Raw genomic sequence first — 115,343 nt, 5'->3', positions numbered from 1 at the left:
AACTCTCAAAATGAGCCATATCTAAGCTACAATCGGCTTCGTTAATTAAAGCCGTTTTAACTAATGTGCCTTTATCTTCAGCTGCTTGCTGCCAAGAGGATACATTTGAGTAGTGATCTGCGTTAGTGACAATAATTTCATCATCAGCAGTCCAATCTCGAGAAATCGCACGGCTAAAGCTAAACGTGAGGCTTGTCATGTTAGCACCAAACACGATTTGCTCTTTAGAAGGCGCATTCAGTAAGTCTGCCGCTGCTTGGCGAGCATCGGCCATTAGCTCAACAGTTTTATCACTTGAGAAAAAAGCACCGCCTAGGTTTGAGTTGAAATAACCTAAATACGCACTCATGGCACTTAAAACAGACTGCGGTACTTGTGAGCCACCGGGACCATCTAAGAAAACTGGCGATGTACCAGCCACATTTTGCATTAATGCCGGAAATTGACGACGTAATTGCGTTAAGTTCATCGTATTTTCCTTACGCAGTTAGCACGAAGCAATCAAGGTAACCCTCTTTGCTTGCATCTAATTTATTCATTGGTGTTGCGTTGTGCCACACTTCACGGTCATTAATGAGTGCGAACATGCCGTCTTTAATTTCCATTTTAAAGCAAGGATCAGCTTGTTGATTCTCGTAAACAAGTAGCTCACCGCCTTCGAGATTTTCATGTGATACACCACAGACACATACATGGTCGAAACCATCTTGATGAACCCCTTCAGGTGCAGCAGGTGTGTCACTGTCGATCGCAAGCATTCTAAATTGATGAATTTCAATATCACGGTCAGCACTGATGCCGGTCATTTCACGGAATTGATGAACAATTTGCTTCATGCCATCACTGGCTAATAAGCTGTCTTCAAGATTCTCATAGGTACGCTCTACATTACCTTGAAACGTATTGATTGAATCATCTTGAACAAATGCTTTTGTTGGTTGTAATTTTAATTCGCCATCAACCACTTTAATTACCGAATAGCGACGTTTACGAAATGCGCCATCTGCGTATGGGTTAGCGGGTAAATTAGCAAAAGAAGGCTTTACTGCGTCAATATGTGATTGGCTTACAAAACGAAGTTGTAAAAGATTCTGGTTGTTTAATGTAGTCATAAAGATCTCGCCTTAATACGTTGAGAATATTGACGAGGATTTTAATGCAATTGATGAGGAAATTTTGCGTTTTTATGTAAACACAACCGGTCTATTGTTTAATTTTAAGATCGTTTTTATTCTTATTTTAGAAGTTTAATCTAAAAAAATAAAAAGTGCTGAAATACACCGTTTAAGCTTAGGGTACCTATTTCAAACCGCTAAATAACAAGACAATGTGAAGTTGATAAAAAGCCACAGCGAACCGTGGCTTTTAGTTTACTCAATAAGTTATGGTCGTCGTATCTGAGACGCTTACAAATTCACTCGCGTAATCTGCTTATCGGAATGTACAGTCTCATTAAAAAAGTGAATCACCGAGTATTAATAGCTCCATTGTAAGCCTAATGCAAACGATACATTACTGTATTCAACTTCAGGTACACGAAGGCGTTGACCGTTTTCTAGATTCTTGGTCACAATATCACGTGACTTATACTGAGCATCGATTCCACCAATCAATGCGATATGAGACAGTACTTGATATCGCATTCCTACCCGCCCCATAACACCCCAACCATTAAAGCTATCGGTGAGTGTCGAGGTTTCAAATTGCGTATTCTGAATCTCAGAATACATAGGTGTACTTAATTCAGTTTCAATATACCAACTATATTTATTAAAACTCTTTTGCAAGCGACTATCGTAACGCGCTCCTATGGTCAGCAAGATCCCCATTTGATCTTCAGAAACCGAAATAACCGGACGTAACTGCGAAGCATAATCCTGCTGCTCTCCTGTATTATTACCTGAATTCATACCGGGTAATGTAAATCGCGCGGGATTATTTGGGTCATCTGATAATGCGATTAATGCTTCGTCGAATGCTGTTGCACCGGGTTGTACAAATGCAAAATTCGAACGCGTGAAACTAGAAGTAAAAAACTTTGTCCCTAGTGTAAATTGCACTGTTTGAGAAAAATTATACGCCCCCTTAAAACCTATTTCATTCGCTTTCGTTTTAAATGCATTTTCTTGAATAGCACCAAAGTCATCCATGTACCACGTCTCAGTTTCAATTTCTGTGGATATTGTTGCAGCACTTTCAATATAAAAGCCCCAGTTATCATCGATACCTGTGTATGAAATTTGCCGTACGGCAGGGTTTGTTACATCAATAGATTGATTAAGTTTCCCAAAGCCTGCAACATCATTTAAAGTTTCGCTGTAGCTAATTGTTTCGAAACCTACTCTAACTTCACTAAAAGAGGGGTTAACTGCCAATACAGAACTACTAAATGGGAGTAGAAAAAGGAGTGCTTTCATTATTCAGTTCCTTGAAATACAGAGTCTGCGTCGCCAAGAAATAGATGCAGCCCTTCCTTGGTTACACTTTTAAACATTAAGTTACACTAATTAACTTTTTACATTAATCAGTGTAGACAAACGTATTAGTATTTCAAATAAAACTGAACAAAAAGTTAATAAAAAAGCCCGCATATATAATGCGGGCCTTTTACAGTAAAACTCAATTAGTTACTTATTACACAGCTTGCTGAACAATTACTTGATCTGCCTTTTTAGTGTATTGAGGCATACGGTGGAAGTTCAGGTAGCGATAAGTATCAGCTGCTGTTGCGTTGATCTTATCTGCGTACTCTTGATATTCAGCCGGTGTAGGCAGCTTACCTAGAATTGCAGCAACCGCTGCAAGCTCTGCTGATGCTAAGAATACGTTTGCGCCAGTACCAAGACGGTTAGGGAAGTTACGAGTAGACGTAGACACAACTGTCGCCTTATCAGCAACGCGTGCTTGGTTACCCATACATAATGAACACCCTGGAGTTTCAATACGCGCACCTACACGACCAAAGATACCGTAGTAACCTTCGTCAGTAAGCTGATCTTTATCCATCTTCGTTGGAGGAGCAACCCATAACTGAGTTGGAATACGACCGCTGAAGCCATCAAGAAGTTTACCCGCAGCACGGAAGTGACCAATGTTAGTCATACAAGAACCGATGAATACTTCGTCGATTTTCTCGCCTGTAACGTCAGATAGTAAACGTGCGTCATCTGGGTCATTTGGCGCACAAAGAATAGGTTCTTTGATTTCAGCTAGGTCGATTTCAAGTACGTGTTTGTACTCTGCATCGGCATCCGCTTCCATAAGCTCTGGGTTCGCTAACCACTCTTGCATTGCATTAATACGACGTTCGATAGTACGAACATCACCGTAACCTTCAGAGATCATCCACTTAAGCATGACAATGTTTGACTCAAGGTATTCAGCGATAGATTCTTTAGAAAGTTTAACGGTACAACCTGCCGCTGAACGCTCAGCTGACGCATCAGAAAGCTCAAATGCTTGCTCAACTGTTAAGTGCTCAACACCTTCGATTTCTAGTACACGACCAGAGAATTCGTTGATTTTACCTTTCTTCTCAACAGTTAGAAGACCTTCTTTAATACCGTAGTAAGGGATAGCATGTACTAGGTCACGTAACGTGATACCTGGCTGCATTTCACCTTTGAAACGTACTAAGATTGACTCAGGCATATCAAGTGGCATTACACCTGTTGCAGCTGCGAATGCTACCGCACCCGAACCTGCTGGGAATGAAATACCTAGAGGGAAACGCGTATGCGAGTCACCACCCGTACCTACGGTGTCTGGTAATAACATACGGTTTAACCATGAGTGGATTACACCGTCGCCTGGACGAAGTGATACACCGCCACGGTTCATGATGAAATCAGGAAGCGTATGATGAGTGTTTACATCGATTGGCTTAGGATATGCTGATGTATGACAGAAAGACTGCATTGTTAAGTCTGCCGAGAAACCTAAACATGCTAGATCTTTAAGTTCGTCACGTGTCATAGGACCTGTTGTATCTTGCGAACCAACGGTAGTCATTTTCGGCTCACAGTATTGACCAGGACGTACGCCAGGCATGTTACATGCTTTACCAACCATTTTCTGTGCAAGCGTAAAGCCTTTGCCAGAGTCAGTAACAAGAGCAGGTTTGCGGAAGATATCTTCTGCTTCTAGACCTAGAGATGCACGCGCTTTGTCTGTTAGACCACGACCGATAATAAGTGGAATACGGCCACCAGCACGCACTTCGTCAAGAATTACGTCTGATTTTAAAGAGAACGTTGAGATAACTTCATCAGTGCCGTGACGCTTAACCACACCTTCGTAAGGGAAGATATCGATTTGGTCACCCATGTTTAGTTCATCAACAGGTAATTCGATTGGTAATGCACCAGAATCTTCCATCGTGTTGAAGAAAATAGGCGCGATTTTACCGCCTAGACATACACCACCAACACGCTTGTTAGGTACGTGAGGGATATCATCACCCATGAACCAAAGCACTGAGTTAGTTGCAGATTTACGCGATGAACCCGTACCAACTACATCACCAACATACGCGAGCGGTAACCCTTTCGTTTTAAGCTCTTCTAGTTGTGAAATTGGACCAACTTCACCAGGCTTGTCTGGGTTGATACCGTCACGCTCGTTTTTAAGCATAGCTAAAGCGTGCAGTGGGATATCTGGACGAGACCATGCATCAGGTGCAGGTGAAAGATCATCAGTGTTTGTCTCACCCGTTACTTTGAAAACAGTAACAGAGATTTTTTCAGCAACGGCTGGTTTATTTACAAACCATTCTGCATTTGCCCAAGACTCGATAACTTGTTTCGCGAATTCGTTACCAGCCTTCGCTTTTTCTTCTACGTCGTAGAAAGCATCGAACATTAATAATGTGTTTGATAAACCTTTAACGATAATTGGCGCTAACGCTTCGTCGTCTAAAAGTTCAATCATAGGTGCGATGTTGTAACCACCTAACATAGTACCTAATAGCTCTGCCGCTTTTTCTTTTGATACTAATGGTGAGCTTGTTTCACCTTTTGCTACTGCCGCTAAAAAGCCAGCTTTGATGTATGCAGCATCGTCTACGCCTGGTGGTACACGATTAACAAGAAGATCAACGATAAACTCTTCTTCACCTGCAGGTGGGTTTTTAATTAGTTCAATAAGATCAGCCGTTTGCTGAGCATCTAGTGGCGCTGGTACGATACCTAACGCGGCACGTTCTTCTACGTGTTTACGATATTCTTGTAGCACAATATTGCCCTCTTGGTGACGTGAGAGTACTCGGTAGTATTAAACTAAATACAATCATTACCCAGTACTTATAGTATTCTGACGGTTAATTATAAAGCTTTTAAGTATAGATGAAAATCCATGCTGCGGTTAGGCACTTTATATTCACTATAAATAACATGAATAGTGGTAGAAAAAAAAGCTATTCAAATGAATATTTATTAACTAAGAATCATTCCTATCTGCTTTAGCGGTCATTAACAGTGCGTTTAACCCTATTCGCTTTATTAAGCGCATTATTTAAAGGCAAGAAAATCTCGATAATAACAAGACAAAATTTTGTCTTTTAGCTGCTTTTAGCAATTGCTTTTGCATCGCTCTACCAGCTCAATCAATGCAGTCGTAAATCAGACATTTTTAACGCAGCTAGCGACAAATTTAGCACCTCACAATAGTTAAGCGTTATTGTGAACTGGGGTAGGTATTTTTGCAGATTGGCTTAACGACTTATCCTTATGAGCACACTATTTTAACCATAAAAAACCCAGCACTTGGCTGGGTTTTTAAAATTAGTCGCAAAGGTTAATTATTAACGCTCTACTTTTACACGCTCAATAACGCTTACGTGTGCTTCTACACGACGGTTTTCAGCATGTGCTTCAGCTGTATTAGCTGGGTTTTTAAGGCGCTCTTCACCTAAACCAACAGTCGTTAGACGCTCTGCATCGATACCATCTTCAATAAGTTTCTTAGCAACGGCATCAGCACGTTTCTTAGATAACCACTTGTTGTAGTCAGCTTTACCTACAGATGAAGTGTGACCTTCAAGTAGTACTTTAGTGCCTGGGTGCTCTTTTAAGAAAGCAGCAGCTTTAGCGATGTCATCTAAGTACTGTTGAGACACTTTAGATGTGTTGTTAGGGAACGTGATTAGTAAGCTCTTCGTTACTTCACGGTCTTCGTATAATGTACAACCCGTGCCGTCAACTGCATCAGTCATCGGTGTGTTAGCACATTGGTCGTCAGCATCAGGGATGTTATCACCATCGCTGTCTACAGGCTCAACAGCAACAGGAACAACTGTTGGAGCTGGCTCAACTGGCTCAGCTGAAGATTCTTGAGCACCAAAAATGTAGCTTAAGCCTAATTTAGCGCCTACATCTGTATAACCACGGTCAAGACCTTGGTATAGAGACGTTTCAGCGTTAAATGCGAAATTGTCAGTGAAGTAATGTTGGTAACCAGCACCTAGGTTAGCGAACATTAGGTCTTCGTCAACTGCATCAAGGTTTTTCAAACCGAAGATACCGTAGAATGGGCCACCACCGAAGTGATATAAACCATCGATACCGTAACGCTTACCGCTTTCTGAACCGCTCATAGTCGTGCCGTCGTTCAGAGCTACGCTGTAATCAAAATCCATATCAGCATACTCAAGACGAGCGCTCCAGTAATCGCTGAAGCGATAACCTAGCTCTAAACCCCAACCTGTAGAGTCATCAACATCTAGGCCACCTGGCGCGAAATCGCGAACATTTTCCCAAGACGCATCATAGTAGTCGCCAAATGCACCGATATAAAAACCTTGTTTTTCGGCTGCGAAGCTTGATGCACTAGTTGCAGCTAATGCTAAAGCAATAGTAAGTGATTTTAATTTCATTGTTTCCTTCCCATTTTCACAATTAAAATTGTAGCTAAGTCATCCCAGCTCAATCAGTTTAAACAGAGTAGTCGACTAATAGTTAATCAAAACTTAACACACTCGGTACAGAACAAATATCTTGCCGAGTAATTTCAGTCAATTACCCATAATAATAGGTTATCTAAATAACTTTGCATAACAATGCCTTTAGATCGCTTTGTTAAAATCAGACAAAAGCTGCTTTTTCCGCCTAATTTACTGACCTCAAAACCGATTAAAGTCCATTCCCAATTACACTATTATATTGGTTATTTTTAAATCAACAAGTTGAAAGCAACTTTATTTGTAAATATTCGTTAAAAAGCAAAACTTTAGTGCTATTTTATTGATATAAATCATATCACTGGCAGCTACCTTGCTCAATCGGCGAACACTTAGATTTTAAAAAATGAGCATTTACAGCTGCAATATATTGTTCAACATCGCCCTTAAGTACCACAAAAAGTCTGGTAATGACTATCCCCATCATGAGGGGGCTGGTACCACGCTGCTAATCGCTCTTCATAGCTATACGGGTTTTCTAAGACTTTCAACAACTCACCTATCGATGAACTCGTGCCCGTTTGCTCATATTCAGTCAAGATCATTTCAATATTATGATTACGTGGAATGACTGCAGGATTAACAGCGCGCATCACTCCGTAACTTTCACCCGAAGTTCTTAACCGCCATTTACAAAGCCATTCTTTTAAACTACCCGGGAGCGGGAAATCTGTTCGTAATGACTCTGTCAGCGCATTAAATGTGTTCGTGTAATCAAGTTTATGTTGTTTCATCAAAGTGAGTAACTCTGAAACTAATGCTTGATCGCCTGCCTGCTCGCCATCTAAACCTAACTTTAGTCGCCACATGGTATCAAATGCCGTGTTAAACTTAGCAGCAAAGCCATTTATAATCGCTGATAATTCACTGAGCGCACGTTCCTCATCTTTAAAAAGCGGTAATAAGCTTTCTGCAAGACGCGCGCAATTCCAATTTGCAATAGTTGGTTGATTACCAAAAGCATAACGTCCTTGGTGGTCAATAGAGCTAAAAACTGTTTCTAAATCAAACTGATTCATCATTGCACACGGGCCATAATCAATGGTTTCACCACTAATTAATGTGTTATCTGTGTTCATCACACCATGAATAAACCCAATTCGCATCCAGCCCACAACAAGCTCAATCTGCTTATCGATTACCGCCGCTAAAAAGTCTGTAATACGCTGCTCACCTTCACTTTTAATATCAGGAAAATGACAACTAATTGCGTATTCAACTAACTTTTCAAGTCCTTCAATATCACCCTGAGTTGCTAAATATTGAAATGAACCAACACGGATATGGCTATTCGCGACACGCGTTACAACGGCACCGGGTCGTGGGGGTTGTCGGTAAACAGTTTCTCCAGTCGTTACAACAGCAAGGCAACGGGTAGTTGCAATATCTAAGGCCGCCAAGGCTTCACTCATGATATATTCACGTATGGCAGGGCCTAGTGCACAACGACCATCTCCCCCACGCGAAAAAACCGTTGCACCTGCACCTTTTAATTGCAAATCCCATAATGCGCCATGTTTATCTTCAATGGCACCAAGCAAGTGCGCACGACCATCCCCCAAACGCGGCGAAAAATGACCGAATTGATGACCCGAATAGCCAAGCGCCACAGGCTTTACAGCGTTATCTACCTCTGAGCCACTTAAACGTTTTGCTAAAAACTCAGGGTCAGTGCTAATGTCAAACTCGCGGGCTAAATTAGCATTAAATAGCAATAAGTTCGGGTCAGAAACCGCTGTTGGGGTGTCTTCAATTGCTAACAGATCACTAATGTCTGTATATCGGGTGTGCAGTTTCATATTATTCCTTAGGGTGTTGCAATGCCTACTCGGTTATCACCCACTCCATAAGCAACTAATTGACTCAGTGCTTGCAGGCTATAACCACTTTGCTGCTGTAGTTCATTGAAAAAGTTCTGCGCCGCTTGCTGTGATTTTTTGGTCTGCAATCCCCCATCAATGAGCTGATGAGCACGAAGATAACTTTCCACATCTCGCGAGAGCAAAAAGGTATCTTTTCCCATCGCGCGCAACGCATAAGGGCCGGTGTTCCCGCCTAAGCGTGCGCCATGCTTCTTCAAGTAAGCCCATAAACCAATAATGTTGTCGCTGGGCCACTGTGCAATAAATTGGCTAAAGCTTGCATTTTTTTCAGCGACTTCATGGATCATGTAAGCATTTTCAGGAATTGTTTGCACTTTTTTGAAATTGCGAATAATTCGCTCATCCATCGCTTTTTGTTCGAGCATATCAGGTGGCATCATCAATAGTTTTTCGACGCTAAAGTCCCAAAATACTTCACGAAACCCCGCCCATTTATTATTGATTACAGACCAATAGAATCCACTTTGAAATACCTTACGAGTGAACTCCTCCAACCATAAATCATCCGCTATGTTAGCAATATCAGCATCATCGAGCGGGTTTGATAACAGTGCATGCAGCATTTCTTCACTGCCTTTTCTTTTAACGGCTCGTTGATAAATGTCGGTAAACTTTTCCATCATTCTTCCAATTCGTCTGCTTCGTTCTAAGTGTACGTAAAAACGAAGTTATACGTAACCCGATTGCTTAATTGGTCAATAAAAAACAAATCCACCGCCTTGACACCTAGAAGGCTAAAATGCTTTAATCAGCGCCAATACCCTATTTCATTATGTTGGCTTTAACGTTAAAGCGAGCATAAAGGGCTGGAAGAGGTGCGTTATTCAGGTAGCGTATGGGAAGAGCACAGACTCTGTTGATCATACGTGAGGGGAAATTAACGCCGAGAAGTAACACCGTTTGTGAGGTGCTTATTTCGGGCGACTGGGCTGAATCCCAGCGACTGTCACCAACAATAGCAATGCTATTGATAAGTTTGGTGGAGAGCTTCTGGTCTTAGTATAATAAGGCCGTCGCGTCTTTATTATTTTAAGCCCATTCGCTCTTCGAATTATACCTTGTTCGAATGACGACATGCGGCTCCATTCAATTGTTTCCGTACTGACTCTTCGAATACCTTATAAGTTCGTGAGAGATGATCAACAATTTTGATTTAAACGACTATCCATTATGGACAGCGCTAATCACGCCATTTTCTGAATCTGGCGAGGTAGACTACATCGCCCTTGAACAGCTTGTGGCTGAACAACAAGCTGCCAACAATGGTATTTTATTGCTGGGCAGTACCGGTGAAGGGCTTGCTCTTTCACTCAAAGAACAACAAGCCATTGTTGAGCACGTATGCCAGCTAACCCCTAGCGTACCGCTTATGGTTGCCGTTGGTGGTATGAACCTTAAGCAACAAGTTGCGTGGGTCGAGTACTGCAATCAACTGCCTATTCATGGCTACTTGTTAGGTTCACCACTGTATGCAAAGCCTGGCGTTATTGGCCAAACTCATTGGTTTGAAAGCTTACTAAATGCGAGTAAACACCCATGTATGCTATACAACGTACCTGGACGCAGTGCTGTTGAGATTTCACCTACCGTCATTAAAAACCTCGCCGATCATAAAAACCTGTGGGCACTTAAAGAAGCCAGTGGTGACATCGGCAAATTTGAAGGCTTTAGAACGGCCTCACCTAAGCTCGCCATTTTTAGTGGTGACGATGCACTGATGCCATATTTTGCGCAAGCGGGTGCTAAAGGCTTAGTGTCAGTGGCGGCGAATGCATGGCCAAGTCAAACTCATGAGTTTGTTAAACGAAGTTTAAGTGGTCAACATCCCAATTTATTCACCGATTGGTCTAGCGCAATTCAAAGCTTATTTGCTGTCGCAAACCCAATTCCCGTAAAAGTACTGATGCACCTGCAAGGTAGAATAAACACCCCGCAATTACGTCCACCGCTGACTCATTTAGAGCTTGAGCATACAGACAGCATCACCCACGCAAACAACACAATTTTATCTTGGAACTAAAAACAGGTTTTATCATGAGCTGGTTAGCATTATTAAATAACTTAGAATCGGGCACAGTACGTGCCGCAACACAAGACGAGAATGGCAACTGGCATGCCAATATTGAAGTAAAACAAGGCATTTTAGAGGCCTTTAAAAATGGCACAAACACGGAGTTTCCTGGTGGATTTGTTGATAAACACAATTTAGCCCCTCAAGGCTTTGCCGCAGATGCAGGTGTGCGTATGGTCCCTGGCGGTAGCAGTGTTCGCCGAGGTGCGCACGTTGCTAAGGGCACGATCATTATGCCACCCGCATATGTAAACATCGGAGCATTTATTGATGAAGGGACTATGGTCGATAGCCACGCTTTAGTAGGGTCATGTGCACAAGTGGGTAAAAATGTTCATCTGAGCGCAGCGGTTCAGTTAGGTGGCGTACTTGAACCAATTGGTGCCAGTCCTGTGGTTATTGAAGATGATGCATTTATCGGCGCAGGTTGTGTGATTGTAGAGGGCGTTGTCGTTAAAAAAGGCGCAGTGCTTGCACCGGGAGTCCGCTTGTCTGCGACCATTCCAGTCTATGATTGCGTGAACGAACGCCAATTAGAAAAAGGCGAACCAATCCCTGAGTACGCTATTGTGATCCCAGGTTCTCGCCCTGCTTCCAATGCATGGGCTCGCGAGCAAGGCCTCAGCATGTCATGTGCGCTCATCGTAAAATACCGTGACGAACAAAGTGACGCGTCATTGTTATTAGAAGAGGTTTTACGTTAATGAGCTTTTTGAGCACGCCCATCAAGCAAGCAGTTGAACAAGTTTCAGCGCACCTTGATACGCCATTTTTTATCTATGACCTTGATAAATTAACGACACATTTAAAACAACTCACTGCCCAAACCGATGTGAAACTGTGGTATGCCGTTAAGGCTAATCCCCTGTCTCGCATTATTCAGTGTTTAGACAGTGCGGGGTTTAATTTTGATGTGGCGAGTAAAGGTGAACTTGAGCAAGTACTTGCTCAAGGCATCAATAGCGAGCGCGTGCTCAACACAGGGCCAGCAAAGAGCCCTGCACAAATTAGTCATTTTATTGCGCGAGGTGTGCGTATTTTCGTCGCCGAGAGCATTAACCAAGTCCGTTGGCTAAACGAGCAAGCCACAAAAGCTAACTGCCAACTGCAAGTATTATTGCGTGTACAACTTCGCTGGCCAGACAGCGAAAAGAACCCGCTTGGTGGCGATAGCCTCACTCCTTTTGGCCTTGGTTGTGAAGAGTGGCACGCGCTTAATGTCAATGACTACCCAGCACTTAAGGTTGATGGTTTGCATATTTTTCAGTGGGGCAACATGCTCAGCACTGACAAACTGGCAGCGCTTTGGCGCGCTATGATCCAGCCATTACAGCAACTAGCACGTGCATTACGGATTGAACTTAACATACTCGATTTAGGGGGCGGCTTAGGCATCCCTTATACTCAAGATGCCAACCGATTAGACTGGTCAGCACTTATCGAGACCCTTGCCAGCATTAAAGCTCAAGCCGGTGTAGCGGAACTTTGGATGGAATTAGGCCGTTATGCCGTAGGTGAATGTGGTCATTACGCAACACCTGTGGTTGAGCGAAAAGAAAACTATGGCCAACAGCAAGTGATTTTATCGGGCGGGATTAATCACCTGCTTCGTCCTGCGGTCACAAACCAAGACTTCCCAGTTACAGTATTGCGTGAATCACAGGCTTCACTGACAACAATGACACTCTATGGTCCACTTTGTACCGCGCTTGATTGTTTAGGTGAACATACATTAGCGAATGACGTAGATGAACATGACTGGCTCATATTCAGTCAATGTGGTGCTTATGGTTTCACAGAGAGTATGCCGTACTTTTTATGCCATGAACTTGCTGCCGAATACGTCATTGAGCAAGGCAACATTGAATGTATCCGCAGCGCTGAAGATGCCAGCTATTATTTAAGGTAATCACCATGAGTAAAGATTTAATTAGCCAAGAAAACATTGTCGTCGGCGAAATTGCGAATGGCTTACCATTGACCATCCCAGTCTATCGCTTAAAAGGCGATGGAAGTGGCCCAAGCGTTTACATTCAGGCCAACATGCATGGTGCAGAAGTACAAGGTAATGCCGTTATTTACCAGCTACTTGAACAATTAAAAACGCTTAAACTGCGCGGTGATATCACACTTGTCCCTTATGCAAATCCGATTGGCTGCAACCAAAAGTCGGGGGAATTTACATTAGGTCGTTTTGATCCCATCACAGGGACCAACTGGAACCGTATGTATCGCTTTAACAACGCGTTACCTGCCCAGATTGCAGAGCAGCATGCATCAAGCAATGAAGACACGATCAGAAGTGCTCTTAAAGACGCGTTAGTCGCAGATATCAATGCACAACTAAACGGCCCAGATTACAGCTTAACAACGGGTAAACGTATCGCGCTCAACTTACAAAAGTTGGCACATCAAGCCGACATCGTATTAGACCTTCACACAGGCCCAATCTCAAGCCAGCACCTATATTGTCCAGAGTATGCCAAAAACAGCGCACAATACTTCAATATTGAACATGTATTGCTCATACCTAATGACTTTGGGGGTGCGATGGATGAAGCAAGCTTTTGCCCGTGGTGGTCTTTATCTGAAGAGCTTACTAAATACGGACGCGAACTTTCAGTACAGGTCGAGGCTTTTACTGTTGAGCTTGGCAGCCAAGAAAAAATTGATTTGAGTGCCGCCCTTGAAGATGCACACAGTATTTTAAGCTACTTGACTCATAAAGGTGTATTTGTTGATGCAGCGTATCAGCCTAAAGCGATGACTCGTTACGGTTGTATGCTCGATGACTACATTGCTTACTACGCCCCGATGGGCGGTATGGTCGAGTACTTAGCACCGTTAGGCGGTCATATCAAAGCAGGTGAGCCGATAGCCCATATTTTACGTATGGAGCGCTACTTATGTGAACAACCACTGCAAACACTCAGTTTTGATAAAGACGCGATTGCAATATTGCATTTCGCATCAGCGAGCGTAAACCAAGGTACTGAGCTTTATAAGTTCTTTACCAATGTCTTTGAGCTGTGATTAAACCCAGAGCTCATTCCTTCTCATTGCGTGAGAGTCAACGGCCAACAGGATTCTATCCAAAGGCCGTTATATTAGAGCCCCAAGCCTAGCTTGGGGCTCTCTATTTACAATAGCGTTTAACAAGTCCTCGCCTCTGTCAATTCCACCTTACCTAAACCGTGTTTAAACTCGCCGATTAAGCGGTAGAGATAACATTTGTCCACAATTCAGTACAAGTTCACGGCGAGTTATGTAAAAATCACTATACTGATCACACTTCTACATCTATTTAAAGGAATCGCAATGGGATGGCGTATTTGGCTAGTTGCCGCGAGTTTATTTTCCGTACCTGTTTTAGCCCAAACCGAAGAGCAAAATACGAATGAGCAAGATGATGCGCTCGAATTAGTTAAGCAATGTATATTAAATGAAGCGATTGGCGGAGATGGTCAGCAAACTCTCGAACAGCTGCGCAAGAAATGCTCCGATCTAGACGAAAGCAAAAAGCTGACCGCTCTGGATAAGCGTAAAGCGCGTGAAGAAGTGAGTAAAAAGAACCGCAATGTAATCACCCCCCATAAACGTAATTACATTTTACCACTTTCTTATGTGTCTGATCCGAATGTTCGCCCGTTTGATGGTTTAAAAGAGTTGGCTGATGACGCCGATGGCGAGCCACTTGATAACCTAGAAGTTAAATATCAATTATCAATAAAAGTGCCTATTTTTGAGGGCTTTTCTGATAAAGACCAAGGCGTATTTTTTGCTTTTACCATGCAATCATTTTGGCAGTTTTATAACAAAGATATTTCATCACCCTTTCGCGAGACCAACTACGAGCCTGAAATATTCTGGATAAACTACCTTGATCCTGAGCATGTACTTTGGGGTGATGAAATGGCGATAGCCATTGGTGCATCGCATCAGTCTAATGGCCGCAGCCAGCCAAACTCACGTTCATGGAATCGCATATACGCTGACTTTTTATGGGAAAAAAACGGCTTTGTATTTAGCTTTAAACCTTGGTACCGCATTCCTGAAGACAAAAAAGATAACGAGTTAAAAGCTCGCGGCGATGATAACCCCGATATCTACAAATACATGGGCTACTTTGAATTCTCTGGGGCGTATCGCTACAACGAACATGAATTTAGCTTTATGTCGCGTAATAACTTAAATTCTGATAATCGCGGTGCAATCCAACTTGATTGGTCTTTCCCGCTGTGGGGACGGTTACGTGGTTACGCACAATATTTCAACGGTTATGGTGAGAGCCTAATTGACTACAATGCCGATATAGAGCGTTTTGGTGTGGGTATTCTTTTAACAGACTTACTGTAAGCAACGCATTATGAGCCTTTAACAGCGAGCAACTTAGCGCCCGCTGTTAAAGGCTAAAACTATGCTATTTTTTTACGATAAAGTGCCCTTCAAACTCAGCAACTAACACATCGCCATCGTACACATTCACTGGGACATGGTAACTTGCTTTACCATTTGATTCTAAATCAGCTAACTTCCCTTTGCAGCCTTGCAACTCAACACGGCCTCGGGGATCGTTATTGAGAGGTTTTAGGTATTTAATGTTCGCATCAGCTAACACAATATTTCCCTCAAGACCGGCTTCTTTTAATGCAAGATAGGTTGCTCCCCACCCTGTTAATGTCGCTAAACTGTATATGGAACCGGCAAACATCGTGTTATGTAAGTTTAAATTGGCATCTAAATCAGCACGGGTCGTAAACTGCCAGTCAGTATAACTTTCAACTTTAATACCCATTGCATCACTGATTGGAATTGATTCACGCCACGTATTTTGTAGCACTTGTGTCCAATTAGGGTGACGGAACCAGCCTGGCTCAGACGGCTTTTGTTTCACCATTTTCCAATGCTGTACATCATTGTAAGCCAAATGTGCTTTTTCTTTAACTTCATAACCGTGGCGTTTATAGAAGTCGAGCGCCCGTTCACGCGCAAACAAGACTAATTCATCGGCATCTTGTGTCCATGCTATTTTTTCGAGTTCATGCAACAAACGACTACCAATATGCTGATTACGATTACCCTCAGCCACAGCCATATAACGCACTTGTGCTTGTTGATGATTATTGAAGTGCAGACGCGCTACCCCCAATACCTCGCCATCATTATTTTTGATAAAGCGGTGCTCTGCGTCTTGCTCTAAGTCATCTTGCTCAGATCCACGCGGCTCGCCCCAAGGTGCTCTTAAAACTTGCCAACGCAATGAATAATACGCTTGCCAATCTTCGCTACTTTGTGGGGTGGTCACTTTAAACATAAATACTCCTGTGATAGTTAAGCCACTGTCTGTTGTTATTTTAACGTGGCCTGACGAATGCAAATTACGATACGCGATCTTCACTCAAGTTGGAATAATACTTTGGTGACCCAACCTAAATTATTATTTAAGGCTGTAAAAACTACTGCACAATTGGCACTTTAAGTGTGCTGGTCTATGCTGAAATAATTGTATTATTTTTGTAATTCAACCGCTAAAGGCCCGAAATATGGAACATTTTTTAGAACCCAGTGGCGCAGTGAAACACAGTTTTATTGAGGAATGCCACCGACTCGGGCAGCTTATCTACTGGCATAAACAAGGTAATGACTGTATTCAAGTAAGGCAACTAAATCAGCTACGTTGGTTATTAATTAATGAAACCTTGCAATCTGTTATTGAAAAACGCCGGCCAGCTCGATTATTTTTCCCACATTTACAATACCTTGCAAAACATTGGCAAGAACTCGAAGCACCTAAAAAAGTGCTGGAACTTGGCTTAGGGGGTGGTGCAATTCGTAATTATCTACAACACACTTACCCTCAAAGCCAACTCACTTCGGTAGACAAAAACCCTGATATTATTCATTGCTATAAACGCTATTTTGGCGGAAACCATGCCAATAACCTGCGCTGTTTTGATGCCCAACAGGTGTTAGAACAAGGCAATGAATACAATTGGATTATCTTAGATTTATTTAGTGAGGTAGAAGCGCCACTGTTTTTATACAAACACGCATTTTACGCAAAACTTCGGGCTGCAATGGCTAAAAATGGCCACTTGTTTATTAATTTTTTATCGAATCATCCATCACAATTAAAACAACTTGAGCATTTACTGATCACCGAATTTGGTAAACGCCCAAGTATTGAAAAAATACCCAACTACGTTAATCATATCGTTATGATCAGAAAGTAATCACACAGATAAGTTAAAAGTAACGGGCCCATCATTACATAAGCTTACCTGCATATCAGCAGCAAACTGCCCTGTGGCAACTCGTAAATCGACCGCTTTGGCTTTTTCTACAAAATATTCGTACAACGCATTGGCTTGCGCTGGGGTAGCTGCACTTGAAAAGCTTGGCCGCATCCCCTTTTTGGTATCAGCAGCCAACGTAAACTGCGACACAACTAATAGCTCACCTTGGATGTCTTGCAAGCTTAAATTCATTTTTCCTTGCTGATCAGTAAAAATACGGTAATTACTCACCTTGTGCAAAAGCTTTTCTGCCGATTGCTCCGTGTCATGTTTTTCAACCCCTAATAACAACAGAATACCTTTTGATATTTCACCAACAACTTCCCCATCTACCTCAACTTTAGCCTGGGTTACTCTTTGAATTAAGCCTTGCATTGATCCCTCGATAACTTGATATACATTAAATCTGCGGCACGTCGCATGGCCGCCAAATATACCTGATTATCATTGCTGTGCCCAACCCCATCTAAAATAAGTAATTGCGCATTAAGCTGCTCTGCTAACTGTTGTACCGCACTGTACCTGCACACTAAATCAGCACGGCCATGAATAAACCAAATAGGTAAATGAGCAAGTTCTTTGCAGTTTTCTGCTATAAATTTTTCTTCGATAAAGCAATGATGTCGAAAATAATGCACCATGAGCGTAGCTTGGTTTAGGCCAACATGAGGTTCATGTAAACTCCAGTTTATTAATGGTTCACCATGACAAAGTACCTGCTCCCATTGACACCAACGCTTAGCATACTTACTGGCCTTGATTTGATCATCACAGGTTAACTGCGCATGGTAAAAATCAAGTAATTCATGCCAGTTAGAATACTGATGAGCAAACGCTTTAAAACATTCGGGATAAAAGTGAGCACCAGCTCCACGCGTCGTGTAAAGCCACTCAAAGTCACTGTCACAGGCTAAAAAGCTGGCACGCAAGATGAGTCCTGCCACGTGTTCACGGTGATGAATCGCGTACACTAAGGCAAGCGTCGCCCCCCACGATTCGCCACACACAAGCCATTTGTTAATACCTAATTGGGAACGCAAAAACTCCAGATCGGCGACTAAGTCCAAGGTGGTATTTGCCTTAGTTGCGTGCGGCGTTGAGTGACCACAGCCGCGTTGGCTAAACATGATCACCCGATAACGTGCGGGATCGAAAAATCGGCAATTTTCAGGCCGAAGACCCGCCCCCGGCCCCCCATGACATAACACAACCACCATGCCTTGAGGATCACCGTATTCTTGAACATGTATTTGATGCCCATCACCCACGCTTAAGTGATAGTCACGACTTGCATTGTACTGTGGATATAACTGCACCTCGCTCTCCTTAGGTGCAGTGTATTTAAATGTCTATATCAGGAGTGTCTTCTATTTTCTCAGGGCTGATACAGACCGTAAATTCTGCACCGAGTAATACGACAATCCACGACAAATAAACCCATACAAATAAAATAGGAATTGTCGCAAGGGCCCCATAAATCACTTCATAAGATGGGAAATGGCTGATATACAGCGCAAAGCCTTTTTTTGTCAGCTCAAATAACATAGCTGCAAACAGCGCCCCTGGAATTGCCGCTCTAAATGGAACTCGTGTGTTAGGAACTAAAGTATAGAGCATAATAAAGCCCACCATGGAAATAATGTAAGGTAAAAGCTTTAACAAAAATCCACTGAAGCCAGGTATCCCCTGATCGGCAAACGACACCAAAGAAACAATATAAGACGTCACACCAATACTTGCTCCTAACAAGACCGGCCCCAAACTTAATACCATCCAATACACTGCAAATGAGATCATCATCGGGCGTTTTTTCTTAATTCGCCAAATGCGATTCAGGGTGGCATCAACATTGCGGATCAATAAAAGCGACACCGCAGCCAAAAAGCCAACCCCCACGGCGGTCATTTTATTCGCATTCCCCGCAAACGCACTGATATGCTCTTTAATGACATCAGAGGAAGTGGGCACAAGATTAGTGAACAAAAAGTTTTCAATGGTAATGAGAGTGCTTTCAAAGCCAGGAAATGCAGAGAATATCGCGACCCCCACAGCCACTAACGGTACAATGGATAATAAGGTGACATAAGCAAGGTAACCCGCATTAACCGTGATCTGATCATCAATACAGCGGGTCAAATACTGCATCCACCAACCCGGTTGCTGCTTTAAGAAAATACTTATTTGCAACTTATAACGACTGAGTTTCTCATCCATAGAACCAACTTTCTGCTAAAATGTTTTGATAATCATAGCAATCCACCACATAATTTGAAACGACAGGCATCTAAAAAGGGAACTCAATGAAAAAACTGACACTTTTAAGCGCACCACTCTTTGCAGTTACTATGGCATTATCAGGCTGTCAGTCAGCTTATTACTCAGCCATGGAATCAGTCGGAGTGCATAAACGCGATATTTTAGTAGACCGTGTTGAAGAAACGAAAGAATCACAGCAAGAGTCGCAAGAAGAGTTTCAATCTGCACTAGACAGGTTAACGACCTTAATTAACTTTGATGGCGGTGAACTCGAAGAAGCTTATACTCAACTTAATAATGATTATGAATCGAGCCTTGCGGCAGCGAACGATGTCACCAGTAATATCAACAAAGTTGAAGATGTAGCCGAAGCACTTTTTGAAGAGTGGGCTGACGAACTAGAACAGTACAAAAGCGCTTCTCTCAAGCGTGAAAGCAGCAAAAAGCTTAATTCAACGAAGCGCCAGTTTGACCAATTGCTTCGTTCAATGCGCAGCGCCGAAAGTAAAATGGAACCCGTCCTGTCGTCATTGCATGACAATGTTTTATATCTAAAACATAACTTGAATGCTCAAGCTGTGACAGCAATAAAAGGTGAATTCACTAATTTAAAACGCGATATCAAAATCTTAATGGACGATATGAACAAGTCGATTGAAGATTCAAATAAATTCATTGAACAAATGAATAAAGCGGGCTAAAAATTTGAGTAAACACAGTGAGCAGTTAGATGCTCTCGGCACCGACATTTTTTAAATAAATTAAATCACTAAGCCTACAATATCGTAGGCTTTTTTATTGTTACGTCTTGTTACCTTTCGATGATTTACCCGGTATGTTAATTTGCTACACTGTGCGCAAAGTTTAAAAGTTAGTCACCTTATGCAGAACCACCTTAAAGTTATAATTGCTGCGGCGCTACTCAGTGCCTGCAGTAGTCCAAACACAGTTAATGTTATAGCAGGGCAAGAGTCTGTTATACCTTTGCACAATGAAGGTGAGCGAGCTGGTCGCTATCACAACCTGTATCCCGGTGATAAACACTACCCAACAACCTGTACTGATGATTGCTATCCCGAGACTGAGTTACTTCAATGTAATGACACTCCTTCACACTGTTTATATCAAGGTCAGCAGAATCCAGCGTCGATTAACACCGGTTTTACTGTACGTTGGCTTGGGCATGCCAGCTTTATGATTGAGACACCTAACGGCGAGCACCTGCTATTTGACCCCGTCAAAGAGCAGTTTGATTCACCGGTCGATTTAGCCTTTAAGCTGGCTGGCGGCATGTATCGCAACCCCGGATTTTGGCCCACAAAAAATGAGCTAAATCAGATTGATGCTGTCATGTATTCACACATCCACTTCGACCACTTCAATAAAGCCGACATCGAAGAAATTGGCAATCAGCCTCGCTATTTAGTGCCCCTAGGCGTCGCTGATAACTTTCCAACAGGTGGTTTTAATATTAGTGAGATGGCGTGGTATGCCAGCACCCCAATTAATGATTTAACAATACATGCTGTGCCAGCGCACCATTTTAGCAGTCGTGTGTTAGTGCCATTTATCTACGAAGATAACAACAAAGATTTATGGAATGGTTGGTTACTTGAGCAAAATGGGAACACACTATTTTTTGCAGGGGATACCGGCTACTCACAGCATTTTAGCGATATTAAGCAAAAGTATGGTGAAATAGATGTGTGCTTAATGCCAATCGCATCTTACTATCACGAAGAAAATGGTAAATGGTATCGCTATGTGCATACCACACCCGAAGATGCCTTGAATGCAGCACGTGAATTAAGTTGTAAAGTAATGATCCCATGGGGTTATGGTAATGCAAGTTGGCAAATGGGCGACCATTCAAGTCACTCAGCATTACTGCGTTTACTACACATGTCTCATAGCATGAATAAACCTGTTCCCCTGTATATTTTAAATGAAGGTGAGCAGGTTCATTTATAACATTCCAAAATGGGGGTGAGTTATTACCTCACCCTCATTTTATTTATTACAGTGAGTGTGTCTCTTGCGCTTCAAGCACTTTGGTTGCAGGTTTGCTTTGCAAAGACCCCTTTAACGACTTGCCAACTAACGGCAAATGCGCCAACAATAAACACCATATCACCAACCGTTCTTACCCATCTTAGTATCACCAAGGTGTCACTTTGTAGTAGCGCTTCAGAGCGTGCATACCACAACCCTTTAGAAGCACTTGCAAAGAACTGAATGATTCCAATAGGTAATAAACTGGTAAATAGCATTAACGCTAAACCGATATTCATCCACCAAAAAGCAGTTTTCATTAAAGTGTCATCAAATTGAAGATGAGGACGAATATAACGCAGTACTAACAAGGTAAAGCCAAGAGCTAAAAAGCCATACACACCAAATAATGCGGCATGAGCATGGGTAGCCGTCGTATTAAGACCTTGTACATAATAAAGTGAAATAGGCGGATTAATTGAGAACCCTAATACGCCGGCCCCTAACATATTCCAAAATGCGACAGCGACAAAAAACATTAATGGCCACTTTATTTTTAGCATCCATGGAGTACGGTTTTTTAATTTATAATGCTCCCACGCTTCATGACCAAGCACAATTAACGGCACTACTTCCAGCGCACTAAAGGTTGCTCCCACTGCCATTACAGGGGTCGTTGTACCAGAGAAATATAAGTGATGGAATGTGCCTGGCACACCGCCTAATAAAAACAACGATGCAGACGCCAATGACGCAATTGTTGCCGAACGTTTAGAGACTAAACCCATATTATAGAAAATAAAAGCCAGCGCAGCGGTTGCAAAAACCTCAAAGAAACCTTCTACCCATAGGTGCACAATCCACCAACGCCAGTATTCCATTACCGAAATATGCGTTCGTTCGCCATAGAAAAACCCAGCAGCGTAAAACAGCCCGATTGCCACCACTGAAGCCGTAAATAATGCCAGTAGGTTTTTATCTCCTTCTTGTTTAAATACCGGAACAATTGCACGTAACATTAGCAGCAGCCAAAATGCGACGCCTGTAAATTTACCAATCTGCCAAAGTCGGCCTAAATCAACAAACTCGTACCCTTGATGTCCCAGCCAAAAGCTTAACTCGGGAGGCATAATTTGCGCGATGGCTAAAAAGTTGCCTATAAATGACCCAACCACGACGATAATTAGCGCCCAGAAAAGAATATCAACACCTATTTTTTGAAACTTAGGATCTTTACCGCCGTTAATAATCGGCGCTAAAAATAAACCTGCAGCTAAAAACCCTGTCGCAATCCAAAATAATGCCGATTGAATATGCCATGTTCTTACTAGGCTATAAGGAAACCATTCTGAGGTATTGATGCCATAAAATCCCTGCCCTTCAACAGTATAGTGCGCAGTAAATCCACCCAATAAAACCTGGAACGTAAAGAGAGCAACAATTAAAAATAAATACTTACCTAATGCTTTTTGAGAAGGCGTTAAATTAAAGCTCGCTATTGGATCGTCTTTTGGAGCCTCAGGGGGAGCCTCGTCTTTATGTAAAAATGACCATGCCCAAATCAATCCACCGACACCTGCAATTAGTATCACAACACTAACAATTGACCAGACAATGTTTTCAGCGGTCGGTTTATTATCAATCAGTGGCTCATGCGGCCAGTTATTAGTGTAGGTTGCATCCCCATCAGGGCGCTCTGTCGATGCGGACCATGCCGTCCAAAAAAAGAACTCAGTTAGACGCTGACGACGCTCAGGATCAGGAAGTGTCACCTCTTTCATTGCATAGTTTTTACGTGTTTGCTGTAATGCCTCTGCCCCTCCAAACAAATCGTTGTAGTACTGCGCTGTTTGCTTAATTGCCGCTATCCGACGCGTCGATAAAGTAACCGTGTCAGATTGTTTATCATACGTATTAGTGCGGTACTCTCTCTTTACTTCCCACAGCAATGGTTGCTTTTGCTGCTCAGTTAACTCATCAAAAAGCACACCATATTGCGCTTGTGCAGCAATATCTAACCAATTAATAATCTCACGGTGAAGCCAATCAGCAGTCCAGTCAGGCGCTTGATAAGCACCATGCCCCCAAATTGAGCCTAGTTGCATTCCCCCTACTGATTGCCATGCAGTTTGACCATCTAAAATCGCCTCTTTACCTGTGTACAGCTCCCCCGATGTGGTGACATATTTTGCAGCTATAGGAGGGGCAACTCGGTATACCTCTTTACCAAAGTAACCCAAAATAGCAAATGTAACAGCAAGAACAGCAAACAAGGTCCACCATAACTTTTTGTATTCTCTCATTTCTATCGTCCCTCAACCCGTGCGAACAAAATAGCGTTCTCAATATGAATATGCATATTCAAATCGCTAATAAATGCCTGCAACCCTAAATACAAAGCCGTCCATGTATTACATGCTCCCGCATGCAAAGTGACATCATTTGTTAATTGGTAGATTTTCTCTATTTCTGCGATATGGGCTTCATGATCCGCCATCATTACGCTAATTGGTCCACTGACCATGGCAGGGATTGTATCGGCTTGCAGCATTGGAAAGAGGATAAGCTCTTCTTTTTGCATATGATCTTCTAACTCTACATACATATTCTTCAAATGATTCGCTAAACCATTAGGACAATTAGGCTTATCAAAATGCACCTCTTCAACACGCTCACTTAAACGTATCAACTCTTCAAGCTGTACTCGGTGAACACGGTGATAGCGAGTCAGAATATGCTCAACCAATTCCTTATTACTCAGGTTGTGGTAATCAATAGCGGTTTGCCTGCTTAGCAAAACCTCTATGTCTGAAATGATTTCTTCGCGATCAATATTTCGTTTTTCGATAACGTCTGACAACACCAGATGCCCCTGACAACAAAAGTTTATTCGGTGCGCAAAAAAGAGTGCTGTTGCACCGGGAATTTCTGTCGCAATTTTACTGATAGGCCAATTTAAGTAATTCATATAACACCCCTATTTAAACATGCATTTGAAATGAATCTTTAAGAAGTTTACACGCGTTTATTAAAGATGTAAAATAGATGCATATTTAAAATTTTAGAGTCTCACTATGAATGTCACTCGTTTTACAGATTATTCACTGCGTGTTTTGATTTTTACTGCCTTACATAATGGTGAGCTTGTGACCATTAAAGAGATCGCTGAAAAATACGAAATCTCAAAAAATCACCTCATGAAAGTAGTGCAAGAGCTAAGTAATAGAGGCTATTTAATTGCGACGAGAGGAAAGAATGGCGGTATCCGCTTAAGCAAAGATCCCACCGAGATTAACATTGGTGAGTTAGTGCGCTTACAAGAGCAAGGGTCTACGTTGGTGGAATGCTTTGGTAATGACAATCAATGTGTTATCACCCCCGCCTGTCAACTTAAACAAATATTTGCACAAGCAATGGAGGCTTTTTTCCTTCATTTAGATAACTATACACTCGCAGATCTGATCACCCCAAAACACGCAAATCAGCTCTCTCAACTGCTAAAAATAGAAAACTAAACTCACATTTTGGCGCACTCAAAGGTGTAGGTATTCCTGGAGTGTCATGGCAGTGACACTCCATTTGGGTTATTGGTTTACTAATGTATCCCTCAGTGCCATCATGAGTTTATGTGCACTGCCTCCTGACATTGCTAACGGATCGAATTCGCTGGTGCCTGAGTATTTTAAATTAAGCGGTGTGGTTATTTTTGAATACGGAATATAACCCATTGACCAGTTTTCGAACTCCCTTTCGTAAATTTCGCAGTAATTCAGCATAATAATATTTCGATGCCGATTATCATTTAAGATCTTATGGTAGGTTGCATTTACCGCCTGTCGAGATCCCTCTAGGCACTGTAAAAAGTGCGAACTATTAAAACACAGCAACCCTGTTACATTCGACGCATGATTATTTTTCTGTGCTTTTTCAATGATATCCTCAATATCACTCGGCCCAAATCCTTCACAAACTTCACTCGTATAAATAAGCCTGACTAAATACATCCTGATCTCCTTCAAGGTAGATTTAAAAAGATAGTACAGATAGAGGCTTTAGCAAAAAAGTAGCAACTTGCTGTTAGAGGTTAGAGGTTAGAGGTTAGAGGTTAGAGGTTAGAGGTTAGAGGTTAGAGGTTAGAGGTTAGAGGTTAGTAGACAAGTAATTAATTTATCAATAGAAATAAAATACGCCACCCCTTAGTAACAACAAAAACTAGTAACAACAAGAACGAACATTTGTGAGTGTGATCTTACGGCTGACAGCAAAAAACGAGTCTCCTTAAACAAAAAAGCCGCCGTATTTTGCAATACGACGGCGTGTTATTTTGCGTGAGCTAAAAGCGTAAATTAGCCTTTAGAAGCACGGCTCGCACGTTTACGATCACTTTCAGTTAAGTGACGCTTACGAATACGAATATTTTCAGGTGTTACTTCTACTAACTCGTCATCATCGATAAACTCAAGCGCTTGCTCAAGTGTGTAATTCAATGGTGGTGTTAATGTTTGCGCTTCATCAGTACCTGATGCACGAACGTTCGTTAGCTGCTTACCTTTAAGTGCGTTTACTGTTAGGTCGTTATCACGGCTATGAATACCGATAACCATACCTTCGTAAACTTCTACACCGTGACCGATGAATAGCTTACCGCGCTCTTGAAGGTTGAATAATGCGTTAGTTAACGCTTTACCTGTTGCGTTAGCGATCATTACACCATTTTTACGTAGACCGATGTTACCGCCTTTATGAGGACCGTAATGATCAAACGTGTGGTACATAAGACCTGAACCTGATGTAAGCGTCATGAAATCAGTTTGGAAACCGATTAAACCACGGCTCGGCATCATAAAGTCCATACGCATACGGCCTTTACCATCTGGCGCCATGTCAGTTAGTTCACCTTTACGCAGACCAATTTGTTCCATGATAGAACCTTGGTGCTCTTCTTGACAGTCAATCGTTACTGTTTCGTACGGTTCTTCTAATACACCATCTACAGTGCGTAAGATTACTTCTGGACGAGAAACAGCAAGCTCGTAGCCTTCACGACGCATGTTTTCGATTAAGATACCTAAGTGAAGTTCACCACGGCCTGATACACGGAAGCTATCTGGGTTGTCAGTTTCTTCAACACGTAATGCAACGTTGTGAACAAGCTCAGCTTGTAAACGCTCAAGGATATTACGTGATGTTACGAACTTACCTTCTTTACCCGCAAATGGCGACGTGTTTACAGAGAACGTCATTGTTACTGTCGGCTCATCAACTGATAGCGGAGGTAACGCTTCAACGTTAGAAGGCGCACACACTGTATCAGAGATTTTTAATTCGCCGATACCTGTCACAGTTACGATATTACCCGCATAACCACGGTCTGTATCAATACGCTCAAGACCTAAGTAGCTTTGAACCGCACCAATTTTACCATTACGTTTTGTGCCATCAGCACTGATAATAGTTACTTGTTGGTTAGGCGCTACAGAACCACGCTTGATTCGGCCGATACCGATTACACCTACGTATGAGTTGTAATCAAGTTGAGAAATCTGCATTTGGAAGTCACCTTCAGGATCTGCATCCGGTGGTGATACTTCGTCAACGATCATCTTGAACATAGGTTCCATGTTGTCAGATGGTTCGTCTAAATCTAATGTTGCCCAGCCGTTGATAGCTGATGCGTAGATAACTTTAAAGTCTAACTGTTCGTCAGTTGCACCAAGGTTATCGAATAAATCAAAGATTTGATCCATAACCCAATCAGGGCGTGCACCCGGCTTATCAATTTTATTGATAACAACGATTGGCTTCAAACCTTGCGCGAACGCTTTTTGCGTTACGAAGCGCGTTTGTGGCATTGGACCTTCTTGAGCATCAACAAGTAACAATACTGAGTCAGCCATCGAAAGTACGCGTTCAACTTCACCACCGAAGTCGGCGTGTCCTGGGGTGTCTACGATATTGATGTGGTAATCATTCCAAGAGATGGCTGTGTTTTTAGCCAAAATGGTAATACCACGTTCTTTCTCAATGTCGTTTGAGTCCATCACGCGCTCTTCATTACCGCCGCGTGTTTCTAATGTGCCTGATTGCTCAAGCAGTTTATCAACCAAAGTTGTTTTACCGTGGTCAACGTGGGCGATAATCGCTATATTTCTTAACTTTTCGATGCTCATATTTTTTCTCAGAGAAATTGAATCTCATTGATCCTGCAAGATCTACGCACTCACCTGCATTTTCAACAGATGTCTAAGCATAGGATTTAAAAGGGCGCATATTATCCCTTAATAATGGCATGGATGAAAGTTTATCCAATACAATTTTATAAACTTTCTTCAGGCTTTTTATAAGTATCTGTTTTATAAATGACAATTTTATTAATTTTATCTTTAATCGAACATCAAAACTGGTAAAAAATCACCTTTTTAGCAATATTTTGGCACTAATGCACATTTCGTTTATGCTATCTAGGGTGGCTAATCGTTGTGCAAATACAACCAATAAGCATAACGCACCACAATGAACATTTTACGCACCAAAATAGTGCAAAAATAATTAACAAAATGCGCTTTATTTTATTTTTATAAGCCTAAACAAGGCGTTAAAAATTTGGCATGAAACCAGCTTACATAGAACAAAAGCAATAATGCAGCAAAAATAAAACCCAACAATTGGAGGACACATGTCACAATCGGTTTTAGATTTTATCAAAGAAAATGACGTTAAGTTCATTGATTTACGCTTTACTGATACCAAAGGTAAAGAACAGCATGTTTCTATTCCTCATCATCAAGTTGATGAAGACTTCTTTGAAGACGGCAAAATGTTTGACGGTTCTTCAATTGCTGGTTGGAAAGGTATCAACGAATCAGACATGGTATTAATGCCTGTTCCTGAGTCTGCAAAAATGGACCCATTTTCTGAAGAAGCAACTTTAATCGTACGTTGTGACGTTGTTGAGCCTTCAACACTTCAAGGTTACGAGCGTGACCCTCGCTCTGTTGCTAAACGTGCAGAAGAGTACATGCGTTCAACTGGTATCGCAGACACAGTATTATTTGGCCCAGAGCCAGAGTTCTTCCTATTTGATGACGTTAAATACAAATCAGACATGTCTGGTTCTATGTATAAAATCGACGACATCGAAGCGGCTTGGAACTCAGATAAAGATTACGAAGGTGGCAACAAAGGTCATCGTCCAGGTGTTAAAGGTGGTTACTTCCCATGTTCACCAATCGACTCATCTCACGACTGGCGTTCAGCAACGTGTTTAGTTCTTGAAGAGCTAGGCCAAGTTGTTGAAGCACACCACCACGAAGTAGCAACTGCGGGTCAAAACGAAATCGCAACACGCTTCAATACAATGGTATTAAAAGCTGACGAAATCCAAGAGATGAAATATGTTATCCATAACATGGCTCACCTTTATGGTAAAACAGCGACATTCATGCCTAAGCCGCTTGTAGGTGATAACGGTTCTGGTATGCACTGTCACCAATCTTTAGGTAAAGATGGCGTGAACATCTTCGCTGGTGACAAATACGCAGGTCTTTCTGAAGAAGCGCTTTACTACATCGGTGGTATCATCAAGCACGCTAAAGCAATCAACGCATTCGCTAACGCGTCAACTAACTCGTACAAACGTCTTGTACCAGGTTTCGAAGCGCCAGTAATGCTTGCATACTCTGCACGTAACCGCTCTGCTTCAATCCGTATCCCTGTAGTACCATCTGCAAAAGGACGTCGTATCGAAGTACGCTTCCCTGATCCAACAGCAAACCCATACTTAGCATTCTCTGCAATGCTTATGGCTGGCCTTGACGGTATTCAAAACAAGATCCACCCTGGCGATGCAATGGATAAAGACTTATACGATCTACCTGCTGAAGAAGCAGCTGAGATCCCACAAGTTGCCTCTTCACTAAGCGAAGCACTTGCTGCTTTAGATGCTGACCGTGAGTTCTTAAAAGCAGGTGGTGTATTCACTGACGACCTAATTGATGCATACATCTCACTTAAGAACAAAGAAGTTGAAAAACTTAACATGACAACTCACCCAGTTGAGTTCGAAATGTACTACAGCGTTTAATACGTCGTAGACAGTAAATAATTAATGTGTGTTCTCAAGCCCGCTTTGGCGGGCTTTTTTAATGGTAATTAGGCGTGTTCTCCTCTACAGTTTTAATTACATAAAAAAATGCAGGGTCGCAGGGTGAAAAGAACAACTTTATTGGTATTTTTGTTACTATCAGTAAGCTTTTTTAGTTATGGAACAACAAAAAAAGTGTATTCGTGGAAAGATAAAAATGGTGTTCTGGTATTTTCTGATACGCCACGCCCCGGTGCTACCGAAGTAAAGCTTAATACCCCTAACTTGACCATGCCTGCTACCGACACCAGTATTCTTGATAACACAGCCAGTGCAACACCCGTAAACTTTAAAATCGCTATTTCCTCACCTGAAGACAAAGCAACAGTCAGAGAAAACTCCGGTTCTGTTTATGTTACAACCCGTGTCATTCCTCGCTTTGCAACGGGTTTTAAAGTACAACTTTTTGTAAATGGTGCCCCCCATGGCGAACCAAGTAATAGTTCTACTTTTGCACTACGAGGCGTAAATCGAGGCGAGCACACATTACAAGCCAAACTATTTAATGCGAACAATAAACTCGTTTCGGTCAGTCCAGTTAGCACATTCTACATGCACAGAGCGTCTGTTTTTGGTGGGAATTAATTTTTTCAAACGCGCCTCGCAATGCAAAAGGATTATGCTAAGCTGCACTTAATCGTAACGCACTAAAATGGTGCAACCATGCTCAGTGATACACAATTTAACTCAGAATTGCTCGACAGCATTTGGAAAAATTTAAGTACAGCGGTTATTTTACTTAACCGTGATTTTAAACTTGTTTATGCCAATGATAGTGCCAGTGAGCTACTTGGTTTAGGGCCAAAGCGCATTCTCAACCAACCGTTTGATAACCTGTTTAACTACCACTCTATCGATCTTAAACGCATTGCTCAGTATTCACTCTTTGATGGTGTTGATTGCCACCAGCATAGAGCTGACGTGGTGTTCATCGATTCTCGCCATGCCAAACTCACAATTAGTACACGCCGAATTACCAATAAAGATGACAATTATATCTTGTTTGAATGCCGCCAGATGGACGATGAAATTCGCCACGATCAGGCCTCAAATCAAATGCATCAGTATCAAGCTGCACGTAATTTAATTCGTGGTTTAGCCCACGAAATAAAAAATCCTTTGGGGGGTATACGCGGAGCGGCGCAATTATTGCAGTATGAGGTTGATCAGCAAGAACGAGATCAATGTGCAGAACTCATTATTGAACAAGCAGACCGCTTACGTGAATTAGTCGACCGTTTACTTGGCCCGAATCAACTGCCACATAAGTCGTATGGCAATATTCACCAAGCGCTTGAGTCTGTCGTTAAATTAAGCATGCTTGATAACAATGCAAATATCACGTTAGTGAAAGACTATGACCCGAGCATACCCAGCGTATATATCGATCAGAGTAAAATTCAACAAGTGGTATTAAACATTATTCGTAATGCACAACAGGCGCTCGTTGATGGGGGAGAAATTAGAATAAAAACCCGTATCAACCATCAACATAGACGCCCTGGTAAAGCACCGAAAAAAACCTTGCTGATCCAAATTTCGGATAACGGTCCAGGCATAGACAAGAGTTTAAAAGAAACCTTGTTTTACCCGATGATTACCAATAAAGAAAATGGGTCGGGTCTTGGCTTATCAATCGCGCAAACGTTGGTTGACCAACATGATGGACACATAGAGTGTGACAGTTGGCCAGGCCATACAGAATTTAATATCTATTTGCCTTTTACGGATTAATGGTTTTTTTTGGAGTAGTCATGAAAACAGTGTGGTTAGTTGATGATGATGCCTCAATACGCTTTGTATTAGAAAAAGCGCTGGCACGAGCAGGATTTGAAACTCAAAGCTATGCCAATGCGCAAGAAGTGCTGAATGCTTTAAAGTTTAGCCAGCCTACCGTGCTGGTGTCTGATGTGCGTATGCCAGGTATGGATGGTATGGCGTTACTAGAAACAATCGCTGAGCAAAACCCTGGGTTACCTGTCATTATCATGACTGCCCACTCGGATTTAGATTCGGCGGTTAATGCGTTTCAAAAAGGGGCGTTTGAATACCTCGCAAAACCGTTTGATTTAGAAGAAGCCGTTTCTTTAGTTGAAAGTGCTTGCCGTGCAAACTCCACAAAGAAAACCAGACGCAAACAAGCGCCGCAAACCAATGCCCATATCATTGGTGAAGCCCCTGCTATGCAGGAAGTGTTTCGTGCAATAGGTAAATTATCTGCATCAAGCATGAGTGTTTTAATCAATGGCGAATCAGGCACTGGTAAAGAGCTTGTCGCCAGTGCGTTGCATAACCATAGCCCACGAAAAGAAAACCAGTTTATTGCTCTTAATATGGCTGCCATCCCTAAAGAACTGGTTGAGTCAGAATTATTCGGCCATGAAAAAGGCGCGTTTACAGGGGCCGACAGTATTCGTAAAGGCCGCTTTGAACAAGCGAATGGCGGCACGCTATTTTTAGATGAAATTGGTGACATGCCACTGGATGTACAAACCCGTTTATTACGTGTTTTAGCCGATGGTGAGTTTTACCGTGTTGGCGGGCATCAAAGTATTAAAGTAGATGTTCGTATTATTGCCGCCACCCACCAGAACTTAGAAGACTTGGTAAAACAAGGTAAGTTTCGTGACGACCTATTCCACCGCTTAAATGTGGTGCGTCTTCGCTTACCAGCTCTTCGTGAACGTACAGAGGATATTGAACGTTTAGCACAACACTTTCTCCATAAAAGCGCCAAAGAGCTGCAAGTCGAAAGCAAAATTTTAAGCCCAAAAGCGACCGAGCAATTGCGATTATTTAACTGGCCGGGTAACGTGCGTCAGCTCGAGAATACCTGTCGTTGGTTAACCGTAATGGCACCTGGAGAGCTTATCAGTGAGCAAGATTTACCACCGGAAATTATCGCGGCAGAACCTGTAGAGCAAGAAGGTGATTGGCTTGAAGCTTTCCAACAATGGTTAAACCTCGAGCTTAAACAAGGGAAAGAAAATATTTGGCCCGCGATTCAAGCTCAACTGGAAACTCGTTTAATTAAAACCGCACTGGCAAATTGTGCAGGCCACAAACAAGAGGCTGCGGTTAAAATTGGTTGGGGGCGCAATACATTGACCCGCAAGTTAAAAGAGCGCAATATTAGCTAATTTTGCGTTATAAACGATGTAAGTAATGAAGTTAATCGAACATATTCCGCTTATTAAGCAGATGGAAATTATTAACCGATTGGCGTTCTTTCGGGAGTTTACCCTGAGTGAACGACAGGTGTTATTAGAATCTTTCAGCCATTTGTATTTAGTACAACAAGGTCGAGCTGTATTTAAACAGTTTGATAATGACAAGCGACTCTATATTGTTTTGAGTGGTTCATTAATCATCTTTAAGCAAAGCCATTTGCTTGAGCTCGGCACCATTGAACCGGGTGAGTTTATTGGTGAAGGCGCATTTATCAATAATCGCGAGCGCAGTACTAGCGCCCGCGCTAAAGTGGATACTATTTTACTGGCAATCACACCGGAAGCCCTCACCCGTTTGCCTAACGTGATACGCGAAAAAATTAAAGACCGCATCATCGAAGGCATGAGTGAGCGTATTATTAAACTGAGTAACTTCCTCGAATCACGCGGCTAATACATAGCGCTCCATTAACCATGTAGACGTTGCTTTGCTTACATTTAAAAGAAATGTGTCTGTAAGTAATGTATGTAATTGCTCACGTGATTGAATAACCTGTTGCGTATGAACTGCTGATGTTTCGTGCCAATAATGCAGTAGATTATTTCGAATAAGCCAGCGTTCACCCTTTTCAATACGAGATACAACAAGGTTGTTAACAAATGCAGCGTCTGGATGGTGATGACTATAGAAATGAGCGATTTCGCAATCACTCTCATAGAATTGAGCCAGTTCAACGCGGTATAAATGCTGAGCATTTGGTAAAACTTGCCTCACATCAATTAGCCTGTCACGTCGGCTAATTTCATATAAGTTCACACCTTCACTGACTCGTGACGACTGATCAATTGGCAATGCGATTACCGGTGTACTTACCCCAAAGCCAACATCGAGCAAATAGTGTTTACCCTCGAGTGTCAATTTTGTTAATCGGTGCGAGCGAGGGTTTTCTTCACGGCCGTTAAGCATCACCCGCGCTATGAGTATTTCAACATCAAAACCGAGTGCGACCAACGCAAGAAAGAAGATCTTGTTATGTTCAAAGCAATAACCTCCTTCTTGTAAATTAATTAAACGTGAAAACACTTTATCGTCATCAAGGCTCAGTGATTTAGCCTGTAATGCATTGACACTGCTGAAACTATAGCGAGCTAAATGCGCCGCTTGTAAACGCTCAATCAATGCAAGATTTCTGTCTTCATTAATGTAATCAATAGCCAAAGAATTTAGATAATGTTTAATGTAGTTTTGCATGGCATGTCCTTATAAGTAATGATGACAGCCATGCTAAAACCTCAAGTTTAGTTGAGGTAAAGATTTTTTAGTCCATATAGACTATTTGCAACGAGCAATTTAACCAACTAGGCTGATTAACCCTAATAGTATATCGATAGGTATCTGTTGGCTTTTCACCAAAAGGTGTACTTACATAGGGTGTTGAATGGCTGTAGGTCTGTGAATAGTTTTTATAATAAATAACCAGATAACCGTACAGATAATCCCACTTAAGTGATACTGGGGTCCCGCCAGGAAGCACAAACTCGGCGTGCTTCTCGGTAAATGTCACCATCAGTCCATTAAACTTATCCTCATCGCAGTGTGTTGTGAAAACACGATTAGGCAGAGAAATTTCATCCTCCTCACTCGGTGCTTTTAAGTAAAAGCCAATATTGCCATGATTGTAAAAGTGATTTGCGGCGGTGGTGTATTTGATCTCAGGCTGATAACCCAGTCGCTGCATGATGCCAGCTAAGATCTCAGTCTGTTCAGTCAAAATTTTATCTTCGGATAACATCAAAGTCGCGTCGCCAAACTCTCGCGGCACACTCAGTTGCGTGTATTTATAAGGTAAACGCTGAGCACTTAAGGCTAAATCGAGCTGAGCTTGCTGCTGTGCGTCTAAGTTTTCTGTATAAACATAAACAGTTGGCTGTTGGCAACCAACTAACAATAGCAGCACACACCAAATATACATCCTGTTCATACTATTCCCTCCAATAGATTACAAGTGTAGTCTATTGGAGGAAAACTGATTAATCAACTAATTTAAATGGTGACTTAGCCATTTATCAACACTGCGTCGAGTGTAAAGAATATCTTTAAATAAGCGGTGAACCTGATACTCAAGTAACTCTTCTTTACTCTCCTCTCCATAGGCAAGCTGGCTGTGGTTATCATTAAAACGCGAAATTAATGCAAAGCCTTGTTCTGATTTATCAGGCTGCGCTTTCATTGTTTGGGTTAATAATGCACGCACATCATCTGCTGCAAGTAACGATGTATCGTCTAACCCCATTAGTTCTTTTTTCAGTACTGACCTAACGCCCATGACTACTTCTCCTGAACGAATAATAAATAAAACGACGTTGCATTTAGCAAGTAGCGCACCATATCGAGACGCGCGCAGTGTACTTATGAAATACTGCAGTTTTCTTACGACTCTGCAAAATACGTCATTATTTTTTGTGCTCATTTTTTAAGTATGTGAAGCGCTTAAAAATTTAACCTTGGTTCAATCCAGTGCTAGGCTTTATAATGGCTGCGATTAAATTATGAGAGACCAACATGAACGAAGATTTCATCGAAATTGAGCTTGAAGAAGAGCCAATAGAGTTATGTAACTTACTTAAAGTGCTCGATTTAGTTGAGACAGGTGGCCAAGCAAAGACCTTAATCGGTGAAGGTTATGTTGGAGTTAACTATGAAATTTGTACAATAAAACGGAAAAAATTATACAGTGGCGACGTACTTTCGTTTGATGGTGAGCAATTTCAATTAACCTTAAGTGAGGATGCAATACCGAACCCTCGCCCAGAAAAACAACCTGAGCAACAACGACAGAACGCCCCGCAAGAGAGCAGCGCATCAACAGCCAAAAAACGTAAGCGCACTAAAAAGCCTAAAGTAGACGAAAAAACAGGTCGTCGCCCTATTTCTTTTGGTTAGCCTTGCTTAGTTAATATTTATCCCCTTTAATTGTGCTTAATAATAACAATATAAAGGTGATTTATGACTTCTCCCGCTTGGCTCAAACCACTTGCTTGGGCCGCATTAGTTTGGAATCTACTCGGGGTAATTGCCCTTATTATGCAGCTACTCATTACCCCAGAGATGATTGACCAATTACCACTCGATCAACAAGCCGCATACCGTGATATCCCGCTGTGGTCAACGCTTGCCTTTGCGATAGCGGTGTTTTCAGCCTGCTTAGCAAGCATTTTATTGCTTGCTAAAAAAGCCCTCGCGAGAGAGTTGTTTCTTATTTCGTTTGTCGCTGTGTTAGTCCAGCAGTATTACAACTTTATCGTAATCGATAGCCTCGCCCTCTTTGGTTTTAGTGCTTTGGCAATGCCATTTTGCGTGATTGTAATTGGCTTATTATTGTTGCTTGTTAGCCATCACGGAAAACAGCAGCATTGGCTAACTTAACGTCAGTCTATGTTATGACCTGCTGTCTAATTACTGCTCTTTTATTGCTCTCTCCCCTTGAAATAAGTTGCATCGGCATCAACTATAATTAGATAGCATATTTTTTCATCAGCACGGTGAATTTTAATAGCTGGTATTAAGTTTGCAGATATCTCGTAAAGGAAACATAAAAAGCGAGCATTGCTTGCGTAAACCACAGGGGCAAATAATGAATAACAGTTTTGATACCCAAAAACAGCTTACGATTAATGGTGAGCAATATCATATCCACTCTTTACAAGGTCTTGGTGACAAAGCCAAACGCCTGCCTTTCTCATTAAAAATATTGTTAGAAAATCTATTACGCAACGAAGATGGCGTAAACATTAAAAAGCAAGATATAGACGCACTTCTAAACTGGGATCCACAAGCAAAACCCTCCGCCGAAGTTGCCTTTACGCCTGCGCGCGTGGTGATGCAAGACTTTACAGGTGTCCCTGCGATTGTTGATTTAGCCGCAATGCGCGACGCCATGGAAAAACTTGGCGGAGACCCCGCTAAAATTAATCCACTGTCACCTGCGGAACTCGTAATAGACCACTCTGTACAAGTTGATGGTTATGGAGAAGATGGCTCGTTCGACTTAAACGCCAAGCTCGAATATGAACGAAATAAAGAACGTTACGAATTTTTACGTTGGGGACAAACAGCCTTTGATAACCTTAAAGTGGTGCCACCCGCAACCGGTATCGTACACCAAGTTAATTTAGAGTATTTGGCCCGTGTGGTGTTTAACGATCAAAAAAATGGTCAATCCCTCGCTTATCCAGATACCCTAGTCGGCACAGATTCGCATACCACAATGATTAACGGCTTAGGCGTACTTGGTTGGGGTGTCGGTGGCATAGAAGCCGAAGCGGCCATGCTTGGTCAGCCCATTAGCTTGCTAATTCCACAAGTGGTTGGTTTTAAGCTCAATGGTCGCTTGCCCGAAGGCACAACCGCCACAGATTTAGTGCTCACAGTAACCGAAATACTGCGTAAACATGGTGTCGTGGGTAAATTTGTTGAGTTTTATGGGGATGGCCTTGCTGACTTACCACTTGCAGACCGCGCTACCATCGCAAACATGGCACCTGAGTATGGTGCTACATGTGGTATTTTCCCGATTGATGATGAAACGATTAATTACCTGCGTTTAACAAATCGCGATGAAAAACAGCTGAAGCTAATCGAAGACTACGCCAAACACCAAGGACTGTGGCGAAACCCAGGCGACGAAGCACATTACACCGACACATTAGAGCTGTCTTTAGATGATGTAGTGCCTAGTCTTGCTGGTCCCAAACGTCCGCAAGACCGTATTGCCCTTGATAAAGCAGGCGAGGTGATTGGGGAACACTTAAAAGCTTTCCAAAATGAGCGCATGCAACAGCGTGATAAAAGTGATACTCAAGAAGCACGTATCGAAGATGAAGGTCCGACAACAAATCCGGATGATCCTGTTAACGAAGCGCAATATATGGGCGCAGCCAAAGTTAACTTTAAAGGTGAAGAGTTTGAGTTAAAAGACGGTGCGTGTGTCATTGCAGCAATAACAAGCTGTACAAACACGTCAAATCCGAGCGTTATTCTGGCGGCGGGTTTAGTTGCTAAAAAAGCCAAACAGCTAGGGTTGAAAGTAAAACCGTGGGTTAAAACATCACTCGCGCCAGGCTCTCAAGTGGTCACTGATTACTTGAAAAAAGCGAATTTAATGGATGATTTAGACGCGCTTGGGTTTAACCTTGTGGGCTATGGCTGTACCACGTGCATTGGTAATTCAGGCCCGCTCGCTGATGAAATAAGTGAAGCAATTCAAAAGCACAAACTTGTTGTAAGCTCTATTTTATCGGGCAATCGAAACTTTGAAGGCCGTATCCACCAAGATGTAAAAATGAACTTTTTAGCATCACCTCCGCTTGTTGTGGCCTACGCTATCGCGGGACGCACCGACATTGATGTATACAATGAACCCTTGGCACAAGACCCCAATGGTAACGACATTTATCTAAAGAACATTTGGCCAAGTGTGAGTGAGGTGAGTGAGTTAGTGCGTGATACCGTCACCAAAGAGATGTTTGCATCGAGCTACGGTAATGTTTATCAAGGTGATGATCGCTGGCAAAAAATCCAAATCCCTGAAGGTAAGCTTTATGACTGGGATGACGCATCAACCTACATTAAAAAAGCGCCATTCTTTGATGGCATGGAAATAGAACCGCCCGGTATCCCCACGATCAGTGGAGCACGTTGTTTAGCAAAACTTGGAGACTCAGTCACCACCGACCATATATCACCTGCGGGGGCGATTAAAGCCGATGCTCCTGCTGGCTTGTACTTACAAGAACATGGTGTAGAAAAAGCACAATTTAACTCGTATGGCTCTCGTCGAGGCAATCATGAAGTCATGATGCGCGGCACCTTCGCCAATGTACGATTAAGAAACTTACTTGCTGCTGGCACTGAAGGGGGTGTCACACGCATACAACCAACAGATGAACTTGCCAGCATTTTTGATGCGGCCATGCAGTATCAACAAGACGGTACCCCATTGATTATTTTGGCTGGTGCAGAGTATGGGACCGGTTCATCACGTGACTGGGCAGCAAAAGGCTCTTTATTACTGGGTGTAAAAGCAGTCATAGCGCAAAGCTATGAGCGTATTCACCGCTCTAACCTGATTGGTATGGGCGTATTACCGCTTCAATTTAAAGAGGGTGAAAGTTATGAATCGCTTGGTTTGACTGGTCAAGAATCCTTTGATTTTGAAGGCTTATACGACAAAACCAATGAAGTCAGCGTAATTGCAACCAACAGCGAAGGTAAGCAAGTTAGCTTTAGTGTTGATGTGCGAATTGATACACCCAAAGAGTGGGATTACTACAAACACGGCGGCATTTTACAGTATGTACTTCGTAATATGCTGGCTGAGCAGTAATCACTTTTAAGTTAACTAAGGGGCTGAGATTTCAGCCCCTTTTTTGTTTAAAACACCAATAAATTGCAGTTTAGACCAGCACACTTAGTTACAAAAAATGAAAAGCACATAAAAATCAGCATGTTAAACTTGGATCATAATTTGCAAAATGCTAACCAGATAAAAATCACAATAATTTTGGAATCCATATGACTATTGCATCATTCAAACGCGCGATGTGCGCAACTGCCATCTCATCGAGCTTATTATTAACCGGCTGTGTTATTCATGTATCTGCGGAGCAGTTTGCTGAACAAAAACAACAAGACTTACGCGTTTCGGCTGCAAATGTAAGCCAGTTAAAAATCGATGCCGAAGCAGGCTCACTGATCATCAAAGGCGATAGCAATGCCACAGCTATCACAGTGAATGCCAATATCTATGCGGCTAAAGGCGATGAAACCTATACGCTAACACTTGAAAAACACGGCGACACAGTTGAGCTTATCAGTAAGCTCAATAATGGTAGCGTGTCGTTTTACAGTGGCTCATCACCTCATATCGATTTAATCGTATCTGTGCCAGCACAGCTTAAACTTGATATTGATGATGATTCAGGTGATATCGTCATACGTGCTATGCAAAACGATATCAATATTGATGATGACTCAGGATCCATTGTGATTGAAGGAGGTCGCAATATTCGTCTTGATGATGACTCTGGCGACATTCACATTAGTAATGTAAGCGGCAATATCAACATAGAAGACGATTCTGGCTCAATTATAATAGACCAAGGCCAAGGCCGTATTGATATTGAAGATGACTCTGGAGATATTCGCATCGAGAATAGCCAAGGCCCAGCACGTATCATTGATGAATCAGGTAGTATTAGCGTTAAAACATTAGGTGGTGCGCTCACTATCGAAGACGGCTCTGGTGATATAGATGTAAGACACATAAAAGGGCTCGTTACCATCACCGATGGCTCTGGTAGTATTTATGTCAATGATACCCTTGGACTCGCTATCATTGAGGCTGGTTCTGGCGACTTAAGCATTGACAATATTAACGGCCCAGTAAAGCTTAATAAGTAACCAATCATTACTTGATTTAAAACAAACCGTCTAAGTCAGATAGCACCTACACTTTAATTACGACTTTAAATGTTGGTGCTTAAAATGACCGAAAAAAATATTATAAGAACCCTTAAGGTGTTTATTATATTAGGTATTTGCTTAATTATTTTAGGCCACTCGCTGTTAGCAAGTAACTATTTAGATGAAAGCCTAGGTGTTCACGGCATTATGATCAGTGCGGCTTGTATCGCGGTAGGCGTATTATTTTCATTACCGACAAAGATTTATTTAACCATTCTTTTAATGAAGCTTGAAAGCGAATTAACCACAAAAAACACGCACGTTTAGAGTTCTAATTGCTTATTACGTTGCTCAATTTGCTGCTTTACTTGCTCAGCATCTTGTATGAGTTGTTGTATTTTTTTAGGGTCGTATAAATTCGAATCTGCAGCTGATTTAACCTGTGTATCAGTTAACTTGCTTTCGGGGTCTGCTTGAAAACTCTCTGCGGGTAGCACCGTGATTTCTCGCGAGTCTAACGTCACCAACGTACTCGCATATTGTGGGTGAGGAGTATCTGCAAAATGCCACTGTCCCTGTTCATCTTGCCATTTATAAACCACAACAGCTGCATGATCATTATCAGGCTCGCTAAATTGCTTTAAAAGCTGCTCGGCTTTAACACCCCACGACTCAACATTTTGTGACGCGCTTTGAGTGACATCATGACTTACTTGTTGTGAATAACGTTGCAATATGCTGAGCGATAAGTAAGGCTGACCATCGGGCTTTTTTATATAAAATAGCAGCACAATACTGGTCAGTAATAGCATTACTGCAAGATAGCAAAATCGCTTCATGATCCAATTTATCCGTTATTGGTAGTTATTCATTATCTTAGTAAACTCTCCTGATGATTTGAGATTTTTCAGAAAGTCATTAAATTGTTTGCTGGTCTCTTTACCACGTTCATCAAACGCAAACTGTAACTGTAATGGCGCTTTGCCTACAGAGTAATCACTCACAGTGAACTTTTTAAAATCATTATTGCGAGCAACATACCACGTTAAGGCATCCCGAGAAATCACTGCGACGCGTTGGTTATGCTCCCAATCCATTAAGGCAAGTAGCATTTCAAATTCTGAGTAAAAATTCTCTCTGTGCATATCACCCGATTGAAATAAGTGTTCAAACTGGGGATAGGTGTAGCCATAACGCGCCATAAGCACATACCCGGCAAGCTGTTCAATCATAGGAATATGGCAGCCACTTGGCATGACCAATACATCTTCTACCATCGCGAGCGCATCACTCCAATAGTATTGATTCTGTCCAACATACCACTCTACAGACTCGATTCGACCATCAAGTAACCCTTCATCAAGCATTTTTTGTGAACGTTTCTCTGGCACATAAAAGTAATCAATACTCACTCCATATTGTTTTGCAAAACGGTTCAGTAAATCGCTCACAATGCCCTCTTCTTTACCGGCCATAAAATGATAAGGAGGATAATCGCTATCAGGCAATCCTATACGAAGCGTATCGGCTAAACACAATGAACTAAACAACAAGAATAATATAACTAAACGGCTCATGATTTTCTCTCACTCGATTGAGCCATGGACTATACATTTTTGGTATAAAAAAAGCGCAACTGATGTCGCGCTTTATGAATTTTCTGATAGGAAATTAGGACTAAATACCGTCACCATCAATGTGTAAACCACACTCACGGTTTAACCCAAAGAAACGAGTCTCTTCTTCAGTCATACCGGGTTCGAGTTTACGTGTTGTATGCACATCACCCATTGACACATAGCCTTGCTCCCAAAGCGGATGGTACGGCAAATCATGTTTCGTTAGGTACTGATAGATATCGCGATTATTCCACTCTATCAGTGGATATACTTTCACTGTACCACGGCTAATTTCAACTATTTGTTTATCAGCACGCGACGATGATTGGTCTCGACGAAGGCCACTGAACCATGTACCCGCATTAAGCTCATTCAATGCGCGGGTCATTGGCTCAACTTTATTAAGCTGATTGTACTGCTTAATTCCCGCCTCTCCTTGCTCCCAAAGCTTACCAAACTTCGCTTCCTGCCACGCAGGGCTGAGCTCAGACTTGTACACTTTAAGATTCAGCGATAACCGTTCTGTCATGTGTTCAATAAACTGATATGTCTCTGGGAACAAATAACCAGTATCAGTCAGTACCACAGGAATATCTGGCTGCTGCGATGTCACAAGGTGTAGCATCACAGCGGCTTGTATACCAAAGCTAGACGATAAAAAGTGTGTACTTGGTAAGTTTTCAAGTGCCCACGCAACACGCTCCTCAGCGCTTTTTTCAGCAAGAAGACCGTTAATATCAGCCAGCATGGCTGTTTGGTCTTCTTTGCTCATCGTTAAGATGTTTTTAAATTCACTCATGGTTAATTCCAAACCTTAAAGCGGTATCGCTTTTAAAATTATGCGTGAAAATCGGTTACTGAAACTTTGACTTCAGCAACAATGCCTTTGCGAATAACAAAATCACCAAAACATTCACCGTCATTACGCTCACTCGCCCATTGGCCTATGAGCTTATCGAATGCATCTAGGTAGACATCTTCGCCAACATTTTCTAAATACAATTTAGGAATACGCGTGCCTTCACGGTTACCACCTAAGTACACGTTGTATTTACCCGGGCCTTTACCAACAAGCCCTGCTTCTGCCAACATCGCGCGGCCACAGCCATTCGGGCAACCCACAACACGCATAATAATGTTGTCATCACCCATACCGTGTTTCGCTAAGAGCGCTTCTGTTTTCTCAATTAAGCTTGGTAAGTAACGCTCAGCTTCTGCCATCGCTAACGGACACGTTGGTAATGCCACACACGCCATTGAGTTTTTACGTTGCTCAGTATGGCTGTCATCAATTAAACCATGATTACGAGCAATCTCTTCGATAACGGCTTTTTGATCAGCGGGTACGCCAGCAATGATCAGGTTTTGGTTTGCCGTCATACGGAAATCACCTTGGTGAATTTCAGCAATTTTACGACATCCCGTTTTAAGTGGTTTACCTGGGTAATCTAAAATACGGCCACTTTGAATAAACAGCGTTAAATGGTGCTTACCATCAATGCCTTCAACCCAACCGATACGGTCACCACGATGCGTAAACTCGTACGGACGACTGTCTTCGAATTTAACACCAGCACGCTTTTCAACTTCCGCTTTAAATACATCCGAACCAACACGGTCTAATGTGTATTTGGTTTTTGCATTTTTACGGTTTGAACGGTTACCCCAATCACGTTGCACAGACACCACGTGCTCAGCAATTTTCAATGTGTGTTCAAGTGGAATAAAACCAAAGTCATCTGCTTTACGTGGATACGTAGCTGTATCACCGTGAGTCATCGCAAGACCCCCCCCCACTAACACGTTAAAGCCAACTAATTTGCCGTTTTCTGCAATTGCCACAAAGTTTAAATCATTGGCGTGTACATCCACTTCGTTATTCGGTGGAATCGTTACCGTCGTTTTAAACTTACGTGGTAAGTACGTTGAGCCTAAAATGGGCTCTTCGGTGGTTTCGCTCTTTTCGCCATCTAACCAAATCTCAGCATAAGCCTTGGTTTTTGGTAATAAATGCTCAGAAATCTTCGCGGCCCACTCGTACGCTTCTTGATGAAGCTCTGACTCAACTGGGTTCGTCGTACACAGTACGTTTCGGTTCACATCGCCCGCGGTCGCAATTGAGTCAATGCCCACGCTATCAAGCATTTGGTGCATGCCTTTAATATTGGGCTTAAGCACACCATGAAACTGAAACGTTTGGCGTGTTGTTAGACGAATACTGCCGTAGCTGGTTTTCTCGTCGGCGAATTTATCAATCGCTAACCATTGTTCAGGCTTGATGATACCGCCTGGCATACGCGCACGTAACATAACATTGTGTAACGGCTCTAGCTTTTGTTTAGCACGTTCAGCGCGAATATCGCGGTCATCTTGCTGGTACATGCCGTGGAAACGGATCAACTGGAAGTTATCAGCGGTAAAACCACCGGTGATCTCGTCTTTTAAATCTTGTGCAATGGTGCCACGTAAAAAGTTACTTTCTCTTTTCAAACGCTCGTTATCAGAAAGCTTTACGTTTTTGTCTTGTTCGCTCATGGTATTTCCTAAATTTGTTACGGTGACGGCTGTTAGCTTTAAACGTGATTAATACACGTCTTTCTGATAGCGATTGGCGCTACGTAAATCTTTTAAGTATTGCTCAGCTTGCTCATCATCTTTGCCGCTGTTTTCTTTGATGATGTCAACCAGTGCGTGGTGCACATCTTTCGCCATACGATTAGCATCACCACAAATATAGATGTGTGCTCCGGCTTCTAACCACGCAAACACCTCTTTGCTGTTTTTACGTAGTTTGTCTTGAACATAAACTTTTTCCGCTTGGTCACGGCTAAATGCCACATCCACTTTAGTGAGTAAGCCTGACTTTAAGTAGCCTTGAATTTCTACTTGATACAAGAAGTCTTGCGTAAAGTGTGGGTTACCAAAGAATAGCCAGTTTTTACCACTTGCTTCACGGGCGTCTCGTTCTTGTAAAAACGCACGGAATGGCGCAATACCGGTACCCGGTCCCACCATAATAATGGGCGTTTCGTCGCTTACTGGTAAGCGGAAGTTGTCGTTATGCTCACTGAATACTTTTACCTTACAGCCTTCTTCAGCTCGACGCGCTAAATAACCAGAACAGCCCCCTAAGTGCTCGCTGCCAAATGCGTCAAACTCAACCAGACCAACCGTTAAGTGCACTTCTTCTTCAACTTCGGCTTGGCTCGATGCAATCGAATATAAACGCGCTTGTAGTTTGCGTAAGCAATCTACTAACGTTTGTGCGTCAAGCTTTGCTGGGTTTTGACGAATAATATCGAAGATTTGGCGAGGCTCAATGTACTCACGCATAGCCGCTTTATCTTCAACAAGCTTTAATAATTCAGGGTTACCCGTTGCTGTTGCGTATTTTTCAACAAAGCCAGGGTAAGACTGCGTTAATTCTAACTTTTCAATCAGTGCATCACGTACGCTTAGCGTTTCGTCGCCTAGTTTAACCGTGCTCGATGCATCGATTTGTGTAAGCGCAAGTACTTCATCAACAAGCGCTTCGTCATTTAAGAAGTACACACCCAACGAATCACCCGGTGTATAGGTAATATCAGAACCTTCTAGAGAAATCTCAACATGACGTACATCTTTCGTTGAATCACGGCCTGTGATCTTTTGTACCACACTAAGCTCAGCGGCAAACGGGTTTTGTTTGGTGTATTGACTTGCTGCTGGTGCTGCTGCACCAAATGGCATTGCCACCACTTGACCACCGCTTGTTTGTTGCTGTGCTTTTAGGTCGGGTTCAAATGCATCAAGCGCACCGTCTATCCATTTTGCAGCTTCGTCATCGTAATCAACGTCTAAGTCTGCGCGTTGGAAAATAGTTTCTGCACCTAGCTTATTGAAGCGCTCTTCAAAATCTTTTGCTGTTTGGCAGAAGAATTCGTAGCTTGAATCACCTAAACCAATTACTGCTACCTTTACACCATCTAATTTAGGTGCTTTTTTGGTGGTTAAGAATTCATGTAAGCTTTCTGCATCTTCAGGTGGCTCACCTTCACCGTATGTTGATACCACAACAGTGATAAATTTTTCTTTTTTCAGGGCTGTAGGCTTGTAGTCAGCCATATTGACTAGTTTTACTGCTAATCCACGTGATTCAGCTTGCTCTTTTAATTTGCTTGCAACACCTTTGGCGTTGCCTGTTTGTGAGCCGTATAAAATAGTGAGTGGTGCAGCATCGCCTGCAGCAGGAGCCGCAGCAACGCCCCCTGTTAATGCACCCGCATTAGCACTTGCAGCTAAGTAACCACTTACCCACGCTTGCTGAATTGGATTAAGTTCAGCCACTAAGCCTTGCAGCTTTTGTACTTGCTCTTGCGATAGCGGGCTCGCCGCTGCATTTAGTTGACTCAACAACATGAATTTATTCCTCGTAACCCTGAAAGTTAACTGCGAAACCCCTTGCTACTGGCATTTCACTAACAATTTTTTCGACTTTAAAAGAGCTCAAACGATGCTTTTTAAAAGTTTATCTGAGCGTGAAGAATAACGAGGTCTCGCGCGATTAAAAAAGAATAGAATCTGCTTTGATATTCCATTTAGTTATTAATTTTCATATTTACTATAAAAAACAGATTAAATGCTTACTTAGTCGAATAAATACTTTGCCAATTAACATTATTGCAACATACCGTGTTTAGCCTATACTCGCTGTGTTCATTTTAAGAACAGACAATATAACAATGAAAAGGAAACAATAATGTCACACGGGACATGTAATAAAATAATGCTAGCCAGCAGTTTGCTGTGTTTAGCAAGTTCAGCAATGGCGAATATCAACAATGCTGATTTCGAAACTTGGTCAGCAGGTGCCCCCTCAGGTTGGAGCACAATTGACAGTGGTATAAATCTCAGCAGCAACAGTAATGTGGTTTACTCGGGTAACTACTCAGCTCGCGTTACAGTGAATACAGGTACGCAAAGTAATACTGATTTATTACAAATGGTTGATGTCGTTGCGGGTGAAAGCTATGAGTTTTCGGCGTGGGTTTATCATACCGAAGGGGGGGTGAAGGCACGCCTTGTCGTTGATGGCTACCAAGGTTATTCAAACTCAGCATTAACAAATCAATGGCAACAGATCAGCTATCAATATACCGCATCAGTAACAACCTCTATCGATGTAGGATTACGTTTTTACGACGTAACGGGCTTTGATGGCAGCGAAGTTGTTTATGTCGATAACTTTGCGCCAAACACTGGCACACCGCCTCCACCTGCGGGGGGCTGTACAGATAACCAAGTCGCTCTTACCCTCACCACCGACAACTATGGTGAAGAGACCAGTTGGCAAATTACCAATGCTCAAGGCGGCACAGTAGCATCAGGCGGCAGCTACGCTGCTAATACGAACTATAACGAGCAAGCCTGTTTAGTTGATGGTGACTACACATTCACTATTTTTGATAGTTACGGTGATGGCATGTGCTGTTCATTCGGTAATGGCAGCTACAGTCTTTCTTTAGGTCAAACTGTGCTTGCCAGTGGCGCAAGCTTCCAAAGCTCAGAGGCTACACCGTTTAGTTTAGGTGATAACACTGGCGGCGGGAATGGCGGCGGTACCACACCAACAGAACCGACAGGATATTATGTAACGACTCAAGGCCTTACAGGCTATGCTTTAAAAACGGAACTGTACAACATAATTAAGGATCATAACTCACAAGGTTATTCGGCTATTTGGGGATTTTACGACCTCGCATCGCGTGATAAATACTTTGAGAATGATAACTCAATTTTAGACCGTTATTCAGAGAATCCAGCAGGCCAAGACAGCTATAACTATGTTGCTGTGAGCGACCAGTGCGGTACCTACAACAGTGAAGCTGATTGCTATAACCGCGAGCATTCGTTCCCAAAAAGCTGGTTTGGTGGCACTGTTGAGCCCATGAATTCAGATGTACATCATATCTTTGCCACTGATGGCTATGTAAATTCAAAACGCAGTAACTACCCTTTCGGCGAAGTCGCCAGTGCAAGCTACACCTCTAGTAATGGAAGCAAATTAGGCAGTGCCGCTAGCTCATTAAATTACTCAGGTACGGTATTCGAACCGATTGATGAGTTTAAAGGTGATTTTGCACGGGCTTATTTTTACATGGCAACACGCTATGAAAGTGTGATTGCTAACTGGCAAAACAACACAACGTATAGCAATGCTGTGCTTAATGGCTCATCAAGTCAGGTGTTCGAGAACTGGGTCATTGCGATGCTATTAAAATGGCATAACGACGACCCTGTTAGTCAGCTTGAACTTGATAGAAACCAAGCCGCATTTGAATTCCAAGGAAATCGTAACCCATTTGTTGATCACCCTGAATTTGCAGAAATGATTTGGTAACTTCGTTAAGGCAAGACACTTAACGTCAGTTAAGTGTCTTTTTTAATCAAGTAAAACCACTTTATTTGCCGCAATTAACCCGTCTACATAGCGCTTTTCTAAATGCCACGGATGACGCTTCCATCCTCGAAAAGCGAATCCAGCAATATGTATTTTATCAAACTGCGATAAATAGAAAGCGATAGCTAGAGTGCCAGAGCTTGGGCAATAAGGTCGATGTATTACAGGTCCTAAAGTAAGCAAGTGAGCGAGTAATGATTGTCGAAACTGAGCGCTTAAACGTTCACATTTACAGTGCAGACCATACATCTTAAATAACTGATTAGCGTAGTCTATCTTGCCTTTTCGATGAATTAATTTAAAAAAGCAGTGCAACAACGGATGAGGGTTAGGATCGGTGATCATAACCTGTGAAAGCCCCTTCGAGTGGTATTGTAAGCGGTCTCTGTAGTAAGCCATGCGCCTGATAGCCTCGCCCAACTAGCCATAGATCAGTACAACGCTTACCTAAATGGGCTGGCATGTCTGCACAACGATTAAACCTAACCACGCGTGGGCAGCGATTAACGCTCGCTGCGATATGCGCACCCACAGGGCCATTACCTAAAATAATAATGTTTGGTTGTTGCATGACCCAAGGCACTCCATGTTATTCCTTAAAACAGTGTTATTTCACGCCAGCAACATGACCAGTTAATGACAGCTCACGCTAAATGTAATGTATATGCTAAACGTGTGTGTTCAATAAACAGTACATCATGTCGTTGCCGCTCAACACGGATACGGTAACCAAGCTGATGTAACACCTGTTTTAATAAAGCTTTGATGCTGCTGCGGTGTTGAATAATGAGAAATATCGAGTGCAACTAACAATGCCTCAGCGTAATGAGTTCCTGATAAAAGAGACTGAAAAATACGGTTCTGTACGTCGATGATTTGTGTGACTGAGGTGTTGTAGCAATTAATTTGCAGACTTAACAGGTAGTTTTCGAGTGCATTCATAGCAACGTCCTTCTAAAAAACGCCACTTTAAAAGCTCAACTTTAGTTGAGGTAAAGAACTTTATTTATTTTTTGCTCCACTTATTCATAATTTCCTTGAACAACGCCGCTTCTTTATCCTCACAGGGTCTGGGTGAACCACTCGGTACGCCTGATTTACCAAACACTGAATTAAAGTCAATGCCATAACACTGTCCATTCAGCATCTCGATGCGTCGACTACCATCACCATTTTCCCATAATACCGTGGCTTCGCTTGAAATTGAGTACTCTTTAGGGCTCGTTATTCGTACTCCACTCGCATTGTTTGTTGCTGAGTGTAAATTTCCTGTCGCGTGCGCGGTCGACTGGTTGTACTCAACATCCATGTTAGGTAATGGCGCATAAGGATTAAGCTTTTTAAATGGCCTTGGTGATACCTCTGATGCAACGATTTCAGGCTCTTTTGTTGGCGTAGCGACTGTTGACGCATTGGTCATTGTCCTTCCTCTGGAATTTGTTTGAGCAGCCAGACTTAAAGTACTTTCATTCATAGCTGCGTAACTCGGCTGTTCAGCAACTTCTGAAGCAGTGTCCTCTGATTTTGGTTCTGTCGCAGAACCTAATTGGCTACTCTTAGCTTTTTCTTCGGGCGTTTTTTCTACATCTATATTTAAACGAGGTAAGGTCGTGAGATCAACGGTAACATAGGCTTGCATCACACCTTTAGGTTCAAGCCAAGGCGCAACAATGACACGCTGAGCATGTTTAGCAAATATAAGCAGTATGAGAACATGAAGTGTAATCGAAAACACCCATGCTTTATAACGTCCCTTTAACACCAACACTCCTTGTTTTTTATTCTAAGAGTATTTAATAACCCAATAAGTTCATTGTTAACTCGTAAGGGGTTAGCACACAGTAAATCCCGTTTAACTGGTCGCAATTCGCTTAATTAAGTGGTCTATGTTGAGGTGCAAAACGTGTCGGTGGCAAGGCACTAATTTGGTTATTGAATTGTGCTAAATGAACAAAGTATAACGCTGTGAACGTCAGGTTTAGTGTTTTAAATGAGTAATACCATTCCTTGATAACAAGGCAAAAATTTAGTTATTTAGTTGTTCTCGACAATTGATCCTGCATTTCCCCCTACCTCCATGCAGTCGTAAATCAGACATTTATAACGTAAGTAGCAACAGGTTTAATCACTCAAAATGAGTAAGTATTATTGCGGGTTGGTATCAGTGTTATTTCAGGTGGGTATAACCCCTACTCGCTGAGCTAACGACTCACGTCACAAAGCAGTGAAGGTTGTTTTAAATACAAAAAACCCCAGCAAAGCCGGGGTTTTTTAGTAAGTAAACTTAATTAAAAATTAAGCTTGCTTTGGACGCTCAACAACGTCTACTAAAGTCCAAGACTTAGTCTTAGAAATAGGAGCACACTCACGGATAGTAACTACGTCACCAGCTTGAGCTGTATTGTTTTCGTCATGTACGTGTAACTTAGTCGTACGTTTGATGAATTTCCCATAGATTGGGTGCTTCACGTAACGTGCGATAGCAACAGTGAAAGATTTATCCATCTTGTCGCTGATTACACGGCCTTGAAGAGTACGGATTTTATCGCTCATTATTGACCTGCCTTCTGGTTAATAATTGTTTTTACACGCGCGATATCGCGACGTACTGTTCTTAGCGTGTGTGTTTGAGCTAACTGACCAGTGCTTGCTTGCATGCGCAGGTTGAACTGCTCACGAAGAAGTCCTAGAAGTTCAGCATTTAGCTCTTCTACGCTTTTGTCTTTTAGTTCGCTAGCTTTCATTACATCACCGTCCGAGTTACGAAAGTTGTTGTGAATGGTAATTTACGTGCTGCAAGGTTGAACGCTTCACGAGCAAGCTCTTCAGAAACACCTTCCATTTCGTAAAGTACTTTACCAGGTTGAATTTCAGCAACCCAATACTCAACAGAACCTTTACCTTTACCCATACGAACTTCTAATGGCTTGTTCGTAATTGGCTTATCTGGGAATACACGAATCCAGATTTTACCTTGACGCTTTACGTGACGTGTCATAGCACGACGAGCTGCTTCGATTTGACGAGCAGTCATACGGCCACGACCAGTAGCTTTCAAACCGAAAGTACCGAAGCTTACTTTGTTACCGTTTTGCGCTAAACCACGGTTGCGGCCTTTGTGCATTTTACGGAATTTTGTACGTTTTGGCTGTAACATTACTCGCTACCTCTACTTAGCACTTTTTTTGGCTTTCTTTGGCGCGCGTTTAGCTGGCTTCTCTTGCTCTTGTACTAGTGGTAAACCACCAATAACTTCGCCTTTGAAGATCCAAACTTTAACACCAATGATACCATAAGTGGTTAAGGCTTCAGAAGTTGCGTAGTCGATATCAGCACGAAGAGTATGTAGAGGTACACGACCTTCACGATACCATTCTGAACGTGCGATCTCAGCACCGCCAAGACGACCGCTAACTTCAACTTTGATACCTTTTGCACCAATACGCATTGCGTTTTGTACCGAACGCTTCATAGCGCGACGGAACATAACACGACGCTCTAGTTGTGACGCAATACCGTCAGCTACTAGTTGTGCATCAAGTTCAGGCTTACGAACTTCAGAAATATTGATCTGAGCCGGAACACCTGCAATCTTAGTTACTGCTTGACGTAGTTTTTCAACGTCTTCGCCTTTTTTACCGATAACAACACCAGGACGAGCTGTGTGAATTGTTACACGGATAGATTTTGCTGGACGCTCAATAACGATTTTAGACACAGAAGCCGCTTTTAATTCCTTAGTAAGGAATGTACGTACTTTGTGATCGCCAAAAAGCTGATCAGAGAAATCTTTTGAATTCGCGTACCAGGTAGAAACCCAAGGTTTAGAGATACCTAGGCGAATACCAGTAGGATGAACTTTTTGTCCCATTACTTATACTCCTAGCTATCTGAAACCACAACAGTGATGTGGCTTGTACGCTTAAGGATGCGGTCTGCGCGTCCTTTAGCACGTGGCATAATACGCTTCATTGTTGGACCATCGTCCACAAAGATCGTAGTTACACGAAGCTCATCAATGTCAGCACCTTCGTTATGCTCTGCGTTAGCAATAGCAGACTCAAGTACTTTCTTAACTAATACAGCCGCTTTTTTAGGGCTGTACGCCAGGATTTCTAGAGCGCGATCAACCGGAAGTCCGCGGATCTGATCTGCAACTAGACGTGCTTTTTGCGCCGAACCAGAGGCGAATTTATGTTTAGCTAATGCTTGCATTTATCATTCTCCTCTTAACGTTTCTTCGCTTTCTTATCCGCAGCGTGACCGCGGTAAGTGCGAGTTGGTGCAAATTCACCTAGTTTGTGACCGATCATTTCGTCTGTGATAAACACAGGAACGTGCTGACGACCATTATGGACAGCGATGGTCAATCCGATCATGTTAGGTATGATCATTGAACGACGGCTCCAAGTTTTAATTGGCTTCTTGTCACCGCTTTCCAACGCTTTCTCTACCTTCTTCAGCAAGTGTAGGTCAATAAAAGGACCTTTCTTGAGAGAACGTGGCATGGCTATTCCTCAACTATTATTTAGTACGACGACGTACGATAAATTTATCAGTACGCTTGTTCTTACGTGTCTTAGCACCTTTAGTCGGTTTACCCCATGGAGACACAGGATGACGACCACCAGATGTACGACCTTCACCACCACCGTGCGGGTGATCTACCGGGTTCATGGCAACACCACGAACTGTCGGACGGATACCACGCCAGCGATTTGCACCAGCTTTACCTAGTGAACGAAGCATATGCTCAGCATTGCCTACTTCACCAAGTGTTGCGCGACAGTCAGCTGGAACTTTACGAACTTCGCCAGAACGAAGACGTAGAGTAACGTATTGACCTTCACGTGCAAGGATTTGAACGTATGCACCAGCAGAACGTGCGATTTGAGCACCTTTACCTGGTTTTAATTCTACGTTGTGAACAGTCGAACCTACAGGCATGTTACGCATTGGTAATGTGTTACCAGCTTTGATTGGTGCATCAACACCAGACTGGATTGAATCACCAGCTTTTAAGCCTTTAGGTGCAATAATGTAACGACGCTCACCGTCTGCATATAATACAAGAGCGATGTTTGCGCTACGGTTTGGATCATACTCTAGACGCTCAACAACAGCTGGAATGCCATCTTTAGTGCGTTTAAAGTCGATTACACGGTAATGATGCTTATGACCACCACCGATGTGACGAACCGTGATACGACCTTTGTTATTACGACCACCAGACTTAGAGTTTTTCTCTAGTAGTGGTGCGTAAGGTTTACCCTTATGAAGATCAGGGTTAACCACTTTAACCAGGTGACGACGACCCGCAGAAGTTGGTTTACACTTTTGAAGTGCCATAATTCTAACTCCCCTTATTACTCGGCGCCGCCGACAAAGTCTAGCTCGCTACCTTCTTTAAGAGTAACGTAAGCTTTCTTCCAGTCTGAACGACGACCGAAACGCATGCCAGTACGTTTTGTTTTACCCTTAACGTTTAGTGTGCGAACACCAGTTACTTCTACTTCAAAAAGCTTCTCAACTGCAGCTTGAACTTCAGCTTTAGTTGCATCTTTAGCTACTTTGAAAACAATCGTGTTGTTTTCTTCAGCAGCGATAGTGCTTTTTTCAGAGATATGTGGAGCAAGGATCACTTTTAAAAGACGTTCTTCACGGATCATGCTAGCGCCTCCTCAAGTTGCTTAACAGCAGCAGCTGTAATAAGTACCTTATCGAAAGCGATTAGGCTTACAGGATCGATACCAGCTACATCACGCGTGTCAACCTTGTACAGGTTACGTGCCGATAAGAATAGATTCTCATCTACTTCTTCAGTCACGATAAGAACATCTTTAAGCTCAAGTTCTTTAAGCTTAGCAACTAGTTCTTTAGTTTTTGGTGCTTCAAGACCAAACTGCTCAACAACGATTAAACGCTCTTGACGAACTAATTCAGATAAGATGCTTTTGATCGCACCGCGGTACATTTTACGGTTTACTTTTTGGCTATGATCTTGTGGTTTAGCTGCGAAGCTAACGCCACCTGAACGCCAAATTGGGCTACGGATTGTACCAGCACGTGCACGGCCAGTACCTTTTTGAGCCCATGGTTTTTTACCACCACCGCTTACTTCAGAACGTGTCTTCTGAGCACGAGTACCTTGACGAGCACCTGCTGCGTAAGCAACAACTACTTGGTGTACTAATGCTTCGTTAAACTCACGTCCAAAAGTAGCTTCAGAAACTTCAAGAGCGCCAGAAGCGTCTTTAATTGCTAATTCCATCACTAAATCTCCAGGACTTATGCTTTAACAGCTGGTTTAACGATAACGTCACCGCCGATAGCGCCAGGTACTGCACCTTTAACTAAAAGCAAGTTACGCTCAGCGTCAACGCGAACTAGTTCTAAGTTTTGAGTCGTTACACGCTCAGCACCCATGTGACCGGCCATTTTCTTACCTTTAAACACCTTACCAGGTGATTGGTTTTGACCGATTGAACCAGGAGCACGGTGAGATAGAGAGTTACCGTGAGTCGCGTCTTGCATGCTGAAATTCCAGCGCTTAACACCACCTTGGAAACCTTTACCTTTAGAAGTACCGGTTACGTCAACTTTGTTGATTTCGTTGAATAATTCAACAGTAAGCTCAGCGCCTACTTCAAAATCGCCTTCACCACCATTTAGGCGGAATTCCCACAGACCGCGACCCGCTTCAACACCTGCTTTAGCGAAGTGACCCGCTGCAGCTTTGTTTACACGGCTTGCTTTTTTAGTGCCTGCGGTTACTTGAAGCGCGTTATAACCGTCTGTTGCTTCAGATTTGATCTGAGCAATACGGTTAGGAGTCGCTTCGATAACTGTCACAGGGATAGATACACCATCTTCAGTGAAGATACGTGTCATACCCACTTTACGACCGACTAGACCTAATGCCATTTTCCTAAAACCTCTCTAATCTTCCGATTAACCCAGGCTGATTTGAACATCAACACCAGCAGCAAGATCTAAACGCATAAGCGCGTCAACAGTCTTGTCAGTTGGTTCTACGATGTCGATCAGACGTTTATGGGTGCGGATTTCGTACTGATCACGCGCGTCTTTGTTAACGTGCGGTGAAGTTAGTACAGTAAAACGTTCAAAGCGTGTAGGTAGTGGGATTGGACCACGTACTTGTGCGCCAGTGCGTTTCGCAGTTTCCACGATTTCCGCCGTTGATTGGTCAATCAAACGGTGGTCAAAAGCTTTTAGGCGAATACGAATGCGTTGATTTGACATTCTTAAACCTCAATATAAAGAGCATTTAAAAAGAGCATAAAAAAACGACCGAAACAATCTTACTAACTAAGATGTCGGCTGTTCTCTTATATCTACGTTGAACTCCAAATCGGAGTTCCTGTTTTATTAGCTTGAAATCCAAGCTTAATGTTCCTTCCAAGTTCCCGAGGGAATTTTGAAAGCCTGCGTATTATAGTGAGATTGGTGATAAATGCAACAACTTTTTAGGGTTAAAACGAATAAAGTCTGCTTTGTATAATATTTCAGTTAAATTCAGTTAAGCTATGTCTTTGCTTTACTATAGTTAATTTGAATAAACCCAAAAGCCACACTATGGCAATGGTCAGTCCAGTTAATAATTGCTATTCTATGGCGCTTTTTTTGTTTCTATTATTACTCTTAATTACTTTGGTGAGTTAATGCGTATCATTAATCGTTGTTTAAATATCATTTCTGCCGGTATGAACCGCTTATTTGTTAAAAGTAAGGTCTTGCCAGAAAACCCGATTGAGCAATATAACCTAAACCCCGCCAACCCGACCTTTTATATTGTTAGACTCAATGCGCGCTCTGATTTAGCGGCACTCGCGCGCGTGTGTAAAAAATACGGCTTACCAAGTCCAACAGAAGAGCAGCTTTTGGGTAATAAAGAGCTTGATCGTTTTATTGGTATTCAAAACCCGCCGCCTCTGTTTGGTAATAAAAGTAAACCCAGTAATGCACTTCACCAAGGCAAACACATTATTGACCACCTAATGCACTCAGGTGAGAAAAACGTACAGGTTATCCCGGTTACTATTTTATGGGGTCGTAACCCAGGAAAAGAAAAGCCAGGTTTAGGTACATTGGTATCACACTCACTTACGCCAAGCTGGTTTCGTAAGTTCTTTGTCATTTTGTTTTCAGGTCGTGACAACTTTATTCGCTTTAGCCAACCGCTCGACTTATCGCTCTTGGTAAACGAAAAAGCCGATGTTGATGAACTGCCACATAAATTGCTACGTGTTGCTCGCGTGCACTTCCGTCGTCAAAAACTGGCAGCTACCGGGCCAAAAATGCCCTCACGTGAGCAGTTGTTTAATTCGCTGCTTGCCTCGCCAACCATCAAAAAAGCCATTCAAGTTGAGGCGAAAGAAAAAAACATTAGCCAAAATGAAGCGCGTCAAAATGCGCTTAAATTATTAGACGAGATCGCTGCTAACTACAGTGACGCGACTATTCGTGTTGCCGATCGTATTTTGACGTGGCTGTGGAATAAGTTGTATAACGGCATCGATATTAAATTTTCTGAGCAAGTCCATGAGCTAACCGACAAAGGCCACGAGATTATCTATATGCCTTGTCACCGCTCGCATATGGATTACTTATTACTGACCTATTCGATTTACCATTTAGGCTTAGTACCGCCGCACATTGCAGCGGGCATCAACTTAAACTTTTTCCCTGCAGGTGGCGTATTCCGCCGCAGTGGTGCATTTTTCATTCGTCGCTCATTCGCGGGCAATAAATTGTACTCCTCTGTATTTAAAGAGTACCTAAGCCAGTTATTCATTAAAGGCTACTCAATAAAGTTTTATACAGAAGGTGGTCGCAGTCGTACAGGTCGTTTATTACCACCTAAAACGGGTATGTTAGCAATGACATTGCAAGCGATGCTGCGCGGCATCGATCGCCCTATTTCGATTGTGCCCGTTTACATTGGTTATGAGCACGTAATGGAGATTAATACGTATTTAAAAGAGCTGGCAGGTAACGACAAAAAAGGCGAATCCGTTTTAGGGATTTTTAAGGCTATTAAAAACCTTAAAAACTATGGCCGTGGCTACTTAAACTTTGGTGACCCCATTTCGATAAACCAATACCTTAATGAGCAGCAACCTGATTGGCGTGAATCGATTCACCCAACAGATGTACAAAAACCACAATGGTTGGGCCCACAAGTCGCTAATCTTGCAGACAAAGTGATGGTTAATATCAATAGCGCTGCGGCGCTTAATGCGGTGAATTTGTTAGCGATGATCTTACTGGTTAACGATAAACATGCGCTGAGTAAACCCAAACTGATTGCCCAACTTGAGTTCTACTTGCACCTGCAACGTAGTGCAAGCTATAGCGACAAAGTGACCACCCCCAATGAAAGCGCAGAGCAGCTGTTAGAGCATGCATTAAAACTGAATAAATTTGATGTGATCAGCGACGAATTTGGCGAAATCATTGCAATTAATGATAAAGAAAAAACGCTGTTTAACTATTATCGTAATAATGTGTTGCACTTGTTCGCTGTTCCCAGCTTACTGGCACTGCATTTATTTAAAACACACAAAACGACTCTGGCTGATTGCCAAGCCGTGATTACACGCTTTTACCCACTATTTGCCAAAGAGTGGTTCTTACATGAGTTAGATGAAAACTACATTACTCGCGTTCTTGCCAGCTTTGTTGATCAAGACTTAATTGAAATCGATGGCAATAATATCAAAGTAACAAACAGCAACGACTGCTTAGCAAAACTCGAAATGCTAGGGCGTGCCTTGAGCTTAACCTTGCAGCGTTATGCAATCGTGGTTGGCTTTATTCAAACCAGCAAGGGGATTGAGCGAGAAGAGCTTGAGCACGAAAGCCAAGTATTAGCAGAGCGTTTAGGCACGCTGCATGGCATTAAAACCCCTGAGTTTTTTGATAAAAAAGTACTTATCGGGTTTATTTCAAGCTTACGTGAGCAAAAGTTAATTACCGAAACAGAGCACGGTTTTACCGGTAGTAATGCACTTTGTGAAGTATATATGTATCTAAAAGCATTGCTGCCAGCACGTGTCTGGCAGTCAATTGATGACATAGTGCAAAGCCAAGCTACGCACTCAAAGGATTAGCGCTGGCGCATCACCCCTTCTTGGATCGTTGAGGCAACTAAGTTGCCTTGACGGTCAAAGAACTGCCCTCTCACCAAACCCCTTCCCGAGCTCGCACTTGGGCTATCAATCGAATATAAAATCCAATCATCAAGCCTAAACGGACGATGAAACCACATCGCATGGTCAATTGTTGCCACTTGCATATTAGGTTGCATAAACGACACGCCGTGCGGTTGTAAGGCCGTGGGTAAAAATTCAAAGTCCGATGCATACGCCAATAAATAATTATGAATGCGTTGGTCATCTGGCATCTCGCCATTGGCTTTAAACCAAATGTGCTTAACAGGTTCCATTACCTGAGGTTTAAATGGGTTATGAAACGTGACTGGGCGCATTTCAATCGGCACCTCACGAATAAATTTATTGCGGATCACCTCGGGTATATGCTCAGCATTCGCTTGGTAAAATTCAAGCGATGACTTAAGTTCTTCAGGCTGCGGCACATCTGGCATATGGGCTTGATGCGACAGCCCCTCTTCTTCCCCTTGAAATGACGCTGTCATATAAAAAATAGGTTTGCCATATTGAATCGCTTTCACGCGACGCGTACTAAAACTTTTACCATCACGAATATTTTCGACGTCATAAATGATTGGTTTTTCGGCATCACCAGGGCGTAAAAAATAGGAATGCAAAGAATGGACAATGCGCCCTTCTGGTAACGTTTCTTTGGCAGCCGACAAAGCTTGCCCCATAACTTGACCACCGAATACAGCACGAAACCCTAAATCTTGGCTTTGCCCTCGATACAAGCCTTGCTCAATTTCTTCTAACGATAGCAACGACAGTAAATCATCTAATACTTGGCTCATTTATTTATCCTCAATCCCGACAAGCGTTTAATGATACTATAGACTAATTGGAAGTAAATCTTTGTAAGGGCACCTAATTATGGCTTATTGGCTTTTTAAAACCGAACCTGATGCGTTTTCAATCAATGATTTAAAAAACGCGCCAAAGCAAACCTCAATGTGGGATGGTGTACGTAATTATCAAGCCCGTAACTTTATGCGTGATGGCATAAAAGCAGGGGATTTAGTGATGATTTATCACTCAAGCTGTAAACATGTAGGCGTTGCGGGCATTGGCGAAATAACACGTGAAGCCTATGCTGATCCAACGCAATTTGATTTAAGCAGTGACTACTATGATGCGAAGGCCACAGCAGAAAACCCACGTTGGTTTGTCGTTGATGTTACTTATAAAGCGCACCTTAACAAACTAGTGAGCTTACAAGCGATAAAAGCAAATGACGCCATCACTGACATAGCCCTAAAAAAAGGCGGGCGTTTATCAGTCATGCCCGTCACGGAGCATGATTGGCAACAAATAATCGCCATGAGTGAAAGCTAACATATTAAAGTCGCAGCCATTTTTATTAAATGGCTATTTTTGCTATAATGTGTCCCCTTTATTTTAGAGGTACCGTGGGGGATATATGAAATTATTGTATTGGCTAGATGAATGGACCCAGCTCCCCCATGCAGAACAGCAAAAGCAAGTGCCGTTCACGGGCGGTGACTTACTCGGTGATGTGTATGTGAAATATCATATCATTGACGCCAGCAAACCTCTGCTATTTACCTTTTCTCCTGCGGGGACAAATTATCAAGAACATGACCTTACTGATGATTTCTCACCATGGGCCTACAAGCTCGCAAAAAAGCAAGATGTTAATATTATTGCCTTTCAACATTTAGGTATCAGTAACTGGTTTAGACACCGTAATTTATTATTTTTTATTGAGCAGTTAGCCCCCCTTATTGGCGGCTTTAAAGAACGCTTAGGCTATGGTTTAAGCCGAGGTGGCTTTGCAGTAGGTGCATTTGCTAATTTGTTGAAGCTCGATAAGGTGCTGCTATTTCACCCTGTCAGTACAAAAAATAAAGAAAAAGCGCCATGGGATGACCGTTCAAGTACTGATATCGCACAAAAATTTGATTGGGCAGGTGATTACCACGACGTAGATTTAGGGCAAGCTAAAGGTTACATTATTTATGACCCGACCAATCGAATTGACCGCGCTCACGCTAAACGCTACCCACAATTAACCCATTTACGGGTGTTTGGCATGGGTCACAGTGTTCATGCAACCTATTTAAATAAGTTTGGTTTTTATAAGGATGTGGCGGTGGATTTTATTCGCCATCAACAGGTTGATATTGCCCAGTTTCGCCAACAAACAAAAACCTTGCGCTTTAAAGAAGATTACTACCGACGCTTAAATAAAGCGAATAAAGGCTCTGCACACCGTTTAGCTTTGCTCAGTACCGCACATAATATTTTGATTGATGAAAAGGCTGAGCATCTCCAAGAGCAAAAGGAGGCTGTTGATGTACAGCCTCTGATTGATATAGCCATTAAGCACCAAGAGGCGCACCCTAAAGACGCGATAAAGTTACTCGAAGTCGCTCAGCAACTGTCGCCAGATGATCCATTGATTGAACATAAATTAAAGCAACTCAAGTAATCTAGCTTTTACCTTTACGGTGCTTTTTGACGTGCCCATGCTTGGGCACAATGGTCAGATACATAATCAAACCAAGCCATGAGAAAAAGATGATACCGATCAACCAGGCGTTCTTTTCGTGACCTTGCGTGCGCTTACTATTGAGTACAATGACCACAGGTAAAATGTAGGCACTGAGAACAATAATTAAAAACGCGACTTCATTCATTATTTCACCAAGGCCGGCCAATCAACTTCGTTGCTTAACACACGCTCAACAGCAATATAATGTAAAATATCGCCTTCACTAACGACATAGTCAAGCGGCGGATTTAAATCCATATCTTGCGCACTAAGATTATGGGCAACGCCCAATAAAATAGCGTCATGACTTTGCTTAAAATGATGAAATAAATTACCAAATGTCATTGCTTGCACTCCCTTAGGAATTGGCAAACTGAACTGTGTATCACCATGTAAGGTTGATAATAGCTCTTCCTGAACACGGCTTGAGCCAGGGTCTTGCATAGAGCGTACAAGTATTTCAGCCGATTTTGCACTGCTGCACTCGACATTATGGCAATGCTCTAGCAACATTTCGATTTTTGTTTCATCATCAAAATGCGCGCTGATATGGCAGTGTTCATTCACTAATTTGCTGATACGTAACGCTGTAGTAAACGTTTGGTCGTCATCTTGACCATCTATAATAATTTTATCTGCGCGTTCAATCGCCACTCGTTTTAGCTCGTCAATGTCGGTAAAGCTGCTTAAACGAGCAAAATCGACGTGCGGGTTGGCTAAAAATGGATGCTCCATTTGCTCTGTCACAGCGAGCAGAATACGACGATCTAAACGTTTTTGATCTGCTAAAATATAGTCAATCATCTTTTTAGTCCGCGTGTCATGCCAGCCAAAAATAATGATGTGATTGTTAATATGTGCGAAGCTTTTATCACCCGTCATAGCGCGCCTAATTAAGTAAGTTACTGTTTGCCCTGTTTTTCCTAACAGAACGCCAAATAATGCTAAACCAAATGGTATTTGTAATATTGCAACAATCCAACGTCCCAATTCTGTACTGGCGCTAAAGTCGCCATACCCTACCGTTGACGTTGTCACAACATAATAATAAAAATAGGTGCTAAGTGGTGTTAAGGCCTGCTCGCCAACAAGCACAAGTAACCACCAAATAAGTAGCATGTGCAACAGGGTTGTTATTACCACAGCTTGCCAACTCACTTGGTCAATATGGCTGCGAATAATCACCACTAAACGATTAAATAGATGATGCATAATCCTTGCAAATAGTCGTAGAGGAATTTATCCGATACGGTACTTTAATGCTTAGCCTTTGGCAACTGATGGAAAATTACTAATGCGTAACAATGAAAATTAATAGTAGACTATACTTTCTCTGTATTTAGTATTTAGGGTGATATATGTCTGGTGTTTTAGCCTCAGTCGACAAACGCACGCAACTGGTCGGTGAAAACCGTTTAGAGCTATTGCTTTTTTACCTGCATAGCCGCCATCTATTTGCCCTCAATGTTTTTAAAGTCAAAGAAGTGGTAAAAATACCACATATAAGCAAAGTCCCCCACGCCCACCCTAAGGTTGCTGGCGTGGTCGATATTCGTGGCGAATCCATCCCCGTGATTGATTTACGCAAGGCAATTTGTATGCCTGATGCACTGCATATCGAAGATTCCAACCTTGTAATTACTGAATACAACCGAACGGTGCAAGGCTTTTTGATTGGAAAGGTCGACCAAATCATCAACATGACATGGTCTGACATCATGCCACCGCCAACGGCGATTGGTAAAAATCACTACTTAACCGCACTCACTAAAATCAAACGCGATGGCCAAGAACACTTAGTGGAGATCATTGATGTTGAAAAAGTACTCGCTGAAATCATCGAATACGAAGTCAATATTTCTGACGACATTTTAGATCAAAGCATCGTTAATGAGTTTGCTGGTCGTAAAATACTGCATGCTGATGACTCTCCCACAGCCCGCAAACAAGTGAGTGACACGCTCTCTCAACTTGGTATTGAAATTATCCCTGCACGTAACGGACTTGAAGCACTTAACATGCTGAAGAGGTGGGCAGATGAAGGCAAAGATGTTGAAAAAGAACTGCTGATGGTGATCACCGATGCAGAAATGCCCGCGATGGACGGTTACCGCCTTACACACGAAATTCGTAACGATAATCGTCTTAAAAACTTACACATTGTATTGAACACTTCACTCAGTGGTAGCTTTAATCAAGCGATGGTCGAAAAAGTCGGCTGTAATGCCTTTTTATCAAAGTTTCAGCCCATTTTACTGGTTGAAGAAGTGCAAGCACGACTAAAAGCGGTACTCGAACAGCAACCGTAACACTGCTTTTTCTAATACACCGAATACAGTCTCCTCGGTATCAATTTGCCAATTAGCTTCATTCATGATTAATTGGCACTATTGATTCAACGACAACAATAAAAACTATGCTAAATCGCGTTGCTAAACCATTTACCAAGCTGGTTGAACGTTATCTACCAGATCCATTTATTTTCGTCATTTTATTAACCTTGCTGAGCTTTATTGTGGCCAGTATTTTTACCCCCTCGTCCCCGGTGCAAGTATTAGCTGCGTGGGGAGGTGGTTTTTGGAACTTATTGCAATTTGCCATGCAAATGCTGCTGGTCTTGCTAACAGGTTATATGCTGGCAAGTACCCCTGTTATGCGACACCTGTTAACTACGCTTGCGACGCTCGCGAATACCCCCGCTAAAGCAATCATACTAGTGACGTTAGTTTCTTTATTGGCAAGTTGGATAAACTGGGGATTTGGCTTGGTTATAGGGGCTTTATTTGCCAAAGCGATTGCCAAACAAACCCGGGTAGATTACCGACTACTGGTTGCCAGCGCTTATTCAGGCTTTATTGTCTGGCATGGTGGTTTAGCGGGTTCAGTACCGCTAACTATCGCCACCGATGGGCACTTTTCGGAACAAAGTATTGGGGTAATTGGCACTGAAAACACCGTCTTCGCAGGCTTTAATATTGCGATTGTGCTGGGTTTATTTATTATTATGCCATTGGTTAATCGCTACATGTTGCCAAACGAGAAAGACAGTGTGTATGTTGACCCAGCAAAACTTAACGATGAGCCCACGGCATCAGTAAAACCCACTCGCCCAGCCGAAGTAATTGAGCATAGTCGTATATTAGGTATCGGTATTGGCCTTGTTGGTCTTGGCTATCTATTTTATTACTTTGTACTCAGTGGCGGTGGCTTAAACTTAAATAGTGTCATCGCTATTTTCCTGTTCAGCGCTATTTTACTGCATCAAACACCTCATAATTTACTGCAAAGCTTACAACAGGCGATCCCGAGTGGCGCAGGCATCGTGATTCAATTTCCATTTTATGCAGGGATTATGGCCATCATGGTCAAAACAGGACTTGCCCAACAAATATCTGAAGGGTTTATTGCCATTGCAACCACTGAATCATTGCCCTTTTGGAGCTTTTTAAGTGCGGGGTTTGTAAATATTTTTGTGCCATCTGGTGGAGGTCAATGGGCCGTTCAGGCACCAATCGTGATCCCGGCAGCACACGCACTCGGTGCCGACATACCTCGTGTAGCGATGGCCGTTGCGTGGGGTGATGCGTGGACTAACCTGATACAACCCTTTTGGGCACTCCCTGTGCTTGCCATTGCAGGCCTAAAAGCCAAAGACATCATGGGCTTTTGCTTGGTGCAACTGATCATCACGGGTGTGTTTATTTCATTAATGTTGAGTTTTTATCCTTAAAAAGCAAAGCAGGAAGTGTAAAAACACTTCCTGCTTAGTCATTAGATTCACAAAAATATTCGCTCTGCTTTTGTAAACTTAACTCGATAAAATTTTCATTGGTAGGCTTAAAATTGCGCTTTCAGAGTCGGCAAAGTGCATCATAACAGCCACATGTCCGGCAACAACAAGTGCATACATTACCGCTGAAAAGCCTTGGCCATAGGTGTCCAGAGGGATTAAATGCGAGTAATGACGGCCGCGCCATTCGAAGACAATTTCCAGCGCCCCGACAAATAAGAAAAACACCAACAGCATTAAGCCAAAGGTGTAACTTAACCATAAGCCAAATAACACCCCTAATAAACACACGCTTAAACCAATCCAAGATCGCATTGAAAAGCTAATACTTTTTAAAACATGGCCGCCATCTAGCGGTAAAATTGGTAATAGGTTAAATAAATTAAGCAAAGCACTCAGTACAGCAACACCGGCAAATATTTCCATTTCAGTGGCGTAATAAAGCACCACGCCGAGCACTGAGGTAATTAAACCAAATGCAGGCCCCATGAGTGAGATCACCACATCTTGCCAGCGCGTTGTTATTTTATCGTCGGATACAGCCAGTCCTCCAACAAAAGGGATAAGATAAATACCCTTGGTTTTAATACCAAAGTATTTCATGGCTCTAACATGACCATATTCATGCACCACTAAACAGGCAATCAGCATTAACGCAAACTCGATTGAGAATAGCCATGCATAGCCAGCAACTGACGCACCAGCGAGTGCCGCTTTGACGACCTTTGCACTTTTAAAGAGTTTAAATCCTAACGCGAGCAAACCGATGATGCCACGTTTTGGCTCAGCCTCTTGCATAGCGGGTAATGCAAGTTGACTCAGCCACTGTTGATTTACATAAACACCCAAGCTTTTATCGTGCACGGTGCTGGTATCTAACCCGATACGCTGCCCTTGAAAATCAAACTCATACATTTGTTGTTCTGGGTTCTCGAACGCAATCGCTTGTTGTTGATGAAATAATTGCACTAACTGCGCGCCCTTTAAATGCAATGTAAAGGTTTCATTTGCTAAGCTCAGCTGAAGTCTGATCATAATCTATTTAACGGCTAATAAGGAGTGTGGCTATTATACTGAGGCGGCGCTAAATTACGAATTAACTCTTGTGGCCCTTGTTGTGATTATTTGCATCAATACACAAGTAAAAAACATGACGAAATAGCATTTTTCTACTACTTTTAACTAAAGCATTTCTTGTTCATGGAGTGAATATGGTGAAGTCAGCACGGCATATACTCGTAGTCGATGATTCTAAAGCGATTCTTATCGTTATGCAGGCCATTTTAAATGAGCTTGAAGTTCCTCATGTCACAACCTGCTTAAGTGCTTGCGAAGCCTTAGAGAAAATAAAAAAAGCCCCGCATTATTTTGATGCCGTCTTCACTGATTTAAATATGCCTGATATGGATGGTATGGAGCTTATGCGTCATTTAGGCGCAATGAAATACCATGGTGCGATCGCAATCATTTCTGAAATGGACCCTAAAGTCATCGATTTAGCGGCTGACCTTGCACGTAAACACAACGCGCATCTTATTGGCAATATTTCAAAACCCGTGCAACTGAATCAAGTTTACTTACTACTCCAAAAACTTGAGCATTTTTCGATTCATGTCGAACGAACAAAATCCCCGATTTCGGAGTCACTTTTACTGCATGCTATTAGCCACAATGAAGTCGTGCCATTTTATCAACCAAAAATTAATCGCCATGACAATCGGGTTGAAAGTATTGAAGTGCTGGCACGAATTAACACCAGTAAAGAAGATGATATCGTTTTACCCGAACGCTTTATCTGTATTGCCGAAGATTTAGATCTTATTAACCTTATTACTTTTCAATTATTTGAAAAGGCGACGAGCGACTTTTCTGAAATTAAAGAGCACTTTGAACCAAATTTAAAACTGGCTTTTAATTTATCGCCTTCACAGCTTGAAGACTTAAGCTGCCCAGATAAACTAGCCCTCATTTTGCACTTAAACAATTTATCGCCAAGCGAAGTGATTTTAGAGATTACAGAGCAGTATGCACTTCGTAGTGCCGCACAACTCGAAACCCTAAACCGCCTTAGAATGCGTGGCTTTGGTATTTCGCTCGATGACTTTGGGACCGGTTTCACCAACGTGCAACAACTCAAAACCCTGCCTTTTACAGAGATAAAAATAGACAGGACACTAATCAGTAATATTGAAACTGATCAGTTTTCACAAGTTATCGTCAGTAGCTTAGTAAATATTGCGATTCAAGAAGACTTAGCCATTGTGGCTGAGGGGATAGAGCGCGTAGAAGAGCTTGACTACCTAGACCGTTATAAAGAATTTATCTTAATGCAGGGTTTTTTACTTTGCCGCCCGAAAGCCAAAGAAGACTTTTTAAATTGGTCATTTTCATGGCGGCAAATGGTTAAAACCGCAGCGGGGTATCGCCGCTAAGGCTCACGTTTATCGTCGCTAACAATCGTATTACTGCTCTCTAAACGCTGCCGCCAGCGCTGCTTTGCCTCTTTTTGCATATTGGCAGATTGGTCATGTTCGTCAACGATTTCAAGCCCCATTAAGGCCTCAATTAAATCTTCCAATGTCACAATGCCTTGAATATCACCATATTCATCAACCACTAAGCAAATATGAACACGTTGCGATAATAAGGTTTCAAGCAAAGTAGGCACATGCAAGGTTTCTGGCACCGTATAAATAGGCTTGACCAGCTTGCTAATTTTGTAGTCTTCACCCAAGCGATGGTAAGCAAGCATAATATCGTTTTTATGTACAAAACCAATAATGTCATCGCCATTTTTATCGTATACCAACACCCTAGAAAATGACGATGAACCATATTCCGATAAATACTGATTCACTGTAATATCTTTGTGTACTTTAAAAAGCACAGTGCGCGGCGTCATTAATGTATCAAGTTTGGCATGGCGAAAATGCAATAAACTTCGAATAATCTCAGACTCATCTTGTCTAAGTGCCCCAGATTCAGTGCCTATATCTGCCATTGCTTCAATTTCTTGACGTATATAATATGCTTCATCGTAATTGCGCCCTAAAAAGCGCGTTAAGATATCCGCAAACCAAACAAAGGGTTTTAAGATAAAGACTAAACCCACCAGGCTTACGCTTACGATGGGGGTTAAAGCACGCCAGTAATTAGCACCTAATGTTTTTGGAATAATTTCGGATAACACGAGTACCAGTAGTGTCATTATTGCTGAAGCAATGCCGACAGCCGCATCCGAAAAAACCACCGCGGCTTGCGCACCAACACCCGCAGCACCTGCAGTATGAGCAATCGTATTTAAAGTTAAAATAGCCGCCAATGGTTGATCTATATTGTCTTTCAACTTAGCAACACGCTCAGCTAAAAGAGGTTGCTGTTTTCGTATTAAAGCAACATAGCTTGGCGTAATGCTTAGCAACACAGCCTCCATTACTGAGCATAAAAAAGAAACGGTAATTGCCACCAGCATATATACAAGTAATAGTGTCACTGTGTGCCCTCAGCTTTAATGAAGTGCCTCACCTTAACAAGTGTTTACACGAAGCTCAATCCATTCTGCATTCTAACGCAGCGCACTTTTTGACATTTTTGCTGCGTGTTATATTGGTCTAAACCACCATTTAATAGGCTAAATCATGATGTTTACAACAACTTGGCTGAGCAAGCGCGCTCGCTTAAAAACAGCACTCAGCGCTGTGGCACTGTGCACTTTAACAAGCACAGCAATGGCTGCTGCCATTGATAAGTCTGCAATACAATTTATTGGCCCACTTAGCGATGACATGCAACTTAAGCCCTATCAAACCGAGCACCGCGATGCCATCATCGCCAATCTACTGCCACACTTACAAAAAAATACCTCCCGTGTACGTGTCTTTGGTGATGAACAAGATTGGCAAGCATTTGATAAAGTAAGTGCCCTTACTTTAGGGGGCCTGCAAGCCCTAAAATTCACAGCGTCAGCCGAACGTTTTAGTCAAGGTAAGTTATCGTTAAAGGGGATCGAAAACGCCCAGTTATTTATTAACGGCGAAAAACAGACTGAAAAAGATAAAACTTATGAATTGGCATTGAGTCAAGGCGACCATCAAATAGTGATCATCACAGAGCAAGTGCCTAATTGGCATGATGTTGCCATTGATTTTGAAGCTAAATCAGAGGAAAGCGCTCTGACCTTTTCAGCAAAAGAGCAGCATGGTTTATCGGCAAAGCAATTATTTGATGCACCAACGATAAGCTACATTTCTATGTCACCAAATGGCGCACATTTTTTGGCGAGTACACGCCATTACGACGATAAATCAGCAAACCAAGCTCTGTATGTCACTGAGTTAAAAAACGCTAAAAATAAGACTATTTATCGTTTTGAATCAGCGCAGCCTAGCAATATAACTTGGAGCCCAGACGGTTCAAGCTTGGTGTATTTGATCGAGGGCGAGCTTAAGCGCTTAAATTTAGAAACACTGCAACTCACTGTCATAGCTAAGCATCTTGCAGGCGCAAATGGGTTTCAATTTTACAATAATGACAGCTTAATTTTTAGTTGGTCAAAATCACCCAGCGACGATGGAAAACTCACCAAGCACTATCAAGGGCTTCAAGACCGTTGGTCTTATGCGCGTACCACGTCACAAGTGTACTTACTCGATATAAGCACAGGATTAAGTAAAATTTTAAGTCAAGGCCCGCTGAGCCATTCACTTGAAGACTTCGATGCTCAACAAGGTGTTGTGTTAATGAGTCGCTCAGCCCAAGCTATGAACCGTTCGCCAGAACCCGCGACTGAACTTGTTGAGCTAAATATTGCCACTGCAACGAGTAATGTACTTGGCCAATTTAAAACCTTTAATCAAGCAAAATACACCGACGACGGTATTTATGTTACAGCTGGCCCTGACTTCAGAGATGGCCTTGGCCGTAATTTACCCGAAGGCATGCTTGCCAATAATTACGATGGGCAACTTTACTTACTTAGCCGCGATGGCAAAAAAGCGACGGCACTAAGCAAAGAGTTTGACCCGGCGATAGGCCAACTTACGGTGCTTGCAAATGGCGATGCACTGTTAAAAGTGACTGAGCAAGATACTGTGCAATTATATCAATACGATTTAAGCAAAAAACGTTTTAACAACGTGAATACAGGCTTTGATGTTGTTGAGCAATTTAGTTTCTCAGACGAGCGTAACCCTACTCTGCTTGTTACAGGCACCACAGCATCAACACCACAACAACTTAAGCAACTCACTGTAGGTAAAAGTCGTACTAAGGTGCTGTGGGACTCCACACCAATTAGCTACCAACACACTGATATTGCAGCGCTTGAAGAGTTTAATTTCATTAACCCTGAAGGTGTAGAAATTAAAGGTCGCGTGTACTTGCCGCATAATATAGATAAGAGTAAACAATACCCTGCTTTGGTTTACTACTATGGCGGTACATCACCGGTGACGCGTGGCTTTACTGGGCGTTACCCTTTTAACCTGTGGGCGGAACATGGTTATGTGGTTTACGTTATTCAACCAACAGGTGCAACGGGATTTGGCCAAGAGTTTTCGGCTAAACACGTTAATGCATGGGGTGAATACACCGCAAACGATATTATTAATGGCACACGAGCATTTCTTAACCAGTATCCGTTTGTCGATAGTAAACGCGTTGGTAACTTAGGCGCCTCATACGGTGGCTTTATGACCATGCTGCTGGCGACAAAAACAGATATGTTTAGTGCCTCTATTGCACATGCGGGAATTTCAAATATCACGTCTTATTGGGGCCAAGGTTGGTGGGGATATTTATACTCAGCTGAAGCATCTAAAAATAGCTACCCGTGGAATAACCCGCAACTTTATAGCCAACACAGTCCCGTGTTTCATGCTGACAAAGTAACAACGCCGCTATTACTACTTCATGGTGACTCAGATACCAATGTACCGGTTGGTGAAAGCCACAATATGTACACGGCATTAAAGTTATTAGGTAAAGATGTTGATCTGATTGAATATAAAGGTGCAGATCACCAAATATTTGCCCGTGACAAACGCTTTGATTGGTGGAATACGATGCTGGCTTATTTCGATAAAAACTTAAAAGATCAGCCTCAATGGTGGCAGTATCTTTACCCTGAAAAATAACAAAAAAACATCACTGAGTACCTGCAAAGGTACTCAGCTTTTTACAAATATATAAAAGCTAAGCCATTAAATTGTAAGAAACAGTTACAAACCGGTCCATTGCACTTCTCAGCCTTTACCATACAGTGCTAACATAACAGCAAATCAAGTATGAAATTAAAGCGAATGACTATTCAAGTTTTATTGGTTGAAGACGACGAACTTCTCGTTAAACGCATTCTCAATCATTTTAAAGAGACTGAATTTAATATTGAGGTAGATTCAACGGGAGCCGATGCTTTAAGCATCGTGCAATCACGCGCCTCTCTACAAGATGCAATTTCTCTGGCAGTGATCGACATAGTCTTACCCAAGCGCGATGGTTTGTTACTTGCCAAAGAGCTCAATGCACTGACCAATATTGGTGTAATTGTTTTATCTAGTCGTGACTCACAAGCCGATCGTATTGCAGGCCTTGCTCAAGGCGCTGATGATTATATTTGTAAACCGGTTGACCTGCTTGAACTTGAGCTAAGAATGCGCGCCCTTTACAAACGTTTAAAAGGCTCACAACACGACGATGAAAGTGAAGAGTTTATAGAATATGCCGACTTTAAGCTGCATCCTGACAATCGCACTTTGATCACCCCAAGTGGCGAAGAGTCTCGCCTCACTGAAGCTGAACATAAAGTGCTTATTTGCTTGATTGCCAACGCAGGAAAAGCAACCTCTCGAGAGAAAATATCTGAAGAGATTGGGCAACCCGACTGGAGCCCAAGTGACCGTACCGTCGATGTGTTAATTGGCCGTTTACGTAAAAAGCTCAGTGACGAAAAAGATCAAAAGCGCATCGTAACAGTTCGTGGTAAAGGTTATATGCTTTCTATTTAGGTATACACAGCGCCTAAATGACTCATTGTTTATAAACATACCACCTAACACGGTGACGCTTGCTAAAACACGTAAAATATTGAATAAAGCATCGATTTAAAATTGTGTTAATTGGCTTATTAGGCGCTCAAAGGCACGATAATTTAATGCCTCTTTTAATTCGCTTAAGGTGATCGTTGGTTGCTCTTTTAAGTCACTAATTGTTCGGGCAACTTTAATAACACGATGATAAGAACGTGGTGACAGCGCCAGTTTTTCACTGGCTCTCGCTAGAAACTGCAACTCTGCAGCTGCAAGCTCACAATATCGATTCATTTCTTTATTGTTCAATCGTGCATTCACTTTACCTTGCCGTGCATGCTGAAGCGCATGCGCTCGCTCCACACGTTTACGTACTTGCTGACTGCTCTCTTCTGGTTCGGTACTTTGCAATTGAGCGCTGGTAAGTCGTGGTAATTCAATTTGTAAATCTATTCGGTCAATAAACGGACCCGATACACGAGATAAATAGCGCAATACTTGATCTGGTGTCGCACGCTTGTCGGTATGGCTTCCCGTTGGGCTGGGGTTAAGTGCAGCTATAAGCTGAAATTGAGAAGGAAACTCCATTTGCCTCGCAGCCCTTGATATTGTTACGACCCCAGTTTCCATTGGCTCACGAAGCGAGTCTAGCACTTTACGCTCAAACTCAGGGAGCTCATCCAAAAATAACACGCCGTTGTGTGCCAGTGAAATTTCACCGGGCTTCGGGTTCGATGACCCTCCAACCAGCGCGACTGCCGAACAAGTATGATGTGGATTTCGAAAGGGACGCTCTCGCCACTTAGATAAATCAACAGACTGACCAATAATAGAATAAAGCGCCGCGGTGCTAATTGCTTCATCATCCGACATGGTCGGCATAATGCTTGGCATTCGCTGTGCTAGCATCGATTTACCCGTGCCTGGCGGGCCTAAAAAAAGCAAGTTATGGCCACCAGCAGCCGCGATTTCCAACACACGTTTGGCACCAGGTTGGCCTTTAACATCACTTAAATCATAGATTGAATCGCGTTCTATTTGTTGCTCTGGGTACTCAATATTAAGCGGTAAGGGCTGCTGATTCAGTAAGTCGTTCCATACATCTTGAATAGAATAAATCGCTTTACGTGACACACCAGAAACAAGACTGGCTAAGGTGTCGTTTTCCGCTGGTAAAAAACAGCACCGACCCTTTTCTTTCGCTCCTAATACGGAGGGTAAAATAGCATTCACTCCCCTTACTTCACCATTTAAGGCCAGCTCACCATAAAACTCATAGCGATGAATATCAGGGCACACTATTTGCCCTGATGCCACTAAAATCCCAACGGCAATGGCTAAGTCAAAGCGCCCTCCGTCTTTGGGTAGGTCAGCGGGCGCAAGGTTAACAGTGATGCGCTGATCGGGAAAACCAAATTGTGAGTTTTCAAGCGCACTGCGCACTCTATCTTTAGCCTCTTTTACAGAGGCTTCAGGTAAACCAACAATATGAAAAGCAGGTAAGCCATTCCCTAAATGCACTTCGACAATGACTTCTGGAGCTTGCACTCCTACTTGAGCACGAGAGAAAATCCGAGCTAATGACACGTTCCGTTGTCCCTGTAATGTATCCTTGTTATTACAGTTTAGTCGGGATATTTAAAAACATGTAATGTGAGATTCCACTTCATTGCTGCAAGTCGTAATGTGAGGGTCATTAACATGGCCAGTACCATGGCCATTTCTGTCACTAACCCAAGTGAAATTCCCACTGTATAAACGATGCCACCTGCGATACAAGTGATCGCATAAAGCTCACCTTTTAATAACATAGGTATGTTGCCAGCAAGTACATCGCGGATCATGCCTCCGAAGCAACCTGTAATCACCCCCATAATAATAGCCGTGGTATCTGGCATGCCTGCAAGCAGGGCTTTTTGCGCCCCCATTACAGCAAAAAAAGCCAAACCAAACGCATCCGCTATTTGTAAAGCATATAACGGAATAGAGCGCTGTTTATTGATTAGCCGTGTCGAAATAAAAACTGAGACTAGAATAGCCCAAAAGTAACTTTGATCATGTAACCAAAAAACTGGAATATCTAAAATGAGGTCTCGTAAGGTCCCACCCCCAATGGCTGTAACGGTCGCTAACACAACAACTCCAAAGCCATCCATTTTTTTATCGTACGCTAACAACGTCCCAGAAACAGCAAACACGGCAACGCCGATTAAATCAAACCAATGGTAAAGTTCCGTCATGTTTGTAACTAAAAAGTAATGTTACTTACGTTGTAACATAAACTTTTCAATCTTTTAAGCGAAGAATCAATTACTCGCCGCTTTCTACCAACTCAATAAATTGGAGACTTTGCATCATAACCCCATCAGCAAGTGTGGTATCAGAAAAGTACGATTCCTTTTCGGTCGCTTTACTGGGTGTCGCTAATAACACCTTATAGTCCTCTTCTAGCTCAAGCCATAAACTCCGCTCTTTGGCAGTCAACTGCGAATGTTGCTTGCGAACGCGATCAGCTTCATAAAAGGCTTCTTGTGCTTTTAAAAATGCATCTTGTGCACTTTCATCCATTTCTTCGCTTGAAAACAAACTAGTACCAATATCGCTGATATCTTCTTGTACTGCATCCATTGTTTTACAGGCTGTTAGGCTGAGTAGAAGAACTGAGAAATAAAATAGTTTCATTGATTAAATCCTCAAAAAAAGCCCAGTAACATTGCTGTTACTGGGCTGTGCACGGTTACTGCTTAATTAAACTGCCTGATACAAAAGAATGCAGAGCAGGGTCATCGTTATCATCATAGGTTTCTGGCACTTCGAAGCCTAAAGTCTCAACACTAAAACCGCCATCTATCATCATTATGGGGGTCATGAGTACACCATAACCGTAGTTTTGAGTAACGGTCGGGTCGCTGTACATCATTAACGAACCTAGGTGTAGCTCCCATGTCGCTTCTCTCACTTCACCCTCTAATTCAAATGTTGCGGTACCATCATTTGAAATAACAACATTCGATGTTTGCATACCACTGCCATCATCTGCCATGTAGGTAAATACATGTGAGCCCACTAACTCTGTTTCAGTAAAGGTCGCTTGTTCTATTACTCGCGTGACTCGCTCCATGATGCCGAAATCGTCGCCATCTTTAAAGTGTATAAAGTTACCTTGCGCTTTCACAATAAAGTTAGGGTCGGCTTGCTCAATAGGACTACCATAGGTTTTTTCATAGAAGTCTACTGACACCTTTTGAGTTTCTGTATCGTAGCTGTAATAACCACCTGAAATACCTAACTCATTAAACTCAGTATCATGTGCTAACTCTAAGAATGTGCCATCTTCTTTAAATACGGCAATAAAGAAATCACTGTCAAATGAGCCATCATAGTATCCTCCTATCAGCGGATTAGTTGCACTGTAAATGCGTGTGAGCGTTACAGTACCTTCACCTTCAATATCTAGGGTTAACGTATCACCAGATACGGTGGCTGTGATTGCTCCAGCATCATCAATACCAAAACTACCATTTGTATCTTCGCTAATTTGAACAGAGAACTCACCTGTTGACTCGTTCCAGGTAAAGTCACCTATTTCATAACCCGCAAAGGCTGTCTCATCATCAGGGTCTGACATAGCTTGGATTTGTAACCACTTACCATCACGTAAAATCACCGCCACTTCAGGTTCATCAGCGAGTTGCCATGCACCATCAAGAGGATGAATAGTCGCGGGACGTTCTATAACAACTTGTTCTTGAGCCATAGCCTCATCGAAGTACCATGCCTGCTTAGCATCTTCTGTACAGCTACTTCCTTGACTGTAAACACACACAGTTAAGAAATCGCGGTCAAATTCAACGACCTCAAACACCCATTCATTAGACATCAACTTACCACTTTGCAGTGCATAGCTGTTTTGCATATACGCGCCTTGATAGGTTGTTGCTATTGAGTACTCAAAAGCATCTGAACTTTTGTCAGTGATAGTTGCCAACTCAATGGTTTCTACCCCAAGCTCTTTTGGAGTATAGAAGTTTGAGAAGTAACGATAGCTTGTATCATCTTCAGCATACATATGCTCCCACCAATACGGCGCAAATCGACTTACACCATAATCGCTTGAAACAGAAAACTCTCGAATGTGAGAAGCATAATATCCAGGCATTTCGGTGCCATCCATTTCAAATGCACGGTATTTACGATAGGTAAAGAAGTGCTCGCCATCTTTTGCTAGCAGCTGTTGTGTAAACTCAGTATAGACAGGGCAGCTATTGTCGGGTTTATCACAGGTTGCCGATATGCCTCCGGTGTCGGTGTAGTAGTTATTTCGAACAAACACACCTTCGCTGTTAATCTGCCAAGAGCGATAATGTTGATTAAGGCTAAAATTCATTAAGCCATCATCATATACGTCGTAATGGAGATCAGGTTGCGCTGAATTTACACCTTGATAAATAGTCCATTTACCCAACACATCACTGTTTGTAAGCTGCAGCGTGTTATCTTTTACAAATAACCCTGTACTTGTAATACTTGAATCATCCGTTTTAGACATTAAAGATGCTGTGAATTGGTAACCGACATTCAGTGATTTTATAAACCAAAACGAGTAGTCAAACGTAAGTGACTCATCGGTGCTAGAAATCATCAACTGGTTATCAGACACTGACCAAGTAATCGCAACCGGTGCATTGCTATTATTGATAAGTGTTCCCGTACCACCTTCAACTAAATTAAAATTAACGGCACTGCTGTAGCCGTAAAAATCAGATGTATTATCGACATACCATGAACCGACTAAATCGGCTGCGGCAACATTTAAGGTTTGTGTTTTATCGATTAACGTACGATTCGCGGTCAACTCTTCTGTCGATGTTATCTCAGTCGTTGATTCGTTTTTCGTTTCAAACGCTGAATAAAGCTCAACAGTTCTATTAGCGTCATTTTCAAGTAAAATGCGCATATCCAAATCAGTTAAGTACTCGCACATTTCTTCTTGAGTCACTGTACCTACATCAAAATAACACGATACTTTGACTGGCTCAGGAACAGTAATACTGACGACATCATTGTCCTGTGTCCAAGAGAATGAAGCATTAAAATTAATAAAAACATAACTGCCCGTTCCATCAGCGTTAAAATTAATCTGACCCGCGCCAAAACGCGTGTAATACTTGGGCGCCATAACAACATAGTCACCCACAACACTGCCAAATGAGTTATCAACCAACTCTTCATCGTCTTTAATGGTTTCTTTTACTGTTTCTATTAAGGCTGGATCTTGACTGTTCACGGTGTTGATAAAGTCATCAATACCCTCGCTGTCACTGACTAAATCAAGCGTAGACTCTACCCCTTCAGGTAAGCTGTAATCAGGATTATCAACAATAATTTTAATTAGTGCTGATAGCAGCAGTTTTTCGTCAGCATCAATCGCAAGCAAGGCTTTGTCTAATGCATCCTCAGAATCAACCGTGTCGTTATCACGACTAATAAGAGCAAATTCAGCAGTACTTACATTGGTAATATTGACACCAAAGTTTTCTTCTTTGCTCAGTGTTCCATCTTCGCCTGCTTGCGAGATTAAAGTAGCAATCGACTTAAGTTGAGAAACAAACTCTACACCCGGGTTGATGGCGTTATCGCCTAGCGCAACAAGTTTCACCAGTTTATTAGCAAAAGAGTCGTCTACTTCAACATCAACACGGTAGCGGCCTTGCTCATCAGCAGTAATCTCAAATAACTCATCACCAATTTGTACCGCCACATTTGAATTTATAATGGGCTCATCCGTTACAATACCTGTAATTGTGACACTGAGCACTTTACGCTTTAATTGAATAGTGACTTGTGCATTAGCTGTTGCACCATCGTCATCGGTGACGGTCACAGATAACACCACATCCGCATCATCTTCAATTGCAGGTGCCGTTATCGTTAGGCTGCTACTGTCACTACCCGACAAAGCTAAATCAGGACCAGAAATCTGCGACCATGCATAAGTACTAATAGTGCCGTCACTATCAGTTGCTGTTGCTAGAAGCGTTAACTCGCTACCTTCGGTGAGTGTTTCATCGCTGCTTATTGATACTGTAGGGCTTTTATTTTCTGCAACTGGCGGCTTTTTATCCTCGTCGCTATCGCTTCCACTGCCACCACAAGCGGTTAAACCGACAAGACTTGTCGCGAGCAGTAGCTGTTTAAAGTGATTTATTAATCGTGAATTAGGAGGGCTCATCATGTCATTCCTTACATTGATTGCTACGTAGCCACCCAAAAAGAGGCAACTGCACAAACAGTTGCCATATCTCAAGGGAAGCGAAATCTAACAATTATGAACAAAGGCGGGATCTCCGTGACTTCCTTAACCATATACTGAGTTCAGCTATGTTTGCCCGTCAAATATGAACACGTGAGATCCCATCAAAACGGTTCATCTTTCGTTAAGTTTTATAGGTTAGATGAGATGCAAAAATTATGTATGCTTGATGCCGACAAAAATGTACTCAAATACGACATAACAATAAAAATCAATAAGTTAAACGTAGTGACACTGATATTCTTTTGCCGTCATACCATATTTTACTTTAAAAAATTTCGAGAAATGTGAGCGAGATGAAAAACCAATATCGTCAATCACCAAACTAATTTGACGACCTTGGCGTAACAACTCGGCAGCTTTTATGAGTCGATAATCCCGTAAATATTCACTCGGTGTCATGTTGAGAAACACTTTTAACTTACGCTGCAACTGACGTTCACTCAGTGCGAGATGCTTAGCACAATGCGTCATTGAGAATCCTTGTTGCTGATAATTTTCAGATACATAGTGCTCAAGCTTTTCAAGTAACTGTTTATCACGCGGATCAACGGGAGTATCTGCCTTTGGTGGGCTTTGATCTGGCACCTGAATCACATGCTGTTGAGCATATTGATTAACCCAATCAATCCAATTTTCGACTTTTAATAATAATTCTTCCCTGTCAAAAGGCTTGGTGATTACATCCAAAGCATGTTGTTTTAAACCGCTTACCCGCGTTTCATAGTCTCCTTTAGCAGTGAGTATTATCACGGGAATATGGCACGTAACAGGGGAGCTATGTAACGCATCTAATACGGCAAAGCCATCCACTTTTGGCATCATTAGGTCTGTCACTATCAAATCTGGCACTTGGCTTTGCGCTATTTGCAAACCAACGTGGCCATCTTCTGCCAGTAATACCTGATAACGCGGGTGTAATTCAGTTTTTAAATAATGACGCAACTCATCATTATCCTCGATAACTAGTACGGTAGGTTGCTCACAATTTTTCTTGGCTTTAAGGTTCTCACTGTCGATACTCACCGAGGTTGCCTGCTCGAGAGCCTCAGCTAATGGGAAACGAAGCGTAAATGTTGTGCCTACCGCTAAGCGACTAACAAGCTGAATGTCGCCTTGATACTTATCAACGAGACGTTTCACAATGGCTAACCCAACACCATTGCCTTCTACATTAGCTTGGCTGCTTACACGGTAAAAGATATCAAATACTTTCTCTTTCTCCGCATCAGCAATCCCTTTACCTGTATCGGTCACCTCAATAAAGGCATTGTTATCATGCGTTGTTATTTTTAAGCTTACACTCCCTTGTTTTGTATACTTGAAGGCATTGCTGAGTAAATTGCTTAATATAGTAATTAGCCCCTCTCGGGTGCTTGATATAAAAATTGCTTCTTCTATTTCAACATAAAACTCTACTGATTGCTCACCGAGTACAGAAAACTGTCCTGCAACCTCACGCGCAATCGCAGACAAGGATACAACCTTAATAATCTCTTCATTGCGCTCATCATAACGGGTCAATGTTAAGAGTTTATCGACCAGATTTTCTAAACGTCGACTGTTTCGTAATACCAAGGTTAACTGCTCACGTTTATCTGTGTTTTTTTCATTAAAAATAAGACGCTGCAATGGTGCGATTAACAAACTAAGGGGCGTACGTAACTCATGAGATGCATGCGTAAAAAAGCGCACTTTATTTTCAAGCGAATCACTAAGCGCATCAGCTTGCTGTTCTATCAGCGCTTTTTGCTCTGCAATTTCATCAGTGCGCTCATTGACAAGTTGCTCTAGTTGATACTTTTGTTTACGGATCCGATAGGTCCAAAGCACCGTTAATAACCACACCAAACATAAGACAAGTACTGCGCAAACAACATAAAAAGCAGGGCTTTGCCACCATGGAGCCAGTACTTTGATATTCAATAACAATGGGGCGAGTGCGTTCGCTCCACTTTCGCTACTTGCTTTAACGATAAGCTGATAACTGCCTGGCGGTAAGTTGGTGTAATCTATTGATAAGTAAGGACCAGTTACATTTCTCCATTGCTGTTCAAAACCTTCTAAACGGTAAGAATACTTATTAGTTTTAGGTTCTGAATAATGCAAATAACTGACCTGTAAGTGCATGCGTGTAATATCGGCTGGCACTGTGACGATGCGACTCTTCTCGATTTGGTAAAGGCTACCGAGCTTACTCCCAGCAGAAATAATAAGGTCTTGATCGTCAAACTGTAAACGCGTTAATGCTAACTGCCCACCTTGTTTATTCTTAACGAGTGTTTCAGGGTTAATAACACTTACACCTTGGGTGCCGCCAAACATTAACCGGCCATCTCGCATTTTCAGATAGGCGCCGGCATTAAATTCATTGCCTTGCAAACCGTGACGAGCTTTATAACTGGTGATTGCAAAATTCTCTGGATTTATTTTAGCTAATCCATTGTTTGTACTTACCCAAACCATGCCATCATTGCCTTTTAATAAAGCATAAATCACTTGATTAGGCATACCATCTGCCACATTAATAACCTTTACTTGCTGGCTATTGGTGTCAATGATATTTATTCCATTAGACGTCGCTAACCACATACGTGAACCTTCCTGTAAAAAGGCTCTCACCGTATTATCAGATAAAGCAGATGCGGGGTTACCTTTGCGATAATTAATTAAAGAATCAGTCGCAAAGTTATAGTAATACGCCCCATCCCCATCGGTTGCTATCCACATGTCTGTTGCGGAGCTTTGATATAAGCTTGTCACCCTTGCTGTAGGTATGACTAATTGAGAATGTGCCTGTTTTTCTGAAAAACTGATAAACCGACCTAATTGCCTATCAAAACAAAATAATCCACCACCATTCGTCCCTACCCAGACATTATTTTTCTCATCCACCAGCAAGGCGTAAATACTGTTTTCAGTTAATCCATGGCTCCCTTCATCAGCTCGAAAATGTGTCACACTGCCATCTTGGTGGAGCACATCAATGCCCTGCTGCCAACTACCAACCCAAATGTCTCCATTTAAATCTTCGGTTATCGCTTTAATTGCGTTACTGGTAATTGAATTGGGTAAGTTGCTCGCCACGAGGTGTTTAATACGGTTTAATTGTTGATCAAGGATATCTATCCCGCCCCCCCAACTGCCATACCAAATACGTTGCTGCGAATCTTCAAATAGCGCCCAAGCATCTTTACTTGAAAGCGGTGTCGGTTTTTTTAATTTACTGAATTGAAGTGAAGCAGGATCTAGCTTGCTGATACCATTGGCAGTACCAAACCACATAATATCGCTACTATCACGGTAAATACTGTAAACTCGGTCGTGCGCTAAGCTATATCTGTCAAATGGGTCATGGGTTAAAGCAGAAAACGTGTTGGTTTTGCGATCAAAAATATTGATGCCGCCCCCTCGCGTTGCAAGCCATACTCGACCCTGCTGATCAAACTCGATATCACGAATTTCGTTACTGGTTAACCCGTGCTCTGAGTCGCTCGATTTAAGCCATTGCTGCATCGATTTTGCTGATAAATCAATCTTAAATAACCCACCGCCTTGACTGGCCAACCATATTGTTTCGTCATTTGCCTGCTTTATCGCAAAGATACTCGAATGAATGCTAGGTGGCTTTGTAAATCCATTCAACAACGTACTGACACGTTGTTGCTTAGCAAGATCATAATGAATTAATCCTGCACCATGAGTACCTAGCCACAATACATCGTGTATTTTTGTTATCGCATAAATAGGCTTTTTTATATCCCGCACTAGTGGGGTCACTTTTTCATTGCGTTTATTGTAAGCGAATAAACTGCCATCATACGTGCCGATATACAGCACGTGAGAATCAACAAACAAACTGGTAATACGGTAGTCTGTTAAAATGGGCGAAGAAAATTGGTAATCGTATAACGGGAGTTGATTTACGCCCCCATTGCGGGTGCCTATAAAAAGGTGCGATTCGTTATCGAGTGCAAGCGGATAAATGTAGTTATTCGTTAAACTATTGTTTTCTCCTGTTGACGAAAAAACAATAAATTCATTCCCATCAAAGCGGTTTAACCCTGCTTGCGTAGAGAACCATACAAACCCCTGCTGATCTTGTTGAATATCAAATACAACGCTTTGTGATAAGCCATTATCAATACTGAAATTTTGAAACGCAGGCCACGCAAAAGGTAAAAAAAATAGACTAAAAAGATAAATAAGAAACCGAGTCATCCCTAAAAGCTACACATTTATTATTAGTTATTAATAAAGAATAGTTCAGTTCAGTTAACATTCATAATAGTTCCCCATTTTAACTACATGAAAGAAAAGCTTTTATTATAGTCGGTTCTAAAGCTCATCACGTTTAAGCCCAATAATACCGCTATTGTTTCAGGCAAAAATACGTTGATGTGTATCTAATAATTTTAGTTAATTTAATTTCAGTGGGTTGCGGAGCAGTAAATAATGAAGGCAAACCGACGACCTTCGGATTATAAACCTGAATTTCAGGCATAAAAAAACACGCGGCTGCGTGTCTGATCATGTTTGCTAATTTAATTTCAGTGGATTGCGGGAGTGGGGAATTATGAAGGCGAACCGACGACCTTTGGGTCATAAACCTGAATTTCAGACATAAAAAAACACGCGGCTGCGTGTCTGATCATGTTTGCTAATTTAATTTCAGTGGGTTGCGGGAGCAGTAAATAATGAAGGCAAACCGACGACCTTCGGATTATAAACCTGAATTTCAGGCATAAAAAAACACGCGGTGGCGTGTCTAATCATTGTTGCTAATTTAATTTCAGTTGGTTGCGGGAGCCGGATTTGAACCGACGACCTTCGGGTTATGAGCCCGACGAGCTACCAGGCTGCTCCATCCCGCGCCTGAAATTATTAAGTTTATTTTTCTTCTCACTTAATTTAAGAAGTCAGCCAATTCAAAGAATTGGTTGCGGGAGCCGGATTTGAACCGACGACCTTCGGGTTATGAGCCCGACGAGCTACCAGGCTGCTCCATCCCGCGCCTGAAATTATTAAGTTTATTTTTCTTCTCACTTAATTTAAGAAGTCAGCCAATTTAAAAAATTGGTTGCGGGAGCTGTGAAGGTGAAGAGGGAATGCCTCACGCCGTGACGACGACCTTTAAACTTCCAACAATGCACCAAAACTTTTCAAAAAATTGGTTGCGGGAGCCGGATTTGAACCGACGACCTTCGGGTTATGAGCCCGACGAGCTACCAGGCTGCTCCATCCCGCGCCTGTAATCTCTTAGTAACATAAGCATGTTAACGATGCCCTGTACCAGAGAGAGCGCTATAATATAGCAAAAAAATTAGAAATCAAGGGTTATAATAATAAAAGCGGTTCAAGCGAACAAAAAGCACACAAAACTACTCTAAAGAGCACGTTGATGAGGACTGATCATTTTTTGCCACTCCCAATCTGGGTGTCCCATTACAATAAAATCAGGATTCTCAGTACTTTCTCGTTGATTGTAAGTCAGTGGGTTAAATTCAGCGTCAGTAATACATCCGCCAGCTTCTTCGACAATTACTTGAGATGCACCAGTATCCCATTCACCTGTTGGGCCAATACGTAAAAAGCAATCTGCTTTTCCCTCAGCAATAATGCAAGCCTTTAATGAACATGACCCTAATGCTACGGTGGCAAACTGAGTATTTAAATATTGACTGACCGACTCAATTTTTTGCCTGCGACTCACCGCTAATGTTAAGTTATCTGGCGTTGCTACCGAAATTTGCTTATCTTGGCCATTTTCACGTTTAAACGCACCATTTTGATAACTTGCGAAATACGTCACTTGTTTAGCTGGCCAGTGTATAACGCCTAAGACGGGATGATTGTTTTCAATCAATGCAATATTTACCGCAAAGTCGCCACTTTCTAAAATAAACTCTCCCGTACCATCCATAGGATCTAGCAACCAATATCGCTGCCAATGTTTCCTATCTTCAAGTGCTGGAATAGGCGTCTCTTCAGACATAATCGGAATATCGGGAGCCAACTTTCTTAGGCCCGCCATCAATACTTCGTTCGATGCCAAGTCAGCTTTCGTTACGGGTGTATTATCTGACTTTTCTTCAGCACCAATATCATCTTGCTGATAAATAGCCATAATAGCCTCACCTGCCTGCTCAGCTAAACGAATGCACGGTTCTAAAAAATTATTCATTGCCCGCTCCTGACTCTAGGTACTTTGTTAATAATAGCAAAGCTGCAACACTTCGTGCTTCAGTAAAGTCATCTTGTTGTAATAAAGATTGCCAATCTTGTATTGGCCATTTAACAACAACGAGCGGTTCAGGCTCATCACCAGGTAACGTTTCTGGATAAAGTTGCTCTGCATAGAGAATATGCATAGTGGCATTAAAGTAACTGGGTGCCATCGTTACTTTTTTTAGTGCAGAAAAATGCTTCGCACCAAAACCGACCTCTTCTTTAAGCTCTCGGTTTGCGGCTTGCTCTGGTGTTTCTCCAGGATCAATTAAGCCCTTAGGAAAACCGAGTTGATAGTCGTTCGTGCCTGCACAATATTCCCTTACTAATAGCAATTCATTATCAGCTGTAACGGGCACAATCATCACAGCTCCCCGGCCTCCACCACGAATTCTTTCATACTGCCTTTGTTCATCATTTGAAAACTTCAAAGCCAGAGATTCAACAGTAAATAGTCGGCTTTTGGCGACGACTTCGTTAGACAATATTTGCGGAGGTGTTGGGTGCTTTTTCTGTGTCATTGGCATTAATTTGCTATCATGTCAGTTACACTCATGATAAATCTTTTAAAGTGAATTGCCTATGTTAAATTGGTCAAAAATCGATACAGTACTGCTTGATATGGATGGCACTCTGCTCGATTTGCATTTTGATAATTACTTTTGGCTTACCGTTATTCCCGAACAATATGCATTAAAGCATGGACTCAGTTTAGAGCAGGCGAAAACAGACATTTTTCAACGCTATCAAAAAGTAAGCGGCCAAATAAGTTGGTATTGTTTAGATTACTGGCAACAGCAACTCGATTTACCCATTATGGCGTTAAAGCGTGATATTCAGCATTTAATAAAAATTCGCGAAGACGTCCCCCCTTTTCTAACCGAACTTAGAAAAACAGGCAAAGAATTAATCTTACTTACGAATGCCCACCCAGATTGTGTCATGTTAAAGTTTGAGTTAACGGCAATAGACAATTATTTAGATGGCGTTATTTCAACCCATCAATATGGTGTGAGTAAAGAACATCAACCTTTATGGCAGCAAGTGCAACAAGAATGGCAGTTTGATAAAACGCGCACTTTATTTGTTGATGACAGTCCCGCAGTGCTCGATGCGGCCAAAGAGTTTGGCATAGGCCATATACTTGCGGTTGCCAACCCTGATAGCCGACAACCGCATAAACAGTTCGATGGCTATTTATCTACCACCGACTTTCGTGACTTCATGCCCCTAAAATGAGCATAAATAGGTTTATTTAGGGTAACGCTGCTCTAAGCCTTGATAGACAAGCTTTGCAAAATCAGCATGCTCCGTATCGAGGCTTTTAACAACTTCAACTAAATGCTCGTTATCTTCTTGACCGTTCCACACCTTTATATAACTGCCATCTTTGTAACCATGATCTTGGCGGAAGAAATTAAGTGTATTTTTGCCAACATAGCCACGATATAAATCGTCGATATCCATGCCAATTTGCGCCATACACCCTGCGAATGCGGCAGCATTAAAACGCTTTTCAGCAACGGCGGTTGCAGCCAATAACTCAAGCGTTTGTTTAAAATCGTCAGCTTGCTCAGGCGCACTTAGTTCAGCTTCAAGTTGAGCGGCAAGTTGCTCGTAACTTGTTTCCCCGTCGATACGCAGTGATAAACCAAAATGGAAAATGTCGACCAGCTCCAAAATAACTTGCTCAGTATCTGGGGTTTGTTTTTTCCACCATTTCCAACCATAGTGGTCTTTTCACTACATACATTTAAGTTACAAAATTGTTAGCCTTAATCATCTAGAGATGCTATTACATAATATATTCAAATAAGACTAGTTTTTTAGTGGTGAAATTAGTGGAAAAAAGAACTTTAAAGGATGTAAATATATGTGGGAATAGCTTCGAATCATTAACTGTCTTTCTTGACTCAAATGGAAATATAATAATTGCTCCATTGCTATACACTATATATTTAGAAAATCTTGGCGAAATCATAAAATGCAAAGAGTACGAGAAAGGTGGTGAGTTATACAAGGAGCTTTATGAAGACTCATTAAGTGAAAGCTCAATACCCCAATACATTGGGCACATTTTTAATTTTTTTCAATATATAGAAGAATTGAATCTACTCAATGAGGCTCCTGATGTTCACCACTCATATTTAATTCAAGCAAGTCTAGTTAATAAATACCTAAACTCGTACTTACCTAAACACCTTACAAGTGCATCCTTAAGCGTGCATCAGGCATCCATAAGATCTTACTTCTACTTTTTATCGAAATTAGGGTTAATAGCCCCTATGAATATTAAGATATCAAGAAAAGCGAAAAAGCTATCGTTTGATAATAATCGTAGTAAAACTAAAATCAACTACGTCAGCACTGAAGAAAGAGCTGCTCTTCTACATCGATGTAAAACGAAACGAGATAGGCTATTGTTAAGAATGGGGTTTGAAGTAGGCTTAAGGACCTCTGAAAATACAGGCCTATTACTTCAATACAAGGGTAACAGAGACGGGTATTTATTGAGTCTCTTTGACGATTTAATAAACCCAGAAAAAAGTCACCTTGAAAAGTTTAGATACATGTTACATGGAAAATTTACAAAAGGTGGGAAGTCTCGCTGGATATTTTTTTCCCGCTCATTGCTCGAAGCTATTAGGGACTACTATTTAACTGAGAGAGCTATAGTCCTCTCTGAAGCGAAAGGCAAGTTAGATCCCGATGACCTATTTTTAAATGCTGCGCCAGGGTATAAAGGAGACCCAATAAAAGAAAGCAGAGCAACTGATGTGTTTGATAAGTATAGGGACATGATAGATTGGATGGATCAAACACTAAGCTACCACGATCTTCGACACACCTTTGCAACTGAACTTTATCAATACGAGCTTATAAACTCTGAAGGTGGCGAAACGCGCTCGCAGAGCTCAGCACTTATTACCGTTGCTCAACGTCTCGGGCACGCTTTAGGTAAAGATGGTAGGCCAACTTCCGTTACTACTTGTTACATCCGTTTAAAAGAAGTGATGCTGGATGTAGAAGGAAAAAATTATGCTATCTAAGAAATCAATTCCATATTTCACTCAAGAAGCAGGAGGTGAAGAGCGAGAATTATTGCTCGATACTCGAAATCTAGTTATTGATAACAATACTATTTATCCACTTAAAAGCACTCATGAAGTATCACGATTATTGCTTAAAATTATGAAGCTTTATTTGTTGGATAGTGATTATAAAGAGAAGTCAGCAGATCACCAAAAACATACTAAAGGTGCATTTCGAAGATGTATTGAATTCCTAAACCAAAGCAAAACCCTAAGTAACAAAGTACTAAAGGAGTTTGAAAGCTGGGAGGTCGAACAATATAAACTAAAGCCACAAAGTACAAATTGCCGTCGACTCAAGACTATCTTATCTAGGATTAAGAACTCACCCAACTTGAACGTTAATGAAAAAAGACAGATAGAAACTGTGATAAATTCGTTCGTCCAATCAAAGGACGCAGAGAAAGATCCGCTTTCGCTGTCATCTTGGTTTATTGAGAACAGTCCATGGCTTAGAAAATATATGGGTGAACATTTCTTGCTTCTAGAGAGCCCCAAAAGACTAATTAAGTCATTCGAAGCAACAATTGGCACAATGTTAAATTTCATTTTAGAAGCAAGAAAACAGTTTGCATCTCACCCAGATCTTATTGAACTCTATATGAATATCCGAAATTTTACTTCAATCAGAGATAAGCAAAAGAGAATCATAAACTTTATAGGTGCATTACTCGACAAGCCAGAGAACTCGGTAACTGAGCTTAAAAGTTTCATATTGACAGAATGCTCTCACCCTAAACATAGAACTAAGATATGCCAAGTCATTCTCAAGTGTCGTGAGAATAGCAATAAAAGTAGTTCTCAAATTCTGTATGACGAACTTTTATATAAACGTCGCGCTGAATTCCCTTTCTCAGCGCCCGAAAGTTTTTACGATCAGGTGAGCCTAACAGAAGAAGCTCTCATGTCTTTTTTGTTTGCTACGCTCTCAATTCAACCAACAGATATACTTGGTCTAACACGCAGACATATAGCTATAAAAACGAATTCACAAGGTAATGTAAGATTATTAGAAGTTGACTATTTAAAAGGCAGAGGGCTAAGAAGACATAAACCGCCAACATTAAGAGGTTCAAGCCTGATTGCAAGGACAACCATTTCATATATCAACAACTTGCCCAAACATCAAGATGAGTTATTTACCAGATTAAGAGGAGATAAAAATTATGCAATAAGCCTAACAAATCCTTTTTCTGAACATAAGCACAGTAATCACAACAACTTCCAAGCTCTTTTTGCAAAACTCTTAATAACAAATAATGAATTGAATACTAACCTAGAGCGTGAACTTAAATTAAGTGGGGCTGGAAAGGTGTTTAAATATGCGATGTCACATTTCTATGATCACAATAGATATGATCGACATACTGCTGCTTCTATGTTCGAGAAAAAGAATCTTACTAGAAAAGAATATCAAGAGCGAACTCAAGAACCACTACCATCTTATTTCTTCAAGTTGGCACATATAAAAAATACAGGCGTTTACTCCAGAACCGATTTATATAGAAATGAGGATCTAGTCAATCAGAACTCACATCAGTCGAATACTGAAAAACTGTCTTACTTAACAGATGACAACAAAGAGTGGGTAAATCAAGTCGGTAGGATCACGAGGATGGTTATGAATGATATTGAATCGAGGGCTTTCAGGCCTACCTTAGAATTTATCGATAAAGAAGCTACAGAAAGAAACCTTCGGACGAAAGTTATTGATAGTACTCATTCAACAAATGTAAGAATTAACCAGTATGGTGAGGCTATACAATCAGAAAGTGAACGAGACCTTGATCATGTGATAGTTTTCGAAAACTCGCAGACTGTAATTACAATGCTTCATTACATTGATGAAGCAGAAATTAATGCTAAAGCAATCATGCAAGCCAACTCTTCGTTTTTCGAAGAAACTTTGCTAATTAATGTGGAGTGGATGCATCATTGTTTAAGCCAATTCTCCCCTGATTTAGTCAGCAAATCTGTAGAAGATTACCAGCGATTAAAGAAGTTAAACATTTTACCCAAATTATTTGAGAATGAAATTCAATCAGGTATGTCACTATGAATAAATCAATAATGAAGGAATACAATATTATCAATGAATTGAATAGTAAATTGTGCTCCTTCAACGATACTAAAAATGACTTACATGCTGATGAATGGAACTTCATTGTCGGGTCTAGTGAATTCACGTTATATCACAGCGGCAATATGCTACTTCTTGGAAATCAAGGAGACTTCTTTAATGAACTTAACATTAGTCCTGATATCATTGTTAAGTTGATTCTACTTAATTTATTTCCCAAATGTCCGACATCTTCAACGATCAGGGAACATTCGGACTTCACTCTTATTTTGTTTACTTATATGCAAAGACACGGAATAGTCAAAGTAAGCCAGAACGATCTTGTCGATATATTTTCTTACTTCATTATGCATAAAGTAGTAAGAAACATGACGGACAAATCGGATGTTCAAATAGTTAGGCGATTAACACCAAGGTCTTGGGCAAACTGCTATTTTTTACCGACAATAATTCAGCGTATCACCCATATTCTTCATATGTATGATATCGAATTCTCTTCTGTAAGCAGCATGACGGAATCAAAAGGGAAAAAACACCTGAAAGATGCTATTAAATCAGTCTCTATTGGTGAACTGACATACAACGATTGGAAGTCAGGTAAATCTTTCAATAACCTAACATTGGACTATGGTAGGCATTACGTCGAGTTTTTACAGGATTTTTATAACGAAAATTATCCTATTGCCTTGGCACTTAATTATGTCGACTCGATCAGAGAAGATATACTTTCTCGTGCTGGATATAAAGTGCATAAAAATACAGTACCAATGATTTATGGCTTGTTAACTCAGGTTAATGTTAGAGAGAACCCCCACCTGAAAACATTTGATAGGAAAAAGATCGATTTCCTAGAAAAAGAAATTAAACAAGAGTATATCCGTTTCATTCACCCAATTCTTAAACGAAACTTCATTTTAAAAGATGCCTCAGTAAGAGAAATTGCACAACAGATTGGAATTGATACAAAAAATGAAAGATACCACCATAATGCCGACATCGAACGATTAAGAAACATTCTATATTTCCTAACCGATGATGAAGATTATCCAGAATTAAGTAACGTAGTTAAAAACTCTAACTTCGACACAAGTATACAAGAGTTAGAAGAAATTATAGCTCGGATGTCGGCTAGAGTTCCTGCACCTGAGTTACCTACTTCTTCATACATTAAACAATTTGTAGGAGAATACTTTGAAAGAAACTCTAGCAGAGATGTACTAAATTTCATCCGGAAAGTCCAGAAAGCCGGACAAACTTGCATTATGGCCTTCACAGGTTGGAGGCGAAGTGAATTTGGTTTTCCAGTATCGTCAATATCAAGCAAACTCAATCATGACGTTTTAGATCAATATGCATTACCATACAGACACAATATTCATTGGCATATATTTAAAACTCAACGAGGCACTAGCCTTGATAGGGAAATTACTCAAAGAACTTATGAACTAATAAGATCAATGACTAACTTTCATTGCCCTCTAGAGCATGAACCTGCAATCTATTCCGAAACCTATAACATCAAACAAGATCCAACTAGTAAAAATGTCTCGTCAAATAAGATGGCTGATGCTTGTAACGCGAATTGGTATAACTTTGCGCAGCACTATAAACCATTTAAGGTTCTAAACGAGATATCATTATTCAATGAACTAAGAAATAAGGTTCCGTTATCTGAATCTGAAGCAATATTATTTAAGAGTTTATCTGCACATCAACACTCAGAAGAGTGGAGTTACGTTATTAACAACCCCCTATTATCCGAAGTGAAAAAGAGGATTGAAGAAGAATTACCTGTGGTTTCGTTTATGCAGACAAGAACGGACATTTCGGTTAAGAAAGGAGCTCTTGAGCAATATCAGCGCTACCTACAAAATAAGAAACACCATCTAGATGTTAGAGTTTTAAAAATTTATGAAGAACATCTACCTTCTGCAATTAAAGACAGAATAGCCCAAAGTAGTATTAAAGAACTTCGTGAGATCAATAAAGAGCTTACTCATTTTTTATATTCTGAATGTCTATACCCAACACCACACGCGTTCAGACATATGTGGGCAGAAGCAGTCTTTAGGCGATTTGATGGTGATGCAGGGTGGATGATTAGAAGTAATTTCAAGCACATTTCAGAGTCCATGTGGGTCGCTTATATTGCAAATAAAACTGACGTAAATATTCATCAACAATTGAAAGTAAATATCGCAAGCTCGCTTATGAAGAACTGGCTGAGGAATAAAGGCGTTAAAACTTCTGGTAAATACCATACATTCTTAAAAAGACTATTTAAGAATACATCTATCACTTCATTCCAAGCAGCCGACTCGTTAATTGATAAGATTTCAGAAACTGACGTTATCTCCGTTAAAGCAAACCCGTGGGGATATTGCATTAATCGTTTCACAACTACGTCTTTTGCAAAATGTGCTGAAGATGGTGAAGCAAAACCTAGAAACGCGAAACCTGATCTTTGCTTAGGGTGCATTAACTTCATGACTGATAAAACAAATGTCGATTATATTATCGAACAGTCATGGCAACACATTGACTTACTTCGCTCAGACTATGTTAGGGACATACCTAAACCACTTGTCGATACGTCTATTTCATTCGTATCAAACGCGAAAAAAAGAATTTCAGAACTCTCCCCTAATCACAAGATTTTGGAAGAATATAACCAAGCTTTACAGACTCAAATCACTTAACTCAGGAGTTTCGATATGGATTACTTTAAAGAATTGGCTGAAAAAGCTGAACAAAAGTTATTAGAAGAGCAGACTCCTAGCTGGGTTAATAAAAATAATGCTTCTCTTGCAGCATATAATGAAACAGAACGATTGAGATGTGAAAGAATTATGTTTATCAATAAACATAGCAGAGCTATAAACTTCAGGTCTAAGAAAAGCTACCAAATCTCAGGGCGAGAAGTTGCTCGTGCAGTTGGAATTTCAGCTTCAACATTACTCACAACCTCAACTTACTCTGGCGAATTTACAGAATACTTAGGAGACATAAATAAGGAACTTGAGAAAAAAAAGAACCAACGGCTCGCAAAAGTTGTAAAGTCTAAAAGTCGAGGCCCTATAGTTCAAAGTAAAGATGAGCTAGTAGAAAAAGTAAAAAAGCTTGAAGCAAAAGTTAAAGATTTAGAATCAAAAAATGTTATTGAGCAAGTGGAGCAAGCAGTTAACATGCTTCACCCTGAAATAGCTAATATTCTAGTACTAAACCAGACCAGAAACGTTGCAAATATTTCACATTTAAAACCTAAAAAGAAATAAGTATGAATATCCTTAGCTTTAGTAACCCACATCTGAAAATTTTGGTAAGTGGGTTAACGCTTCATATGACGGGCGGCTATGGTTGATCAGCGAAAATGACAACTAAACATAGCAATCAGAGTACAAAGTCATCCAAGTAACTTATTTTTCACCTCCGCAATAGTGTTGTTCTTTAAGGCTTTAGAAGAAAAGAAGCACTGATATATACATTACCTAACATCGTGAAAGCGATAAATCCGCCCATTCTCGTTCACTTCTGCAATCTTTCTCAATGCATCCGCAGGTGACAAACCAAACTTTCTGATTAACACCACAAATAGATGATAAAACTCTGATTTCAAATCCGCTGCAAAGACACCTGGGTCATCAGAGCCCAGACAAATAGACATAGAAACATCACCTTCAATCACCTCACTCGGCAAGCCCATCCAACGGAAAATATGATGTTCACTGACATCTCGATACTGACTAATTCGAGTATTGCTGGTCGGAGGGCACTCAATCGCGATATTTCGATCAGCCATTTTTGTCATTATTGCTTGTTGCAATGAAGTAACCGCCTTATCTGGTAAGTATTCAAGGGAAACTTCAACATATTCAATTCGCTGTTTTCGAACATTCTCAGAAGTCAGCCATTTACGATACAACTTCAGGACCCTTTTCATACCTGCCCTTCTCGCTAACCCCCTGACATACTCGAACTCCTCTAGCCATAAGGATTTCGGCTTCAATGGCTCACCTGACTCATCTAGTATACCCAACAGCCCCTCAGACTCAGCTAGTACACCACGCAACTCAAATACCTGATCAAGGGTAGTAATCGAGATTTCTTCTTCCAAAGAAAACACCTCATGGGCCAAATGAACCGCTTCAATCGCTGCATCACTCGCATAACGTAGCAAATCTGGGTGACTTCGAAGCTCCCGCCAGATGAATACCAAGTCGAGCAATCTCGTCTCTTTGGTCATGGATATAGACAAAGGCAAAGATCGTTTCCAGATGGCAGGCGTAATTCCAATGGCAGTGCAATGCCCAAGACGGTCGCCATTACGCAAAGGCAAAAACCTCAAGGCATCATCTATTGAGCGAATACCGCTGATCAAATGCGGAAAGTCCTCACCTACATGATAAGTAAAATGAGCAATACCTGATTTAGCTAGCACCCGAAACAAAGGTCCAAACAACTCTGGGGGCGTATGCATCTCGTTTGCAGCGGCATCCACACCTCGAATCCAGCGTGTCAAGCGAGGTTCATGATTCAAGATATCCATCAAGATAGCAGCCTGATTCTTCAGATCCTTAAACAGCATCGCAAAGGGATAGACTTCATCCTTTCTGGACTTTTTCTTGATGAAATGTGGTACTAAGGCAAGTTCTGAACATATACAACTGGGCTTAACCTGATCAAGATTATCCAGCACTTGAGTGATGTTAAGCGGCTGGGAATGCTCCCAATCTAAAGTCATATGTTCATAAAGATACTCCCAGTAACCTCGCAAAACGCTAAAGAGCAACTTTTGCATTTTACCGGGGTCGCTTTTCGGAGCAAAACGTCCTTCCAAGTAATGTACCTGAGAATTAATACCGACACCATGTGCATGTTTAAAACGAGACAAATAAGACTTCTCTGTTTCTTCCCTTAACTCCGTCATCGTGTACTTCTGGAACTGGTCAAAACCAAAGAAATCATCTCGCTGAACCAGCAGGGTCAGATACTGATTCTGAATTAACAGATAAATCCATAATAGACGCTCCAACCCCTCAGGTGCACCATACCTCCATTTCTCGAATACGCCGATTAGCCAACAAAACTCAGATTCCTGACTATATTTTTTGTCTGTTGGCCAAACAGTCGTAAACCCATATTCTTTACCATGATGTAAAATTGTGCTGTCCGCCAACTGCTGCGGATGCTGCAAAGATTGCATCCACTCAGGCAACTCAATCCCCAGGGCTACCCGACAAAGAATTTCTCGAATATTACCGGCGATTTGCAAACGTTCCCTAAAAATATTAGGCGTCAGGGAGGGGTCAATCTGGGCACAAAGCTGTCTCATCTCTTGAGATGCCCAGCCCTTCTCGAAATCTCTTACGGTCACTTCTGGGTGCTTAAGAGCATCTAACCAACACTCTTCAGCGCTTGTGCTACCATTCAAATGTTGATGAGTTTCGTGCAGACCTTCACGGGAAATGTAGTCTTCGACCGAGGGATGATAAGGATACAAAGGCCAGCGGAAACTATACTCCTGACTGACGGACTGAGAGTTAAAGACCTTATGACAAGCCATAATCGGCAGGCTCGATACTCGGCTCATCAGAGTTTGCCACTCAGAGAACAAAGCAAGATCAGTTTTGGGGCCATCTTTTTCGTTTTTAACATACTTTTCTGCGAGCAAACGTAAAGAAGAAATAGGGCCAAGCTTCATGTTCCGCTGTTTTAGTCGCTGTTCCAAGGATGACCAAGCCGATTTTGCTACATGATCAGGCAAACTACGCGCCTGTTCGTATTGTGTGAGGAACGCAGAGGACGCCACAATGTCATCACATGGTACCTCAGCCAATGAAGTTGCACTCAGCCGATGCAACAAAGTTGATGAGTTAAGAAGAAAGCGTTCCATATACGATCCTTACAAGGGGGTCATTATGTTTAGACTGCGTCGTCGTTAGAAGAAAGTGAGCTCTCCTGAGCTGTCTTAGGGTCTGGATATTTTGCTCCAGCGATTGTAGCCGCATTCAGAGTACTTATTGTTTTACTGTAAGTTTCCGGATTAGTACTTGTACTTGGAGTCTCATTCTGGAATAAATCACTTAATTCGCTCTTCGACAAAAAGTAGCTATTAGTTTCATCAGGTTGGATTATTTCCGCAATAAGATTACGAAAACTATCCTCTTTTCCATAGGATCTTGGCAAACCATTAACCCCTCCTACAGGAAAGATGAACGGGTGCAGGATTGGGCAACTTATCAATAAGAAGAATAAGGGGTGATTATCGCTCCATGATTTTCTGTTACTTTTCAGATACTCATTGATAGACTTAAGCTTTTTCTCAAACTCATCCACCGAAGTAATTGGATTGAGCCTCAAACCTTCACCAAGATACTCTTCCGAATTAACAGAGTGGTATAGGCTTTCTTCTACCAAAACAGCATGAAGAAAAGCTAGTACATTAAAACGCATAATCTTTGCGGCATTAGACAGGCTGGCTTTTCGTCCATTATTTGAGTCATTGTAGATTCTAGTTTTATGTTGGTCCGCTACATTGTTCAGATTAAAATAAAGCCGAGTCCATACTTTACCAATCAGTAGCGCCGATGGTCGAATTGAAGTCTCAATTTCTCCTACTTTTTCTAGCCACTTTTCAAGGCTCTCGATTGCGCCAGAAAATTGTATTTGGACTTCCTGACTTTCTCCATCCCCTTCGATTCCTGGATTGGTAATAGGTTCAGAAGCTGACAACGAAATGACATTATCAGTACTTTTATTTGAACCTTTCATCTCTGCACGAGCAGCGGCTTCGCTCCATGGTGGAACAATACATGTTGGTTGTGCTATAGCTTTATTAAATGCTTTAGTAATGGCAGCCCTTTCACGATGGCATGCAGAGATATCAGCGATGGCACCAATCAGATTAAAGACACTGCTGAAATCCATAAGATTACTAGAAGCAACAGAGCTCAAAGAAGCAGCCATTGCTGCTTTAGCCAAGCCCTTCTCTTCATCAATCTTAAATACATTGAAACTATCAGGTATATTTGAGCGTTTTTGTCGATTTAATTGCACCATACCAAGGAAAACACCTGCCTTGGCGTCATTGGGGTTGTTTGCTACCACAGCGCAGCACCTATTAGCCCAATGGGAAGCACTCTCATTTCTACCTACAGACATGTAGGCTAAATATTCGCTGATGAGTTGTTCGGACTTCCCACTATCATTTCCAGCCAGCTCTAAACCAGTCACAAATTGGTTGAAGATACTGACGGAACCACAGCCAACCAAAAGCATCTGTAGGAATTTTGACAGACTTCCTTGACAGTTTTCGCTTACTTGGGATGCTAAGTAAATAGAACAATTTCTTAATGCCTCACTCTCAGACTGAGGCCGCAAATAAAAGCCAGTATTAAAATCACGATCTTGCTTTACGTAGGTAAATATATCTTTGCAAAGTGAATCCATGCCAAACCGATGCTGTTCATAGTTTAAGCCCGCACGATAAATACTACTAAGCATCGAACCATACAAAGCATTTCTCAGTAAATTCGGGACTGATGGTTCCCCAACTTGTTCATTAACGCCCTGCTCACCATTAATATATTTGGTATGATTCTTTTTGGTATAGAAATCTTGTAATACCTGCATTAATAAACGCACAGGCTGTTTCAGAAGCTCATTCACGTACATATCAGCATCAGAGCCTTCTCTAAGGTTAAGTCCTACCCTTACGGCACTTCCAATAGCATCGCGAACTTCTATGGCTTCCTTCTCGCTCATATTAGGCGCTGTTTTAACCTTAATATTTTCTTTGACGTGCTCCCCCTTTTCGCCGACCAATTGCAACATTGTTTTCAACTGCATACGCTTTTGAACCGGAAACAATTTTAACAGATATTGCTGTTCAAGGTGCTCCACCATATAGCCTCTTTCTGCTAAGCGGGCACTCTCTTTTTCCTGATCAAGCAAAGTTTTGCCGTAATTTTCATATTGCTTACCGCGAATCAGCTGAGAATAAAGACGCAAGTCACCTGTCGCCACCACCACCAGCTTCTGGCTATTAAAGAATTTTCTTATAGATTCCAGTACATCCCAACCTGTATCAAACTGAGTATCGATATCATCAAACGAGATCAAAATTGCTTTACAGTCAAGAATATTACACGCACATTCAACCAGTTGGTCAAATATCTCGGATAAATCCTGACCTCCGATAGAGTAATCAAGCTGGGCATCCAATTTCAAAGCGTCACTAAAATACTCTGGTCTATATTCATTATCAGTTAACAAATGTAAGCCACGTTGGAGTTGCTCGAGATGACTTTGCCATTCTTCCTTCTGCTTTGAATACTGATTAGATGACCAGAATCCCTTTAACTTGCTTGACACCACCTTATTCAGGCGAGCTGTCACTGTAACTAAAATAGGTTCATGACGAGGTAATTTGGTAGGGTCAATAGTTGGCAGACATTTGATGCCAGTATCCGCATCATTACTTTCATGGTTCAGCCGTTCGACCACACTGTTGATAAAAGTAGTCTTACCGGCACCGCGAGTACCATCCACAAAGAATACATTACGTCCTGACTCATCAATAAATCTGGCAACACCCGATAGATTTTTGGATTTAGGTAAGTTAATTGAATTTCGAATGCTTTCAACTAACTTATCACGCAACGCTTTCTGAATTAAATCACCTTCTTTGGTGCTACCCGGAAGATTTGGGGCAAACAAGTCAATTATGATTTCGTTCATCTCTTTGTAATCATTCTGCGAGCTTTCAGTCATATCGATATCTATCCAGTTATTTTGTTTTTGCCAGCCTGAGTATCAGAACTGGAGCATTAATTTATTGCAATGTTAAATGTTCTAAGCCTAAGTCAATTAGGATGATTATGACTTCGCCACAGTCCAATCTAGACAATTATGTAAAACTGACCACCGAATTTAATCTACAGCCAGCCTTCTTCATTTCCATACTGTTTATAAAACCATTGATACACTTTGAAGAAAGCTGAGCTTTACAACCTGATGGGGTTTGTATGTTCATTTATTGGCTATTGTTATCACAGGTTTTGAGACCCAGCATGAGGATGCAATAAGTAACCAAAAATTCACCTCTAAAAGCTAGAGACTGAACATTTCATTGCTTGAAGCGAGAGTGAGAGATACGTACAACAAACTCATAACCCAAAGTGTTCAATATTATTGCTCTATTTTTAGAAATTTAATATTTTTAAATCTAAACAGTTAGATACGAGCTTAACGTAAATTTCTTGAAGGGGAAAGAACCAAAATTTCGGTTGTAATAATATAAAACAGTAGCCCGATACTTTAGGGGCTAAAATAAATGTCAATTACCAGCAACTGGCATAAAGTCTTTTTCTATTGTGAAATACTCTACCCTAGAGATAGTTAGTTTGAGTGGATTTTATTAGACAAGCTGTATAAAAAACAACCGAAAGGTTTGGAATAGTACAGGGATTCCTGCCTAGTTTGTCCTATTAATAAGGTCTGATAAGATAAAATTTTCTAATCACTTCCAGTAATTCAACGCTAAAAGAATTAATCACAGTACAACGCACAACCTTTTTACAGTCATCACTTTAATGTTAGAGTGTAATCTTAGGCTAAGTACTATAATCTTTGAGTGAGATAACGAAGAAGTAATTTCAGTCAAATGGCTTACTTGAAGTCATCAGGGTTGAATGGCTCAACACGAATTAAAGAGCCGTGTGCTTTTATTTTTTCATCATTTAAAGTTTGGTCTGGAAACTTTTCAAGCTCAATTGAACGCTTATCTTCGCTAAGTTTAAATAATAGAATATCACCGATATTTAATTTGCTTTCTTCGTTGTCCAGTAGTGGTATAGCCCCATTTTTACCTACTGTTACAATCATAATTAACCTGCCTATGCTATTTTTTAATAACGCGACATCCTAATCACCGATATTAGAATAAAGCCTTATTTCTAGTCTAAAAATATTTAAATCAAGCCTTGATCCTGATTTTTAATATTAGAATGAAGGCTTCATCCTGATCGCGGATATTTAAATCAAGCCTTGATTATGATCTTCAATATTATAATGAAGGCTTCATCCTGATCGTAGATATTTAAATCAAGCCTTGATTCTGATCTTCAATATTAGAATAGAGGCTTCATCCTGATCGTGGATATTTAAATCAAGCCTTGATTCTGATCTCCAACCGTTTTATCAGTGAGAATTATCGAATTTACTCTGAACTCGTATCCAAAACTCACACCGCATACCAGTTATTTCCTCAAGCCGTTTAGCCAAAGTAAGTGTTACGCTTATTTTCTCTTTAAGAAAGTCGTTGAATTGCTCGACTGAAAGATCTAACCGCTTGCTTAGATCATTATTGTTTAACTCTCGAGCTTTTAGTTTATGTAAAAATAAAGTTTCGAAATACCTTGCTGGATGTAGCATTCTTTTGTCATCAGGAATATCAACAATATAACCACCTTCGCTTTCGATAATAGATTTGAGCTTTCTTTGGCTGCGGATTCTAGAAGTCGTAGCATCGACCCCAGGGTTATCCAGCTTATTTTCCTTGAACGGGTTTGGATGGGTTACTTGGCTTGCCTGCCAATTGTCATGTGCAGTTTGAATATCCAACCAGAACTCGCGGGAGGTGCCAAAATATTTAGCAAGCTTATTAGCCAAAAGTTCTGAGAGCTTTGCACCATTAATAAGTTCAGCTACGGTTTGGTGATCAACATCCATCATTACGGATAACATTTCTACTGTCACACCTGAAGGAATCAAAAATTCCTGCTGGATAATTTCACCTACTGAGCTTGGCTGCCTAGTAGTTTTTCTCATTTCTCCCCCTGAAAGCTACATAAAGTTTACTAACTGAGTAAGCTATCGGTGTAATACCCTTGAACCAGGAATAGCGGCCTTAACCTGTAAAGCAACCGAAGCTACCAAACTCTCATGACTAACCGATTCCCTACACAGTTCAATTGCAATTTTTCCATCTTCATAGTGACTGACAATCGCATCATCAAATCCGGCCTCGAAAAGACGATCGTCAATCTCATCTATCGTCAGAGCATCATTATCGACTTCAAACCTTATAATTGTTTCAAACATAACGGATTTACCTTTATTTTCTTCAGTAGCCACTTAAACCTACAGCATAAAAGGAATAAAGTGATTACACACGAGGAAACGGTTTGACTATTAAGGATAGCCTAAATAATTATGTAATACCCATATAGACTTATTTAAACTTTTTAATATTAGGCCTGAAGCAGGTGCAGAAGATTCATTCGACACTAACGCTGAATATTGCTTATATGATGAGCCCCATAACGACTATGTCTTATAAGGATGCTTGAGTTAACTTTTTAGTGCACTTTATACAAAGTACTGAGCTTTCACCTAAAGAGCCTAGGAAAAAGTTAAAGGATGGTGAAAGATTAATATTAGATGATTTTATCCAATAAAATTAATCATCGATAGCGTATTCAGTAAGTAATTAAATACGCTATCGTTTTATAAGTATCTGTAAGATTGAGGAGGCCTAATTGTGTCACCTAAAAGTGATATGCAAAAAGGCTCATCATATTTCTTGAGCTTACCAACCTGGATCGCGACAGCTTTTTCCTTACCTACATAATATGTATCAAAAAACTCTTTTGAAATACCGGCACTACGTTTAGTAGCATCCCATACGAGGTCTGGGGACTCACACAAAATATCTTCTATTTCGAACTCTGCAACGATTTTTCCAACAGGCATAGTGGAATAAATTACAACTGTCTTAACGCCTTCTTTCTTGAAAAGGTTTTTTCTAAACTCAAACTTCTTAGAACCATCGAGTATTTTTTCGACATATTCTGGTTTAATAGACAACAAGACTTTCATTAACCCCTCCCAAGTTCAGTATGTTAGATAATTGATCTTTTGTTAGCTCTAGAGCACTCCAGCGTTCATTTTGATCTAATCCAACTTGCTCAATCAGCATTTTTCTATTTAATCTTTTAGATAGCGCGGCATTGTACGTGAATTTAATAATATGAGGGTATTTTTTTTGAGTATAAAAACCTTTCAATTCTCGCTCTGAAAACACCGAATAGCTTCCACAATATTTCATAAATTCAGCTTCAGTAAATTCACTTATATTTTTGTACTCTTCAATAACGCATACCGAGGTTGCTACAGAACGGTACCAGGCAGGGCCTTGCCCATCCCCTGTTCTATATATAATCACAATATCGCCAGGCTTAAATGTGGACACAAGAGGGGTACCACATAAGTAAATCTTATGAATACTGTTTGAATGAGAAACATCTTCAATTATATTTATTGATTCATTATTTAAGATAGAGTCAGGTAACATTCGAGTGTGGAACTCAGGGTAAATAGCTAATAAAAAGTTGCTAGAGGTCCTTGCATCTATATACGGGTAATCGATTAATCCATTTCCAGTAACTAATCGCATTTTCCTCACTAACACATTTTCTGTGCCATTTGGTGTGTTTTTACTACCATGAACTGTAAAGCCGTACTTAAGAAATAATCTGATTAGATATTCATGCTTATCAAAAACCGTGACATAAATATCTTCAACATACGCAGAAGTCGCATGATCAAATATTTTCTTTATGAAGCGCTCTCCTCTCCTTGTTCCATGAGAGTTAAATTTAAAAGTACCTACCTTCAGGTGAACTTGTGAGTTGAGCGGGGGATCTAGTTCATTAAGACAACCAGTTTCCTTTTTAAGATATAAAAAACCATCAACATTTCCATTTTCATATAGTACATACGCTTTTTCTCTGCTCAATGCCTTTTTGTTGAACCAAGCAGAAAACTCTGTGTAGTCTTCTTTAAGTGTGTCAAAAAAGCTATCGCCTAAGTCAATGTCAGAGAAGTATTGGTATAAAAGGTTTTCCATTCTTAAGTCCTTTTTAATTTTTTAACCCAAATAAACTATACAAAATTAGAGATTCGAAGCAACAACAAAACACTTAAAAGTCAACTTTTCTAAGGTAGCTCATAAGTCAGACAGATACTCATTCATAAACTAAAGCAATGACATTTATTCAGCTTTGTACTAAAAATAAAATCTTAAGACACTTGCTTCGACCTCTGAACAAAGGCAATTCTTAAAGCAATAACTTTGCTGAGCAGACTTTCCCATGACTTAATAAAGACTGACATTTGATTACAAAAGTGCCAAACTAAGTAAGCTTAACAAAAACTTAATTATGGAGCCGTTTATAGCATGGATTTTATGATGATTGTCACATGGATCAGTTCTGTTACTGGTGCTTTGACGATAGCAGCGTTTATAATTTTTTCTTTTTGGAAAGGTATTGAAGGCTTATACTTTTTACTTTTCAAACCAGATCAATACATCAATAAAAATTATGGTCCTGTAATGGACTCTATTTTAGATAGACAATTCGGCGATGAAATAAAAAGAGTCGTTGACACATCTGTAACTGAGACACTAAGAGATACGGGTGTGTTTAGATCTTTAGATAAGCAAAAAAGTATTCATCTTATTTTAACGAAAAATTTTATAGAGTCTCAAATAAAATCTCAATTCCCTGAGTATAAAAAAAGACTTATAAGAATTATAAAAAAGAACTCTACAGAAGCGAAAGCGAAAGTAGGCATAAATAGACCTAGTGAATATAACTTCTATATCAACCTCAGAAACATTTTACCTAATAGTCAAGATGCAACAAACCTAAGCTATATTTTGGCTGGTTTTATTTATGACGACATTGAGAAAAATGAAAAAGGGTATGACTTTGTTGCCGTTAATAGAAACGGAAATGCAATTTTAGGGTATTTAATTTCTAACTTTCTAAATTTACCGCTCGTCATAGTTAACTTTGACAGCAGATGGGAATTAGAAGGAAAGAAAGTTAAAGTCGATGGATTAAGTGAAATTCCTCGCTCAGAAAATAAAAGAGGGTTTCTAATTGATGATGCAGTCTCTGGAGGCAGTATTTTGAAAGAGTCCGTTGAGATCTTGCGTTCTCATCAATTACGTGTTGATGATGTATATGTACTATTCAGTCGAAAAGAAGATGGTGCAATTCAAGATTACAAACAAGCGTCAATAAGCCTTCATTCTATATTTGATTTAAATGACGAAGGCATAAAAAGAATTATCAATACTGAAGAAGACACTTTGGATACAATCATCGATGAACTGTAGCACATTCCAGTTCCCAACTATCGATTTATACGTGACGGGAAAGTGTAACTTTAGTTGTCCATACTGTTTTGGCGAAGATGTAAAAAAGCAAGGAATTGATGCAGAAGTTTATTCCAGAGTTCTTCGCTTTGCGGAATACTGTGGAACATCTATAGGTTTTACTGGAGGAGAACCACTACTACATCCTGACTTTAGAGTCTTAGTTGAAAAAGCAAACAAGTTAAACATACCTTTGATATTAAGGACTAATGGTATGTTACTTGGTGAATACATGGATTTAATAAACTATTTTATATGGATTGGAATTTCTATCGATGGGGCTGATGAAAAGACAGTAAAAAGAATGCGGCCCTCATCTTCTACCTTCGATTATTCTGAAGATGATAAATGGCTCTTACCTTTAGCTAATATAGCTGAGATAAATACCAAAAACCCTGAAACAAAAATACTTTTAGCTTCATTAGTAAGTAGCTTTAATGCTCAATCACTAGTAAAGCTAGCTGAAATAATAAACTCCAAAGACTTAAAGATAAGTAAGTGGAAGCTTTATCAATTTACGAGGAATAACTTTCGTTCACTTTATGCCTCTGAGAGATTCGAAACATCTTTGGAATTATTTGAACAAACAGCCAAAGCTATAGCTCTTAGCTTTAAAGGCAATGTAATATCCAAGCAAGGAAATGGCAATTGTCTATTAGTTGATACACAAGGAAACGTCAGGATAAATGAATCAATAATAGGAACTGTATTTGAAAATTTTGATAGATTAGAATCAAAAATCAGAAACTTAACAATGTTTAAGCAAATTAGTGTGAATAAGGTGAGTACATATGAGCCTTAATAATTTTATCATTGCATTCGAAGGGCTGGATGGCACTGGTAAAACTCTTTTTTCATCAATAATAAGTGATGAGTTAGATAAACTCAATGTAAGCAACAAGCGTTGGCCTATCGACTCACATGGCACAATAACTTCCAGAGAAATGCTAGATGCAGATTTATCTTATGCATATTATGTAAACTCAATAAGAACTAGATTAGCGGAAGCGACAAAAGAAGTATTGATATTCGACAGATATTTACCTTCTGCACTTGGTTATCAAAAATTAAGAAAGTCCTCGTTCGGCTCAATAATTTTTGCAAAGTCGGAATTAAATAAGATTTATCAAAGTATTGTAAAACCCGACCTTACAATAGTTTTACACTCTTCGGAAAAAGTTCGAAGAAAAAGAGTTCTTAGCAAGCCAACGGTAGATCAATACGATATCGACTCATTAGAAACAAAAAATAAGAACTTTTGGTGCGATTTTTACAGCACCATAATTGATGAGTCGGTTATATTCCTTGATACCACTAGAAGTAAAGAAGACATTACGAGGGAGATCCTAAAGGAAATATTATCGACCATGCATAATCAGAAAAAACACAATAGCACTTAAAAGTGCTGAACTTTATCCTGATTTAGTAGAGTCAAATAGAATATTATCTATGTAAGGCCGCAGACCGATTCATACAGCCTTCAATGTGAGCAAGGTTAGTTTTTGCCAGAGTGACCAAAGCCACCTTCGCCTCTATCACTTTGTTCAAATTCTTCAACAATTTCAAATTGAGCTTGCACTACAGGGACAAACATCAATTGGGCAACTCTATCTGCGGGCTCAATCGTAAAAGAATCAGTGCCACGATTCCAACATGATATAAACAACTGGCCTTGATAATCAGAATCAATAAGTCCGACTAGATTACCTAGTACAATACCATGCTTGTGCCCTAAGCCAGAACGAGGCAATATAGTTGCTGCCAAATCTTTACTTTTCATATGAATAGCGATTCCTGTAGGAATCAGCTCGGTCTGACCTGGCTCTAAGGTGAGAGGCTCATCAATGCATGCTCGAAGGTCTACACCAGCAGAACCGTCTGTTGCGTAGGAAGGTAATGGAATCTCATTGCCTACTTTAGGATTTAAAATTTTCAATTCAACTGTTTTCATTAATACTCCGAATATACGTTGAAACTTTTGATCAAGTGTATTTTATAAATATAAACTGCTACGTCTGCACTTGAAAGAGCATTTGCTCCAGTATCAGTTCTTGAACCTAAAATGTTTATGTTTGGATAAATAAGAGTAAACTTAATTTTTAACCTGCAAGTCAATTTCTGAACAGAGTCAAGGTAGCTAAAGGCAGATTAACTAATTTTTTGTAAGTAAACTTTGTAAGTGGCATTAAAACCCCAAAAAAAGATTAATAAAAAATAAATTTCAATAGGTTACAATTTAAGAACTATCTACTAACTCGTCAATACTTACAATTGTGCTGGCGATAAGCGGTCGAGCATTTCAGCACACTCAACCCAAATAGCACGATACCATTCAAAACCTTGGCTAAACCATTGCTCATGCACTTTTGTATTCATGGCATTTTGCATCTCAAGCATGACAACGATTTTTTGTAAATTAGCAGACATTTTTAATCCCAACTTGCATTTTTATTTAGCTATATACTACAGATAAATTCAGCATTGATGAAATTAAAAAACAGCTAAGCAGGTCTTCATAAGCAGTTGAAAAAAATAATTGAGGAATACCATGCTGAGAACCCTTCTTGTTAGTGCATTACTTGTGCTATCTAGCCAAACACTTGCAGCCACAGCTCATAATATTGCTGACTCGGCAGAGCACGTCAGTCCACTATTGCCTGGATTAACAATTCCAGATGTTGATTTAAAAGACCAAAACGGCACAACCGTTTCTTTAAAAAAACGTTTTAAAGAAAAAACTACCGTATTAATCGTTTACCGAGGTGGATGGTGTCCCTATTGTTCCAAGCAATTAGCCAACGTACAAAAAATTGAGGATCAATTAGCAGACTTGGGGGCACAAATTATTGCAATATCTCCGGATAGTCCAGAAAAGCTAGCCGAGACTAAAATAACCTCTGCGAACTATCAACTACTCTCTGATGATAGTTTGGCATTGAGCCAAACGTTGGGATTGGCATTTTATCTCGATGACAAGACCGCAAAAATTTATCGCAACAAGTTAGGGGTTAACTTTGTATCACTCGATGGCAAAGCACAGGTTGCGTTACCCGTTCCTGCTGTTTTTGTAGTAGATAAGCAAGGGCTTATCCACTTTCAGTATGCGAACCCTAATTATAAAGTTCGTTTAACAGAAGACGTATTGTTAGCCGCAGTTAAATCAGTGAGCGAACAATAAACACACTATCGAGTGATTAATTAAGTAGGGCTTTAAGCCCTGCTTAACGACCTTGCGCAAACGCGTGCCAAGACTCAATTAAATCAACAAAATCCTCAAAACCGCAGCCACTGCTTAAGCCATCTTCTTCAAGCATTAAATCATCATCCTGATATGCCATGAGATCTTCATTATCTTGATGAAGAGCATGGGCTTCAAACAACGCTTCGTCCTTACTCAAAATCAAATCTATTTCTTGGCCTTGCAGTGTTAAGGGCTCATGGCTATTTTTAACGGCGGAAATTAGCGCCTGGACCATCGCTATTTTTTCTTTGCCTATTTCTTCATTCAACCAACGACCGATAACTGCATGTTCAGTCGAAATTTTAATACGTAAACCGCTCATTGGATCGCGGATAAATTGATATTCCATCGTAAATACTCACAACTCTTGATGCAGTAATTATATCGGTTGCGGCATGCAGTAGCGAGTTCAGAAGGCCAAAAACAACACTAGCGCCCAATGGCGCTAGTGTTAATGCTGTTTAGATATATAAAAAATTGCTAGAGTCGCGACTTGAAACGCGCGGCATCAATGATTGCCCATAGGTATACAATCGGAAGTAATATGAAACCAACGGCGACATAAATTAATACCCCACTTATGATCCACGCTAAGAAAAATGCGATCGCCGCCATCAAACGACCTTGCACCAGTTGCCCTAAACCGGGAAAAAAGATATTACATATTGCTGCGATTACATTACCGCCAGAACCTTGCTCTGCCATACTAACCTCTGTAGTTTTTGATGATTATACTTTTTATAAACACACTTCATGCCAACTTATTATATTTTATAAATCAACACGTTAAATTTCACACTGTTTTTATTTTAGTTCTTTTTGCCACAAATAGGTCAAATTCACAATTTTTATTATGCAATTTTAATAACTTGCCAAAATAGCTGTTTATAAAAACAGTATTTTATTTAGCCTTGCATAAACACCTGTTATACTCCTCTCATTATAGATTGAAAAGGCGTAACGATGGACGTTTCTGAATTACTCGATGGCTTAAATGACAAACAACGGGATGCAGTCGCAGCCCCATTGCAAAATATGCTAGTACTTGCTGGTGCAGGTTCTGGTAAAACTCGAGTACTTGTTCATCGTATCGCATGGCTAATGCAAGTTGAGCAAGCCTCTGCCTACAGTATTTTTGCCGTCACCTTTACCAATAAAGCTGCAAAAGAGATGCGCTCTCGCGTAGAAGAAACCTTAAAAGCGCCTGTTGGTGGCATGTGGATTGGCACTTTCCACGGGTTGTCTCACCGTATTTTGCGTGCACATCATCGTGAAGCAAAATTACCTGAAAGCTTTCAAATCTTAGATTCAGACGATCAGCAGCGAATGATCAAACGCTTACTTAAAGCAATGAATATCGATGATAAAAAGTGGCCAGCGAAACAGTTTAGCTGGTACATCAGTGCTAAAAAAGACGAAGGTCTGCGCCCTAAAGATATTCAGGCTTACGATATCAATGAGCAAATGATGCTGAAAGTTTATGCAGCATATCAAGAAGCATGTGATCGTGCTGGTTTGGTCGACTTTGCAGAAATTTTATTACGCTGCTACGAAGTACTTAACAATCACCCTACGTTACTGCGTCATTATCAGCAGCGTTTTGCTCATATGTTGGTAGACGAGTTCCAAGATACCAACACGATTCAATATGCTTGGTTAAAGCTGCTAGCAGGAAACACCAACAGTATTATGATAGTGGGTGATGATGACCAAAGTATCTATGGTTGGCGCGGTGCACGTATTGAGAATATTAAACGCTTTTTAACCGACTTCGAAGCCGAAACCATTCGTCTTGAGCAGAACTACCGCTCAACAGCCACAATATTAAAAGCCTCCAATGCGCTAATTAAAAATAATGCTGAACGCATGGGTAAAAGCCTCTGGACCGATGGTAACGAGGGTGAACCAATTTCGGTGTATGCCGCTTTTAACGAATTAGATGAAGCCCGTTTCGTAAGCAGTAAACTGCGTAGCTGGCTAAATGCTGGTAATGCCTTGCAAGATGCCGCGATTCTATATCGTAACAATGCGCAATCTCGTGTACTCGAGGAAGCCATGTTACAAGAAGGGCTTAAATACCGCATTTATGGCGGCATGCGCTTCTTCGAGCGTCAAGAGATTAAAGACGCCCTTTCGTACCTGCGCTTAGTGGGTAATCGCCAAGATGATGCCGCCTTTGAGCGCGTTATTAACACCCCTGCTCGTGGCATTGGAGATAAAACCCTCAGCCACATTCGTGACTGTGCGCGGAACGAGTCTCTTCCTCTGTGGTATGCTGCAAAAGCCATTATTGAACAGCAGCATCTATCTGGGCGTGCAGCCAGTGCAGTAACAAAATTTTTAGAGCTGGTTGAGCACATTGAAGACAAAATCAGTGATCTTACCTTAGAAGAGCAAGCTAAATACGCGATTCAAACTTCAGGGTTGATGGCCATGTACCAAGCTGAAAAAGGTGAAAAAGGCCGCGCTCGCGTAGAAAACTTAGAAGAGCTCATTAGTGCCTGTGGCCAATATGAGCTACCTGAAGACGAAGAATTCAGCTCACCACTGCAAGGCTTTCTTGCGTACACTTCTCTCGAATCAGGCGAAGGTCAAGCCGATGAGCACGAAGATGCCGTGCAAATGATGACACTTCACTCAGCAAAAGGCCTTGAGTTCCCGCTTGTTTTTATGGTGGGTGTTGAAGAAGGCATGTTTCCTTCACAGCAAAGTAATGAGGAGTCTGGTCGCTTAGAAGAAGAGCGCCGTTTGTGTTATGTAGGCATGACCCGAGCGATGGAAAAGCTGTACATTAGTCACGCTGAAACTCGCCGTTTATATGGCCAAGAAAAATACCACAGCCCCTCTCGATTCTTGCGCGAAATGCCAGAAGACTGTGTTGAGGAAATTCGTATCAAAACACAAGTTTCAAGGCCCCCAGCCGCAGGCCGTTTTAGCTCATCAGTCACACATGCCGCATTTGAAGACAGTGGCTTTAATTTAGGGCAACGCGTTTTACATGCAAAATTTGGTGTAGGAACGGTACTAAATTATGAAGGCAGTGGTGCACAGTCACGTATTCAAGTGAACTTTGATGATTTAGGCAGTAAGTGGCTTGTTACTCAGTATGCAAGACTTCAAGCCTTATAACGACTACCTAAGCATGCTCATCACTGAGCTGACGATTGCCAAGCATCGTCAGCTTATTGTGGTGCAAGGCGATGCAACCTGGTGTTATGCATTTGCCAATCAACTGTCACTGCCAAACACGTATGTGTTTAGCAGTTGCCATCAATTAAAAAATAGCGTCTTCCCAAAGCATGTTCATCAAATTCTTGGACAAGAGTTTCAACACGCGATTTTTGATGGTTTTAGTGGACTGTATGCAGATAAGTTAGCCGCGCTTGCCGGTACAGTTAAAGCCGGTGGTGTGTTTATTTTATTACTCCCGAATGACCCAACATGGGTCGATCCTGCGCTTGAAAACGTCACATCATTTGGACAAACAATAACGCATAGTTTCTTTAATGAACGCCTAACTACATTATTAGAGTCGCAAACACACATTTTTAAGCAGCACATCGCACCAACGACATATCAAACAATACACCCACATCACGCATTAATTGACTTTTCTCAACAACAGGCGTGTATTGAGCAAATAATAAAAACAGCACAAGGTCGCGCACATCGTCCTCTCGTAATTAGTGCTGATAGAGGGCGAGGAAAATCAGCCGCATTAGGCCTTGCAGCTGCTGCATTAAAGGATAAAAAAATACTGCTGTGTGCGACTCAAGTTAAAGCGGTGCAAACCACATTTAAACACTTAGCTGAACAACTTAATGTCCCTTTGCAAGCCAATTGCAAGCAACTTGCAAACCTAAGTTATAGTGCTCCTGATAACCTCCTTAATGAAAAACCTCAATGCGATCTGCTATTTGTAGATGAAGCTGCAGCTATCCCTGTTCCTATGCTAATGCAAATTTTACACTCGTATCCACGTATTGTGTTTGCTAGCACCATGGTCGGTTATGAAGGCAATGGCCGCGGTTATACACTGCGCTTTTTACATTATTTGCGCAGCCAGTTTAAGTCATTAAAGACAATAAACTTAGACGCACCGATCCGCTTTGCAAAGCATGATCCGCTTGAGTACGCCATACGCGATTTATTACTGCTTGATGCGCAATACAATCAAGTCGCTAGTTCGTTACCTTTGCAGTTCGAGCAGGTTAGCAAGGAGCGCCTTATTCGTGATGAACACTTATTAAGCCAAGTTATGGCACTCCTCGCGTTAGCGCACTACCAAACCAGTGTGAGTGATTTACGTCAATTGCTTGATGCACCTGAATTACACTTATTTATTTGCCGACAAGCAGAAAACCTACAAGCCGTCTGTTTAGTCGCAATTGAAGGGGGACTATCGCAAGATATTGCAGAGCAAGTAATAACAGGCGAACGCCGCCCGCAAGGGCATTTAATGGCACAAACATTAACTCAGTTAACGCATGATACGCAGTGGCTAACAGGTCACTCTGCACGCGTTGTGAGAATCGCTGTAGCACCAGAGAGCCACCAACAAGGTATAGGATCTGCCTTATTAGATTTTTGCCAACAACAACTAAGTACGTGCGATTTCTTTGGTGCAAGTTTTGGGGCAAATGCGTCATTAGTTAGGTTTTGGAAAACAAATGGTTTTCGCCTTGTAAAGCTAGGTTTTAACCGTGATAAAGCCACTGCAGAACATGCTGCACTTGTTATTAAGCCATTAAAAACACAAAGCAAAGCAGTCACAGAGCAATTAAAAGAAGAATTTAAGCAAGACCTATCCGTGCAACTATTTGGGCATTTTAACTCTTTACCATGGCAACTAGTTGATGAACTACTCTCAGGCTATTCAACAATAGGTTGCTCTTCAGAAATGCTTAATAGAGCAGACAGGTTACTCAACAACGACGTTTCACTCTTTAAATTACAACCCTTACTGTGGCAGCTTATTTGGCACATGCCTATTAGTCTAAATTTACTCGACCAAGATACAAAAATGATCCTTATTAGACTAGTATTACAGCAAATTGATGTGAAAAGCGTAATTGATGAAGCACACTTCACGGGTAAAAAAGAGTTCGACATTCGGTTCAAAAAAGCAGTACACGATTGGTATGCCCAGTTTACTTTACTTAATAAGAGCAACCGTTAAGCGCCTAGCGATTTGCTTGCTTTTCGTGCCTATTATAGGAAACACTCAACATACACAGCCACCTATAAAATTAGGGATGTCTACCGCACTAACTGGTCCTGCAAAACACATCGGCGAGCAATTAGCACTGGGTAGTACAATCTATTTCAACAAAGTAAATGCACGTGATGGAATACATGGTCAAAATATTGATCTTATTCTTGCTGATGACGGTTATGAGCCTAAAAACACCGTTGTAAACACACGACAATTTTTATTTAATGACAAAATAGACGCTATTTTCGGCTCGATGGGTACACCGACTGCAAATGCGATTAAGCCCCTTTTAGATAGACATCGAGTGCCCTTCCTGATGCCTTTTACTGGTGCTGACTTTCTCCATAACCAGTCAATGCCAAACGTCTTTAACTTACGCGCAAGCTATCAAGATGAAGCGATAGAGCAAATTAATTATTTAGTTCAGGAGCGCAAGCATAAAAAAATAGGGTTGATGATCCAAGCCGATGAGTTTGGTTTTTTAGTTGAAAGTAACTTAATAATGGCACTGCAAAAACACGATTTGGTACCGGTTGAAGTTGCACGTTTCAAACGAAATAGCGAAGAGATATCAAAGGCACTAGAACAACTTAAAGATAGTGGAGTCACCGCAGTATGCATGGTGGGCACTTATCAACCATTAGCCGAATTTATTAATACTGGATACGAGCAAGGTTTTAAACCCGACTATACCTCAGTATCATTTGTGTCGAGTTTTGATTTATACTCTCTCATTCACCACCCAAGTACTATTATGGTAACGGAGGTTGTGCCAGACCCCAATCAGTGTGACAACTCTTTATGCAAGCAATTTAGAGCAGATATCAAGCCCTATAACACAAGCCCTAACAGAATTATTTTTGAAGGCTATTTGAATGCAGTTGCGTTAGTGAGCGCCGCACAAAAGTGCACAACACCGTTGAATAATCAATGCTTACTGACTGAACTAAATAAGCTCTTTAGTGATACGTCTGAGTTTGCCGATTTATTTAACAATCAGACAAAAGACACGGATAAAAAGATCTACCGATCCTATTTTAAAAGTAATTGAAATTAACTACTGCTAAATCGAAATAATGTTCTATGCTTTAAAGACTTAACAAGGCTTTGAGGGAAATATGGATCTGATTAATTTTCGTGTTGGGCAAAAGACCATTTCACTTAAGATTCTCGATATTCTTCTAACAGAACGTTACGAAAATAACCTGACATCTTTGCCTAATGAAAATAAAAGCTTCATTGGTGTAAAAGATTACATGGAAACACCCACGCCCATCTTTGATTTAGGCATTGTACTTAATAACCAATCAACCAATAAGACAAATGCTGAGCTCACTGACTTATTGGTTGAAAAAGAAAAAGATCACCAACAATGGTTGAGCGCACTAGAGCATAGCCTGCTCACAGGCGCAGCCTTCACAAACACAATTGATCCGGATAAATGCGATTTTGGCCGATGGTACAACAGCTTTAAAACTGACAACGAAGACCTGCAAAATATCCTCGATAAGTTCGACACCCCCCACAGAGAATTGCACGCCATGGCGCGTGAATTCTTAGACCTTCAAAAAACAATGACAAAAGAGAACGTTATTCGTTTATTTGAAGAAAAGAAGCGCCAAGTGTTTAATCAGTTAATACGCTTGTTTGAGTCTGCAAGAGAGCAGATTATTCTGGATTACAAGCCTATCATAATCTTTACCACTAAAGATGGCGTAACACCTCATATAGGCCTCCTCGTTGACAAGGTAGAAGACAATATCAATGTAAAGAAAGAGGATATTAAACCGCTTGATAAGCTTACCTCCGTAGGTTTTGATGTAGATCCTCAAACTAAAAATATGATGCGTGGTTTAATCAAAATGAAAAACAAGCATAGTTTGTTACTCGATCCTAGCGCCATATTCCGCCCTGAGCATTTAATGCGCCATGAAGCCGAAGAGACCGAAGAATATGGCTTGTTTTAATAACTAGCAATGAATCACTATCTCGTTGGAACAGCTATAGCCGTGAATATCAGTGGTTATGTGTGAAAGGCATAATCATTTTTCGGCACTAAAGTGCCTCTACGTCCTAATTATTTGAGCCAGAAGTGAAATGAGCGATTTAGAGCCCCTTGCACTTCTGTCATTGTGATTAAGAAGCGTGGGAACGGCTTTAGCCGTGAATGTCAGCGGTTATGTATGAAGGGCATATCAGATACTTCGGCACTAAAGTGTCTCCTACGTCTCTTCATCTTGCGCTGATGCCTACAAGGATATAGGTCGTAGGGGGTCTTGGTTGGGTGTTTTATTTTTCTACAGGCAACAAAAAACCCGCTGCATTGCTGCAACGGGTTTCTTTAATTTGGAGCCTGGCGATGTCCTACTTTCACATGGCAAATGCCACACTATCATCGGCGCTGTTTCGTTTCACTACTGAGTTCGGCATGGAGTCAGGTGGGTCCAAAACGCTATTGTCACCAAGCAAATTTGGTTGTTAATCGCACTCGCAATTAACTAAAATCTGGAAATCTGATAATCGTAAATCTACTTTAGTATACTAACTTCTGTCTGTTACGCTGTCATAAAACGCGTTTGGCGTTGTATGGTTAAGCCTCACGGGTAATTAGTACAGGTTAGCTTAATGGCTCACACCACTTCCACATCCTGCCTATCAACGTTGTAGTCTTCAACGGCCCTTCAGAGACTTTAAAAGTCTAGTGAGAACTCATCTCGAGGCCTGCTTCGCGCTTAGATGCTTTCAGCGCTTATCAGTTCCGAACGTAGCTACCGGGCAATGCCATTGGCATGACAACCCGAACACCAGCGGTTCGTTCACTCCGGTCCTCTCGTACTAGGAGCAACCCCTCTCAATTCTCAAACGCCCACGGCAGATAGGGACCGAACTGTCTCACGACGTTCTAAACCCAGCTCGCGTACCACTTTAAATGGCGAACAGCCATACCCTTGGGACCGACTTCAGCCCCAGGATGTGATGAGCCGACATCGAGGTGCCAAACACCGCCGTCGATATGAACTCTTGGGCGGTATCAGCCTGTTATCCCCGGAGTACCTTTTATCCGTTGAGCGATGGCCCTTCCATTCAGAACCACCGGATCACTATGACCTACTTTCGTACCTGCTCGACGTGTCT

Annotated in this window: 101 protein-coding genes, 3 tRNA genes, 2 rRNA genes, 2 pseudogenes and 1 riboswitch (2 of these 109 cut by a window edge); of the genes and pseudogenes, 41 read left to right on the top strand and 67 right to left on the bottom strand. The window is 41.4% G+C overall.

Features of this window, described 5'->3' with window-relative positions; genetic code table 11:
* From IT970_RS01230 to IT970_RS01200, 7 genes are all read right to left on the bottom strand, one after another.
* A protein-coding gene (locus IT970_RS01230) for a cysteine desulfurase-like protein (protein WP_074989839.1) crosses the window boundary here: on the bottom strand, positions 1–469 show its start. It extends 773 nt beyond the left edge of the window; the window shows 469 of its 1,242 coding nt (coding positions 1–469); the start codon lies at positions 467–469; the stop codon falls past the left edge of the window.
* A gap of 10 nt (positions 470–479) precedes the next feature.
* Entirely contained in the window at positions 480–1,112 is a 633-nt protein-coding gene (locus IT970_RS01225; RefSeq protein ID WP_118843926.1) for a 2OG-Fe dioxygenase family protein, read from the bottom strand.
* Positions 1,113–1,475: 363 nt separating this feature from the next.
* Positions 1,476–2,417: a hypothetical protein gene (locus IT970_RS01220; RefSeq protein WP_075594170.1), complete on the bottom strand. Its 942-nt coding sequence runs from the start codon at positions 2,415–2,417 to the stop codon at positions 1,476–1,478.
* Positions 2,418–2,634: 217 nt separating this feature from the next.
* Positions 2,635–5,232 (bottom strand): bifunctional aconitate hydratase 2/2-methylisocitrate dehydratase, encoded by a 2,598-nt coding sequence (gene acnB / locus IT970_RS01215; RefSeq protein ID WP_065978931.1) that lies wholly within the window; start codon positions 5,230–5,232, stop codon positions 2,635–2,637.
* A 568-nt stretch (positions 5,233–5,800) separates the two neighbouring features.
* Positions 5,801–6,871: an OmpA family protein gene (locus IT970_RS01210; protein ID WP_075594171.1), complete on the bottom strand. Its 1,071-nt coding sequence runs from the start codon at positions 6,869–6,871 to the stop codon at positions 5,801–5,803.
* Between the two features lie 470 nt (positions 6,872–7,341).
* Complete coding sequence (locus IT970_RS01205; protein WP_118843925.1) at positions 7,342–8,754, bottom strand: protein adenylyltransferase SelO; 1,413 nt, start codon at positions 8,752–8,754, stop codon at positions 7,342–7,344.
* A gap of 8 nt (positions 8,755–8,762) precedes the next feature.
* Positions 8,763–9,458 carry a DNA-3-methyladenine glycosylase I gene (locus tag IT970_RS01200; RefSeq protein ID WP_074989659.1) on the bottom strand — a complete coding sequence of 232 codons (696 nt, stop codon included), beginning with the start codon at positions 9,456–9,458 and terminating at the stop codon, positions 8,763–8,765.
* A 182-nt stretch (positions 9,459–9,640) separates the two neighbouring features.
* A riboswitch (Lysine riboswitch) is annotated at positions 9,641–9,836 on the top strand.
* A 137-nt stretch (positions 9,837–9,973) separates the two neighbouring features.
* On the opposite strand from IT970_RS01200, the gene dapA reads away from it, so the two are divergent.
* The 5 genes from dapA to IT970_RS01175 all read left to right on the top strand — a co-directional run bounded on the left by dapA (position 9,974) and on the right by IT970_RS01175 (position 15,265).
* The gene (gene dapA / locus IT970_RS01195) at positions 9,974–10,858 is read left to right on the top strand and encodes a 4-hydroxy-tetrahydrodipicolinate synthase (protein WP_074989658.1); all 885 of its coding nucleotides are present in this window, start codon (positions 9,974–9,976) and stop codon (positions 10,856–10,858) included.
* Positions 10,859–10,872: 14 nt separating this feature from the next.
* A complete protein-coding gene (locus IT970_RS01190) occupies positions 10,873–11,613 on the top strand; it encodes a 2,3,4,5-tetrahydropyridine-2,6-dicarboxylate N-succinyltransferase (RefSeq protein WP_036974123.1) in 741 nt (246 codons plus the stop codon).
* Entirely contained in the window at positions 11,613–12,818 is a 1,206-nt protein-coding gene (locus IT970_RS01185) for a PLP-dependent decarboxylase (RefSeq protein WP_196857549.1), read from the top strand. The genes IT970_RS01190 and IT970_RS01185 overlap by 1 nt, the downstream gene beginning before the upstream one ends.
* A gap of 5 nt (positions 12,819–12,823) precedes the next feature.
* Positions 12,824–13,942: a succinylglutamate desuccinylase/aspartoacylase family protein gene (locus IT970_RS01180; protein WP_074989656.1), complete on the top strand. Its 1,119-nt coding sequence runs from the start codon at positions 12,824–12,826 to the stop codon at positions 13,940–13,942.
* 285 nt (positions 13,943–14,227) lie between these two features.
* A complete protein-coding gene (locus IT970_RS01175; RefSeq protein ID WP_074989655.1) occupies positions 14,228–15,265 on the top strand; it encodes a phospholipase A in 1,038 nt (345 codons plus the stop codon).
* A 64-nt stretch (positions 15,266–15,329) separates the two neighbouring features.
* On the opposite strand, the gene IT970_RS01170 is transcribed toward IT970_RS01175, so the two are convergent.
* The gene (locus IT970_RS01170) at positions 15,330–16,223 is read right to left on the bottom strand and encodes a bifunctional GNAT family N-acetyltransferase/hotdog fold thioesterase (protein WP_036974132.1); all 894 of its coding nucleotides are present in this window, start codon (positions 16,221–16,223) and stop codon (positions 15,330–15,332) included.
* 229 nt (positions 16,224–16,452) lie between these two features.
* On the opposite strand from IT970_RS01170, the gene IT970_RS01165 reads away from it, so the two are divergent.
* Positions 16,453–17,142 (top strand): spermidine synthase, encoded by a 690-nt coding sequence (locus tag IT970_RS01165; RefSeq protein WP_196857548.1) that lies wholly within the window; start codon positions 16,453–16,455, stop codon positions 17,140–17,142.
* On the opposite strand, the gene dtd is transcribed toward IT970_RS01165, so the two are convergent.
* The 3 genes from dtd to IT970_RS01150 are packed head-to-tail and all read right to left on the bottom strand — an operon-like array spanning position 17,143 to position 19,419.
* A complete protein-coding gene (dtd, locus tag IT970_RS01160) occupies positions 17,143–17,580 on the bottom strand; it encodes a D-aminoacyl-tRNA deacylase (protein WP_036974137.1) in 438 nt (145 codons plus the stop codon). It lies immediately after the preceding gene.
* Positions 17,568–18,521, bottom strand: a complete 954-nt coding sequence (locus IT970_RS01155; RefSeq protein ID WP_196857547.1) for an alpha/beta fold hydrolase — start codon at positions 18,519–18,521, stop codon at positions 17,568–17,570. The genes dtd and IT970_RS01155 overlap by 13 nt, the downstream gene beginning before the upstream one ends.
* A 25-nt stretch (positions 18,522–18,546) precedes the next feature.
* Positions 18,547–19,419, bottom strand: coding sequence for a virulence factor BrkB family protein (locus IT970_RS01150; RefSeq protein WP_036974141.1), 873 nt, complete (start codon positions 19,417–19,419; stop codon positions 18,547–18,549).
* 86 nt (positions 19,420–19,505) lie between these two features.
* On the opposite strand from IT970_RS01150, the gene IT970_RS01145 reads away from it, so the two are divergent.
* Both IT970_RS01145 and IT970_RS01140 read left to right on the top strand, forming a co-directional pair.
* Entirely contained in the window at positions 19,506–20,162 is a 657-nt protein-coding gene (locus IT970_RS01145) for a DUF2959 domain-containing protein (RefSeq protein ID WP_036974143.1), read from the top strand.
* A 181-nt stretch (positions 20,163–20,343) separates the two neighbouring features.
* Entirely contained in the window at positions 20,344–21,432 is a 1,089-nt protein-coding gene (locus IT970_RS01140; RefSeq protein ID WP_196857546.1) for an MBL fold metallo-hydrolase, read from the top strand.
* Between the two features lie 71 nt (positions 21,433–21,503).
* Here the strand turns inward: IT970_RS01140 and IT970_RS01135 are convergent, their stop codons facing one another.
* Together IT970_RS01135 and IT970_RS01130 are read right to left on the bottom strand one after the other, a co-directional pair.
* Positions 21,504–23,756 carry a nitric-oxide reductase large subunit gene (locus IT970_RS01135; RefSeq protein ID WP_196857545.1) on the bottom strand — a complete coding sequence of 751 codons (2,253 nt, stop codon included), beginning with the start codon at positions 23,754–23,756 and terminating at the stop codon, positions 21,504–21,506.
* A 2-nt stretch (positions 23,757–23,758) separates the two neighbouring features.
* Positions 23,759–24,421 carry a DUF542 domain-containing protein gene (locus tag IT970_RS01130; RefSeq protein ID WP_036974150.1) on the bottom strand — a complete coding sequence of 221 codons (663 nt, stop codon included), beginning with the start codon at positions 24,419–24,421 and terminating at the stop codon, positions 23,759–23,761.
* A gap of 106 nt (positions 24,422–24,527) precedes the next feature.
* Between IT970_RS01130 and IT970_RS01125 the strand changes: the two genes are divergently transcribed.
* The gene (locus IT970_RS01125) at positions 24,528–24,968 is read left to right on the top strand and encodes an RrF2 family transcriptional regulator (protein WP_036974153.1); all 441 of its coding nucleotides are present in this window, start codon (positions 24,528–24,530) and stop codon (positions 24,966–24,968) included.
* A gap of 69 nt (positions 24,969–25,037) precedes the next feature.
* Here the strand turns inward: IT970_RS01125 and IT970_RS01120 are convergent, their stop codons facing one another.
* Together IT970_RS01120 and typA are read right to left on the bottom strand one after the other, a co-directional pair.
* On the bottom strand, positions 25,038–25,457 hold the full coding sequence (locus tag IT970_RS01120) for a BLUF domain-containing protein (protein WP_065978929.1): 420 nt from the start codon (positions 25,455–25,457) through the stop codon (positions 25,038–25,040).
* 342 nt (positions 25,458–25,799) lie between these two features.
* A complete protein-coding gene (typA, locus tag IT970_RS01115) occupies positions 25,800–27,623 on the bottom strand; it encodes a translational GTPase TypA (RefSeq protein WP_036974157.1) in 1,824 nt (607 codons plus the stop codon).
* A gap of 506 nt (positions 27,624–28,129) precedes the next feature.
* Between typA and glnA the strand changes: the two genes are divergently transcribed.
* From glnA to IT970_RS01090, 5 genes are all read left to right on the top strand, one after another.
* Positions 28,130–29,536, top strand: coding sequence for a glutamate--ammonia ligase (glnA, locus tag IT970_RS01110; RefSeq protein WP_036974159.1), 1,407 nt, complete (start codon positions 28,130–28,132; stop codon positions 29,534–29,536).
* A gap of 123 nt (positions 29,537–29,659) precedes the next feature.
* Positions 29,660–30,181 (top strand): DUF4124 domain-containing protein, encoded by a 522-nt coding sequence (locus IT970_RS01105; RefSeq protein WP_374027190.1) that lies wholly within the window; start codon positions 29,660–29,662, stop codon positions 30,179–30,181.
* 78 nt (positions 30,182–30,259) lie between these two features.
* Entirely contained in the window at positions 30,260–31,330 is a 1,071-nt protein-coding gene (gene glnL, locus IT970_RS01100; RefSeq protein WP_036974163.1) for a nitrogen regulation protein NR(II), read from the top strand.
* A gap of 20 nt (positions 31,331–31,350) precedes the next feature.
* Positions 31,351–32,736 carry a nitrogen regulation protein NR(I) gene (ntrC, locus tag IT970_RS01095; protein WP_036974166.1) on the top strand — a complete coding sequence of 462 codons (1,386 nt, stop codon included), beginning with the start codon at positions 31,351–31,353 and terminating at the stop codon, positions 32,734–32,736.
* Positions 32,737–32,761: 25 nt separating this feature from the next.
* Positions 32,762–33,220, top strand: a complete 459-nt coding sequence (locus IT970_RS01090) for a cyclic nucleotide-binding domain-containing protein (protein ID WP_036974168.1) — start codon at positions 32,762–32,764, stop codon at positions 33,218–33,220.
* On the opposite strand, the gene IT970_RS01085 is transcribed toward IT970_RS01090, so the two are convergent.
* The 3 genes from IT970_RS01085 to IT970_RS01075 all read right to left on the bottom strand — a co-directional run bounded on the left by IT970_RS01085 (position 33,209) and on the right by IT970_RS01075 (position 35,093).
* Positions 33,209–34,018, bottom strand: a complete 810-nt coding sequence (locus IT970_RS01085) for an arylamine N-acetyltransferase family protein (protein ID WP_074989651.1) — start codon at positions 34,016–34,018, stop codon at positions 33,209–33,211. The genes IT970_RS01090 and IT970_RS01085 overlap by 12 nt on opposite strands.
* Positions 34,019–34,085: 67 nt before the next feature.
* Positions 34,086–34,748: a hypothetical protein gene (locus tag IT970_RS01080; protein WP_036974172.1), complete on the bottom strand. Its 663-nt coding sequence runs from the start codon at positions 34,746–34,748 to the stop codon at positions 34,086–34,088.
* 57 nt (positions 34,749–34,805) lie between these two features.
* Positions 34,806–35,093 carry a hypothetical protein gene (locus IT970_RS01075; protein WP_065978927.1) on the bottom strand — a complete coding sequence of 96 codons (288 nt, stop codon included), beginning with the start codon at positions 35,091–35,093 and terminating at the stop codon, positions 34,806–34,808.
* A 236-nt stretch (positions 35,094–35,329) separates the two neighbouring features.
* Between IT970_RS01075 and IT970_RS01070 the strand changes: the two genes are divergently transcribed.
* From IT970_RS01070 to IT970_RS01050, 5 genes are all read left to right on the top strand, one after another.
* Entirely contained in the window at positions 35,330–35,710 is a 381-nt protein-coding gene (locus IT970_RS01070; protein ID WP_036974175.1) for an RNA-binding S4 domain-containing protein, read from the top strand.
* Between the two features lie 63 nt (positions 35,711–35,773).
* A complete protein-coding gene (locus tag IT970_RS01065; RefSeq protein ID WP_196857544.1) occupies positions 35,774–36,193 on the top strand; it encodes a hypothetical protein in 420 nt (139 codons plus the stop codon).
* A gap of 208 nt (positions 36,194–36,401) precedes the next feature.
* Positions 36,402–39,152 carry an aconitate hydratase AcnA gene (gene acnA / locus IT970_RS01060; RefSeq protein WP_036974180.1) on the top strand — a complete coding sequence of 917 codons (2,751 nt, stop codon included), beginning with the start codon at positions 36,402–36,404 and terminating at the stop codon, positions 39,150–39,152.
* 188 nt (positions 39,153–39,340) lie between these two features.
* Positions 39,341–40,228, top strand: coding sequence for a DUF4097 family beta strand repeat-containing protein (locus tag IT970_RS01055; protein WP_196857543.1), 888 nt, complete (start codon positions 39,341–39,343; stop codon positions 40,226–40,228).
* Positions 40,229–40,312: 84 nt separating this feature from the next.
* Entirely contained in the window at positions 40,313–40,558 is a 246-nt protein-coding gene (locus IT970_RS01050) for a hypothetical protein (protein ID WP_036974184.1), read from the top strand.
* Here IT970_RS01050 and IT970_RS01045 read toward each other — a convergent pair.
* From IT970_RS01045 to IT970_RS01025, 5 genes are all read right to left on the bottom strand, one after another.
* Positions 40,555–41,070, bottom strand: coding sequence for a DUF4124 domain-containing protein (locus tag IT970_RS01045; protein ID WP_182396001.1), 516 nt, complete (start codon positions 41,068–41,070; stop codon positions 40,555–40,557). The genes IT970_RS01050 and IT970_RS01045 overlap by 4 nt on opposite strands.
* Positions 41,071–41,085: 15 nt before the next feature.
* Entirely contained in the window at positions 41,086–41,808 is a 723-nt protein-coding gene (locus IT970_RS01040) for a substrate-binding periplasmic protein (protein ID WP_196857542.1), read from the bottom strand.
* A 100-nt stretch (positions 41,809–41,908) separates the two neighbouring features.
* Complete coding sequence (locus tag IT970_RS01035; RefSeq protein ID WP_036974190.1) at positions 41,909–42,649, bottom strand: phosphoadenylyl-sulfate reductase; 741 nt, start codon at positions 42,647–42,649, stop codon at positions 41,909–41,911.
* A 38-nt stretch (positions 42,650–42,687) separates the two neighbouring features.
* Positions 42,688–44,385: an assimilatory sulfite reductase (NADPH) hemoprotein subunit gene (gene cysI, locus IT970_RS01030; RefSeq protein ID WP_196857541.1), complete on the bottom strand. Its 1,698-nt coding sequence runs from the start codon at positions 44,383–44,385 to the stop codon at positions 42,688–42,690.
* 48 nt (positions 44,386–44,433) lie between these two features.
* On the bottom strand, positions 44,434–46,248 hold the full coding sequence (locus IT970_RS01025; RefSeq protein ID WP_036974194.1) for an assimilatory sulfite reductase (NADPH) flavoprotein subunit: 1,815 nt from the start codon (positions 46,246–46,248) through the stop codon (positions 44,434–44,436).
* Positions 46,249–46,588: 340 nt separating this feature from the next.
* Here IT970_RS01025 and IT970_RS01020 point away from each other — a divergent pair, with 340 nt between their 5' ends.
* The gene (locus IT970_RS01020; protein WP_196857540.1) at positions 46,589–48,229 is read left to right on the top strand and encodes an endonuclease; all 1,641 of its coding nucleotides are present in this window, start codon (positions 46,589–46,591) and stop codon (positions 48,227–48,229) included.
* Positions 48,230–48,271: 42 nt separating this feature from the next.
* Here IT970_RS01020 and IT970_RS01015 read toward each other — a convergent pair whose 3' ends face one another.
* The 15 genes from IT970_RS01015 to rpsJ form a co-directional block, all read right to left on the bottom strand.
* Positions 48,272–48,634: a hypothetical protein gene (locus IT970_RS01015; RefSeq protein ID WP_196857539.1), complete on the bottom strand. Its 363-nt coding sequence runs from the start codon at positions 48,632–48,634 to the stop codon at positions 48,272–48,274.
* Entirely contained in the window at positions 48,618–48,860 is a 243-nt protein-coding gene (locus tag IT970_RS01010) for a hypothetical protein (RefSeq protein ID WP_196857538.1), read from the bottom strand. The genes IT970_RS01015 and IT970_RS01010 overlap by 17 nt, the downstream gene beginning before the upstream one ends.
* Before the next feature lie 140 nt (positions 48,861–49,000).
* Complete coding sequence (locus IT970_RS01005; protein ID WP_196857537.1) at positions 49,001–49,231, bottom strand: hypothetical protein; 231 nt, start codon at positions 49,229–49,231, stop codon at positions 49,001–49,003.
* Between the two features lie 64 nt (positions 49,232–49,295).
* Complete coding sequence (locus tag IT970_RS01000) at positions 49,296–50,051, bottom strand: hypothetical protein (protein ID WP_036974204.1); 756 nt, start codon at positions 50,049–50,051, stop codon at positions 49,296–49,298.
* Between the two features lie 533 nt (positions 50,052–50,584).
* Positions 50,585–50,842: a 30S ribosomal protein S17 gene (gene rpsQ / locus IT970_RS00995; RefSeq protein WP_036974206.1), complete on the bottom strand. Its 258-nt coding sequence runs from the start codon at positions 50,840–50,842 to the stop codon at positions 50,585–50,587.
* Positions 50,842–51,033, bottom strand: coding sequence for a 50S ribosomal protein L29 (gene rpmC / locus IT970_RS00990; RefSeq protein WP_004588692.1), 192 nt, complete (start codon positions 51,031–51,033; stop codon positions 50,842–50,844). The genes rpsQ and rpmC overlap by 1 nt, the downstream gene beginning before the upstream one ends.
* Entirely contained in the window at positions 51,033–51,446 is a 414-nt protein-coding gene (gene rplP / locus IT970_RS00985) for a 50S ribosomal protein L16 (protein WP_036974208.1), read from the bottom strand. The genes rpmC and rplP overlap by 1 nt, the downstream gene beginning before the upstream one ends.
* Before the next feature lie 12 nt (positions 51,447–51,458).
* Positions 51,459–52,160, bottom strand: coding sequence for a 30S ribosomal protein S3 (gene rpsC, locus IT970_RS00980; RefSeq protein WP_036974210.1), 702 nt, complete (start codon positions 52,158–52,160; stop codon positions 51,459–51,461).
* A gap of 11 nt (positions 52,161–52,171) precedes the next feature.
* Positions 52,172–52,504, bottom strand: a complete 333-nt coding sequence (rplV, locus tag IT970_RS00975) for a 50S ribosomal protein L22 (RefSeq protein WP_004588690.1) — start codon at positions 52,502–52,504, stop codon at positions 52,172–52,174.
* A 14-nt stretch (positions 52,505–52,518) separates the two neighbouring features.
* A complete protein-coding gene (gene rpsS / locus IT970_RS00970) occupies positions 52,519–52,797 on the bottom strand; it encodes a 30S ribosomal protein S19 (protein WP_010376377.1) in 279 nt (92 codons plus the stop codon).
* 16 nt (positions 52,798–52,813) lie between these two features.
* Positions 52,814–53,638 (bottom strand): 50S ribosomal protein L2, encoded by an 825-nt coding sequence (gene rplB / locus IT970_RS00965; RefSeq protein ID WP_036974212.1) that lies wholly within the window; start codon positions 53,636–53,638, stop codon positions 52,814–52,816.
* A gap of 17 nt (positions 53,639–53,655) precedes the next feature.
* The gene (gene rplW / locus IT970_RS00960) at positions 53,656–53,958 is read right to left on the bottom strand and encodes a 50S ribosomal protein L23 (protein WP_036974214.1); all 303 of its coding nucleotides are present in this window, start codon (positions 53,956–53,958) and stop codon (positions 53,656–53,658) included.
* Positions 53,955–54,560, bottom strand: coding sequence for a 50S ribosomal protein L4 (gene rplD, locus IT970_RS00955; protein WP_036974217.1), 606 nt, complete (start codon positions 54,558–54,560; stop codon positions 53,955–53,957). Before rplD ends, rplW begins: the two co-directional genes overlap by 4 nt.
* A 17-nt stretch (positions 54,561–54,577) precedes the next feature.
* On the bottom strand, positions 54,578–55,213 hold the full coding sequence (gene rplC, locus IT970_RS00950) for a 50S ribosomal protein L3 (protein ID WP_036974218.1): 636 nt from the start codon (positions 55,211–55,213) through the stop codon (positions 54,578–54,580).
* Positions 55,214–55,240: 27 nt separating this feature from the next.
* A complete protein-coding gene (rpsJ, locus tag IT970_RS00945) occupies positions 55,241–55,552 on the bottom strand; it encodes a 30S ribosomal protein S10 (protein WP_002957900.1) in 312 nt (103 codons plus the stop codon).
* Positions 55,553–55,971: 419 nt separating this feature from the next.
* Between rpsJ and plsB the strand changes: the two genes are divergently transcribed.
* A complete protein-coding gene (gene plsB / locus IT970_RS00940) occupies positions 55,972–58,422 on the top strand; it encodes a glycerol-3-phosphate 1-O-acyltransferase PlsB (protein ID WP_196857536.1) in 2,451 nt (816 codons plus the stop codon).
* Here the strand turns inward: plsB and tesB are convergent.
* Positions 58,419–59,276 (bottom strand): acyl-CoA thioesterase II, encoded by an 858-nt coding sequence (gene tesB / locus IT970_RS00935; protein WP_036974222.1) that lies wholly within the window; start codon positions 59,274–59,276, stop codon positions 58,419–58,421. The two genes, plsB and tesB, sit on opposite strands and share 4 nt — an antisense overlap.
* A 79-nt stretch (positions 59,277–59,355) precedes the next feature.
* Between tesB and IT970_RS00930 the strand changes: the two genes are divergently transcribed.
* A complete protein-coding gene (locus tag IT970_RS00930; protein WP_036974223.1) occupies positions 59,356–59,817 on the top strand; it encodes an EVE domain-containing protein in 462 nt (153 codons plus the stop codon).
* An 85-nt stretch (positions 59,818–59,902) separates the two neighbouring features.
* Positions 59,903–60,934, top strand: a complete 1,032-nt coding sequence (locus IT970_RS00925) for a cytosolic protein (protein ID WP_118843908.1) — start codon at positions 59,903–59,905, stop codon at positions 60,932–60,934.
* Position 60,935: 1 nt separating this feature from the next.
* On the opposite strand, the gene IT970_RS00920 is transcribed toward IT970_RS00925, so the two are convergent.
* Entirely contained in the window at positions 60,936–61,142 is a 207-nt protein-coding gene (locus tag IT970_RS00920) for a PLDc N-terminal domain-containing protein (RefSeq protein WP_036974228.1), read from the bottom strand.
* Positions 61,142–62,209, bottom strand: a complete 1,068-nt coding sequence (locus tag IT970_RS00915; RefSeq protein ID WP_036974230.1) for a potassium channel family protein — start codon at positions 62,207–62,209, stop codon at positions 61,142–61,144. Before IT970_RS00915 ends, IT970_RS00920 begins: the two co-directional genes overlap by 1 nt.
* A gap of 146 nt (positions 62,210–62,355) precedes the next feature.
* Here IT970_RS00915 and IT970_RS00910 point away from each other — a divergent pair, with 146 nt between their 5' ends.
* Positions 62,356–63,306, top strand: a complete 951-nt coding sequence (locus IT970_RS00910; RefSeq protein WP_182395982.1) for a chemotaxis protein CheV — start codon at positions 62,356–62,358, stop codon at positions 63,304–63,306.
* Between the two features lie 107 nt (positions 63,307–63,413).
* On the top strand, positions 63,414–64,727 hold the full coding sequence (locus tag IT970_RS00905; RefSeq protein WP_036974234.1) for a short-chain fatty acid transporter: 1,314 nt from the start codon (positions 63,414–63,416) through the stop codon (positions 64,725–64,727).
* A 78-nt stretch (positions 64,728–64,805) separates the two neighbouring features.
* On the opposite strand, the gene IT970_RS00900 is transcribed toward IT970_RS00905, so the two are convergent.
* Positions 64,806–65,822: a metalloprotease gene (locus IT970_RS00900; RefSeq protein ID WP_196857535.1), complete on the bottom strand. Its 1,017-nt coding sequence runs from the start codon at positions 65,820–65,822 to the stop codon at positions 64,806–64,808.
* Between the two features lie 176 nt (positions 65,823–65,998).
* Between IT970_RS00900 and IT970_RS00895 the strand changes: the two genes are divergently transcribed.
* Entirely contained in the window at positions 65,999–67,219 is a 1,221-nt protein-coding gene (locus IT970_RS00895; RefSeq protein WP_036974238.1) for an EAL domain-containing response regulator, read from the top strand.
* On the opposite strand, the gene IT970_RS00890 is transcribed toward IT970_RS00895, so the two are convergent.
* Entirely contained in the window at positions 67,216–68,280 is a 1,065-nt protein-coding gene (locus tag IT970_RS00890) for a hemolysin family protein (protein ID WP_036974240.1), read from the bottom strand. The two genes, IT970_RS00895 and IT970_RS00890, sit on opposite strands and share 4 nt — an antisense overlap.
* 145 nt (positions 68,281–68,425) lie before the next feature.
* Here IT970_RS00890 and IT970_RS00885 point away from each other — a divergent pair, with 145 nt between their 5' ends.
* Together IT970_RS00885 and IT970_RS00880 are read left to right on the top strand one after the other, a co-directional pair.
* Entirely contained in the window at positions 68,426–70,921 is a 2,496-nt protein-coding gene (locus IT970_RS00885; protein ID WP_196857534.1) for an alpha/beta hydrolase family protein, read from the top strand.
* Between the two features lie 165 nt (positions 70,922–71,086).
* Complete coding sequence (locus IT970_RS00880) at positions 71,087–71,791, top strand: response regulator transcription factor (protein WP_036974296.1); 705 nt, start codon at positions 71,087–71,089, stop codon at positions 71,789–71,791.
* Positions 71,792–71,887: 96 nt separating this feature from the next.
* Here the strand turns inward: IT970_RS00880 and IT970_RS00875 are convergent, their stop codons facing one another.
* The 10 genes from IT970_RS00875 to nudE all read right to left on the bottom strand — a co-directional run bounded on the left by IT970_RS00875 (position 71,888) and on the right by nudE (position 84,874).
* Entirely contained in the window at positions 71,888–73,399 is a 1,512-nt protein-coding gene (locus tag IT970_RS00875) for a YifB family Mg chelatase-like AAA ATPase (protein ID WP_180311289.1), read from the bottom strand.
* Between the two features lie 38 nt (positions 73,400–73,437).
* Positions 73,438–74,052 (bottom strand): trimeric intracellular cation channel family protein, encoded by a 615-nt coding sequence (locus IT970_RS00870; protein ID WP_036974258.1) that lies wholly within the window; start codon positions 74,050–74,052, stop codon positions 73,438–73,440.
* A gap of 70 nt (positions 74,053–74,122) precedes the next feature.
* Positions 74,123–74,494 carry a hypothetical protein gene (locus tag IT970_RS00865; RefSeq protein ID WP_196857533.1) on the bottom strand — a complete coding sequence of 124 codons (372 nt, stop codon included), beginning with the start codon at positions 74,492–74,494 and terminating at the stop codon, positions 74,123–74,125.
* Positions 74,495–74,549: 55 nt separating this feature from the next.
* Positions 74,550–78,047, bottom strand: a complete 3,498-nt coding sequence (locus IT970_RS00860; RefSeq protein WP_196857532.1) for a PKD domain-containing protein — start codon at positions 78,045–78,047, stop codon at positions 74,550–74,552.
* A 297-nt stretch (positions 78,048–78,344) separates the two neighbouring features.
* Entirely contained in the window at positions 78,345–82,346 is a 4,002-nt protein-coding gene (locus IT970_RS00855) for a hybrid sensor histidine kinase/response regulator transcription factor (RefSeq protein WP_196857531.1), read from the bottom strand.
* Between the two features lie 576 nt (positions 82,347–82,922).
* Positions 82,923–82,999, bottom strand: a tRNA-Met gene (locus tag IT970_RS00850).
* A 63-nt stretch (positions 83,000–83,062) separates the two neighbouring features.
* A tRNA-Met gene (locus IT970_RS00845) sits at positions 83,063–83,139 on the bottom strand.
* 157 nt (positions 83,140–83,296) lie between these two features.
* Positions 83,297–83,373, bottom strand: a tRNA-Met gene (locus IT970_RS00840).
* A gap of 138 nt (positions 83,374–83,511) precedes the next feature.
* Entirely contained in the window at positions 83,512–84,309 is a 798-nt protein-coding gene (gene cysQ, locus IT970_RS00835; RefSeq protein ID WP_065978910.1) for a 3'(2'),5'-bisphosphate nucleotidase CysQ, read from the bottom strand.
* Positions 84,302–84,874, bottom strand: a complete 573-nt coding sequence (gene nudE, locus IT970_RS00830) for an ADP compounds hydrolase NudE (protein WP_036974304.1) — start codon at positions 84,872–84,874, stop codon at positions 84,302–84,304. Before nudE ends, cysQ begins: the two co-directional genes overlap by 8 nt.
* 61 nt (positions 84,875–84,935) lie before the next feature.
* Between nudE and yrfG the strand changes: the two genes are divergently transcribed.
* On the top strand, positions 84,936–85,592 hold the full coding sequence (yrfG, locus tag IT970_RS00825; protein WP_196857530.1) for a GMP/IMP nucleotidase: 657 nt from the start codon (positions 84,936–84,938) through the stop codon (positions 85,590–85,592).
* 12 nt (positions 85,593–85,604) lie between these two features.
* On the opposite strand, the pseudogene IT970_RS00820 reads toward yrfG, so the two are convergent.
* Positions 85,605–86,090: pseudogene (locus tag IT970_RS00820) on the bottom strand (dUTP diphosphatase); the annotation flags it as partial.
* A 104-nt stretch (positions 86,091–86,194) separates the two neighbouring features.
* Between IT970_RS00820 and IT970_RS00815 the strand changes: the two are divergent.
* From IT970_RS00815 to IT970_RS00800, 4 genes are read left to right on the top strand one after another with little or no spacing between them, the layout of a single operon-like run.
* Positions 86,195–87,403 carry a tyrosine-type recombinase/integrase gene (locus IT970_RS00815; RefSeq protein WP_196857529.1) on the top strand — a complete coding sequence of 403 codons (1,209 nt, stop codon included), beginning with the start codon at positions 86,195–86,197 and terminating at the stop codon, positions 87,401–87,403.
* On the top strand, positions 87,393–89,504 hold the full coding sequence (locus IT970_RS00810) for a hypothetical protein (RefSeq protein WP_196857528.1): 2,112 nt from the start codon (positions 87,393–87,395) through the stop codon (positions 89,502–89,504). The genes IT970_RS00815 and IT970_RS00810 overlap by 11 nt, the downstream gene beginning before the upstream one ends.
* Positions 89,501–92,224 carry a hypothetical protein gene (locus IT970_RS00805; protein ID WP_196857527.1) on the top strand — a complete coding sequence of 908 codons (2,724 nt, stop codon included), beginning with the start codon at positions 89,501–89,503 and terminating at the stop codon, positions 92,222–92,224. Before IT970_RS00810 ends, IT970_RS00805 begins: the two co-directional genes overlap by 4 nt.
* 15 nt (positions 92,225–92,239) lie before the next feature.
* Positions 92,240–92,800 (top strand): hypothetical protein, encoded by a 561-nt coding sequence (locus tag IT970_RS00800; protein ID WP_196857526.1) that lies wholly within the window; start codon positions 92,240–92,242, stop codon positions 92,798–92,800.
* 209 nt (positions 92,801–93,009) lie between these two features.
* Here the strand turns inward: IT970_RS00800 and IT970_RS00795 are convergent, their stop codons facing one another.
* The 7 genes from IT970_RS00795 to IT970_RS00765 form a co-directional block, all read right to left on the bottom strand.
* Positions 93,010–95,418, bottom strand: coding sequence for a hypothetical protein (locus IT970_RS00795; protein ID WP_196857525.1), 2,409 nt, complete (start codon positions 95,416–95,418; stop codon positions 93,010–93,012).
* Positions 95,419–95,447: 29 nt separating this feature from the next.
* Positions 95,448–98,297, bottom strand: a complete 2,850-nt coding sequence (locus IT970_RS00790) for a hypothetical protein (protein ID WP_196857524.1) — start codon at positions 98,295–98,297, stop codon at positions 95,448–95,450.
* 897 nt (positions 98,298–99,194) lie between these two features.
* A complete protein-coding gene (locus IT970_RS00785) occupies positions 99,195–99,410 on the bottom strand; it encodes a hypothetical protein (RefSeq protein ID WP_196857523.1) in 216 nt (71 codons plus the stop codon).
* Positions 99,411–99,725: 315 nt separating this feature from the next.
* A complete protein-coding gene (locus IT970_RS00780; RefSeq protein WP_196857522.1) occupies positions 99,726–100,355 on the bottom strand; it encodes a HigA family addiction module antitoxin in 630 nt (209 codons plus the stop codon).
* A gap of 42 nt (positions 100,356–100,397) precedes the next feature.
* Positions 100,398–100,661, bottom strand: coding sequence for a hypothetical protein (locus tag IT970_RS00775; protein ID WP_196857521.1), 264 nt, complete (start codon positions 100,659–100,661; stop codon positions 100,398–100,400).
* Positions 100,662–101,033: 372 nt separating this feature from the next.
* Positions 101,034–101,405, bottom strand: coding sequence for an ASCH domain-containing protein (locus tag IT970_RS00770; RefSeq protein WP_196857520.1), 372 nt, complete (start codon positions 101,403–101,405; stop codon positions 101,034–101,036).
* Positions 101,383–102,435 carry a hypothetical protein gene (locus IT970_RS00765; RefSeq protein ID WP_196857519.1) on the bottom strand — a complete coding sequence of 351 codons (1,053 nt, stop codon included), beginning with the start codon at positions 102,433–102,435 and terminating at the stop codon, positions 101,383–101,385. The genes IT970_RS00770 and IT970_RS00765 overlap by 23 nt, the downstream gene beginning before the upstream one ends.
* 330 nt (positions 102,436–102,765) lie before the next feature.
* Between IT970_RS00765 and IT970_RS00760 the strand changes: the two genes are divergently transcribed.
* Genes IT970_RS00760 through IT970_RS00750 form a run of 3 tightly spaced genes read left to right on the top strand, consistent with a single transcriptional unit; the run spans position 102,766 to position 105,152 of the window.
* Positions 102,766–103,713: a hypothetical protein gene (locus IT970_RS00760; RefSeq protein WP_196857518.1), complete on the top strand. Its 948-nt coding sequence runs from the start codon at positions 102,766–102,768 to the stop codon at positions 103,711–103,713.
* Between the two features lie 31 nt (positions 103,714–103,744).
* A complete protein-coding gene (locus IT970_RS00755; RefSeq protein ID WP_196857517.1) occupies positions 103,745–104,554 on the top strand; it encodes a radical SAM protein in 810 nt (269 codons plus the stop codon).
* A complete protein-coding gene (locus IT970_RS00750; RefSeq protein WP_196857516.1) occupies positions 104,544–105,152 on the top strand; it encodes a hypothetical protein in 609 nt (202 codons plus the stop codon). Before IT970_RS00755 ends, IT970_RS00750 begins: the two co-directional genes overlap by 11 nt.
* Before the next feature lie 95 nt (positions 105,153–105,247).
* Here IT970_RS00750 and dut read toward each other — a convergent pair whose 3' ends face one another.
* Positions 105,248–105,703 (bottom strand): dUTP diphosphatase, encoded by a 456-nt coding sequence (gene dut, locus IT970_RS00745; RefSeq protein ID WP_196857515.1) that lies wholly within the window; start codon positions 105,701–105,703, stop codon positions 105,248–105,250.
* A gap of 338 nt (positions 105,704–106,041) precedes the next feature.
* Positions 106,042–106,179, bottom strand: a pseudogene (locus IT970_RS00740) (dUTP diphosphatase); the annotation flags it as partial.
* Positions 106,180–106,303: 124 nt separating this feature from the next.
* Here IT970_RS00740 and IT970_RS00735 point away from each other — a divergent pair.
* Positions 106,304–106,930, top strand: a complete 627-nt coding sequence (locus IT970_RS00735) for a peroxiredoxin-like family protein (RefSeq protein WP_036974307.1) — start codon at positions 106,304–106,306, stop codon at positions 106,928–106,930.
* 43 nt (positions 106,931–106,973) lie between these two features.
* Here the strand turns inward: IT970_RS00735 and IT970_RS00730 are convergent, their stop codons facing one another.
* Together IT970_RS00730 and IT970_RS00725 are read right to left on the bottom strand one after the other, a co-directional pair.
* Positions 106,974–107,342, bottom strand: a complete 369-nt coding sequence (locus tag IT970_RS00730) for a YacL family protein (protein WP_036974277.1) — start codon at positions 107,340–107,342, stop codon at positions 106,974–106,976.
* A gap of 131 nt (positions 107,343–107,473) precedes the next feature.
* Positions 107,474–107,698, bottom strand: coding sequence for a hypothetical protein (locus tag IT970_RS00725; RefSeq protein ID WP_036974279.1), 225 nt, complete (start codon positions 107,696–107,698; stop codon positions 107,474–107,476).
* 258 nt (positions 107,699–107,956) lie between these two features.
* Here IT970_RS00725 and uvrD point away from each other — a divergent pair, with 258 nt between their 5' ends.
* The 4 genes from uvrD to IT970_RS00705 all read left to right on the top strand — a co-directional run bounded on the left by uvrD (position 107,957) and on the right by IT970_RS00705 (position 114,175).
* The gene (gene uvrD / locus IT970_RS00720) at positions 107,957–110,122 is read left to right on the top strand and encodes a DNA helicase II (RefSeq protein WP_036974281.1); all 2,166 of its coding nucleotides are present in this window, start codon (positions 107,957–107,959) and stop codon (positions 110,120–110,122) included.
* Complete coding sequence (locus tag IT970_RS00715; protein WP_196857514.1) at positions 110,100–112,172, top strand: GNAT family N-acetyltransferase; 2,073 nt, start codon at positions 110,100–110,102, stop codon at positions 112,170–112,172. The genes uvrD and IT970_RS00715 overlap by 23 nt, the downstream gene beginning before the upstream one ends.
* Positions 112,135–113,259 (top strand): ABC transporter substrate-binding protein, encoded by a 1,125-nt coding sequence (locus IT970_RS00710; RefSeq protein WP_196857513.1) that lies wholly within the window; start codon positions 112,135–112,137, stop codon positions 113,257–113,259. The genes IT970_RS00715 and IT970_RS00710 overlap by 38 nt, the downstream gene beginning before the upstream one ends.
* A 67-nt stretch (positions 113,260–113,326) precedes the next feature.
* Positions 113,327–114,175: a CZB domain-containing protein gene (locus IT970_RS00705; protein ID WP_036974285.1), complete on the top strand. Its 849-nt coding sequence runs from the start codon at positions 113,327–113,329 to the stop codon at positions 114,173–114,175.
* Between the two features lie 384 nt (positions 114,176–114,559).
* Here the strand turns inward: IT970_RS00705 and rrf are convergent.
* Both rrf and IT970_RS00695 read right to left on the bottom strand, forming a co-directional pair.
* Positions 114,560–114,674: ribosomal RNA gene (gene rrf, locus IT970_RS00700) — 5S ribosomal RNA — on the bottom strand.
* 120 nt (positions 114,675–114,794) lie between these two features.
* Positions 114,795–115,343: ribosomal RNA gene (locus IT970_RS00695) — 23S ribosomal RNA — on the bottom strand; it runs 2,337 nt beyond the window's last position.

This window comes from Pseudoalteromonas sp. A41-2, from assembly GCF_015767615.1.
Classification (GTDB): Bacteria; Pseudomonadota; Gammaproteobacteria; order Enterobacterales; family Alteromonadaceae; genus Pseudoalteromonas; species Pseudoalteromonas lipolytica.
This window is presented reverse-complemented; position numbering and strand designations above follow the sequence as displayed.

Coding starts and splice junctions, on each gene's coding strand:
- IT970_RS01125 (WP_036974153.1), top strand. CDS start 24,528: ATGAATGTCACTCGTTTTACAGATTATTCACTGCGTGTTTTGATTTTT.
- IT970_RS01165 (WP_196857548.1), top strand. CDS start 16,453: ATGGAACATTTTTTAGAACCCAGTGGCGCAGTGAAACACAGTTTTATT.
- uvrD (WP_036974281.1), top strand. CDS start 107,957: ATGGACGTTTCTGAATTACTCGATGGCTTAAATGACAAACAACGGGAT.
- IT970_RS00860 (WP_196857532.1), bottom strand. CDS start 78,047: ATGATGAGCCCTCCTAATTCACGATTAATAAATCACTTTAAACAGCTA.
- rplD (WP_036974217.1), bottom strand. CDS start 54,560: ATGGAATTAGCAATTAAAGACGCTTCTGGCGCTCTTGAAGTTTCTGAA.
- IT970_RS01130 (WP_036974150.1), bottom strand. CDS start 24,421: ATGAATTACTTAAATTGGCCTATCAGTAAAATTGCGACAGAAATTCCC.
- dapA (WP_074989658.1), top strand. CDS start 9,974: ATGATCAACAATTTTGATTTAAACGACTATCCATTATGGACAGCGCTA.
- IT970_RS00855 (WP_196857531.1), bottom strand. CDS start 82,346: ATGACTCGGTTTCTTATTTATCTTTTTAGTCTATTTTTTTTACCTTTT.
- IT970_RS00930 (WP_036974223.1), top strand. CDS start 59,356: ATGGCTTATTGGCTTTTTAAAACCGAACCTGATGCGTTTTCAATCAAT.
- IT970_RS01075 (WP_065978927.1), bottom strand. CDS start 35,093: ATGGGCGTTAGGTCAGTACTGAAAAAAGAACTAATGGGGTTAGACGAT.
- cysQ (WP_065978910.1), bottom strand. CDS start 84,309: ATGAATAATTTTTTAGAACCGTGCATTCGTTTAGCTGAGCAGGCAGGT.
- IT970_RS00865 (WP_196857533.1), bottom strand. CDS start 74,494: ATGAAACTATTTTATTTCTCAGTTCTTCTACTCAGCCTAACAGCCTGT.
- IT970_RS00705 (WP_036974285.1), top strand. CDS start 113,327: ATGGATCTGATTAATTTTCGTGTTGGGCAAAAGACCATTTCACTTAAG.
- IT970_RS01220 (WP_075594170.1), bottom strand. CDS start 2,417: ATGAAAGCACTCCTTTTTCTACTCCCATTTAGTAGTTCTGTATTGGCA.
- rplV (WP_004588690.1), bottom strand. CDS start 52,504: ATGCAAGCATTAGCTAAACATAAATTCGCCTCTGGTTCGGCGCAAAAA.
- IT970_RS01090 (WP_036974168.1), top strand. CDS start 32,762: ATGAAGTTAATCGAACATATTCCGCTTATTAAGCAGATGGAAATTATT.
- IT970_RS01210 (WP_075594171.1), bottom strand. CDS start 6,871: ATGAAATTAAAATCACTTACTATTGCTTTAGCATTAGCTGCAACTAGT.
- glnA (WP_036974159.1), top strand. CDS start 28,130: ATGTCACAATCGGTTTTAGATTTTATCAAAGAAAATGACGTTAAGTTC.
- IT970_RS01005 (WP_196857537.1), bottom strand. CDS start 49,231: ATGAATGCACTCGAAAACTACCTGTTAAGTCTGCAAATTAATTGCTAC.
- IT970_RS00805 (WP_196857527.1), top strand. CDS start 89,501: ATGAATAAATCAATAATGAAGGAATACAATATTATCAATGAATTGAAT.
- rplP (WP_036974208.1), bottom strand. CDS start 51,446: ATGTTACAGCCAAAACGTACAAAATTCCGTAAAATGCACAAAGGCCGC.
- IT970_RS00910 (WP_182395982.1), top strand. CDS start 62,356: ATGTCTGGTGTTTTAGCCTCAGTCGACAAACGCACGCAACTGGTCGGT.
- rpsJ (WP_002957900.1), bottom strand. CDS start 55,552: ATGTCAAATCAACGCATTCGTATTCGCCTAAAAGCTTTTGACCACCGT.
- IT970_RS01180 (WP_074989656.1), top strand. CDS start 12,824: ATGAGTAAAGATTTAATTAGCCAAGAAAACATTGTCGTCGGCGAAATT.
- IT970_RS00810 (WP_196857528.1), top strand. CDS start 87,393: ATGCTATCTAAGAAATCAATTCCATATTTCACTCAAGAAGCAGGAGGT.
- plsB (WP_196857536.1), top strand. CDS start 55,972: ATGCGTATCATTAATCGTTGTTTAAATATCATTTCTGCCGGTATGAAC.
- IT970_RS00905 (WP_036974234.1), top strand. CDS start 63,414: ATGCTAAATCGCGTTGCTAAACCATTTACCAAGCTGGTTGAACGTTAT.
- IT970_RS01085 (WP_074989651.1), bottom strand. CDS start 34,018: ATGCAAAACTACATTAAACATTATCTAAATTCTTTGGCTATTGATTAC.
- IT970_RS01055 (WP_196857543.1), top strand. CDS start 39,341: ATGACTATTGCATCATTCAAACGCGCGATGTGCGCAACTGCCATCTCA.
- IT970_RS01020 (WP_196857540.1), top strand. CDS start 46,589: ATGTCACACGGGACATGTAATAAAATAATGCTAGCCAGCAGTTTGCTG.
- rplW (WP_036974214.1), bottom strand. CDS start 53,958: ATGATCCGTGAAGAACGTCTTTTAAAAGTGATCCTTGCTCCACATATC.
- IT970_RS00715 (WP_196857514.1), top strand. CDS start 110,100: ATGCAAGACTTCAAGCCTTATAACGACTACCTAAGCATGCTCATCACT.
- IT970_RS01050 (WP_036974184.1), top strand. CDS start 40,313: ATGACCGAAAAAAATATTATAAGAACCCTTAAGGTGTTTATTATATTA.
- dut (WP_196857515.1), bottom strand. CDS start 105,703: ATGAAAACAGTTGAATTGAAAATTTTAAATCCTAAAGTAGGCAATGAG.
- IT970_RS01170 (WP_036974132.1), bottom strand. CDS start 16,223: ATGTTTAAAGTGACCACCCCACAAAGTAGCGAAGATTGGCAAGCGTAT.
- IT970_RS01025 (WP_036974194.1), bottom strand. CDS start 46,248: ATGTTGTTGAGTCAACTAAATGCAGCGGCGAGCCCGCTATCGCAAGAG.
- rpsQ (WP_036974206.1), bottom strand. CDS start 50,842: ATGAGCGATAAAATCCGTACTCTTCAAGGCCGTGTAATCAGCGACAAG.
- IT970_RS01150 (WP_036974141.1), bottom strand. CDS start 19,419: ATGGATGAGAAACTCAGTCGTTATAAGTTGCAAATAAGTATTTTCTTA.
- IT970_RS01225 (WP_118843926.1), bottom strand. CDS start 1,112: ATGACTACATTAAACAACCAGAATCTTTTACAACTTCGTTTTGTAAGC.
- IT970_RS01135 (WP_196857545.1), bottom strand. CDS start 23,756: ATGAGAGAATACAAAAAGTTATGGTGGACCTTGTTTGCTGTTCTTGCT.
- IT970_RS01120 (WP_065978929.1), bottom strand. CDS start 25,457: ATGTATTTAGTCAGGCTTATTTATACGAGTGAAGTTTGTGAAGGATTT.
- IT970_RS00900 (WP_196857535.1), bottom strand. CDS start 65,822: ATGATCAGACTTCAGCTGAGCTTAGCAAATGAAACCTTTACATTGCAT.
- IT970_RS01185 (WP_196857549.1), top strand. CDS start 11,613: ATGAGCTTTTTGAGCACGCCCATCAAGCAAGCAGTTGAACAAGTTTCA.
- IT970_RS01010 (WP_196857538.1), bottom strand. CDS start 48,860: ATGCAACAACCAAACATTATTATTTTAGGTAATGGCCCTGTGGGTGCG.
- IT970_RS00895 (WP_036974238.1), top strand. CDS start 65,999: ATGGTGAAGTCAGCACGGCATATACTCGTAGTCGATGATTCTAAAGCG.
- IT970_RS00765 (WP_196857519.1), bottom strand. CDS start 102,435: ATGGAAAACCTTTTATACCAATACTTCTCTGACATTGACTTAGGCGAT.
- yrfG (WP_196857530.1), top strand. CDS start 84,936: ATGTTAAATTGGTCAAAAATCGATACAGTACTGCTTGATATGGATGGC.
- IT970_RS00885 (WP_196857534.1), top strand. CDS start 68,426: ATGATGTTTACAACAACTTGGCTGAGCAAGCGCGCTCGCTTAAAAACA.
- IT970_RS00785 (WP_196857523.1), bottom strand. CDS start 99,410: ATGATTGTAACAGTAGGTAAAAATGGGGCTATACCACTACTGGACAAC.
- rpsS (WP_010376377.1), bottom strand. CDS start 52,797: ATGCCACGTTCTCTCAAGAAAGGTCCTTTTATTGACCTACACTTGCTG.
- IT970_RS01015 (WP_196857539.1), bottom strand. CDS start 48,634: ATGATCACCGATCCTAACCCTCATCCGTTGTTGCACTGCTTTTTTAAA.
- IT970_RS00760 (WP_196857518.1), top strand. CDS start 102,766: ATGGATTTTATGATGATTGTCACATGGATCAGTTCTGTTACTGGTGCT.
- IT970_RS00800 (WP_196857526.1), top strand. CDS start 92,240: ATGGATTACTTTAAAGAATTGGCTGAAAAAGCTGAACAAAAGTTATTA.
- IT970_RS01140 (WP_196857546.1), top strand. CDS start 20,344: ATGCAGAACCACCTTAAAGTTATAATTGCTGCGGCGCTACTCAGTGCC.
- IT970_RS00790 (WP_196857524.1), bottom strand. CDS start 98,297: ATGACTGAAAGCTCGCAGAATGATTACAAAGAGATGAACGAAATCATA.
- cysI (WP_196857541.1), bottom strand. CDS start 44,385: ATGAGCGAACAAGACAAAAACGTAAAGCTTTCTGATAACGAGCGTTTG.
- rplC (WP_036974218.1), bottom strand. CDS start 55,213: ATGGCATTAGGTCTAGTCGGTCGTAAAGTGGGTATGACACGTATCTTC.
- IT970_RS01175 (WP_074989655.1), top strand. CDS start 14,228: ATGGGATGGCGTATTTGGCTAGTTGCCGCGAGTTTATTTTCCGTACCT.
- IT970_RS01040 (WP_196857542.1), bottom strand. CDS start 41,808: ATGAGCCGTTTAGTTATATTATTCTTGTTGTTTAGTTCATTGTGTTTA.
- IT970_RS01200 (WP_074989659.1), bottom strand. CDS start 9,458: ATGGAAAAGTTTACCGACATTTATCAACGAGCCGTTAAAAGAAAAGGC.
- IT970_RS01145 (WP_036974143.1), top strand. CDS start 19,506: ATGAAAAAACTGACACTTTTAAGCGCACCACTCTTTGCAGTTACTATG.
- nudE (WP_036974304.1), bottom strand. CDS start 84,874: ATGACACAGAAAAAGCACCCAACACCTCCGCAAATATTGTCTAACGAA.
- IT970_RS01080 (WP_036974172.1), bottom strand. CDS start 34,748: ATGAACAGGATGTATATTTGGTGTGTGCTGCTATTGTTAGTTGGTTGC.
- IT970_RS00925 (WP_118843908.1), top strand. CDS start 59,903: ATGAAATTATTGTATTGGCTAGATGAATGGACCCAGCTCCCCCATGCA.
- IT970_RS00750 (WP_196857516.1), top strand. CDS start 104,544: ATGAGCCTTAATAATTTTATCATTGCATTCGAAGGGCTGGATGGCACT.
- ntrC (WP_036974166.1), top strand. CDS start 31,351: ATGAAAACAGTGTGGTTAGTTGATGATGATGCCTCAATACGCTTTGTA.
- IT970_RS01035 (WP_036974190.1), bottom strand. CDS start 42,649: ATGAGTGAATTTAAAAACATCTTAACGATGAGCAAAGAAGACCAAACA.
- IT970_RS00710 (WP_196857513.1), top strand. CDS start 112,135: ATGCCCAGTTTACTTTACTTAATAAGAGCAACCGTTAAGCGCCTAGCG.
- tesB (WP_036974222.1), bottom strand. CDS start 59,276: ATGAGCCAAGTATTAGATGATTTACTGTCGTTGCTATCGTTAGAAGAA.
- IT970_RS00795 (WP_196857525.1), bottom strand. CDS start 95,418: ATGGAACGCTTTCTTCTTAACTCATCAACTTTGTTGCATCGGCTGAGT.
- IT970_RS01070 (WP_036974175.1), top strand. CDS start 35,330: ATGAACGAAGATTTCATCGAAATTGAGCTTGAAGAAGAGCCAATAGAG.
- glnL (WP_036974163.1), top strand. CDS start 30,260: ATGCTCAGTGATACACAATTTAACTCAGAATTGCTCGACAGCATTTGG.
- rplB (WP_036974212.1), bottom strand. CDS start 53,638: ATGGCACTTCAAAAGTGTAAACCAACTTCTGCGGGTCGTCGTCACCTG.
- IT970_RS01045 (WP_182396001.1), bottom strand. CDS start 41,070: ATGAAGCGATTTTGCTATCTTGCAGTAATGCTATTACTGACCAGTATT.
- IT970_RS00920 (WP_036974228.1), bottom strand. CDS start 61,142: ATGAATGAAGTCGCGTTTTTAATTATTGTTCTCAGTGCCTACATTTTA.
- typA (WP_036974157.1), bottom strand. CDS start 27,623: ATGAGCATCGAAAAGTTAAGAAATATAGCGATTATCGCCCACGTTGAC.
- IT970_RS00870 (WP_036974258.1), bottom strand. CDS start 74,052: ATGACGGAACTTTACCATTGGTTTGATTTAATCGGCGTTGCCGTGTTT.
- IT970_RS00780 (WP_196857522.1), bottom strand. CDS start 100,355: ATGAGAAAAACTACTAGGCAGCCAAGCTCAGTAGGTGAAATTATCCAG.
- rpsC (WP_036974210.1), bottom strand. CDS start 52,160: ATGGGACAAAAAGTTCATCCTACTGGTATTCGCCTAGGTATCTCTAAA.
- IT970_RS00880 (WP_036974296.1), top strand. CDS start 71,087: ATGACTATTCAAGTTTTATTGGTTGAAGACGACGAACTTCTCGTTAAA.
- IT970_RS01205 (WP_118843925.1), bottom strand. CDS start 8,754: ATGAAACTGCACACCCGATATACAGACATTAGTGATCTGTTAGCAATT.
- IT970_RS00915 (WP_036974230.1), bottom strand. CDS start 62,209: ATGCATCATCTATTTAATCGTTTAGTGGTGATTATTCGCAGCCATATT.
- dtd (WP_036974137.1), bottom strand. CDS start 17,580: ATGCAAGGCTTAATTCAAAGAGTAACCCAGGCTAAAGTTGAGGTAGAT.
- IT970_RS00770 (WP_196857520.1), bottom strand. CDS start 101,405: ATGAAAGTCTTGTTGTCTATTAAACCAGAATATGTCGAAAAAATACTC.
- IT970_RS00730 (WP_036974277.1), bottom strand. CDS start 107,342: ATGGAATATCAATTTATCCGCGATCCAATGAGCGGTTTACGTATTAAA.
- IT970_RS01065 (WP_196857544.1), top strand. CDS start 35,774: ATGACTTCTCCCGCTTGGCTCAAACCACTTGCTTGGGCCGCATTAGTT.
- IT970_RS00725 (WP_036974279.1), bottom strand. CDS start 107,698: ATGGCAGAGCAAGGTTCTGGCGGTAATGTAATCGCAGCAATATGTAAT.
- IT970_RS01190 (WP_036974123.1), top strand. CDS start 10,873: ATGAGCTGGTTAGCATTATTAAATAACTTAGAATCGGGCACAGTACGT.
- acnA (WP_036974180.1), top strand. CDS start 36,402: ATGAATAACAGTTTTGATACCCAAAAACAGCTTACGATTAATGGTGAG.
- rpmC (WP_004588692.1), bottom strand. CDS start 51,033: ATGAAAGCTAGCGAACTAAAAGACAAAAGCGTAGAAGAGCTAAATGCT.